This window comes from Nocardia sp. NPDC050713 (genome assembly GCF_040654315.1).
GTDB lineage: Bacteria > Actinomycetota > Actinomycetes > Mycobacteriales > Mycobacteriaceae > Nocardia.
Window position 1 is genome coordinate 1 of the sequence record NZ_JBFAHS010000008.1, and the last position, 115,343, is coordinate 115,343.

At 68.5% G+C, this 115,343-nt stretch carries 99 protein-coding genes, 4 tRNA genes and 5 pseudogenes (1 of these 108 running past the window's edge); 45 read left to right on the forward strand and 63 right to left on the reverse strand.

The genetic code is table 11. The features are described from left to right. Positions 1–147: 147 nt before the first annotated feature. From AB0H49_RS16570 to AB0H49_RS16585, 4 genes are all read right to left on the reverse strand, one after another. Positions 148–612, reverse strand: a complete 465-nt coding sequence (locus AB0H49_RS16570; protein WP_355000888.1) for a DUF5130 domain-containing protein — start codon at positions 610–612, stop codon at positions 148–150. Beyond that, positions 599–877: a hypothetical protein gene (locus AB0H49_RS16575; RefSeq protein WP_067787523.1), complete on the reverse strand. Its 279-nt coding sequence runs from the start codon at positions 875–877 to the stop codon at positions 599–601. Before AB0H49_RS16575 ends, AB0H49_RS16570 begins: the two co-directional genes overlap by 14 nt. Positions 878–969: 92 nt before the next feature. After that, the gene (locus AB0H49_RS16580) at positions 970–2,574 is read right to left on the reverse strand and encodes an alpha-amylase family glycosyl hydrolase (protein WP_357252156.1); all 1,605 of its coding nucleotides are present in this window, start codon (positions 2,572–2,574) and stop codon (positions 970–972) included. Between the two features lie 112 nt (positions 2,575–2,686). Continuing rightward, entirely contained in the window at positions 2,687–3,091 is a 405-nt protein-coding gene (locus tag AB0H49_RS16585; protein WP_355000890.1) for a globin, read from the reverse strand. A gap of 240 nt (positions 3,092–3,331) precedes the next feature. Here AB0H49_RS16585 and AB0H49_RS16590 point away from each other — a divergent pair, with 240 nt between their 5' ends. Continuing rightward, complete coding sequence (locus AB0H49_RS16590) at positions 3,332–4,048, forward strand: HNH endonuclease (protein ID WP_355000891.1); 717 nt, start codon at positions 3,332–3,334, stop codon at positions 4,046–4,048. Between the two features lie 26 nt (positions 4,049–4,074). Here the strand turns inward: AB0H49_RS16590 and AB0H49_RS16595 are convergent, their stop codons facing one another. Continuing rightward, the gene (locus tag AB0H49_RS16595; RefSeq protein ID WP_357252160.1) at positions 4,075–4,644 is read right to left on the reverse strand and encodes an XRE family transcriptional regulator; all 570 of its coding nucleotides are present in this window, start codon (positions 4,642–4,644) and stop codon (positions 4,075–4,077) included. Between the two features lie 80 nt (positions 4,645–4,724). Here AB0H49_RS16595 and AB0H49_RS16600 point away from each other — a divergent pair, with 80 nt between their 5' ends. Together AB0H49_RS16600 and AB0H49_RS16605 are read left to right on the forward strand one after the other, a co-directional pair. After that, a complete protein-coding gene (locus AB0H49_RS16600; protein ID WP_355000893.1) occupies positions 4,725–5,459 on the forward strand; it encodes an AzlC family ABC transporter permease in 735 nt (244 codons plus the stop codon). Then, positions 5,456–5,767 (forward strand): AzlD domain-containing protein, encoded by a 312-nt coding sequence (locus AB0H49_RS16605; protein WP_355000894.1) that lies wholly within the window; start codon positions 5,456–5,458, stop codon positions 5,765–5,767. The genes AB0H49_RS16600 and AB0H49_RS16605 overlap by 4 nt, the downstream gene beginning before the upstream one ends. A gap of 108 nt (positions 5,768–5,875) precedes the next feature. Here the strand turns inward: AB0H49_RS16605 and AB0H49_RS16610 are convergent, their stop codons facing one another. The 8 genes from AB0H49_RS16610 to AB0H49_RS16645 form a co-directional block, all read right to left on the reverse strand. Beyond that, entirely contained in the window at positions 5,876–6,541 is a 666-nt protein-coding gene (locus AB0H49_RS16610) for a hypothetical protein (RefSeq protein WP_355000895.1), read from the reverse strand. Between the two features lie 37 nt (positions 6,542–6,578). Further along, the gene (locus AB0H49_RS16615) at positions 6,579–6,953 is read right to left on the reverse strand and encodes a thioesterase family protein (RefSeq protein ID WP_357252647.1); all 375 of its coding nucleotides are present in this window, start codon (positions 6,951–6,953) and stop codon (positions 6,579–6,581) included. 295 nt (positions 6,954–7,248) lie between these two features. Continuing rightward, positions 7,249–12,198 (reverse strand): NAD-glutamate dehydrogenase, encoded by a 4,950-nt coding sequence (locus AB0H49_RS16620; protein WP_357252165.1) that lies wholly within the window; start codon positions 12,196–12,198, stop codon positions 7,249–7,251. Between the two features lie 401 nt (positions 12,199–12,599). Beyond that, positions 12,600–14,276: an energy-dependent translational throttle protein EttA gene (gene ettA / locus AB0H49_RS16625; protein ID WP_355000897.1), complete on the reverse strand. Its 1,677-nt coding sequence runs from the start codon at positions 14,274–14,276 to the stop codon at positions 12,600–12,602. 113 nt (positions 14,277–14,389) lie between these two features. Continuing rightward, positions 14,390–14,905, reverse strand: coding sequence for a single-stranded DNA-binding protein (locus tag AB0H49_RS16630; RefSeq protein WP_355000898.1), 516 nt, complete (start codon positions 14,903–14,905; stop codon positions 14,390–14,392). 200 nt (positions 14,906–15,105) lie between these two features. Beyond that, positions 15,106–17,652 (reverse strand): glycoside hydrolase family 3 C-terminal domain-containing protein, encoded by a 2,547-nt coding sequence (locus AB0H49_RS16635; RefSeq protein ID WP_357252168.1) that lies wholly within the window; start codon positions 17,650–17,652, stop codon positions 15,106–15,108. A 92-nt stretch (positions 17,653–17,744) separates the two neighbouring features. Continuing rightward, positions 17,745–18,719 carry a serine/threonine dehydratase gene (locus AB0H49_RS16640; RefSeq protein ID WP_355000900.1) on the reverse strand — a complete coding sequence of 325 codons (975 nt, stop codon included), beginning with the start codon at positions 18,717–18,719 and terminating at the stop codon, positions 17,745–17,747. A 52-nt stretch (positions 18,720–18,771) separates the two neighbouring features. Then, complete coding sequence (locus AB0H49_RS16645) at positions 18,772–20,814, reverse strand: cytochrome c oxidase assembly protein (RefSeq protein ID WP_357252171.1); 2,043 nt, start codon at positions 20,812–20,814, stop codon at positions 18,772–18,774. Positions 20,815–21,023: 209 nt separating this feature from the next. Between AB0H49_RS16645 and AB0H49_RS16650 the strand changes: the two genes are divergently transcribed. From AB0H49_RS16650 to AB0H49_RS16660, 3 genes are all read left to right on the forward strand, one after another. After that, a complete protein-coding gene (locus tag AB0H49_RS16650) occupies positions 21,024–21,398 on the forward strand; it encodes a DUF4345 family protein (protein WP_355000902.1) in 375 nt (124 codons plus the stop codon). A 103-nt stretch (positions 21,399–21,501) separates the two neighbouring features. After that, positions 21,502–21,575 (forward strand) — tRNA-Arg (locus AB0H49_RS16655). A gap of 182 nt (positions 21,576–21,757) precedes the next feature. Then, on the forward strand, positions 21,758–22,144 hold the full coding sequence (locus AB0H49_RS16660) for a VOC family protein (protein ID WP_357252175.1): 387 nt from the start codon (positions 21,758–21,760) through the stop codon (positions 22,142–22,144). 65 nt (positions 22,145–22,209) lie between these two features. On the opposite strand, the gene AB0H49_RS16665 is transcribed toward AB0H49_RS16660, so the two are convergent. After that, positions 22,210–23,433, reverse strand: coding sequence for an NADH:flavin oxidoreductase (locus AB0H49_RS16665; RefSeq protein ID WP_357252178.1), 1,224 nt, complete (start codon positions 23,431–23,433; stop codon positions 22,210–22,212). Beyond that, complete coding sequence (locus tag AB0H49_RS16670) at positions 23,430–23,999, reverse strand: TetR/AcrR family transcriptional regulator (RefSeq protein WP_357252181.1); 570 nt, start codon at positions 23,997–23,999, stop codon at positions 23,430–23,432. Before AB0H49_RS16670 ends, AB0H49_RS16665 begins: the two co-directional genes overlap by 4 nt. A 185-nt stretch (positions 24,000–24,184) precedes the next feature. Here AB0H49_RS16670 and AB0H49_RS16675 point away from each other — a divergent pair, with 185 nt between their 5' ends. Then, the gene (locus AB0H49_RS16675; protein WP_355000906.1) at positions 24,185–24,640 is read left to right on the forward strand and encodes a lytic transglycosylase domain-containing protein; all 456 of its coding nucleotides are present in this window, start codon (positions 24,185–24,187) and stop codon (positions 24,638–24,640) included. A gap of 9 nt (positions 24,641–24,649) precedes the next feature. Here the strand turns inward: AB0H49_RS16675 and AB0H49_RS16680 are convergent, their stop codons facing one another. The 7 genes from AB0H49_RS16680 to ectB all read right to left on the reverse strand — a co-directional run bounded on the left by AB0H49_RS16680 (position 24,650) and on the right by ectB (position 31,369). Next, positions 24,650–25,864, reverse strand: coding sequence for an ABC transporter permease (locus AB0H49_RS16680; protein WP_357252184.1), 1,215 nt, complete (start codon positions 25,862–25,864; stop codon positions 24,650–24,652). Then, positions 25,861–26,739 (reverse strand): ATP-binding cassette domain-containing protein, encoded by an 879-nt coding sequence (locus tag AB0H49_RS16685; protein WP_357252187.1) that lies wholly within the window; start codon positions 26,737–26,739, stop codon positions 25,861–25,863. Before AB0H49_RS16685 ends, AB0H49_RS16680 begins: the two co-directional genes overlap by 4 nt. Before the next feature lie 33 nt (positions 26,740–26,772). Continuing rightward, positions 26,773–27,081 (reverse strand): hypothetical protein, encoded by a 309-nt coding sequence (locus AB0H49_RS16690; protein ID WP_357252189.1) that lies wholly within the window; start codon positions 27,079–27,081, stop codon positions 26,773–26,775. A gap of 19 nt (positions 27,082–27,100) precedes the next feature. Then, positions 27,101–28,354 carry a lytic murein transglycosylase gene (locus tag AB0H49_RS16695; RefSeq protein ID WP_357252192.1) on the reverse strand — a complete coding sequence of 418 codons (1,254 nt, stop codon included), beginning with the start codon at positions 28,352–28,354 and terminating at the stop codon, positions 27,101–27,103. A 533-nt stretch (positions 28,355–28,887) separates the two neighbouring features. Next, positions 28,888–29,286 carry an NUDIX domain-containing protein gene (locus tag AB0H49_RS16700; RefSeq protein ID WP_355000911.1) on the reverse strand — a complete coding sequence of 133 codons (399 nt, stop codon included), beginning with the start codon at positions 29,284–29,286 and terminating at the stop codon, positions 28,888–28,890. A gap of 163 nt (positions 29,287–29,449) precedes the next feature. Next, the gene (locus AB0H49_RS16705) at positions 29,450–30,016 is read right to left on the reverse strand and encodes an RDD family protein (RefSeq protein ID WP_357252196.1); all 567 of its coding nucleotides are present in this window, start codon (positions 30,014–30,016) and stop codon (positions 29,450–29,452) included. 96 nt (positions 30,017–30,112) lie between these two features. Next, complete coding sequence (gene ectB / locus AB0H49_RS16710) at positions 30,113–31,369, reverse strand: diaminobutyrate--2-oxoglutarate transaminase (protein WP_357252199.1); 1,257 nt, start codon at positions 31,367–31,369, stop codon at positions 30,113–30,115. A gap of 270 nt (positions 31,370–31,639) precedes the next feature. Here ectB and AB0H49_RS16715 point away from each other — a divergent pair, with 270 nt between their 5' ends. Genes AB0H49_RS16715 through AB0H49_RS16725 form a run of 3 tightly spaced genes read left to right on the forward strand, consistent with a single transcriptional unit; the run spans position 31,640 to position 34,189 of the window. Then, entirely contained in the window at positions 31,640–32,371 is a 732-nt protein-coding gene (locus tag AB0H49_RS16715; protein ID WP_355000914.1) for an ABC-2 family transporter protein, read from the forward strand. Beyond that, on the forward strand, positions 32,364–33,194 hold the full coding sequence (locus AB0H49_RS16720; protein WP_357252203.1) for an ABC-2 family transporter protein: 831 nt from the start codon (positions 32,364–32,366) through the stop codon (positions 33,192–33,194). The genes AB0H49_RS16715 and AB0H49_RS16720 overlap by 8 nt, the downstream gene beginning before the upstream one ends. A gap of 2 nt (positions 33,195–33,196) precedes the next feature. Next, positions 33,197–34,189 (forward strand): ATP-binding cassette domain-containing protein, encoded by a 993-nt coding sequence (locus tag AB0H49_RS16725; protein WP_355000916.1) that lies wholly within the window; start codon positions 33,197–33,199, stop codon positions 34,187–34,189. 42 nt (positions 34,190–34,231) lie between these two features. On the opposite strand, the gene AB0H49_RS16730 is transcribed toward AB0H49_RS16725, so the two are convergent. Further along, positions 34,232–34,921, reverse strand: coding sequence for a DUF4389 domain-containing protein (locus tag AB0H49_RS16730; protein WP_357252207.1), 690 nt, complete (start codon positions 34,919–34,921; stop codon positions 34,232–34,234). 232 nt (positions 34,922–35,153) lie between these two features. Between AB0H49_RS16730 and AB0H49_RS16735 the strand changes: the two genes are divergently transcribed. Further along, complete coding sequence (locus AB0H49_RS16735; protein WP_355000918.1) at positions 35,154–35,444, forward strand: excalibur calcium-binding domain-containing protein; 291 nt, start codon at positions 35,154–35,156, stop codon at positions 35,442–35,444. Positions 35,445–35,818: 374 nt separating this feature from the next. Here AB0H49_RS16735 and AB0H49_RS16740 read toward each other — a convergent pair whose 3' ends face one another. After that, entirely contained in the window at positions 35,819–36,145 is a 327-nt protein-coding gene (locus AB0H49_RS16740) for a hypothetical protein (RefSeq protein WP_355000919.1), read from the reverse strand. Positions 36,146–36,530: 385 nt separating this feature from the next. Here AB0H49_RS16740 and AB0H49_RS16745 point away from each other — a divergent pair, with 385 nt between their 5' ends. Then, positions 36,531–37,061 carry a DUF4254 domain-containing protein gene (locus AB0H49_RS16745; protein ID WP_357252211.1) on the forward strand — a complete coding sequence of 177 codons (531 nt, stop codon included), beginning with the start codon at positions 36,531–36,533 and terminating at the stop codon, positions 37,059–37,061. Here the strand turns inward: AB0H49_RS16745 and AB0H49_RS16750 are convergent, their stop codons facing one another. From AB0H49_RS16750 to AB0H49_RS16760, 3 genes are read right to left on the reverse strand one after another with little or no spacing between them, the layout of a single operon-like run. Continuing rightward, a complete protein-coding gene (locus AB0H49_RS16750; protein ID WP_355000921.1) occupies positions 37,062–37,367 on the reverse strand; it encodes a hypothetical protein in 306 nt (101 codons plus the stop codon). After that, complete coding sequence (locus AB0H49_RS16755; RefSeq protein ID WP_355000922.1) at positions 37,368–38,516, reverse strand: acyl-CoA desaturase; 1,149 nt, start codon at positions 38,514–38,516, stop codon at positions 37,368–37,370. It lies immediately after the preceding gene. Positions 38,517–38,537: 21 nt separating this feature from the next. Further along, entirely contained in the window at positions 38,538–39,596 is a 1,059-nt protein-coding gene (locus AB0H49_RS16760; RefSeq protein ID WP_357252216.1) for an FAD-binding oxidoreductase, read from the reverse strand. Between the two features lie 195 nt (positions 39,597–39,791). Between AB0H49_RS16760 and AB0H49_RS16765 the strand changes: the two genes are divergently transcribed. Then, positions 39,792–40,412, forward strand: a complete 621-nt coding sequence (locus AB0H49_RS16765) for a TetR family transcriptional regulator (RefSeq protein ID WP_357252219.1) — start codon at positions 39,792–39,794, stop codon at positions 40,410–40,412. Between the two features lie 66 nt (positions 40,413–40,478). Then, entirely contained in the window at positions 40,479–41,417 is a 939-nt protein-coding gene (locus AB0H49_RS16770; protein ID WP_357252222.1) for a hypothetical protein, read from the forward strand. Here AB0H49_RS16770 and AB0H49_RS16775 read toward each other — a convergent pair. Continuing rightward, complete coding sequence (locus AB0H49_RS16775) at positions 41,414–42,736, reverse strand: MFS transporter (protein WP_355000926.1); 1,323 nt, start codon at positions 42,734–42,736, stop codon at positions 41,414–41,416. The genes AB0H49_RS16770 and AB0H49_RS16775 overlap by 4 nt on opposite strands. A 181-nt stretch (positions 42,737–42,917) precedes the next feature. Here AB0H49_RS16775 and AB0H49_RS16780 point away from each other — a divergent pair, with 181 nt between their 5' ends. Genes AB0H49_RS16780 through cmrA form a run of 3 tightly spaced genes read left to right on the forward strand, consistent with a single transcriptional unit; the run spans position 42,918 to position 46,349 of the window. Beyond that, positions 42,918–43,496 (forward strand): PadR family transcriptional regulator, encoded by a 579-nt coding sequence (locus tag AB0H49_RS16780; protein ID WP_357252225.1) that lies wholly within the window; start codon positions 42,918–42,920, stop codon positions 43,494–43,496. After that, positions 43,493–45,523 (forward strand): NADPH-dependent 2,4-dienoyl-CoA reductase, encoded by a 2,031-nt coding sequence (locus AB0H49_RS16785; RefSeq protein ID WP_357252228.1) that lies wholly within the window; start codon positions 43,493–43,495, stop codon positions 45,521–45,523. Before AB0H49_RS16780 ends, AB0H49_RS16785 begins: the two co-directional genes overlap by 4 nt. 22 nt (positions 45,524–45,545) lie before the next feature. Beyond that, the gene (cmrA, locus tag AB0H49_RS16790; protein ID WP_355000929.1) at positions 45,546–46,349 is read left to right on the forward strand and encodes a mycolate reductase; all 804 of its coding nucleotides are present in this window, start codon (positions 45,546–45,548) and stop codon (positions 46,347–46,349) included. A 73-nt stretch (positions 46,350–46,422) separates the two neighbouring features. Here the strand turns inward: cmrA and AB0H49_RS16795 are convergent, their stop codons facing one another. Continuing rightward, positions 46,423–46,653: a hypothetical protein gene (locus AB0H49_RS16795; protein ID WP_355000930.1), complete on the reverse strand. Its 231-nt coding sequence runs from the start codon at positions 46,651–46,653 to the stop codon at positions 46,423–46,425. A gap of 264 nt (positions 46,654–46,917) precedes the next feature. On the opposite strand from AB0H49_RS16795, the gene lysA reads away from it, so the two are divergent. After that, entirely contained in the window at positions 46,918–48,261 is a 1,344-nt protein-coding gene (gene lysA, locus AB0H49_RS16800; RefSeq protein ID WP_357252233.1) for a diaminopimelate decarboxylase, read from the forward strand. A gap of 42 nt (positions 48,262–48,303) precedes the next feature. Here lysA and AB0H49_RS16805 read toward each other — a convergent pair whose 3' ends face one another. Continuing rightward, positions 48,304–50,100, reverse strand: a complete 1,797-nt coding sequence (locus AB0H49_RS16805; protein ID WP_357252236.1) for a helicase HerA-like domain-containing protein — start codon at positions 50,098–50,100, stop codon at positions 48,304–48,306. Positions 50,101–50,470: 370 nt separating this feature from the next. On the opposite strand from AB0H49_RS16805, the gene orn reads away from it, so the two are divergent. The 3 genes from orn (at position 50,471) to AB0H49_RS16820 (ending at position 51,816) form a co-directional block, all read left to right on the forward strand. Continuing rightward, positions 50,471–51,121 (forward strand): oligoribonuclease, encoded by a 651-nt coding sequence (gene orn / locus AB0H49_RS16810; protein WP_357252239.1) that lies wholly within the window; start codon positions 50,471–50,473, stop codon positions 51,119–51,121. A 54-nt stretch (positions 51,122–51,175) separates the two neighbouring features. Then, a tRNA-His gene (locus tag AB0H49_RS16815) sits at positions 51,176–51,251 on the forward strand. A gap of 214 nt (positions 51,252–51,465) precedes the next feature. Beyond that, positions 51,466–51,816, forward strand: a complete 351-nt coding sequence (locus tag AB0H49_RS16820) for a hypothetical protein (protein WP_355000934.1) — start codon at positions 51,466–51,468, stop codon at positions 51,814–51,816. A 70-nt stretch (positions 51,817–51,886) separates the two neighbouring features. Here the strand turns inward: AB0H49_RS16820 and AB0H49_RS16825 are convergent, their stop codons facing one another. Next, complete coding sequence (locus tag AB0H49_RS16825; protein WP_355000935.1) at positions 51,887–53,101, reverse strand: Ig-like domain-containing protein; 1,215 nt, start codon at positions 53,099–53,101, stop codon at positions 51,887–51,889. A 311-nt stretch (positions 53,102–53,412) separates the two neighbouring features. Here AB0H49_RS16825 and AB0H49_RS16830 point away from each other — a divergent pair. The 3 genes from AB0H49_RS16830 (at position 53,413) to AB0H49_RS16840 (ending at position 55,222) form a co-directional block, all read left to right on the forward strand. Then, a tRNA-Lys gene (locus AB0H49_RS16830) sits at positions 53,413–53,485 on the forward strand. Between the two features lie 692 nt (positions 53,486–54,177). Beyond that, a complete protein-coding gene (locus tag AB0H49_RS16835) occupies positions 54,178–54,831 on the forward strand; it encodes a transglycosylase SLT domain-containing protein (protein ID WP_355000936.1) in 654 nt (217 codons plus the stop codon). A gap of 76 nt (positions 54,832–54,907) precedes the next feature. Beyond that, positions 54,908–55,222, forward strand: a complete 315-nt coding sequence (locus AB0H49_RS16840; protein ID WP_355000937.1) for a hypothetical protein — start codon at positions 54,908–54,910, stop codon at positions 55,220–55,222. Positions 55,223–55,225: 3 nt separating this feature from the next. On the opposite strand, the gene AB0H49_RS16845 is transcribed toward AB0H49_RS16840, so the two are convergent. Continuing rightward, a complete protein-coding gene (locus AB0H49_RS16845; RefSeq protein WP_357252244.1) occupies positions 55,226–55,690 on the reverse strand; it encodes a MarR family winged helix-turn-helix transcriptional regulator in 465 nt (154 codons plus the stop codon). Positions 55,691–55,769: 79 nt separating this feature from the next. On the opposite strand from AB0H49_RS16845, the gene AB0H49_RS16850 reads away from it, so the two are divergent. After that, on the forward strand, positions 55,770–56,747 hold the full coding sequence (locus tag AB0H49_RS16850) for a pirin family protein (protein WP_357252246.1): 978 nt from the start codon (positions 55,770–55,772) through the stop codon (positions 56,745–56,747). Between the two features lie 134 nt (positions 56,748–56,881). After that, the gene (locus AB0H49_RS16855; protein ID WP_067788688.1) at positions 56,882–57,178 is read left to right on the forward strand and encodes an excalibur calcium-binding domain-containing protein; all 297 of its coding nucleotides are present in this window, start codon (positions 56,882–56,884) and stop codon (positions 57,176–57,178) included. Between the two features lie 65 nt (positions 57,179–57,243). On the opposite strand, the gene AB0H49_RS16860 is transcribed toward AB0H49_RS16855, so the two are convergent. Then, positions 57,244–57,465 (reverse strand): DUF3618 domain-containing protein, encoded by a 222-nt coding sequence (locus AB0H49_RS16860; protein WP_097246090.1) that lies wholly within the window; start codon positions 57,463–57,465, stop codon positions 57,244–57,246. A 140-nt stretch (positions 57,466–57,605) separates the two neighbouring features. Here AB0H49_RS16860 and bcp point away from each other — a divergent pair, with 140 nt between their 5' ends. Then, complete coding sequence (gene bcp, locus AB0H49_RS16865; RefSeq protein WP_357252250.1) at positions 57,606–58,076, forward strand: thioredoxin-dependent thiol peroxidase; 471 nt, start codon at positions 57,606–57,608, stop codon at positions 58,074–58,076. 3 nt (positions 58,077–58,079) lie between these two features. On the opposite strand, the gene AB0H49_RS16870 is transcribed toward bcp, so the two are convergent. Continuing rightward, on the reverse strand, positions 58,080–58,811 hold the full coding sequence (locus AB0H49_RS16870; RefSeq protein ID WP_355000941.1) for a TetR/AcrR family transcriptional regulator: 732 nt from the start codon (positions 58,809–58,811) through the stop codon (positions 58,080–58,082). 266 nt (positions 58,812–59,077) lie between these two features. Here AB0H49_RS16870 and AB0H49_RS16875 point away from each other — a divergent pair, with 266 nt between their 5' ends. After that, a complete protein-coding gene (locus AB0H49_RS16875) occupies positions 59,078–60,052 on the forward strand; it encodes an ATP-binding cassette domain-containing protein (protein WP_357252253.1) in 975 nt (324 codons plus the stop codon). A 14-nt stretch (positions 60,053–60,066) separates the two neighbouring features. Next, positions 60,067–60,855 carry an ABC transporter permease gene (locus AB0H49_RS16880; RefSeq protein ID WP_355001159.1) on the forward strand — a complete coding sequence of 263 codons (789 nt, stop codon included), beginning with the start codon at positions 60,067–60,069 and terminating at the stop codon, positions 60,853–60,855. Between the two features lie 102 nt (positions 60,856–60,957). Here AB0H49_RS16880 and AB0H49_RS16885 read toward each other — a convergent pair whose 3' ends face one another. Beyond that, on the reverse strand, positions 60,958–62,175 hold the full coding sequence (locus AB0H49_RS16885) for a hypothetical protein (protein ID WP_357252256.1): 1,218 nt from the start codon (positions 62,173–62,175) through the stop codon (positions 60,958–60,960). Between the two features lie 365 nt (positions 62,176–62,540). Here AB0H49_RS16885 and AB0H49_RS16890 point away from each other — a divergent pair, with 365 nt between their 5' ends. Continuing rightward, positions 62,541–63,203: a TetR/AcrR family transcriptional regulator gene (locus AB0H49_RS16890; RefSeq protein WP_067788869.1), complete on the forward strand. Its 663-nt coding sequence runs from the start codon at positions 62,541–62,543 to the stop codon at positions 63,201–63,203. Positions 63,204–63,209: 6 nt separating this feature from the next. Here the strand turns inward: AB0H49_RS16890 and AB0H49_RS16895 are convergent, their stop codons facing one another. After that, positions 63,210–63,647 carry a holo-ACP synthase gene (locus tag AB0H49_RS16895; protein ID WP_067788698.1) on the reverse strand — a complete coding sequence of 146 codons (438 nt, stop codon included), beginning with the start codon at positions 63,645–63,647 and terminating at the stop codon, positions 63,210–63,212. Between the two features lie 132 nt (positions 63,648–63,779). Beyond that, positions 63,780–73,136, reverse strand: a complete 9,357-nt coding sequence (locus tag AB0H49_RS16900) for a fatty acid synthase subunit beta domain-containing protein (protein ID WP_357252259.1) — start codon at positions 73,134–73,136, stop codon at positions 63,780–63,782. 389 nt (positions 73,137–73,525) lie between these two features. Between AB0H49_RS16900 and AB0H49_RS16905 the strand changes: the two genes are divergently transcribed. Beyond that, positions 73,526–73,607, forward strand: a tRNA-Leu gene (locus AB0H49_RS16905). Positions 73,608–73,976: 369 nt separating this feature from the next. On the opposite strand, the gene AB0H49_RS16910 is transcribed toward AB0H49_RS16905, so the two are convergent. From AB0H49_RS16910 to AB0H49_RS16960, 11 genes are all read right to left on the reverse strand, one after another. Continuing rightward, the gene (locus AB0H49_RS16910; RefSeq protein ID WP_357252262.1) at positions 73,977–74,540 is read right to left on the reverse strand and encodes a GNAT family N-acetyltransferase; all 564 of its coding nucleotides are present in this window, start codon (positions 74,538–74,540) and stop codon (positions 73,977–73,979) included. Next, complete coding sequence (locus AB0H49_RS16915) at positions 74,537–75,514, reverse strand: ABC transporter substrate-binding protein (protein WP_357252265.1); 978 nt, start codon at positions 75,512–75,514, stop codon at positions 74,537–74,539. Before AB0H49_RS16915 ends, AB0H49_RS16910 begins: the two co-directional genes overlap by 4 nt. Positions 75,515–75,537: 23 nt before the next feature. Beyond that, positions 75,538–76,593: an iron ABC transporter permease gene (locus AB0H49_RS16920; RefSeq protein WP_357252268.1), complete on the reverse strand. Its 1,056-nt coding sequence runs from the start codon at positions 76,591–76,593 to the stop codon at positions 75,538–75,540. A gap of 61 nt (positions 76,594–76,654) precedes the next feature. After that, on the reverse strand, positions 76,655–77,443 hold the full coding sequence (locus AB0H49_RS16925) for an ABC transporter ATP-binding protein (protein WP_357252271.1): 789 nt from the start codon (positions 77,441–77,443) through the stop codon (positions 76,655–76,657). Then, complete coding sequence (locus tag AB0H49_RS16930; RefSeq protein ID WP_357252274.1) at positions 77,440–78,363, reverse strand: hypothetical protein; 924 nt, start codon at positions 78,361–78,363, stop codon at positions 77,440–77,442. Before AB0H49_RS16930 ends, AB0H49_RS16925 begins: the two co-directional genes overlap by 4 nt. Further along, positions 78,363–79,193, reverse strand: coding sequence for a class I SAM-dependent methyltransferase (locus tag AB0H49_RS16935; RefSeq protein ID WP_357252277.1), 831 nt, complete (start codon positions 79,191–79,193; stop codon positions 78,363–78,365). The genes AB0H49_RS16930 and AB0H49_RS16935 overlap by 1 nt, the downstream gene beginning before the upstream one ends. Beyond that, positions 79,190–80,485 carry an MFS transporter gene (locus tag AB0H49_RS16940; RefSeq protein WP_357252280.1) on the reverse strand — a complete coding sequence of 432 codons (1,296 nt, stop codon included), beginning with the start codon at positions 80,483–80,485 and terminating at the stop codon, positions 79,190–79,192. Before AB0H49_RS16940 ends, AB0H49_RS16935 begins: the two co-directional genes overlap by 4 nt. After that, positions 80,482–81,522 (reverse strand): enolase C-terminal domain-like protein, encoded by a 1,041-nt coding sequence (locus tag AB0H49_RS16945; protein WP_357252283.1) that lies wholly within the window; start codon positions 81,520–81,522, stop codon positions 80,482–80,484. Before AB0H49_RS16945 ends, AB0H49_RS16940 begins: the two co-directional genes overlap by 4 nt. Continuing rightward, entirely contained in the window at positions 81,519–82,559 is a 1,041-nt protein-coding gene (locus AB0H49_RS16950; RefSeq protein ID WP_357252286.1) for a PLP-dependent cysteine synthase family protein, read from the reverse strand. The genes AB0H49_RS16945 and AB0H49_RS16950 overlap by 4 nt, the downstream gene beginning before the upstream one ends. Beyond that, positions 82,556–83,392 carry a hypothetical protein gene (locus AB0H49_RS16955; RefSeq protein ID WP_357252288.1) on the reverse strand — a complete coding sequence of 279 codons (837 nt, stop codon included), beginning with the start codon at positions 83,390–83,392 and terminating at the stop codon, positions 82,556–82,558. Before AB0H49_RS16955 ends, AB0H49_RS16950 begins: the two co-directional genes overlap by 4 nt. Continuing rightward, the gene (locus AB0H49_RS16960) at positions 83,389–84,597 is read right to left on the reverse strand and encodes an ATP-grasp domain-containing protein (protein WP_357252291.1); all 1,209 of its coding nucleotides are present in this window, start codon (positions 84,595–84,597) and stop codon (positions 83,389–83,391) included. The genes AB0H49_RS16955 and AB0H49_RS16960 overlap by 4 nt, the downstream gene beginning before the upstream one ends. 226 nt (positions 84,598–84,823) lie before the next feature. On the opposite strand from AB0H49_RS16960, the gene AB0H49_RS16965 reads away from it, so the two are divergent. Further along, the gene (locus AB0H49_RS16965; protein WP_357252293.1) at positions 84,824–85,519 is read left to right on the forward strand and encodes a hypothetical protein; all 696 of its coding nucleotides are present in this window, start codon (positions 84,824–84,826) and stop codon (positions 85,517–85,519) included. A gap of 207 nt (positions 85,520–85,726) precedes the next feature. On the opposite strand, the gene AB0H49_RS16970 is transcribed toward AB0H49_RS16965, so the two are convergent. Next, positions 85,727–87,151, reverse strand: a complete 1,425-nt coding sequence (locus AB0H49_RS16970) for a short-chain fatty acyl-CoA regulator family protein (protein ID WP_357252295.1) — start codon at positions 87,149–87,151, stop codon at positions 85,727–85,729. 154 nt (positions 87,152–87,305) lie between these two features. On the opposite strand from AB0H49_RS16970, the gene prpD reads away from it, so the two are divergent. The 4 genes and pseudogenes from prpD to AB0H49_RS16990 form a co-directional block, all read left to right on the forward strand. After that, positions 87,306–88,808 carry a 2-methylcitrate dehydratase PrpD gene (gene prpD / locus AB0H49_RS16975; protein ID WP_357252298.1) on the forward strand — a complete coding sequence of 501 codons (1,503 nt, stop codon included), beginning with the start codon at positions 87,306–87,308 and terminating at the stop codon, positions 88,806–88,808. Then, the gene (gene prpB, locus AB0H49_RS16980; protein WP_357252301.1) at positions 88,808–89,722 is read left to right on the forward strand and encodes a methylisocitrate lyase; all 915 of its coding nucleotides are present in this window, start codon (positions 88,808–88,810) and stop codon (positions 89,720–89,722) included. The genes prpD and prpB overlap by 1 nt, the downstream gene beginning before the upstream one ends. Before the next feature lie 2 nt (positions 89,723–89,724). After that, positions 89,725–90,846 carry a bifunctional 2-methylcitrate synthase/citrate synthase gene (locus AB0H49_RS16985; protein ID WP_357252650.1) on the forward strand — a complete coding sequence of 374 codons (1,122 nt, stop codon included), beginning with the start codon at positions 89,725–89,727 and terminating at the stop codon, positions 90,844–90,846. A gap of 15 nt (positions 90,847–90,861) precedes the next feature. Then, a pseudogene (locus AB0H49_RS16990) lies at positions 90,862–90,951 on the forward strand (dihydrofolate reductase); the annotation flags it as partial. Between the two features lie 69 nt (positions 90,952–91,020). Here AB0H49_RS16990 and AB0H49_RS16995 read toward each other — a convergent pair. Next, positions 91,021–91,695 (reverse strand): GntR family transcriptional regulator, encoded by a 675-nt coding sequence (locus AB0H49_RS16995; protein WP_357252304.1) that lies wholly within the window; start codon positions 91,693–91,695, stop codon positions 91,021–91,023. An 80-nt stretch (positions 91,696–91,775) separates the two neighbouring features. On the opposite strand from AB0H49_RS16995, the pseudogene AB0H49_RS17000 reads away from it, so the two are divergent. Both AB0H49_RS17000 and AB0H49_RS17005 read left to right on the forward strand, forming a co-directional pair. Continuing rightward, positions 91,776–92,312: pseudogene (locus AB0H49_RS17000) on the forward strand (YbhB/YbcL family Raf kinase inhibitor-like protein); the annotation flags it as partial. 18 nt (positions 92,313–92,330) lie between these two features. Continuing rightward, positions 92,331–92,783: pseudogene (locus tag AB0H49_RS17005) on the forward strand (SRPBCC family protein); the annotation flags it as partial. A gap of 225 nt (positions 92,784–93,008) precedes the next feature. Here the strand turns inward: AB0H49_RS17005 and AB0H49_RS17010 are convergent. The 7 genes and pseudogenes from AB0H49_RS17010 to AB0H49_RS17040 all read right to left on the reverse strand — a co-directional run bounded on the left by AB0H49_RS17010 (position 93,009) and on the right by AB0H49_RS17040 (position 98,982). Next, positions 93,009–93,857, reverse strand: a complete 849-nt coding sequence (locus tag AB0H49_RS17010) for a 3-hydroxybutyryl-CoA dehydrogenase (protein WP_355001162.1) — start codon at positions 93,855–93,857, stop codon at positions 93,009–93,011. A 79-nt stretch (positions 93,858–93,936) separates the two neighbouring features. Beyond that, positions 93,937–94,272, reverse strand: a complete 336-nt coding sequence (gene fdxA, locus AB0H49_RS17015) for a ferredoxin (RefSeq protein WP_357252307.1) — start codon at positions 94,270–94,272, stop codon at positions 93,937–93,939. Between the two features lie 141 nt (positions 94,273–94,413). Continuing rightward, positions 94,414–95,382: an NADPH:quinone reductase gene (locus AB0H49_RS17020; RefSeq protein ID WP_357252309.1), complete on the reverse strand. Its 969-nt coding sequence runs from the start codon at positions 95,380–95,382 to the stop codon at positions 94,414–94,416. Positions 95,383–95,520: 138 nt separating this feature from the next. Beyond that, a complete protein-coding gene (locus AB0H49_RS17025; protein ID WP_357252311.1) occupies positions 95,521–96,558 on the reverse strand; it encodes a phosphotransferase family protein in 1,038 nt (345 codons plus the stop codon). A 22-nt stretch (positions 96,559–96,580) separates the two neighbouring features. Further along, positions 96,581–96,742 (reverse strand): annotated as a pseudogene (locus tag AB0H49_RS17030) (3-oxoacyl-ACP reductase); the annotation flags it as partial. Then, positions 96,742–97,983, reverse strand: coding sequence for an acyl-CoA dehydrogenase family protein (locus AB0H49_RS17035; RefSeq protein ID WP_357252313.1), 1,242 nt, complete (start codon positions 97,981–97,983; stop codon positions 96,742–96,744). The gene AB0H49_RS17035 and the pseudogene AB0H49_RS17030, both read right to left, overlap by 1 nt. Positions 97,984–98,295: 312 nt before the next feature. After that, positions 98,296–98,982, reverse strand: a complete 687-nt coding sequence (locus AB0H49_RS17040; RefSeq protein WP_355000972.1) for a TetR/AcrR family transcriptional regulator — start codon at positions 98,980–98,982, stop codon at positions 98,296–98,298. A 228-nt stretch (positions 98,983–99,210) separates the two neighbouring features. Here AB0H49_RS17040 and AB0H49_RS17045 point away from each other — a divergent pair, with 228 nt between their 5' ends. The 4 genes from AB0H49_RS17045 (at position 99,211) to AB0H49_RS17060 (ending at position 103,084) form a co-directional block, all read left to right on the forward strand. Next, the gene (locus AB0H49_RS17045) at positions 99,211–100,212 is read left to right on the forward strand and encodes an NADP-dependent oxidoreductase (protein WP_357252317.1); all 1,002 of its coding nucleotides are present in this window, start codon (positions 99,211–99,213) and stop codon (positions 100,210–100,212) included. A gap of 101 nt (positions 100,213–100,313) precedes the next feature. After that, a complete protein-coding gene (locus AB0H49_RS17050) occupies positions 100,314–101,300 on the forward strand; it encodes a helix-turn-helix domain-containing protein (RefSeq protein ID WP_357252320.1) in 987 nt (328 codons plus the stop codon). A 114-nt stretch (positions 101,301–101,414) separates the two neighbouring features. Beyond that, a complete protein-coding gene (locus tag AB0H49_RS17055) occupies positions 101,415–102,467 on the forward strand; it encodes a DUF4440 domain-containing protein (protein WP_355000975.1) in 1,053 nt (350 codons plus the stop codon). A gap of 8 nt (positions 102,468–102,475) precedes the next feature. Next, positions 102,476–103,084: a DJ-1/PfpI family protein gene (locus AB0H49_RS17060; protein WP_357252323.1), complete on the forward strand. Its 609-nt coding sequence runs from the start codon at positions 102,476–102,478 to the stop codon at positions 103,082–103,084. A 96-nt stretch (positions 103,085–103,180) separates the two neighbouring features. Here AB0H49_RS17060 and AB0H49_RS17065 read toward each other — a convergent pair whose 3' ends face one another. The 4 genes and pseudogenes from AB0H49_RS17065 to AB0H49_RS17080 all read right to left on the reverse strand — a co-directional run. Continuing rightward, positions 103,181–103,900, reverse strand: a complete 720-nt coding sequence (locus tag AB0H49_RS17065) for an ABC transporter ATP-binding protein (RefSeq protein WP_357252326.1) — start codon at positions 103,898–103,900, stop codon at positions 103,181–103,183. Further along, positions 103,897–104,652 carry a cobalt ECF transporter T component CbiQ gene (cbiQ, locus tag AB0H49_RS17070; protein WP_357252329.1) on the reverse strand — a complete coding sequence of 252 codons (756 nt, stop codon included), beginning with the start codon at positions 104,650–104,652 and terminating at the stop codon, positions 103,897–103,899. Before cbiQ ends, AB0H49_RS17065 begins: the two co-directional genes overlap by 4 nt. Position 104,653: 1 nt before the next feature. Then, on the reverse strand, positions 104,654–105,031 hold the full coding sequence (locus AB0H49_RS17075; protein WP_357252654.1) for a PDGLE domain-containing protein: 378 nt from the start codon (positions 105,029–105,031) through the stop codon (positions 104,654–104,656). A 51-nt stretch (positions 105,032–105,082) separates the two neighbouring features. Then, positions 105,083–105,724, reverse strand: a pseudogene (locus AB0H49_RS17080) (energy-coupling factor ABC transporter permease); the annotation flags it as partial. 120 nt (positions 105,725–105,844) lie between these two features. Here AB0H49_RS17080 and AB0H49_RS17085 point away from each other — a divergent pair. Then, a complete protein-coding gene (locus AB0H49_RS17085) occupies positions 105,845–106,207 on the forward strand; it encodes a metalloregulator ArsR/SmtB family transcription factor (protein WP_357252331.1) in 363 nt (120 codons plus the stop codon). A 29-nt stretch (positions 106,208–106,236) separates the two neighbouring features. On the opposite strand, the gene AB0H49_RS17090 is transcribed toward AB0H49_RS17085, so the two are convergent. Continuing rightward, positions 106,237–107,061 carry a class II glutamine amidotransferase gene (locus AB0H49_RS17090; RefSeq protein ID WP_357252334.1) on the reverse strand — a complete coding sequence of 275 codons (825 nt, stop codon included), beginning with the start codon at positions 107,059–107,061 and terminating at the stop codon, positions 106,237–106,239. A 237-nt stretch (positions 107,062–107,298) separates the two neighbouring features. Here AB0H49_RS17090 and AB0H49_RS17095 point away from each other — a divergent pair, with 237 nt between their 5' ends. Together AB0H49_RS17095 and AB0H49_RS17100 are read left to right on the forward strand one after the other, a co-directional pair. Further along, entirely contained in the window at positions 107,299–108,336 is a 1,038-nt protein-coding gene (locus AB0H49_RS17095; RefSeq protein WP_357252337.1) for an amidohydrolase family protein, read from the forward strand. Positions 108,337–108,441: 105 nt separating this feature from the next. Further along, positions 108,442–108,690, forward strand: a complete 249-nt coding sequence (locus AB0H49_RS17100) for a hypothetical protein (RefSeq protein WP_357252339.1) — start codon at positions 108,442–108,444, stop codon at positions 108,688–108,690. Between the two features lie 52 nt (positions 108,691–108,742). Here the strand turns inward: AB0H49_RS17100 and AB0H49_RS17105 are convergent, their stop codons facing one another. After that, positions 108,743–115,343, reverse strand: partial view of an amino acid adenylation domain-containing protein gene (locus tag AB0H49_RS17105; protein WP_357252342.1) — the 3' portion only. It continues 9,965 nt past the right edge of the window; 6,601 of the gene's 16,566 nt are visible here — the last part of the coding sequence; its start codon lies off the right edge, out of view; the stop codon is at positions 108,743–108,745.

The following is a 115,343-nucleotide window of genomic DNA, read 5'->3' on the forward strand; positions in this document are numbered from 1 at the left end:
AAACCCCGGCCCCCCACCCGCGGCTCCCCGCGCTGGGTGGGGGTTTGTTTTGGGGCGCGGGGGGCCGGCGGGGTGGTTTTTAACCCGTGCTCCCGGCTTCCGCCGCCCGGGGGGGGCCCCCCCCCCCCCACGCTGGTGACGTGGGGGTCAGCGACCGATGGCGGCAGCCATCACGCGGACCGCGGAGATCAAACCGTCGATCAGCTCGCCCTGGCGGATCGAGCTCAGCGCGGCGGTGACGCCGAGCTGGCAGACGCGGTCGTTGGCGCGGTCGGCGACATCGTGGCCGGAGCGGACCTCGATCGCCTTCTCGTTGGGCGAGACGGCGATGAGCACCGAGCGCGCCGCCTCGGGGGTCGTGGCGAAGAGCGCGTCCGCGCCCGCCGCCGTGTCGGCGCCGAGATCGCCGACGTAGATGTTGAAGCGCACCTTGGTCGCCCTGGTCGCCTCGGTCAGCGCGTTGTCCATGGCGAGCCGCTCTTCATCGCTGAAGGGGGCTTCCCTGAAGAGGTCGCCCGCCTCGTGCACGCCGGACACGCGTCCGCTGCTGGTGAGGGCGTACCCGTGCGGGAGGTCGGCCTCGACCACCGCGGGCCACTTAGAACTTGCCACTTGCCCGGCCTCCGATCAGCTCAACCTGGGCGGATTCGATAGCCGCATGGCTGCCATGCGACTGAGCGGTGTCGTGGTGGCCGTGTCCGGTCACCTCGTCGGTAGCACTCCACAGCACCGGCTCCGCGGTCCACTTCTGTCCGAGTTCGAAGTGAACCGGCTTCTCGCCGGGCAGCGGCTTACCGAGAAACGACAATCCGGCGATCGCCGCGTAGATCACCAGCGGGATGCCGACGAAGATCAGCACTGTCTCGAGAATGCTCACGGCCTTACGGTAGACGATGCTGTGTAGTAGACGCTCGTCCGGTCGGCCACTCACCCCTGTGTCGTTCCAGCTTCCCCTGGTCGCGGTATAGGTCAGACCAGCCAGGCGGCCGTGTCGGGCGGCAGGTGGCCACTGGTCAGCGGCGCGCTGGCGAGGAGCAGTTCGCCGGGCGGTAGGGGGATCGGTGCGGCGCTCGCGTTGAGCACGCAGACCAGCCCGCCGGGGCGGCGGAAGGCAAGGCATCCGGCGGGACTGCCGTACCACTCGATCCGCGGGCCGGCGAATTCCGGTCGCAAGCCGCGCAACTCGATCGCCAGCCGGTACAGCGAGACAGTGGATCCGAGCTCCTCGAGCTGCGCCTCCACGGTCAGCCCGGCCCACTCCGGCGGAATCGGCAGCCACGACCGCTCGCCCTTGGTGAACCCGAACGGCGGCCGGTCGCCCTCCCACGGAATCGGCACCCGGCAGCCGTCGCGCCCGCGTTCGGTGCGGCCCGACCGTTCCCAGACCGGGTCTTGCAGCACTTCCTCGGGCAGGTCGTCCACGTTCGGCAGGCCGAGCTCGGCGCCGTTGTAGATGAACACCGAGCCGGGCAGCGCCAGCTCGACCAGGATCATCGCCTTGGCCCGCGCCAACCCGGTCGGGCCGCCGCCGTAGCGGGTGACCTCGCGTTCGACGTCGTGGTTGGACAGGGTCCAGGTGGGCGAGGCGCCGACCGGCGCGACCGCGGCCAGCGAGTTGTCGATGGCGTGGCGGACCGCCTCGGCGGTGAACGCCGTCTCGGCCAGGCGGAAGTTGAAGGCCAGATGCAGTTCGTCGGGTCGCACGTATTCGCCGAAGCGGGTGTTGTCGTCGACCCAGACCTCGCCGATGGACACCGCGTTGGGGTACTCGTCGATCACCTTGCGGATGCGGCGGTGGATGTCGTGCACGGCCGGGTTGTTGAAGCGCGGGTCGCTGTCGTCGTGGATGAGCATCTTGGTGGACACGGTCTCCATGTCCGGCAGGCCCGGCGGTTTGGCCATGCCGTGCGCCACGTCGATGCGGAAGCCGTCCACGCCGCGGTCGAGCCAGAACCGCAGCGTCCGCTCGAAATCCGCGACGACCTCGGGATTCTCCCAGTTCAGGTCGGGCTGTTCGGGCGCGAACAGGTGCAGGTACCACTGGCCGGGCGTGCCGTCGGGCTCGGTGACCCTGGTCCACGCGGGTCCGCGGAAGATGCTCGGCCAATTGTTTGGCGGCTCGTCGCCGTTGGGTCCGCGGCCGTCGCGGAAGATGTATCGCGCCCGTTCGGGGCTATCCGGCGCAGCGGCCAGCGCCGCTTGGAACCAGGGGTGCTCGCTGCTGGTGTGGTTCGGCACCAAGTCCATGGTGACCTTGAGTCGCCGGGCGTGTGCCTCGGCGATGAGCGCGTCGAGCGCGGCCATGCCACCGAACAGGGCGTCGATGTCGCGGGGGTCGGCGACGTCGTAGCCACCGTCGGCCATCGGCGACCGCATCACCGGGCAGATCCACAGCGCGTCGACGCCGAGCAATTCCAGATAGCCGAGCTTCTCGCGGACGCCGCCTAGATCACCGATGCCGTCGCCGTCGGAGTCGGCGAAGGAACGGGGGTAGACCTGGTAGAACACGGCGGAACGCCACCACGGCTGGTCACTGCGGTCCGCCGGCGCCCGCACGGCAGGTGTAGCTGTCACGTTCCCAATAGTGCCAAAGGCATTAGGCGAATTCCCCTCGGGTGACCGCATGTCACACTATCCGGCAAATTCACAGCGAATACCTTTCGTGGCCGGTACGGCACCCCGTGGCTCACATCGGCGAGTTCACCAGCGAGTACGCGGCCATCTCCAGATAGTCGAGCAGGGCCTTGCGGTGTTCGTCGTCGAGGACCTCCGGCTCGATCTCCGCGACCGCGATGTGCATGCAGCGGAGCCAGGCGTCGCGTTCGAGCGGGCCGATGGTGAACGGCATGTGCCGCATCCGCAGCCTCGGATGTCCGCGTTCGTCGGAGTAGGTGCGCGGACCGCCCCAGTACTGTTCCAGGAACATGCGCAGCCTGCGCTCCGCGGGGCCGAGGTCCTCTTCCGGATAGAGGGGGCGCAGGATCTCGTCGGCGGCCACCTCCCGGTAGAACACCGCCACCAGCCGATGGAACGTCTCCGCGCCGCCGACCGCCTCGTAGAACGACGTCGTGGTCTGCTCGCCCGAACTCATCAGGTCCTCTCGATTGGTCGAATCCCCGCACTCCATTGTGCCCGGCGCGGGCCGAGGCGCCACGGCTGGACGGACCGCGCGACCGCGGTCCAGATAGCGGAGCGGCGGCTCTTCAGCGGCAGTTAACCCAACATTGTGCGAAATCACCGTGCAATCAGGCGAGTTCCATGGTCATATTGGTGGCAGTCTCCGCTGGAGATACCACATGATCTTGAACCTGACGAAATCGGGGTCTCCCTAATGAAGCAGCGGCACGGCCGGTCACACGAGGCCAGGACCCACCGACAACTCCAGCCCGCCGACGTCCACAATCGTGGGTCGGGGGCTACTCCGCTGCACATCTTGTCCGATCACCATCCGGGATCCCACCGCCCGGGTGAGGCTCCTCATCGCGCCGATCACGGCCACCATCTCACGCCGGTCCAGGCCGAGACCGCCAACTGGTTGAAGCGCCGGGTGTTGCTTCTGAACGCCACCTACGAGCCGCTCACCGCGTTGTCCGCCCGCCGTGCCGTCGTCCTGCTCATCTGCGACAAGGCCGACGCCGTGCACCACAATCCCGAAGGACCGGTCGTCCATTCCGCCGGATCCGAGGTGGCCATTCCCTCGGTCATCCGTTTGCGCACCTACGTGCGCGTCCCCTATCGCGCCCGCGTCCCGATGACCAGGGCCGCGCTCATGCACCGCGACCGCTACCGCTGCGGATACTGCGGCGGCAAGGCCGAGACCATCGACCACGTCATCCCGCGCAGCCGCGGCGGCGAGCATTCCTGGGAGAACTGCGTGGCCAGCTGCGCGCCGTGCAACCATCGCAAAGCCGACAAGTTGCTCAGTGAGCTGGGCTGGTCGTTGCGATCGCCGCTGGTGTCGCCGAAAGGGCCGCACTGGCGGCTGCTGTCCACGACCTCCGACCTCGATCCGATCTGGTTGCAGTATCTGGGCGAAGGCGCTGCCTGAAAACGACCCCGATCGGCAGCTGAACCTCAGCCGTACTCGATGACGAGTGTCGCCCAGGTGCCGGGTTCCAGCGCCTCGAAGATGTGCGGCGCGTCACCTGGGTACGCGATGTAATCGCCCGGTCCCAGCTCCACCGGCGACTCGGTCGGGCCGACCATCGCCCGCCCCGTCGCGAGTAGGACATGCTCGATCACGCCGGGGATGTGTGGGTCCGAGGCGCGCGGGTGGCCGGGTTCGGCGGTGATGCGGAACAGGTCGCGGCGAGTGTTCGGCAAACCGGACGCGAGCAGCGTCGCGGTGTATTCCGACTGCTCGGCCGCCACCTGCGGCCCCTCGCCCGCCCGGATCACCTGGACGGTCGGACGCGGCGGATCGAGCAGCCGGGAGAACGGCATGTCCAGCGCGACGCACAGCGCCCACAGCGTTTCCAGGCTCGGGTTCCCACTACCCGACTCCAGTTGGGAGAGCGTGGATTTCGCGATTCCCGCCCGGTTGGCCACCTCGCTCAGCGAGAGCCCGGCGCGGGTGCGCTCGCGACGCAGCGAAGCCGCGATCACCGCCTGCGGCGTCGCCGTCGTGGTGTCGTTCCGCGCCATGCCCCAGCTCCCGTCGAGTCCGAACCGCCCAACAGAAAACCATATTGACGAACCGGCCTGCCATGTTCACTATAAGCTACATGCGTTCGATATGGCGAACACTGGACCGGGAGACGCTGTCCGGCATCGCGGCGGTCTGCCTCGCGGTCGCCGTCATCGGCGTCTCCTACGGTACGACCGCGGTGGCCGAGGGCTTTCCGGTGTGGCTGCCGGTGCTGCTCGGCACCGTCGTGCTCGCGGGCGGCGCGGAGTTCCTGTTCATCGGCATCGTCGCGGCGGGCGGCAACCCGATCGCGGCGACGCTGGCCGGGCTGCTGGTCAACGCGCGACACCTGCCCTACGGACTTTCGGTGCCCGACGTCGTCGGCACCGGCTGGCGGCGGCTGATCGGCGTGCACGTGATGAACGACGAGGCGGTCGCGATGGCGCTGGCCGAATCCGAGCCCGACCGCCGCCGCGCCGTCTACTGGGCTTGCGGACTCGGTGTTCTGCTCGCCTGGCCGGGCGGGGCGGCGCTCGGCGCGCTCATCGGGACGGTGGTGCCGGACACCTCGGTACTCGGGCTCGACGCGGTGTTCCCCGCGGTGTTGCTCGCGTTGGTCGTTCCTGCGCTGCGCGACCGGACGACGTTCGGGGCGGTATGCGTCGGCGCGGGCGTCGCGGTGCTGAGCGCGCCGTTCCTACCAGCGGGTTTGCCTGTGCTGCTCGCGCTTTCGGGCGTGGTGGTCGCGGCGATCGCGCTGGGGCGCACGCCCTCCGCAACGGAGAGCGCCGACTACATCTCCTGCGACTGCGGACCGAAGGAAGCTCGATGACGTTGGCCGCCGGAGTGATCGCCCTCGCCGCGGGCACCTACGCCTTCCGCTGGGCCGGACCCGCGTTGCGCAGCCGCATCCGATTTCCGGAACGTGCGCGCCAATTGCTGGAGATCGGCGCGGTCGTGCTGTTGGCCGCATTGGTCGCCGTGACGACCCTGCCCTTCGGTACCGGGCATGTCGGCGTCGCGCTGCCCGCCGGGGTGGTGGTCGGCGGAGTCCTCGCGTGGCGACGCAGTCCACTGCTCGTGGTGATCCTGGCCGCCGCGGCGACCACCGCCGTGCTGCGGCTCATCGGAGTTTCCTGATCCGCCGCGGAAACTCGGCGGCTGGTGCGGCGCCCAGAATGGTCGACACGCACGGCGCTCTGCGCGGCGGCGGACGACTGCCCAGCTGTGTTCGTCGGCTGCGGGCGATCAGTTCGGCAGCAGCGGGATGCTGCCCGCGCGGCGGCGGGCGACCGAACCGTAGCGGGCGTCGAGGCGCAGCCAGGTGGCGGTGGCGCGGACGCGCACGATCTCGGCGGCCGGGATGCGGCGAGCCTCGGCCTTCTCACCGGAGTGCGGGATGAAATCCATTGCGGTGAGGGCGAAGACGACGCGCATCGGCACCTCCACCCGGGTGTCGGCGGCCGAGACCGTGAGTACGGTCTGGTCGAGCAGCGAGGCGGGCGGGCCGTGCTGGCTGCCGTGTTCCTTGGCCAATTCCGCTCCGCGCTCGGCCAATTCGACGAGGGTACGGGCGGGCACATCGTCGACGTGCGCGAATCCGTCGATGGGCGGCAGCGCGCTACGCCAAGCCGAGTCCATCGAGTAACCCAGGTCGATCGGGCTACCCGAGGCGAGTCCGGCCAGCACCAGGTCGGCGCCGACGGTGACGTCGTCGACGCCGAGTTCGGCGATCACCGTCCGCACCGCGAGCGCTTCGAAACCCGTCGCGACCCAAGCCGATACGTAGCGCTCACCGCGGCGGCGCAGGCGCACCACCGCGGCTTGGTCCAGCCGGACGGCCCTGCTCAGGAACGTGGCGAGGTTCTCACGTTCGGCCGGGTCGGAAACGTGCAGCACGCGCTGCTCTGTCATCACAACCGTTCTGTCGTCACCGGCGATCGCGTCGCGGTCACTTGTCCATCCACCCGGCCAGGTACTCGCGCTCCGGCTCGGTTAGGCGGCGCAACCGCTGGGTATCGATGTCGAACGCCGCGAGCTGGGTGGTGGCGAGCACGGCGGGCGGCGAGTCGGGCGCCGCGTCGTTGGCCCGCACCTCGTAGCCGACCGTGAAATCGACCGCGCGCAACTGCTCGATCCACATCGCGATATCGAGCGGGGTGTCCTCGTGGCGCAGCTGCCCGCGGTAGCGCACGCGCAGGTCCGCCAGCACACAGCCGGACCGCAGCGAGGAGGTCGGGCGGCCTTCCTCGAACAGCCACGGGATACGCGCCTCTTCCAGCAAGGTCACCATCCTGGCGTGGTTGACGTGCTGGAACACGTCCATGTCGGACCACCGGATCTCGACCTTGGCGTGAAAACGCTTGGGCAGCAGCACGGAACTTCCGCGACCCTTCCCGTCACCGTTCAACGAATTCGTCACTGTGGTACCTCCGGGGGACGCCCAGTCACCCACCAGGACGCACACGCTGCGGCGTCGCAACAGGCAGACGAGGCGAGATCGTGGGTCTGAAAAATCCGACAACGCCGACACTGCGATCCGGGACGCACCCGGATCGAGACCGATCTTCGCCGTCCAGTATCGCAATGTCGGCCCGAGGGGTCCTGTCGGGGGCCGCCCGTCAGCGAGGCACCTCCGATTGCGCGCCGACACCGCTGACCATGCTGCGCACCTGCCGTGCCGCGACGGACAGCGTCGCCAAGTCGTGGGCGCCGGATTCGAACAGTTCCGAAAGCGCCGCCCGCGCGCGGCCCAGCCTGGACTGGTTCTTCGACTCCCAGTAGGCGATCTTCTCGTCGGCGGTCTCCTCCGGCTCACCGGCGGAGAGCACGTCCAGGGTGAGCGAGCGCAGCGAACCGTACATGTCGTCGCGCAGCGCCAGCCTGGCCAGCGCGTGCCACCGGTCGCCGCGCTCCAGGTGACTCACCGCCTGGAGCAACCAATCGATCTTGAGGTGGTCGTTCAGCGCGTAGTACAGCGCGCCGACCTCCTCGCCGTCGCGGTCGGTGATGTCGGCGATGTCGAGCACGTCGAGCAGCGGGAACAGTGTCAGCAGGCCGAACACCTCGGTGGCCAGATCGGTCGGCGCGCCGCGCGCGATCAACTCCGCGGACTGATCGGTCAGCGTCGCCACGTGGTGGCCGCGCAGCCAACCGGGGACCTTCGAGGCCAGCTCGCGCACGCCCCGGCTGTACCGGTTGATCTCGGCGCCGACGGCGATCGGCTGCGGGCGGTTGCTGAGCAGCCACCGCGAGGCGCGGTCCAGGGTGCGTTTGGTCTCCAGCTCCAGTTCGTCGCGCACGGAGATGGGAATGTCGGCCGAACGGATCCGCGCCCACATGGAATGCAGGTCGAAGATCTCGGTGGTCGCCGCGAAGGCGCGCACCGCGTCGGCGGCCGTCGCGCCCACCTCTTCGATCAGCCGGAACGCGTAGCTGATCCCGCCGTAGTCGACCATCTCGTTGGCGATCATCGTGGTGACGATCTCCCGGCGCAGCCGGTGCTTCTTGATGGCGCTGCCGAAGCGGGTCCGCAGCGGCGTCGGGAAGTACTCCGGCAGGCGGGCCGCGAAGTAGGCCATGTCCGGCAGATCGGAGTCGAGCAGGTCGGCCTTGAGCGAAAGCTTCACGTGCGCCATGAGATTGGCCAGTTCCGGTGAGCACAGGCCCGCGCCGTCCTCCTGGCGGCGCTTCATCTCGACGTCGGAGGGCAACGCCTCGAGTTCGCGGTCCAAGCCACGCCGCTGTTCGAGCTCGTCGATGAGCCGCATGTTGACGTTCATCATGCGCGGCGCCTCGAAACGCGACATGCCCATGAGGAAGTTCTGGGACACGTTGTCGCGCAACACCATTCTGGCGACCTCGTCGGTCATCGAGGCGAGCAACGGGTTGCGCTCCTCCTCGGACAGCAGACCGCTGCTGACCACGCCGTCGAGCAGGACCTTGATGTTGACCTCGTGGTCGGAGCAGTCCACGCCCGCGGAGTTGTCCAGCGCGTCGGTGTTCATCTTGCCGCCGTTGCGGGTGAACTCGATGCGGCCGAGCGCGGTGGCGCCGAGGTTGCCGCCCTCGCCGATCACCCTGACCCGCAACTGGTTTCCGTTGACGCGCACCGGATCGTTGGACTTGTCGCCGACATCGGCGTTGGACTCGGTGCTCGCCTTGATGTAGGTGCCGATGCCGCCGTTCCACAGCAGCTGCGCCGGCGCGAGCAGGATCGCACGCACGAGTTCCGGTGGCGAGAGGGATTCCACGTTCTCGCCGAGGCCGAGCGCGGCTCGCGCCTGCGGGCTGATCGGCACGGACTTCACCGTGCGATCCCACACGCCGCCGCCCGCGCTGATCAGCGAGGTGTCGTAATCGGCCCAGGAGGACCGCGGCAGTGCGAACATGCGCTGCCGCTCGCGGAAGGAGCGGGCGGCGTCCGGATTCGGATCGAGGAAGATGTGCCGGTGGTCGAAGGCCGCGACCAAGCGGATGTGCTCGGAGAGCAGCATGCCGTTGCCGAAGACGTCGCCGCTCATGTCGCCGATGCCGACCACGGTGAAGTCCTCGGTCTGGGTATCGATGTCCATCTCGCGGAAGTGCCGCTTCACGCTTTCCCACGCGCCCTTGGCCGTGATGCCCATGGCCTTGTGGTCGTAGCCCGCGGAGCCGCCTGAGGCGAACGCGTCACCGAGCCAGAATCCGTAGCTCTGGGCCACGTCGTTGGCGATGTCGGAGAACGTCGCGGTGCCTTTGTCGGCGGCGACCACCAGGTAGGTGTCGTCGCCGTCGCGGCGGACCACCCGCGCGGGCGGCAGCACCCGGCCGGTGGCCAGGTCGACGTTGTCGGTGAGGTCGAGCAGACCGGAGATGAAGGTGCGGTAGCAGGCGACGCCCTCCGCGCCCAGCGCCTGCCGGTCGGCGACCGGATCGCCGGTCGAGGCGGGCGGACGCTTCACCACGAATCCGCCCTTGGCGCCGACCGGGACGATCACCGCGTTCTTCACCGCCTGCGCCTTCACCAGACCGAGGATCTCGGTGCGGAAGTCCTCCAAACGGTCCGACCAGCGCAAGCCGCCGCGCGCGACCGGACCGAAGCGCAGGTGCACGCCCTCGACCCGCGGCGAGTACACGAAGATCTCGAATTGCGGCCTCGGCTTGGGCAATTCGATGATTTCGCGCGGCTCGACCTTCATCGAGAGGAAGTCGCGCGACCTGCCTTCGCCGTCGGTCACGTAGTAGTTGGTGCGCAACGTCGCCTTGACGAGGCCGAGGATGGCCCGCAGGATGCGGTCCGCGTCCAGGCTCACCACCTCGTCGATACGGGCGCGCAGCGCGGCGTCCAGTTCGCCGGCCCGCTCGGCCGAGACGGTGTCCGGATCGAACCGCGCGGTGAACAGGTCGACGAACAACCGCGCCACATCCGGATAGGTCAGCAGCACCCTGGAGATATTGGCCTGGCTGTACGGGAAGCCGGCCTGCTGAAGGTATTTCGCGTAGGTGCGCAGGATCGACACGGCACGCCACGGCAGCCGCGCGCGCAGCACCAGCTCGTTGAGACCGTCGGCCTCGGCACGGTCGTACCAGACCGCCTCGAAGGCGTCGGTGAAGCGTTCCCGCAGGCCACGCACCTCGGCCTCGAGCGCGTCGGCCCGCGCCGGGGACTCCAGCAGTTCGGCGTCCAGATCGCGGTCCAGTGAACTGCGCAGCAGCTCGGGGCGGGCCAGCAGACCGAAGTCGTAGATCCAGCGCTCCACGCTCGGGCCGCCGGGCGTGGCCGGGTCCAGCTGGATCTGGTAGGGCCGCTCGTCGACCACCTCGACGCCGAGGCTTTGCAGCACCGGAAGCACTTGACTCAGCGAGACGCCGGTGCCGCCGATGTAGAGCGTGAAGCGCCACGAGCCGGGCGCCGACTCCGGCTTGCGGTAGAGATGCTGGGCGATCGCGCCCTCGGCCAGACGCTCCAGCCTGCCGATGTCGCGCAGGGCGCGGCCCGGGCTGAAGTCCTGCTTGTATCCCTCGGGGAAAGCGGCGGCGTAGCGCTGCACCAGGGCGGGATCGAGCACTGTCGAAGTGCTCACTTCGTCGTTGAGGTGGTCGTCCCAGGTGTTGCTCGCCTCGGCGAGCAGTCGCTGGATGCGCAACCGGTTGGCTTCGGAGGTGTCGACGACGGCGGGCGCCTCGCCGGACACGGGCGGCGCGGTGAACTGGACGTCGGGCATCCGCACCGTGAAATACACACTGGCGAGCTCGCTTTCGCTCACCCGTGCGGAGTAGTCGATGGAGACGCCGCCCAGCTCGCGGACCAGGATGTCCTGCATCTCCAGCCGCACCCGAGTGGTGTAGCGATCGCGCGGCAGGTAGACCAGGCAGGCCACGAACCGGCCGTAGGTGTCCAGCCGCATGAACAGGCGAACCTGGCGGCGCAGGCCGACATTGAGCACGGCGAGGGCGGTGCGCCGCATGGTCTCGGTGTCGGAGGAGAACAGTTCGGTGCGCGGGAACGACTGGATGACCTCGAGCATCGCCTGGCCGGAGAAGGAGTCCAGGTCGAACCCGCTCTCCTCGATCACCGAGCGCACCTGGCGGCCGATCACCGGGATGTCGAGGACGTTCTCGTGCACCGCCGTCACGGTGAAGACGCCGATGAACAGGTGCTCGCCGATGATCGCGCCGAACTCGTCGAAATCGGCGACGCCGACGAAGTAGGGGTACACCGAACGGTGCACGGTGGCGGGTACCAGACCCTGGGTCAGCATCAGCAACGGGCGATCGGCGCCGTTGACCGGTACGTGGAAATCGGTGCCGACATCCGGACGCAGCACGCCGAGGCAGGTGCCGGGCAGCGGATTCGACACGGATTTATCGCCCTCGGTACTCAGGCGATAGCGGGCGAATCCGAGCACCGTGAAATTGCCCTGGCCCAGCCAGCGAAGCAGATTGGCGCAGTCGGTCAGTTCGGTCGCGGAGAACGGCGCGGCGCCGGTTTTCGCCGCCAGCTCCAAATGGGCGGCCAGCTCGCTCTGGACTTGTTTGATGGCCTCGGTGTCGCCGATGACCTGCCGCACGTCGGCGATCACGTCCGGCATGGCGTGTTCGATGCGCTCGAGCTGGGCGCGGCTGGTGGAAGGGTGCAATTGCAGGTGCATCCAAGACTCGCGCAGCGCCATCGACCCATTGGCGTCGACCTCGTGCGGCACCGCTCTGGTCAGCCGTCCCTCGTCGTCGCGCTCGATCTCGAAGATCGGATGGATGACCTCGCTGACGCTCACTCCGATCCGGCTCAGCGACGAGGTGATCGATTCGACCAGCAGCGGCATGTCGTCGGTCACGACCTGGACCGCGGCGCCCAACCCCGAACCGTCGTCCGGGTGATAGATCCGGACCAGGGCGCGACCGGTCTGGCGCGTCATCGCCAATTCCAGGTGCCGCCGAAAGATCTGGGTGATACCCGTGATCGCACAGTCCACATCGCCCGCGTCGACGTGGCGGAAATACGCCTCTTCGAGGGTCGCGAGGTCACCGCGCAGCGACTGCGGCAAACTCGCGGCCCACGCCGCACTGGACAATTCGGACGAGACCGTCATTTTTTCGCCAACTCCCTCGGATTCGGTTCCGCAACAAAGTGACGCCGGTCCGAGGGTAGCTGTGCCGTGCTGACGCGGAGGTGAATTCCCTTCCAAATACAGGGTGTTCACCTATACCGTGCGTTCGCCGATGAATTGCCGAGGTCGTCGATCTCTCGGCACAGCACCCGATCGGACCGGCAAACGTCACGTAGACGCGATCGCGGTGGGAAGGACCCATTGTCCGGACAGCGCCTGCGCATGCACGGTTCCCACCTTAGCCAGTTTTGAGGCTGAGATAGGGCCGACCGTATTTCCTTCGATGGAGCGACCGCCCGCGGGTGTGTCTCCGCAATTCCTTCGGCGAAGCGGCCTTGCGACGGGGCGATGCGCGCGGCGATCGCCCCGTCGGCGGGTATTGCTCAGTCGCGGGTGAGCTTGCGGTGCGTCACCCGGTGCGGACGGGCCGCCTCCGGACCGAGGCGCTCGATCTTGTTGGCCTCGTACGCTTCGAAGTTGCCCTCGAACCAGAACCACTTGGCCTCGTTGTCCGAATCGCCCTCCCACGCCAGAATGTGCGTGCAGGTGCGGTCCAGGAACCAGCGGTCGTGGGAGATGACCACGGCGCAACCGGGGAACTGTTCCAGCGCGTTCTCCAGCGAACCGAGGGTTTCCACGTCGAGGTCGTTGGTCGGCTCGTCGAGCAGGATCAGGTTGCCGCCCTGCTTCAGGGTCATCGCCAGGTTCAGGCGGTTGCGCTCACCACCGGAGAGCACACCGGCAGGCTTCTGCTGGTCCGGGCCCTTGAAGCCGAACGCGCTCACGTACGCGCGCGAGGGCATCTCCTGGTTGCCGACCTGGATGAAGTCCAGGCCCTCGGAGACCACCTGCCACACGTTCTTCGTCGGGTCGATGCCCGCGCGGTTCTGGTCGACGTAGCTGAGCTTGACCGTCTCGCCGACCTTCACCTCACCGCTGTCGGGCTGCTCGAGTCCGACGATGGTCTTGAACAGGGTGGTCTTACCGACACCGTTCGGACCGATGACACCGACAATGCCGTTGCGCGGCAAGGTGAACGACAGATCCTTGATGAGCTGGCGCTCGCCGAAGCCCTTGTCCAGGTGCGAGACCTCGACGACCACATTGCCCAGGCGAGGACCATGCGGGATCTGGATCTCCTCGAAGTCCAACTTCCGCATCTTCTCGGCCTCGGCCGCCATCTCCTCGTACCTGCCGAGGCGAGCCTTGTTCTTGGCCTGGCGGGCCTTGGCGCCGGAACGCACCCACGCGAGTTCTTCCTTCAGCCGCTTCTGCAGCTTCTGGTCCTTCTTGCCCTGCACCTCGAGGCGCTCGGCCTTCTTCTCCAGGTAGGTGGAGTAGTTGCCCTCGTAGGGGTAGGCGCGACCGCGGTCGAGCTCGAGGATCCAGCCCGCGACGTTGTCCAGGAAGTACCGGTCGTGGGTGACGGCCAGCACCGCGCCCTGGTACTGGGCCAGGTGCTGTTCGAGCCATAGCACCGACTCGGCGTCGAGGTGGTTGGTCGGCTCGTCGAGCAGCAGCAGATCGGGCTTGCTCAGCAGCAGCTTGCACAGCGCGACACGGCGACGCTCACCACCGGAGAGGTTGGTGACCGGCTCGTCCGGCGGCGGGCAGCGCAGCGCGTCCATGGCCTGCTCGAGCTGGGAGTCCACGTCCCACGCGTCGGCGTGGTCCAGGTACTCCTGCAGCTTGCCCATTTCCTCCATGAGCTCGTCGGAGTAGTCGGTGGCCATGAGCTCGGCGATCTCGTTGAAGCGATCGAGCTTCACCTTGACGTCGCCGAGGCCCTCCTCGACGTTGCCGCGAACGGTCTTCTCCTCGTTCAACGGCGGCTCCTGCTGAAGGATGCCGACCGTCGCGCCCGGCGCGAGGAACGCGTCGCCGTTGTTGGGCTGGTCCAGTCCGGCCATGATCTTCAGCACGCTGGATTTACCGGCGCCGTTGGGGCCGACGACGCCGATCTTGGCGCCGGGAAGGAAGTTCAAGGTGACATCGTCGAGCACGACTTTGTCGCCGTGCGCCTTGCGAACCTTCTTCATTTGGTAGATGAACTCAGCCATATGCGGAAGCCTATCGGTCTCGGGAACAGTGGAACGAAGCAGAGCCATTCACGGCACGCGCGCATCCTCGCGCCGGATTCACCGTGCTCGCGCCCGACGTTCTGCGGGCGGGATCAGGCGTCGACGGGCTCGGGTGCGGCACTTCCGGAAGGTACGGAAGCCACGGTCGCGGCACTGTCCCCCAATTCCTCGCCGACGCGTGCACGATTTTCAGCGCTGGATCCGAGACAAGTATTCCGCATCAAGGCGCTGGGCCCGCCGCCGGTCTCCGATCGCCGGCTCACTTGGGCCGTGCAGCGGGACAGATCGGGGCCGACCGCGGTGGCCCGCATCTCCAGGTCGCGCCGCTCGACGCCCTCCTTGGTCCGGTACTCGTGTGAGCGCAGCTGCCCGTAGACGAGCACCGGGTCGCCCCGCCGCACCGACGCGTCCACACCGCCGACCAGCCGCCGCCAGCAGGACACGGTGAGGAACAAAGTCCCGTTGTCCACCCATTCCCCGGTCGCGACGTCCAGCCTGCGCGAGTTGCTCGCCATCCGGAAGGTGAGCACCTGTTCGCCGTTGCTCAGGTCCCGCTTGACCGGGTGGGTCACCACCGTGCCGACCACCGTCGCCATCGCTTCGTACATGATTTTCGCCCCTTCACCTATCGGACCCGGGCCGGACGCTCCGGGTGTCTCCTCCCCGCCGAGCGAGGGCCTCTCCAGCCTCGCCCCCGCACCGTGTGCGAAGGAACCCCCTGTTTCGCGCCTGTGGACAACCCGCTCCGCCACATGTGGACACCCGCCGCTTCGCACCAGTCGCCACGCCGAACCCCATCGCACACGCCTTACCCGCCCGCGCCCACCACCGCGGACCCACTCAACGGCAACTCGACCACACTCGTCCCGACGGACACCGCGAACTCACCCGGCTCGATCCGCCAACCCCCATCCCAATGCTCGAAAGCCCTCCGCGGCAAAATGATTTGTACCGGAACCGCCGCTCCCGCCTCCGCGAACACGGTCGCGAACCCCGCAAGCCACCGCACCGGCCGCTCGACCACGGATTCGGGACGGGAGAGATACACCTGAACCACCTGCTTCCCCGCCCGCGCACCGGTGTTGCGCGCGGTGAGCGACACCGCCACCGCCCCGTCCGCCGCCGGAGCCGACACCGTGAGATCAGCGAGTTCCCAAGTGCTGTAGCCGAGTCCGTGCCCGAACGGATAGGCCGGTGTCACGCCGGCGCGCAGCCAAGCGCGGTAGCCGATGTGGATGCCTTCGGTGTAGCGCAGCACGCCGTCCACCGGCGTGGTCGAGAGCACGGGCACGTCGGCCTCGGCGGCGGGCCAAGTCGTGGGCAGCCTGCCGCCGGGTTCGGCCCGCCCGAGCAGCACGTCGGCCAGCGCGTGGCCGACCTCCTGGCCGCCGAACCAGGTCAGCAGCAGCGCGGAGACCTCGTCGCGCCAGGGCAGCAGCACCGGTCCGCCGGAGTTCAGCACCACCACGGTGCGCGGGTTGGCGCGCGCCACCGCGCGCACGAGGTCGTCCTGCGCGCCGGGCAGCGCGAGGGTGGTGCGGTCGAAGCCCTCGCTCTCGGTCTGCGAGCTGGTCCCGACCACGACGACGGCGGCATCGGCGGCCGCCGCCAGCGCCGCGGCGTCGGCGATCGCGTCCGCGGGATCGGTGTGCGCGGCCTCCGTGCCCACCGTGATCGCGACTAAACCCAAAGCGGCGCCATCACTTCCGAGCTGCTGGCGCACCGTGATCGAGATCGGACCCGAGCCGTCGGCGGCCACCGGCACCGACGCGACATCCGGGGTGAGCAGCGCGGCGCCCAGCGCGTCACCACTGCCGCCGAGCTCCCTGTCGATGACCGCGGCGCCGTCGATCTCCATCCGTATCCGGCCCACCCCGGCGACACCCAGCCGCACCGCCGCGGCCCCGTCGGCGCCGGGCCGGTACTCGGTGCTCAGCTCCAGCGTTGCGGAGCCCGCGGGCACCGTACCCAGGTAGACAAGCTGCGCAGCGCGGCGCAACTCGCTCAGCAGCTCGTTACCGTCGGCGTCGAGGAAGCGAGCGCGCAACCCGGGTTCGCCGGTCTGCGGATCGGTCATCGACGCCAGCGGGAGCGGATGGATACCGGTCTGGACCGGTACGCCGGGATGCACCGAGATGGACGCGCCGGGCAGCGCGGCGCGCAGACCGTCCACCGGGCTGACCATCTCGGCGGGAACCACGGTTGCGCTGCCGCCGCCCTGCGTGCGTGGCCAGATGGCCGCCTCGCCGATCACCGCGAGGGAACCGGGACCCGAATCCGGCCACGGCAATTCACCGCTGTTGCGCAACAGCACCATCCCGGCCGCCGCGACTTCGCGAGCGAGTTCCCTGCACTCGCGATCGGAGACGTCGGCCGCGGCTTCACCGTTCGTTTCCGGTTCCGGCGCAATGGGTTCGCGCACCGCGACGTGCCCGTGCGACGCCATCGCGGCGGTGTCGAAACCGTTGTCGCGCAGAGCGGTATCCGACAGATCCAGCGCGCCGACGCGCTGGGCCAGCCGCAGCAGACGCAGCACCTTGGCATCGATCGCGGCCTCCGGCACCGCTCCGGACCGCACCGCCCCAACCAGTCGCGAGCCCCAGGGGCCCATAGGGCCCGGCATCACCAAGTCCTGGTCCGCCTTCGCCGAGGCCTCGGTGCTGCGCACCGCCACCCAGTCCGACACCACGACGCCGTCGAAGCCCCACTCGGTGCGCAACGGCGTCGTCAGCAGGGGGTTCTCCGTCATCGTGACGCCGCGGACGGAGTTGTACGCCGACATCACCAGCCACGCGCCCGCGCGCACCGCCGCTTCGAACGGCGCGAGATACAACTCGCGCAGCGCGCGGTCGTCCAGCTCGACGTCGGCGGTGTAGCGCTCGGTCTCGAAGTCGTTGGCCACGTAGTGTTTCGGCGTGGCGGCGATGCCGTGCTCCTGCACCGAGCGGACATAAGCCGCCGCCAATTCGCCCGTCAGCAAAGGATCTTCGGAGTACGCCTCGAAGTGCCTGCCGCCCAGGGGACTTCGATGCAGGTTGATCGTCGGTCCGAGCACCACATCGACGCCCTTGCGCTTGGCCTCGGCGGCCGACGCGGCGCCGTAGCGGCGGGCCATGCCGAGATCCCAGGTCGCCGCGAGCGCGGTCGCCGAGGGCAGGTTGAGCGACGGGTCGCGCTCGTCCCAGATCGAGCCGCGCACGCCCGAAGGTCCGTCGGAGAGCATCATCGACCGCAGCCCGATCGCGGGCTCCGCCGCGGTCGACCAGATGTCGGCGCCGGTCAGCAGCCGCACCTTCTGCTCCAGATTCAGCGCGCCGACCAGCGCGCGCAGGGCTTCGTCCACCGTGTCGAGCATCAGCGCTCCTCCTCGGATCGTCGGCCGGGTCCCGCGTCTGCCGACAATCTACGCGTCGGCGCCGCCCGGACGGCCGACCTCGAGGAGGCGGATCAGAGCGCGCCGAGGTCGGTGTTGGCGCCGCAGAGCACGACGACCGGCCGCTCCCCCGGCGCGGGCGTGTACGCGCCGCTCTGGATCGCGGCCAGCGCGCTGGCGCCCGCCAGCTCGACGACGATCCGGAATTCGCGCCACAGGTAGTCGCGGGCCGCGGTGATCGCCTCCTCGGTGACCAGCAGCGAGGGCACGTTGTAGCGCCGCGCGATGTCGAGGGCGATCTCGCCGACCCGGGTCGCGCCGAGCATGTCCAAGCCGACACCGGGGCCGCCGACGTCGACCGTTCGATTGGCGAGCAACGCCGAGTGCAGTGCGGGCAGGCCGACCGGCTCGACGCCCACCACCTGCTGACGACGACCGAGCGCCGCGGCGATGCCCGCGACGAGCCCGCCGCCGCCGACCGCGACCAGCACCGGCGGCTTGCCGCGCACCTGGTCTTCGAGTTCCAGGCCGACCACTCCGGCGCCGGCGACCACGGCGGGCAGGTCGTAGGCGTGCAACTGCAACGCGCCGCGTTCGGCCGCCAGCTCGGTGGCGTGCTTTGCCGCTTCCGCGTAAGTCGTTCCGTACCAGAGCACTTCGGCGCCGTGTGACCACATCGCCGCCACCTTGGTGTGCGGCGCGGATTCCGGCACCACCACCGTGCACGCCTTGCCGAGCCAGGCGGCGGCCAGCGCGGCGGCGATGCCCGCGTTGCCCGCGGAGGCGATGACCACCTGATCGGTCCGCGCGGTCGAGGTGAGCAGCGCGTTGAGCGTGCCTCGGACCTTGAAAGTGCCGCCGTGCTGGAGGTATTCGAGCTTCAACGTGACCGGCACCGGACCGGTCGGACCGGCCACCGAAGTGTGGAAGACGGGCGTCTTCCTGATCCGCCCCACCGTCCGACGGCGCGCGGCGCGCACATCGGAGCGATACACCCGTCGGCAGTGTTCGGCCACCGCGGCCGCACCCCTGTCGTTACTACCTGTCAAGACCGCACTCCGCGGTCGCACAGCCGGGTCGGACCCGGCGGCGCGGCCTCATTCACTTGCGTACCTCTCCGTCACGTTTCGCCAGTTCGGCGAACATGGCGTTGTGGGCGGCCAGCTCCGCGTCGTGGTCGCGGTCGGCGGCCCGGTCGATGCGCTTGGCAGTCCGTTCGTCGCTGCGCGACCACTGGATGAGCAGCGCCAGCATCACCACGACCAACGGCACCTCACCGCTCGCCCAGGCCAGGCTACCGCCGGTGCGCTGATCGCCGAGCAGGTCGCTGTTCCAGCCCAGGTCGAGGCTGCGGAAGAACCAGCCGCCCATGACCGTCGTCATGCTCATCAGCGCGACGCCGAAGAACGCGTGGAACGGCAGCGAGCCGAACACCATGCCCAGTTTGGTGAGCGGTTCCACCTGGCGCGGTTTCGGATCGATGCCGATCACCACCCAGTAGAACAGGTAGCCGCTGAGCAGGAAGTGGATGTTCATCAGCAGGTGCGCGGCGTGCGAGTCGACGAAAGTGTCGTAGATGCCGCCCATGTACAGCGCGTAGAAGCCGGCGACGAAGATCACCGACGCCACGATCGGGTGGGTCAGGAACCGGGACACCGGATTGTGCACGGCGGCCAGAATCCATTCGCGCGGCCCCGGCACACCGGTGCGTCCGGCGGGCGGCAGCGCGCGCAGCGCCAGCGTCACCGCGCCGCCGAGCGCGAACAGAATCGGCGCGAGCATGGACAACGCCATGTGCTGCCCCATGTGCACGCTGAACACCGCGGGCGAATACCGCCCGACCCCCGACGACGTCGCGAGCAGCAGTAGCGCGCAGGCCGACAGCCACGCGATGGTCCGGCCGACCGGCCACGCATCGCCGCGGTGGCGCAACCGCCGCACACCGAGCAAATACACCACGGCGAGCACGATCGCCGCCGTGCCGAAGATCAGGTCGAAGCGCCAGTCGAACAGCAGCCGCGCGACCGTCGGCGGGCCCGCCAGGTCGTAGCCGAGTTCGACCTCGGCGGGCGTCGGCACTGTCTCGGGGGGCGGCGGCGGGGTGCGGCCCAGACCGACAGCCAGACCCACGGTGGCCGCGAAGACCAGCGCCTCGACCGCGCCGAAACGCAGCAACGCGCCGCGATCGCGCGGGTTCGCCGCCAGTGCTGGCACGGTCGCGCGGCGCTGGAACCAGCCGATGACGCCGAGCACGAGCAACGCCGCCGCTTTCGCGAGAACCAGCCGCCCGTAGGTGCTGGTGAACAGCTCGTCGAACGGCACACGCACCCACGAATTGATCACTCCGCTGACGCCGATCACCACGAACGCGATGGTCGCCAGGAACGAGAACCGGCGGACCGCGACATCGGTGTGCGCACCCGAGCGCAGCGCGTGCGCCAGGACGGCGAACAGGCCGCCCACCCAGACCGCCGCCGACACCAGGTGCAGGATGAGGCTGTTGGTCGCGACGTCGTGCGAGCCGCCCGAGGACGAGTGGCCGGTCAGCGCGAGCGGCATCATGGTGATGATCGCGCCGCCGAACAGCAGCGGCGTCCAACCCCAGCGCAGCGCGAGCCGGCAGCCGATCGCGAGGATCAGCGCGAACACCACCGTGGTACGCCAGGCCTCGGCCAGCTCCACCTGCGCGATGGCGCGCCACAGCTCTTCCGGACGCCAGATGTCGCTGGCGGGCTGACCCGTCGTATCCGACACCGTCAGCGGGACGAGCAGCGCGGCGCAACACGCCCAGATCACCGCGAAATTCGAGGCCCGGCGCAGCGCGCGATACCCGCCCACGTCCAGCAGTCCGTCGGACTGCGGCGGTACCAGGAACGCGGTGAACAGCAGCGAGCCGACAGTCAGCGCCGCGAACAGATCAGCCAGCGCGCGGAGCGCGGGCAGACCGTAGGTGGTCAGCGGACCCGGATCCGGAATGCCGAGCAGACTCAACGCCTGCGCCGCCGAGAGACCGACCACCAGCGCCGCGACGACGGCCGCGATGGCTCCCGCGAACACGGTCACGGCGGCGAAACCGCGCGCCGCGTCCGCCCGCGGGACGTCCGGCGCAGCGGGTGCGAGGGTCGGGTCCTGCGGTGACGACATACGACTCAGCGTAGTTGGGTGCTTACCCCCGGGTTCGCTCCGGCCATGCTCGCGGGCGTCGACGGGCACCGCCCGGCGACGCTCGCTTCTCGTATCCCTGCCCGGCGAAGATCACGACGCGTTCTCCGAGTCGACGAACCACCGACGCGAAATTCGTCCGGCCCGCGTCGCGAAGCGCGTATAAGGTAGGCGCGGATCACGGAGGTGAGATGTCGGTCGTGCTGATTGCCGTGGTGGCGCTGTTCTTCGCCGCCATGGGCGTTTACGGACTGTTTCGCCCGAGCCAGTTGGCCGACACCGTCGGCTTGCTCGCCGATCGGGCCGACGCGCACGCCGAGGTGCGCGCGGTCTACGGCGGCTTCGGCGTCGCCGTGGCGGTGGTCCTCGGTTTGGCCGCCGCCGATGTCGGCGACCTCAGATTCGGCGTGTGCGTCGCGGTGGCCGCGGCGCTGGGCGGGATGGCGTTCGGCCGGATCTGGTCCTCTTTCACCGGGCGCGCGTCCGCCTTCTATCCGGTGTGGTTCTACTTCGTCGTCGAAGTGACCTTGGCCACCCTGCTCGGCGTCGCTGTCCTGCTCGACTGAGGTAGACGGAATGTTGCTGACGCTAAGAATCTAGTTTCCTGGACGGTCGCTATAATTTCCGTGCTGGACAGCACGGCCACTGTCGGCCATGGTGGAAACCGCTGCCTCCGTAGCTCAGTTGGATAGAGCAAGGGCCTTCTAATCCCTAGGTCGCAGGTTCGATTCCTGCCGGGGGCGCTCATACAGGCACCCTGTGGCCCGCATGTCGATGTGGGTCACAGGGTTGTTACCCGAACCGCGCGGCGGTCAAACAAGGACACTCGGGCCCATCACTACGCGCAAGGGCGGTACCAGTTCCACCACCACTCCCCCTGCTGCCGTCCTCGAACGGTTGCCGGTCGTCAGGAAGGAGCCACACCGTGCGGATCTACATCACCAGCGTGTTCGTCGACGACCAACAGAAGGCTTTCGACTTCTACACCGAAGTGCTCGGCTTCACCAAGAAGAACGACGTCCCCCTGGGTGCGGCTCGATGGTTGACGGTCGTCTCACCCGAGGACCCCAATGGTGCGGAACTGTTGCTCGAGCCGGACGGACATCCCGCGGTCAAGCCGTACAAGGACGGGTTGGTCGCCGACGGAATTCCGGCCGCCTCGTTCCAGGTCGAGAACGTGCGGGCGGAATACGAGCGGCTGCTCGCCCTCGGGGTGACGTTCACTCAGGAACCAATGGAAGCGGGGCCGGTGACCACGGCGGTCTTCGACGACACCTGCGGGAATCTGATCCAGATCGTCACCCCCGCCTAGCAGCATCGAGCCGCGATCGATTCGGCGCCGCGACAACTGGCCCGTAAATCGGCTCGGAATCCTGATCAGTGCGGCTTCGCCGCGGCCGGTACGGGATCAGGGAGAGCAATGGCGACATCGGGACGCTGGTCGAGCCGGAACACGCACTTCGTCCCGGTGTAGATGCTCGGCATGCACAGGTTGCAGTGGGTGCAGGCCGATTGGGCCGATTCGTCGGATTGGATGCGGCGCAACAGGTTCGGTTCGCGCAGTAGCGCCCGGCCCATGGCGACGAACTCGAAACCCTCGCGCATCGCCAGACGCATGGTGTCGAGGTTGGTGATGCCGCCCAGCAGGATCAGCGGCATGGAGAGTTCGCGGCGGAACTGGCGGGCCCGTTCGAGGAGGTACGCCTCGCAGTAGGGGTATTCGCGCAGGAAGCCGCGGCCGACCATGCGGAAGCCCCAGCGGGCCGGTCCGGGAAGGACTTTCGCGAACTCGTGGCGGGGTGCGTCGCCGTGAAAGAGCAGCATCGGGTTGAGCAGGGAGCTTCCGGCCGTCAGTTCCAAGGCGTCGAGCGCCCCGTCCGCCTCCAGCCACGCGGCGACTTGAAGTGATTCCGGCACGGTGAGGCCGCCGCGGACACCGTCCTCCATGTTCAGCTTCGCCGTCACCGCGAGGCGGCCGCCCACCGCTTCGGCCACCGCGCAGGCGATTTCGCGGACGAACCGGGCGCGATTGGCCGCCGAGCCACCGTAGCGGTCCTTCCGCCGGTTCAGCAGCGGGCTGAGGAACGAGCTCGCCAGGTAGTTGTGTCCGAAATGGATCTCCACCGCGTCGAATCCGGCTCGCTCGGCCAACTTCGCGGCATCCGCGTGGGCGGCGACGAGTTCGCGGATCTGGGACTCGTCGGGCACCTTCATCGGCCGCATGCCGAGCGGGCTGAACATGCGACTCGGCGCGAGGGCGGGCAGTCGGTTGGAGGCGGCGTTGGCCACGGGTCCGGCGTGCCCGATCTGCGCGCTCGCCGCCGCTCCCTCGGCGTGCACCGCGTCGGTCAGCTTCCGCAGCCCAGGCAGCGCCTCCTCACGCATCCAGATCTGGTGCCGATCGGTGCGGCCGCCCGGCGCGACCGCGCAGTACGCCACGGTGGTCATGCCGACGCCGCCCGCCGCGGTTTCGCGGTGGAACGCGATGAGTTCGTCGGTCACCAAGGCGTCGGGCGTGCGCCCCTCGAAGGTCGCGGCCTTGATCACCCTGTTGCGCAAGGTGATCGGGCCCAGCGTGGCCGGTGCGAAGACGTCGGTCATCGCGCACCTCCTTCCGGCGCGGCGAGCCCGGCGACCACGAAGTCCCGCAAGGTGGCGACGGCGGATGCCGACAGGTCTCGGTCTCCGGCACCGAACGACATGATGATGAGATCGAAGGCAAACGACCAGCGTCGCCTGCTCTCCGGTTCCGCGAGTTCGGGAAGCAGGCCGACCCACGAGTCCATCCGGAACCACGGCTGCTGCCACAGCAGCGGATGGCGGCCGAGCACCAACTGGGCGAGCAGCCGCAGGTGCAGGCGGCCCGCTGGATCGGCGGCGAGTTCGACGAACGGCTCGATCACCGCGTCGACGATGTCGGACACCGAACCGCACTCGGCGCTCACCGCGGCGAGGCGGTCGGCCCACAGCGGTCCGAGACGCTCCTCGAGCAGTGCCGCCACCAGGGATTCCTTCGATCCGAAGTGGTAGTGCACGGCAGCCGGATTGGCACCGGCCTCCGCGCAGATCGCCCGCACCGACACGTCCTCGTAGCGGTCGGTCAGCAACAAACGCTCGGCCGCCGCGAGCAGCCGCTCACGGGTGACCGCCGAAACTCTCTGAGCCATGGGTGTAGTAAAACACGTTTCAATCGTCGATTCAATCACTGATTGAAACGGCCGTGACGGCAGCGCGAGTCATGGGATGAAACTCGCGCCGCGCCGGTGTGTCGACCCGATCCATACGGTTACCGATGGTTTGCTGACTTCGCACGAGCTGGTTCCAGTCCATTTGATGCGAAGGGAGCGAGTCGATGCTTCGGTATTTCCACGCCGCGGCCGCGGTCTGCTGTGCGGCGCTGATCGCCCTGGCCCCCGCCGCGAACGCGGCGCCGCCGGACAACCACCCCCGCGACGCGCACGGCACCCGATCAACGACCCCGACGGTTTCCGCGACCGTCGATCTGATCATGGCTTCGGCGCGCCTCGGGACGAAGACACTGGCGCTGACCATCGTTCCGATCCACCAGTTCCCGTCGTTCGACGCCATCATCACGCGGGAGAGCGGCTGGAATGTCTTCGCGGTCAACCCGACCAGCGGCGCCTACGGGCTCGGCCAGGCGTTGCCGCCGGAGAAGATGTCCACCCACGGCTTCGATTGGCGATTCAATCCCGTCACCCAACTCCGCTGGACTTACGACTACATGGTCGCGCGCTACGGCAGTCCCGACGCCGCCTGGGCGTTCTGGCAACGGAACCACTGGTACTGACGCACGGCGTCAATCCTCGACCGCGAGCGCCTGCCGCATCGTCAACCGTCCCTGCGTCTGCATCAGCGAACGCCGGTAGATCTTCTCCGCGATCAGGACGATGCCGTAGATCCCCACGGCCATCAGGAGCAACGACACGAACGGCTCCCACCACGCGGCCGTTCCCTCGGCCAATCGGCTCGGCATCGCGACGATCGACACCACGGGCACGTAGGACGCGATGACCCGCCACGTCCCCGTCAGGAAGATTCCCGCGAACAGCACGATCATGATCAGCATCGACATCGGCATGGCGGTCGATTGCAGGTCCTCGCTGCGCGTCGCGAGCGCACCCGCGACCGCCCAGAAACTCGCCAGCGCGAGGAATCCCACCACGAAGAAGACGATGAACCAGCCCGCCGCGCCCGCGATCCTGGCCACCTGATCGCCCCTGCCGATCACCTGCAACCCGATCAGTCCCGCCCCGACGAACAGCGCCAGCTGCGCGAACGCCATCACGGTATTGCCCATCACCTTGCCGATCAGCAACTGCCGCAACGGAATCGCGCTCGCCAAGATCTCCACGACGCGGTTCTGCTTCTCCTCGACCACGCTCTGCGCGATGGCCATGCCGAACAGGAACGACGCCATGTAGAAGAGGAACGCGAAGACGAAACTCACGATGTTCGCGAGGCCAGGATCGACCGCGGATTCCTCGAGCAGGTCGTAGGTCACGATGCCACCGCGACTCAGCTGCTCCATGCTCAGCCCCGCGGCGGCGGCATTGCGTTGCACCGCCAACTGCTGTGCGGCGGCGGTGAGATAGGTTGCGGCATCGTCGTTCTGCGCCGTGTCGCCGACGAGGCGCCATCCGCCCTGATCGGCGGCGACCAAGCCGACCTCGACGTCCTCGTCGCGCACCTGCTGCTCGACGGCCGCGAGATCGGTCTGCGGGCGGGCGGTGAAGGTGATCTTCTTGTCCGCGCTCGCCGCCAAACCATTGGCGGTTTCGATGATTCGATCGGCGCCCGTTCCGACGACGGCGACGTCGATCTCGTCGGTGCGGTTGCTCATGAACCCGCTGATGGCCAAGGAGATGACGATCACGACGATGGTGATCGCCGTGGAGACCAGGAAGTTTCGATCGCGCAGCTTCACCGCGATCTCGCGGGCCGCCACGATCCGCCATAGTCCCCGCGGGGCGAAATCCGTGCTCATGCCCGCACCTCGCTGACGCTCACTCATGCCGTCACCTCCCGGTAGATCTCCGACACCGAAGGTCGCACTTCGGCCAGTTCACGCACCGGACCGCGGGCCAGTGCTTCGCCGAGCAGCGCTTCGGTTGTCGCGCCGTCGAGTTCGAGAAGGACGCTGGAACCGTTCGTTTGCAGCACCCGCACGCCCGCGAACGCCTGCACCCAGCCCGGGTCGCCGCCGAGCGAGAGCCGATAGCGCGTCGAACCGGTGGAGCGAAGCTCGTCCACCGAGCCCTGCCCGACGACCCGCCCCGACGCGAGAATCACCAGCCGGTCGCACAATCGCTCCACGAGATCCAGCTGGTGCGAGGAGAAGAGGACGGGCACGTCGAGGGCGGCGTACTCGCGCAACAGGTCGGCCATCGAATCGACGGCGGCCGGGTCGAGACCGGAGAACGGCTCGTCCAGGATCAGCAGCGACGGCTCCGCGATCACCGCCGCCGCGATCTGCACCCGCTGCTGGTTGCCCAGCGAGAGGGATTCCAGCTTGTCCTTGGCGCGGCCGCCGAGATCGAAGCGTTCCAGCAGTTCCTTCGCGCGCCGCCGGGCGTCGGCTGCCGACTGCCCGCGCAATCTGGCCAGGTAGACGAGTTGATCGAAGACCGGCTGCTTCGGGTACAGTCCGCGCTCCTCGGGCATGTAGCCGAACGACCGGCGATCCGCGGCGCTCACCGGCCTGCCCTGCCAGCGCAGTTCGCCGCCGTGCAGCGCAAGCACGCCCATGATCATCCGCATGGTGGTGGTCTTGCCCGCGCCGTTGCCGCCGACGAATCCGGTCAGGGTGCCGGGCGCCACGGTGAACGACACGTCGTCCACCGCGACGGTGCCCCCGAATCGGCGCACCAGGTGCGCGACTTCCAACATCGAACTCCCCTTGCCTCAGCCGTTCCATCCACCCTAGCGGCGGGTCCGACGAGGGGTGTTCTCTCCGAGGCCATCACCGGTTTCGCTGGCTCGAGGTGTGGTCATCGTCGTGTGCGGAACCGCGGCCGACCAGCCGCAAGGCGAGCCGCAGCACGCGACGATCTCCGTGGACAGGGTGCCGTCGGTGCGGCGGCGCTCGATGGCGGACGCCTCGGCGGGGTAGCCGCAGTTCGGGCATTTGCCGAAATAGTCGAGGATCGCCCGGATTCGCACGCGCTCGGGCAGGTCGATACGGAGGTGGACCGCCTCGTGGTTGTTCGGGAGATCGTTGGCTGCGGACATCGGCTTTCCTTGGTGCGTGTCAGCGCTGTGGTGCTGGCAGCGGAATGACGATGCCGAAGGGGAGGGTGATTGCGGGCGGTGGGCTGGGTGGAGCCGGGGGTTGCGGTGGCACAAGCTCTGGGAAGGCCGACTCGGGTGCGACATCGACAGCAGGCCCGGGACCGGAAGGCTGCGGCGGCTCTGGTGGTTTCGGCCCGTAGTACGGTTCGCCGCCGGTTTGCGAATGCGGGTCCTCTGATGTGCAGGACGGACTCGGCCGCGCCGGTGAGGATTCGGGCTCGATCGGCTCGACCGCGGTGCCGCCGTAGGGTCGGCCGGGCGCGAGCAGGCGGCCGCCTGGTTCGCCGAGTCGCGGCATCGGAGCTGGAACCGTCACCTGCTCACAGGGCTGCGGCTGCGGCTGCGGCGGCGGACAGAAGATCCCGCACGGAATCGGCGGCAGGCCGGGGATGGTGATCATCACCTGAGTCGGCGCCGGAGGCGCGGGGACATCGTTGGCAGGCGGCGCTTCCAGCGGGATCGTCAGCGGCGGCGCGGTGGTGTCGAGGGCGGCCATCTCCGGACCGGACCGGATCACGGGCGCCGATCCCGGCGGAATCAATCCCGGGTCGATGGCGACACGCGCCGGAGCGCCGCCGGTGCGGTAGGCCGCCGACCAGCTCAGCACATCGCTCGCGTACGACAGCGAGTTGTTGTACCGCAACACCGCACGCAATTCCTGTGCCGGATCACGCAAGTCGGACCCACCCGAACACAGGTATTTGCCCGCGGCCAACGACGCGTCGAACACGTTGTGCGGGTCCGCGACTCCGTCTCCGTTGCCGTCCGCGGCGTACGAACCCCAGGTGCTCGGCAGGAATTGCATCGGCCCCATCGCGCGCACGTATCCGCCGCCGGCGGCCTTGATGATCTCGTTGCCCGGCAGACTCCCGTCCAAGGCCGGTCCGAAGATCGGCGACACCGTCGTCCCCGCCGCGTCGGTGCGACCGTTTCCGGCGTGGGCGGACTCGATCCGCCCGATCCCGGCCAGCAGATTCCACGTCAACCCGCAGTGCGGCAGCGAGGACTCCAGCGCCAATTCGGCATTGCGGTAGGCCGCCAACACGATTTCCGGTATGCCCAGCGCACCGCCGGTATTCGGCAGCGAAATATCTTGCAGTGGAACCGTGCCCGCGAACGCGGGCGTCGCGGCGCGTAGCTTGCGTGGCGTGTCCGGCGCGACCGGAAGCAGGCCGACGGCCTGTGACAGTTCGCCCTCGCCCTCTCTTCGCACCGAACCTTGTTGCCTACCAGTCAGTATCGCTTCGGAAGCTTCGGGCGGAGCACTCGAACCGCCCGCGTCCGTCGACGACCCCGTGACAACCAGTCCAGCGACGACCAGCGCCGATGCGGTGAGTGGAGCGGATACACGCATTCGGCCTACCAATCTTCGACGTCGCCGGAGAGCGACTGTGCCCCTTCGGCGCTCGGTCCGTGGGGCCACTTCCAACCTCTCCCCACCGACCACATCACCGACGTTCCTCATTCCCCCAACAAATGAGGAACTGCCATTAACATACAGCATTATCTGCCGACGCCAGAGCGAAATTGGCGATCGACTATCCAGTTACTTACCCGTACCTGTCCCCGCCCGGCCAGACGGACCCTCCAGTGAGGGTCGACCCGACCCGCAGCACTCCAATCGCGCCCTACATCTCCCCCGAATTCATGGCCGCGCCACGCGAGTGGTCCAGTAAGGAGAACGGCGCGGTCCGGCCCGCGAGGGCGGCTAGGAATCCACCGTCGTCGCCCCAGACAGACTGTCGGTCACCAGTCGATGAGATCCAGTTCGTGCAGTTTGTGGAAGACGAGCATGGAGCCGGGGGCGACGTGGTCCATGGCCGCGTATTCGCGGACCGTGAAGTAGCGGAGCTCGGCGATTTCGCCGCTGGGGTGTGGGTCGCCGTCGAGTTCGGCGGTGAAGCAGGTCATGTGGAGGCGCGTGCCGGGTGCGTGGCCGTAGGCCTCTGCCTGGAAGATGCCGAGTTCGGTGTAGGTGGCGACGCCGACGCCCAGTTCCTCACGGACCTCGCGGTGCAGCGCCGCGACGGGCGTCTCCCCCGCGTCGATCTTGCCGCCCGCCATGTAGAAGACGTCCTTGCCGATGGACCGTGCCTGCAGCAGGCGCCGATTCCGGACGTGAGCCAACGCAGCTGTGCGAATCACCGGCCCACCCTACTGATCGGCACGGGTCGCCGGTCAACCGAATTCCGCACGATGTGGGTCGGCGCACGGCCGCGGCTGATCCACCGAATCGTCACCGGTCATCGCGGGCTCACGCCACTGGGCAGCTCGACGCATCGCTGACGACCACGAGTGCGGATTGTGATCAGCGCGGCGGTCGCAGGTGGCTGTGGGGTTGGGGTGGGTAGCCCTGCTGCGGGTAGTTCCAGGTTGTCGGCTGGCGTGTGCGGAGGGCTCGGACGTCGCGGCTGCGGACGATGGACAGGAAATCGCCGTAGGTGTCGTAATCGATCGAACCGTCTGCCAGTAGGCCGAACACGGCTAGGAAGGCGCGAAAGAAAAAGGCGCGCAGAAGGTTCCAGAGCGTGGGACGGCGGCCGTCGACGCCTCGGATCACAACGACACCGAAGAGGAGCTTGCCCAGCGTCGCTCCGAAGAAGCGTTGAAACAGCACGGTGTGCACGAATGACGCCGCGATATAGGCGATGACACCGACCAGTACCGCGAACAGCACGTTCTCGATGTCAGCCGCGACGGCGAAGGCGACGCCGAAATGCAGCAGCACGTCGACGGTTACCGCCGCGAAGGTGCGCAACTCGCGTGGAGACGGATACCGGGGGTCGTTGTCCGCACCGTGATACCGCGGGCCACGCTGCGCCGCCTGCGTCGTGCGTTCATTGAACTGTTCCACTCTGCGATTGATGAACCCCACGTGACGAGCATGGCACGGCCGCGCCCGAGTACCCACTCGAGCACCGCGATCACGCTCGGCCGAAGTAGGTGCGGCCGGATGAGCTGCCCCCTCCGGTCAACCACACACAGCACCCACCGCACCGACAACCACTTCCAACCCGCGCTCCAACTCTTCCTCACCGATCGTCAACGGCGGCAACAACTTCACCACCTCGTCCACCGACCCCGAGGTTTCCACCAGCAACCCCCGATCGAACGCCACCTGGCAAACCTTCCCCGCCAGCGACGGATCCTCGAACACGATCCCGTGCACCAAACCCCGCCCCCGCGTCGAGACACCGGGAAGATCGGCCGCCAGCCGCGCAAGCACCGCCTCGATCCGCGCGCCCTTGGCCAGGGTGGCGCGCTCGAGCGCGTCGTCGGACCAGTAGTGGCGCAACGCGAGCTCGGCCGTGACGAAGGCGGGGTTGTTCCCGCGGAAGGTGCCGTTGTGCTCACCGGGCGCCCACTGGTCCAGCTCCGACTTGAAAAGCACCAGCGCCATGGGCAATCCGTAGCCGCCGATCGACTTCGACAGCGTCACGATGTCGGGCGTGATACCGGCGAACTCGAAGGAGAAGAACGGGCCGGTGCGCCCGCAGCCCATCTGCACGTCGTCGACGATCAGCAGGATGCCGCGCGCCCGGCACAGGTCGGCCAGTTCGCGCAGCCATTGCGCCCGCGCGACGTTCACCCCGCCTTCGCCCTGCACCGTCTCCACGATCACGGCGGCGGGCTTGTCCAGACCCGACGAGGGATCGTCCAGCGCGCGGCGCATCCAGTTCAGGTCGTCGTCCGCGCCGAGGTAGCCGTCGTAGGGCATCGGCGTGACGTGCACCAGCGGCACGCCCGCGCCCGCGCGCTTGGCGGCGTTGCCGGTCACCGACAGCGCACCGAGCGACATGCCGTGGAAGGCGTTGGTGAAGTTCAGCACCGCCTGCCTGCCGGTCACCTTACGCGCGAGTTTGAGCGCTGCCTCGACGGCGTTCGCGCCGGTCGGGCCGGGAAACTGCACCTTGTAGTCCAGCCCGCGCGGGGTGAAGACGGTGTCGCGCAGGGTTTCCAGCAGCCGTCGCTTGGCCACCGTCGACATGTCCAGTCCGTGGGTGATCCCGTCGCCCGCGAGATAGTCGATCAGCGCGCGCTTGAGGACCGGATTGTTGTGGCCGTAGTTCAGCGCGCCCGCACCGGCGAAGAAATCCAGGTAGTCGCGGCCTTGCTCGTCGCGCAACCAGGCGCCGCTGGCGGTGTCGAACACCGTCGGCCAGGATCGGCAGTACCCGCGAACGTTCGATTCGAGTGCCTCGAAAACGGTCGACTCGGCGACAGTCATCGACGATCCTTCCTGTCGTGCGCGAGCACTCCATCAATCTGAAGTGTCTGTGTTTCTAACACTCGCGCCTCAGGTTCGTAGCGCTTTTCCAAAAATCGCGCGGGAAGCTACCGCGAGTCCGCGACCGGGCAGTAAAGTCGACTCCTTGTGCGCTGGAGTGCGGGAGGGGAGGAACGGCTGGCCGCAGCAACCCGGGCGCGACGCGAGGCGACACTGTATTGGCGGCTCGCGGTGGCGGGGTTCCGGCGTCAGTCGCAGTACAAACTGGCGATGTTCGCGGGTCTGTTCACCAACTGCGTGTTCGGTTTGGTGCGCGCCGCGGTGATGCTCGCCGCCGTGCGCAGTGCGGGTGACTTCGGCGGATACGACGAAGGCACCATGGGCGCCTACGTCTGGCTCTCACAAGGACTGCTCGGCGCGATGCAATTCATGGGCCCGCCACTGGAATTGGTGGACCGGGTCAAGAACGGCGACGTCGCCATCGATTTCTTGCGTCCCGTCGATATCCAACTGGGTTATCTCGCCGCCGATCTCGGGCGTGCGACGTGCACATTGGTACCGCGGTTTCTGCCCAGCGTGCTGTTCGGATTCCTCACCGTCGGACTCGCTATGCCCGCGACGCCCGGTCCGTATGTGCTCGGCGTGATTTCGGTGGTGCTCGCCGTCGCGCTGTCGTTTCTGATGCTGTTCGCTATCGGCCTGATCGGTTTCTGGGTGGTGGAAACCCGCGGCATCCGCGTGCTTTATCAGATCTGCGGCACTTTCCTGGCCGGACTGTTCGTGCCGGTGCACATGTTCCCGGACTGGCTGCGCCTGCTCGCGTACGCCACTCCGTTCCCTTCGATTCTGCAAGCCCCGATCGACGTGCTCTCGGGTCGGATACTCGGTCTGGAAGCGATGACGGTCGTTGGGACACAGCTGTTCTGGGTGCTCACGATCGCAGCGATCGGCAGACTCATGCTGTCGGCCGGACGCCGCAGGCTGGAGGTGCAGGGTGGCTGAGCCGCTGGTCGCCGTGCCGTCGGGCAGCTGGTTCACACCGTATGCCGCGGTGTTGCGCTCGCGCATCCGAGCTCAGCGCGCCTATCGATTGTCCTTCGCCAGCGAGGTGTTCAGCGCGTTCCTCATCGGCGTCGTCGAATTCGCCGAGGTGTGGGTCATCTTCCACAACGTGGGAGTGCTCGGCGGGCTGGACATGCGCGGGGCGCTACTGCTGTTCGGCCTGAGCAACACCACGTTCGCGCTGGCCCAAGTACTCGTCGGACATCTGGATACACTGCCGACGCTGATCCGGATGGGCACCCTCGACGCCTACCATCTGCGCCCGCAACCCTTGTTGCTGCAACTCGTGACCGGCGATGTCTCGCTGCGCCGATTCGCCCGCGCCGCGGTCGCCATAGTGGTGCTCGTCATCGGGTTGCTACAGAACGACATCGATTGGGGACCGGCCGCATTCGGACTCCTGGCGATGACACTCGCGTGCGGTATTCTCCTGTTCGGCGGGATCTTCGTCTGCGCGGCCGGGTTGCAGTTCTTCCTGATCGACGGCTCCGAGCTCACCAACAGTTTCACCTACGGCGGGTCGTTCGCCGCTATGCAGCCCGCCTCGGTATTTCCGCTGCCGCTGAAACTGCTGTTCGGATTCGCCATCCCGGTCGCGTTCACGGCGTACCTGCCCACCATCGCCCTGCTCGGGTTGCCCGGCCCGCCGTTGCTGCCGTCCTGGCTGGTCTGGTTCACCCCGCTGGCGACGCTGTGGATTTGGCTGCTGGCATTCGGTCTATGGCGGCTCGGGACTAGGCACTACCAGGGAGGTGGCGGATAAGCGTGGCGGACAGCGACTTATCTGACGCGATCATCGACATCGAAAATCTGACAAGGCAATTCACGCTGTATCGCAAGAACGGCCGCCGCTGGCGCAGGCAGCGCGACACCCTCACCGCGGTCGACAGGATGACCTTTCGCATCGAACGCGGCGCGGCGGTCGGCTACATCGGGGCGAACGGGGCGGGGAAGTCCACCACCATCAAGATGCTCACCGGCATCCTGGTCCCCTCGTCCGGTCGGGTGCGCACCTGCGGACTCGAGCCGGTCCGGCAGCGCCGGGAACTGGCCGGCCGCATCGGGGTGGTGTTCGGCCAGCGGTCCCAGCTGTGGTGGGATCTGCCACTGCGCGAATCGTTCACGATCCTGGCCGCCATCCACCGCCTGGAACCCGACATCACCCGCAAGCGCACCTACGAGCTGGTCGAGCAGCTGGAAATGGCCGAGACACTGGACACTCCGGTGCGGCAACTCTCGCTGGGTCAGCGCATGCGCGCCGAGGTCGCGGCGGCGCTGCTGCACTCCCCGGAGCTGGTGATACTCGACGAACCAACCATCGGTCTCGACGTGCTGTCCAAGCAGCGGTTGCGCGAATTCCTGCGCACGGAACGGGTGGACCGCGGCACCACGCTGCTGCTCACCACCCACGACATGGGCGATATCGAAAGGCTTTGCGACCGTGTGCTCGTCGTCGATCACGGCAGCCTGGTCTACGACGGATCGCTGTCCGGACTCGGCGCGACGGTGGGCGCGCGCCGGGTGCTCGTGGTGGACCTCGCCGAGCCGACCGCGGATCTGCGCGACCTGCCGCCCGGCGCCGAACTGCTCACCAGCGAGGCGGATGGCATGCGCCAGCGCCTGGCCTTCGACGCCGAATCCATCACCGCCGCACAGTTGCTCGCCGCAGTGTCGGACCGCGCGGAGGTGCGGGATCTGTCCATCGAGGAGCCCGGTATCGAAGACGTGGTCCGCCGGATATACGAATCCGCCCGCTGACGAGTCGGCGGGCGGATTCGGAGTGGTCGATTCGATCGGCGGTTACGGCTCGCGCGCCCCCTGGTCGAGCCGGAACGGCGGGTATTCGTCACGCATCAGCGAGGCGTAGGCCTGCACCCGGATGGCCCATCGGTTGATGCCGACGACGAAGTCGTACAGGCCCTTCGGGTAGACCGCGGTGAACAGCAGGGCGATCAGCGCCACGGCCAGAAGCAGATAGATCACCGGCCAAGCCAGCATGACATTCCAGGCGTCGGAGCCGTTGTCCTCCATCGCGGTGCCGATCGCGCCGCTCATCAGCGCGCCGATGATCAGATAGTGCGGAATGGCGAGCAGCCACCATTTGATCAAAACCAGTCCGCGGTGCAGAGTTTCGGGATAATCGACCTCCAGATCGGCTGGATAGTCCGCGTCCGGCCGCAAATGGAACGGCGGGTATTTGTCGGTGCCGAGTACGGTCAGCGAGTAGAAACTGACGCGCCAATTCCAGCGCATCACACCGACATTGAAATCGAAGAGGCCGCGCGGATACCTCCCGGTGAACAGGATCGCGAAGAACGCGATCACGGACACCACGAAGTACGCGATGTGCAGGAAGAACAGCACGATGTAGTGCGGGATGGCCAGAATCCACTTCACCAGCCACATCCACCGCGACAGACCGGGATCGAGATCCCCTCGGACGCGGACCGGATTCACGGCGGCCGCCGGCTTCTCGAGTTCCATTTCCATGATCGACGCTCCTTCCGGGCTGCGCCCAGCCCACCGGGCTCGGATTTCACAGCGCCCCTGTGAGGTATCTCATAATTGTCCGGCACCCCTCCGGCAGTAAGGCCACGATGCGGTACCGACACGCCAACAAAAACGACCGTCCAGCCCGCGCCGCGATGTTGCGGAACGCGATGGCGGCCCTGATACTGACTGGCGTTTGGATCGAAAACCGTTGTGTTTGGGGGGAATCCACATGCGTAACTCTCGGCCCGTCGTTCTGGTCGTCGGCCTGCTGCTGATCGCTGTGCTCGCCGTCTCGGTGACCGGCTGCGGTTCGAGCAAGAAGCGGCGCCACTCCTCGTCCGGACCGGTCGCCGCGGCGACCACGACGAGTGCCGCGGCATTCCGCAACTGTGAGGACGCCTGGGCGGCGGGCAAAGCACCCCTGCGCCGCCAGGACCCCGGCTACTCGGTCCAGCTCGACCGCCTCGACGGCAAAGAGGACGGCGTCGCCTGCCTCGTCCGCCCCGCACCCCGCCGCTGACCGAACCCGGGCGTCGGCCGGTCCGGCCTCAGCGCAGCCCCGTCCTCGACAGCACGGGCCGCACGTCGCTCGGCCTCGACTACCGCGCCGCGCACCCACGGATCGATCCCAGGTAGCGCTGCCGCCCGCGGTGAACTCGCGCCGGGCGCGCCGATCGTCGAATCCACCAGCGGCACCATCCTCGCGCGCTTCGCGGGGGGCACCGCCCCTGCGATGCGGACACAACGCCTGCGTGGGCCGCGACGCGTCGCATGCCCTTCGGGCTGTGCCGCGTCCACAAAGGTTGGCACCGCAATCCGACCGAAGGTCACCGGCAGTCGGCCCACCGCGACGAAGGTCACCCTCGGTCGGTCGTACTCCGGGGCCGAGGCGGACTAACTCGGCGCCTGCCCCTGCGCGGAGTACAGACTGACCTCACCTTCCTCGCTGAGGAACGCGTTGACCAGCATGATCCGGTTGACCCGCAGCTCCTCGGGATCGGGCGCGGTGGTGGTGATGGAGATCTGCGGGATGGCGCCCCAGTTGACCACGTAGCGCTCCGGCGGGCCGTCGTCGTCGGACAAACGTGCGAGCCGGAACACCGAGACCGTCTTGCGGACGATGAGGTTGCGCACGACTTCAGCAATTCGCTCGGGGTCTTCCAGCGAGAACATGAAGCCGAATGTCAGCTCCGGCGATGACACATAAGCGGGCACGAACATCGAGGCTAGTCCATCGCACCGGGGTGCGCAGCCGCCGCGCCGCGACGATAACTGGAGATGCGCCGATCGCCCAGTTCACCTTGGGCAAAGATAGATTTCGTGTGACTGCACCGTAACGAACGATAACGATTTCCGGCTGGCGCGTGGATTTTCCCCCATTCGGTTGCGCCGATTCGACTATCGCGCTTTCCTGAAAGTGTCCCGATTTTTCGGGCCGTCTTCCTCATCGCATCGTCGCGGATTTCCCGGTTTCTTTGCCGTGCTGGTGGACTGTGTGGGGGGCGTCCGGGCTCGGGGCTGCGCCGGAGCCGAGGGGTGCCCCTCCCCGAAATCCCCCTCGGCCCTGGCGTATCCATGTCGGATCGTTACCGCAGGGGCGTGCACTATGCCTACCGAATACGCCGGGAGCCGTATCGGAGCCGGCGAGCTGCCACCGCGATCGGCGCTGTTGCGCGCGTTTCGCGAAGCCGACGACCCGAACCGCCGAAAGCACCGAGTCCTGGCCGCGGCCCGCGAGCTGGTCGAATGCCACGAACGCAGGCACCGGGCGCTGGCCGCCGCGCACGCGCCGGACGCCACCAACGGTCGGGTCGCGGCGTGCAGTCAGCTGGTGGACGACATCGACGGTCGCCGCGCCGAGCTCGTCGGCCGGATCAACGACTGGGTGGCGACCAACGTCCCGCACCGCACGGGCGCCTCGCTGCACACCGAGACACTGGGCGCTGTCATCGATCGAATGGCGGCGAAATGGACTGCGGCACAACAGGCTTTGAGCAGAACCGGCTCGGCGACGCATTCACCGCGGGTGGACGGGGAAGCCCACCTGCTGTGGACGCGGCTCGCCGAGCTGGCCGACGGCTATCAGGATCTGATCACCGACGTCACCGAGCACCGGCGCAGGCTGCCGGTGTGGTGATCAGCGGCGGTCGTCGAGATCGGACTCGACGACCTCGGCCTCGACGAACGCGGAACCCGTCGCGGACGTGGGCTCGGGCTCGTCGGGGACCTCGTCCAGCGGCGCTTCCCGCTGAACAGCCGCATCCTTGCGGGCCGCGGCGGCCGCCTCGTTCATCTCGATCGCGTCGGTGATCCACTCACCGATCTCCCGAGTGACCTCCTGAACGGTCCCGGTGATGATCGTCGCGATATTTCCGACGTGCCTGGCACCGGAGGCCGTCAATTCTTGAATCAAATCCTTGTTGCTTTCGAATTTCCCGATCATTCACACGCCCACTTCGGTCGCCTTCCGCTGACGCATCACGATAACACCGGGAGATGACGTGTTCTTCGTGAAGCGCGGCGGCAGCGCCAGCTTGAAAATCTTCAGCCACACATCGCCGATCTGCTTGCTCAACGGGCCGGTGTGGTAGGGCAATCCGTACTTCTCACACAACGCCCGCACCTCCGGCGCGATCTCCGGATAGCGGTTGGCGGGGATGTCGGGGAACAGGTGGTGTTCGATCTGGTGCGACAGATTGCCGCTCATGATGTGGAACAGCTTGCCGCCGGTGATGTTCGCCGAGCCGAGCATCTGCCGGACGTACCACTCGCCGCGGGTCTCCTCGGCGGTCTCCTCTTCGGTGAACGTCTGTACGCCGGAGGGGAAGTGGCCGCAGAAGATGATCGAGTAGGCCCAGACGTTGCGCACCAGGTTGGCCGCGGCGTTGCCTGCCACCGTGCTGACGAACAGCGGGCCGGTCAGCGCGGGGAACACCACGTAGTCCTTGAGCGCCTGGCGGCCCGCCTTGCGCCACCAGCCCTTGATCAGCGGCTTGAGGTCGGACCACTTGCGCTTGCCTTGAACGATGTTCTCGGCTTCGGCGTCGTGCAGCATGACGCCCCATTCGAAGAACACCATCAGCAGGAACGCCCACACCGGGTTGCCCAGGTAGTAGGGGTTCCACTTCTGGCCCTCATCCATCCGCAGGATGCCGTAACCGATGTCGCGGTCCATGCCGTGGATGTTGGTGAAGGTGTGGTGCAGGTAGTTGTGCGAGTGCTTCCACTGGTCGGCCGGGCAGACCGTATCCCACTCGAACTCACGGGAATTCAAGCCGGGCTCACGCATCCAGTCGTACTGGCCGTGCATGACGTTGTGGCCGATCTCCATGTTGTCCAGGATCTTCGACACGCTCAGCGCGGCCACCGCGGCCAGCCACACCGGCGGCAGGAAGCCCAGGTACATCAGGCCGCGCCCGGCGATCTCGAAACCGCGCTGCGCCTTGATGATCGAGTAGATGTATTCCCGGTCGCGCTCGCCGAGGTCGGCGACGACGCGGTCGCGCAGTTCGTCGAGCGCCTTGCCGAGCTCCTCGACCTGGTCGGGAGTCAGGACCAGCGGTCCGTCCTTGGTCTCGGTCAGGATGGTCATAGTCAGTCCCCTTGTGTCTGTCTAGATGTCGATGTCGACGTCGCCCACCGCGGCGCTGACGCAGAGCTGGATGGGCTGGTCGGGATCGCTGTCGGTCTCGCCGGTGCGCAGGTTGCGCGTGCAGCCGGAGCGGCGAACGGCGGTGCAGGAGAAGCAGATCCCCATGCGGCAGCCGTACTCCGGGGTCAGGCCCGCGGCCTCGGCCTGCTCGAGCAGGCTGGTACCGGTGTTCTCGGCACGCACCCCGCTGGCCGAGAAGCTCGTCGAGCCGTGCACCTCGTCCGCGTCGACGGGGGCGGCCGAGAGCGTGAACTCCTCAGAGTGCAGCCGGTCGGCCAGTTCCTCGGCCTCGTACACCTTGCGCACCGCGTCCATGAGCGGCGGCGGCCCGCACACATAGGTCTGCGCGTCGGCGAACCAGGGCGCGACGCGCTCGAGCTCGTCGTAGTCGAACGGGCCGCCGCCCTGCTCCGGATAGCGCATCTCGACGCGGAAACGCGGGTTCCGCTCGGCGATGGCCTCCAGCTCGGCGCGGTGCGGCACCACCTCCGGCGAACGGGCGTAGTGCAGGAAGGTCAGTTCGCCGGGATAACCCTCGTCGGCGAGGGTCCGCATCATCGACAGCACCGGCGTGATGCCGCTGCCGCCGCTGATCAGCAGCACCCGGTCGGGGCGGACCTCGGGCAACCGGAACACTCCGGCCGCCGGGCTCAGGTCGACCACCATGCCGGACACGGCGTTCTCGTGCAGATACTGCGACACCAGGCCCCCGGGATGCGCTTTGACGGTGAGCTGGATGTGCCGGTCGCGCCGACCTTCCGGATTCACCGGCGAGTAGCACCTGGTGTGCCGGACGCCGTCGATCACCACGCCGATCTGGACGTACTGTCCCGCGGCGTGGCCGCGCCACTGCCTGGTCGGGCGCAGGGTGAGCGTCACCGAGCCGGGCACCGAGCGGCGCACGTGGGTGATCTCGGCGCGCATCTGCCGGACGGTCAGCGTGGGACGCACGAGTTCCAGGTACCGGTCGAGCGGATGGGGCGTGGTCAGGGTCTGCACCAGGTCGATGAGATCCACCATTCGGTTCTCCGTACCTCTGATTGTCGGTGGGTCAAGGCTGTGGCGTGCCGACTGTCACTTGATCAATTTTCAGTGCACGCCTGTACACTCATCCAGTGTGACCGATAGACAGGGTCCAGTGTCAACCGGCAATTCGTGTGACCCGAACTACACCTCTTGGATGAGCGAATGGTGAACGGATGTATGCTCACCGTGATGAGCGAGCAGGCAGCAACCCGGATCGAGCGCAAGGAGCGCACGCGGCAGGCTCTGGTCGACGGCACCCTGGAACTGGCCGCCGAGCGCGGTTTCGCCGCGCTGAGCTTGCGTGAGATCGCGCGCTCCGCCGGCATCGTGCCGACGGCCTTCTACCGCCACTTCGCCTCGCTCGACGACCTCGGCGCGGCGCTCGTCGACCAAGGCGTGACCGCGCTGCGGCTGGCGCTACGCGAGGTCCGGCGCAATCCCGAGGCCAGCATCGCCGACACCGTGCGGTTCGTCTTCGATCAGGTAGCGGCCAAACGCGCGGTGTTCGGCTTCCTCACCCGGGAACGCCACGGCGGTTCGGCGGCGCTGCGCAAAGCCATCGCACTGGAACTCCAGCTGATCGTGCGCGAGCTGGTCGCCGACCTGTCCCGGGTGCGCGCGCTGGACGACTGGAGCCCGCGCGATCTGGAGATCGCCGCGGACCTGCTCGTCGGCACCGTCGCCGACGGGATCGCCGCGTATGTCGCGGCCGAAGACCGCGACCAACGAACCATTGTCGACCGCACGGTGCAGAAGATCCGGCTGATCGCGCTCGGCATGGACAACTGGTGGCCGCCCAAGGATCGGTAGGCGCTCGTTCGACGTACGCGCACTGACCGCGCAGCTCGGCCCACCGCGTCCCGTACTGTGCCGAACATGGGTTACGACACCAGCTTTCACGCGTTGGACATGCGGCTCGTCGAGGAGCGGATCCTGCCGTATCTGGCCGGGCTCGGCGGCGACGGCGATCTGGACGATCTGATCACCCTCGCGGTCGAGCAGGCGCGGGTGCGCTTCCGCGCCAAGGCGTGGGCGCTGGGCGCGATGAAGGTCGCCGACGACGAGTTCGACGCCTCGCTGTACGTGTGGGGACGGCCGTACCTGATCACCGCCGAGTCGCCCGCCGAAGTAGCGGAAACCGCTGTGCGATACCGAGATTGCACTGTCGCCACGGTGGACGAGATCGCCCGCGCGCAACTCGAACGGTTCGACCCCGCGCTGGCCGCCCGGACCGAACCCGATATGAGCGGCACGCTGCCCGGCGCCGACGACCTGGCCATCGACATCGCGTGGAAGATTCGCCTGCTGCGCCAGGCCGCCCTCGCGCTGCGCTCCGGTCAGCCGACCGTCGACGACCCGCACAGCCCCGAAACCCACGACGCCGCCGACCTTCTGCGCAACAACCTGCAATTCTGCCTCGTCGAATTCGCCGGGCGTCTGCTGCCGGGGTGGATGGACCGCGGCGTCGTCTGGCCGACGGCACTGGCCGAGGAGGCCGGAACCAGCTGGCCCGCCGGGTTCGGCGGCAACGGCCCGCTGCTCGGCGACCTGCCGTCCCAGTTCCCCGAAATCGCTTGGCGCACGGAGGACACCATCACCGCCAACTATGTGATCGGCGGATTCGTCGGCGCCGGTGACGCGCCAGCGGCGCGCGGCTGGCTCGCGGAGCACGCCGAGTCCTTGAGCGGTGGCGACGACCGCACGCGCCTGTCGCTGCGCAAGTGCGACGAGGCGCTGGCGCTGGCGGAGCTGATCGGCGGCGGTTTCGCGGAGGCCACCGAGATCTACAGCGGCATGGAGGGCCGGATCAACTAGGCCCTGTCGGGCGCGCGCACCGGGAGCAGCACCGCCAAACCCGCGGCGAGAACGACAGCCAGGCCGATCATCCCGGCGCGGTCGGCGTCGAACAGCCAGACGAACAGACCGAAAAGCGAGGGGGCGAGGAAGGATACGGCCCGTCCGGTCGTGGTGTAGAGGCCGAACAGCTGCCCTTCCCGCCCCGGCGGCGCCAACCGGACGAGGAACGACCGTGCCGAAGCCTGGGCGGGCCCGACGAAGATGGTCAGCAGCAGGCCGAATATCCAGAACATGAGCGGTCCCGAGACCACGAGCAGCGCGAGTCCGCAGACCAGCATGGCGGCCAGCGAAGTCACGATCACCGCTTTCGGTCCCACCCGGTCGTCGAATCGGCCCGCGACGATCGCCCCTAGCGCGGCGACGACGTTCGCGGCGACGCCGAACAGCAGCACATCGGAATCGTCGATCCCGTAGACGCGCACCGCGAGCACCGCGCCGAAGGTGAACACGCCCGCCAGCCCGTCGCGAAAGACCGCGCTGGCCAACAGGAACCAGACGGTGCGCCGGTCGGCCGCCCACAGCTCGCGCAGATCCCGCCACAGCACCCGGTAGGAACCGAAGAACCCCACGCTCGCCGCGCCGGGATCGGCACTGGTGCGCGGCAGTTCCGGCACCGCGAACAGCACGGGTAGCGCGAACGTGGCGAACCAGATCGCGGCGAGGACGACCACCAGCCGGATGTTGAGCCCGTCGTCGGTAGGTATGCCGAACAGTCCTCGGTTGTCCCCTTCGCCGGCGATGAAGCCGACGTAGCAGATCAGCAGCAGGAAGATCCCGCCGAAATAGCCCATCGCCCAACCGAAACCGGAGACGCGGCCGACCGTCTCCGGTGTGGAGACCTGGCGCAGCATGGCGTTGTAGGGCACGTTGGCCAGTTCGAAAGCGGCGGAGCCGAAGGCGAGCAGCGTCAGACCGAGCCACAGATCGCGGTAGTCGTCGTGCACGAAGAACATCCCGGTCATGGCCAGGACGGTCAGCGCGGTCAGAACGCCAAGGGAGCGTTTGCGTTTCGCGGCCGCGTCGAACCACTGGCCGCTGATGGGCGCGGTCAGCGCGACCACGAGACCGGCGATGCCGAGCGCCCAGCCGAGCCAGGCGCTCGCCGAGATCCCGCCCGGCAGGTCGTCGCCGACCTTGTCGGTGAGATACACCGAGAACACGAACGTGAGGATCACGGCGTGGAACGCCGAGGAACCCCAGTCCCACAACCCCCAGGCCACGATCTGCCCGCGCCCGGCGGCGTCCCCGATCGTGCCGCGCGCGTCCACCTCGGTCATGGGCGCAGCGTAACCCGCCCGGCGCGAGGAAGTCCGCCGAAAGCCGACGCCGGGCCGACAAGCCGCCGAATATGCGAGCGGGTCGATGCGAAGACGAACCGCCGACCCTTGGTGATCATGCCACTGAACGGCTCTATGCACCCAGTTGCATAGTACCGACTGTACCGAGTACCGTGGCCGCATGGCCCTCGAGCACGCCTTGCTGGTATCGCTGACCGAGCGGGCCGGTTCGGGCTACGAGCTGGCCCGCCGGTTCGACAAGTCCATCGGCTACTTCTGGAGCGCGACCCACCAGCAGATCTATCGCGTGCTCAAGCGCATGGAGGAATCCGGCTGGCTGGACAGCGAATCGGTGGCCCAGGATGGCAAGCCGGACAAGAAGGTCTACTCGGTGAACGAGGCGGGCCGCGCCGAGCTGGCGCGCTGGATCGCCGAGCCCTCCCCTACCGACCTCCCCCGCGGCGAACTCGGGGTGAAGATCCGCGGCGCGGCCTACGGCGACCTGGACGCGCTGTGCGCGGAGGTCGCCAGACACCGCGACCAGCACGCCCAGCGGCTCGAGGTCTATCGGCTCATCGAGAAGAAGGACTTCGCCGCGCCGGATCAGCTCTCCGGCACGGCACTGCACCAGTACCTGGTCCTGCGCGGCGGCATCCGCGTCGAGATCGGGTTCATCGAATGGTGCGACGAAGTACTGCAAGCACTGCGACCGAGTGCGTCAGCCCCGCACCCGGATCCGATGGAGAAAGGCCAGGCATGAGTTCCTTCCCCCACCTTTTCGAGCCGCTGGACCTCGGCTTCACCACCCTGCGCAACCGCGTGGTCATGGGGTCGATGCACACCGGCCTGGAGGACCGCGCCTGGGACACCAACAAGCTGGCCGCCTACTTCGCCGAGCGCGCCCGCGGCGGTGTCGGGCTGATCATCACCGGCGGCTACGCGCCCAACCGCACCGGCTGGCTGCTGCCCTTCGGCGCCAAGCTGACCAACAAGACCGAGGCCTACCGCCACCGCGCGATCACCAAGGCGGTGCACGCCGAGGGCGGCAAGATCGCCATCCAGATCCTGCACGCGGGCCGCTATTCCTACTGGCCCGCCAGCGTCTCCGCGTCCGCGATCAAGGCCCCCATCAACCCTTTCCGGCCCCGCGCCCTCTCGGCGCGCGGCATCGAGCAGACCATCGCGGACTACGCGCGCTGTGCGAAGCTCGCCCAGTTCGCGGGATACGACGGCTGCGAGATCATGGGCGGTGAAGGCTATTTCATCAACCAGTTCCTCGCGCCGCGCACCAACAAGCGCACCGACAAGTGGGGCGGCTCGGCCGAGAACCGGCGCAGGCTGCCGCTGGAGATCGTGCGCCGAGTCCGCGCCGCGGTGGGGCCGAGCTTCATCATCGTGTTCCGGCTGTCGATGGCCGAGCTGGTGGAGAAGGGTCAGACCTTCGACGAGATCGTCACCCTCGCCAAGGAATTGGAGAAGGCGGGCGTCAACGTCATCAACACCGATATCGGCTGGCACGAGGCACGGGTGCCCACCATCGTCACCTCGGTGCCGCGGGCGGCCTTCGTCGAGTTCACCGCGAAGATCACCAAGCAGGTGAACATTCCGGTCTGCGCGTCGAACCGCATCAACATGCCCGAGATCGCCGAGGAGATCCTGACTCGCGGTGACGCGCAACTGGTTTCGCTGGCCCGTCCGTTCCTCACCGATCCGGAGTGGGTGAACAAGGCAGCGCAGGACCGCGTCGACGAGATCAACACCTGCATCGCCTGCAACCAGGCCTGCCTCGACCACGCGTTCCAGCACAAGACGGTGTCCTGCCTGCTCAACCCGCGCGCAGGCCACGAGACCGAGCTGAAGCTGCTGCCGACCCGGCGCAGCAAGCGCATCGCCGTGGTCGGCGCGGGACCGGCCGGGCTCTCCGCCGCGGTCAATCTCGCCGAACGGGGCCACCGCGTGGACCTTTTCGAGGCCGACGACAAGATCGGCGGCCAGTTCGACATCGCGCGGCGGATTCCCGGCAAGGAGGAGTTCGACGAATCCATCCGGTACTACCGCAGGATGATCGAGGTGCGCGGCGTCGTCCTGCACCTGAACAAGCGGGTCACCGCCGACGAGCTCATCGCGGGCCGCTACGACGAAGTCGTGCTCGCCACCGGCGTGCGACCACGTATCCCCAACATTCCCGGCATCGACCACCCGATGGTGCTCTCCTACGCCGAACTGGTGCGCGAGGAGAAGCCGGTGGGCAAGCGCGTCGCCGTGATCGGCGCGGGCGGCATCGGTTACGACGTGAGCGAGTTCCTCACCGTGGAGGGGCACCCCGCGCTCAAGCTGGACGAGTGGAAAGAGGAGTGGGGCGTCGACGCGAACGACGAACAGGCGCCCGGCCAGCTCACCGAACCCAAGCCCGCGCCCGCCGCCCGCGATGTCGTTCTGCTGCAACGCAAGTCGTCCTCGTTCGGTAAGGACCTCGGCAAGACCTCCGGCTGGGTGCACCGCGCCGCGCTCAAGGCCAAGGGCGTCGAGCAGATCGGCGGCGTGAACTACGAGCGCATCGACGACAGCGGGCTGCACATCAGCTTCGGCGAGAAACGCGAACGTCCGCAATTGATTCCGGTGGACAACGTGGTGGTCTGCGCGGGTCAGGAGTCGGTGCGCGAGCTGGTCGAGCCGCTGCGGGCCGCGGGGATCACCCCGCACCTGATCGGCGGCGCCGAGCTGGCCGCCGAACTCGACGCGAAACGCGCGATCGATCAGGGCACCCGGCTGGCGGCCAAGCTCTGAGCCGATCGCTAGCATCGCTCAGGTGAGCCTGCCCTCCCCCACCTCCGAGAACCGCGCCGTCGTCACCGGAGCCTCCTCCGGCATCGGCACCGCGCTGGCCGCCGAACTGGCCGGACGCGGCCATTCGCTGATCCTGGTCGCCCGCCGCGGCGACCTGCTGAACGAGCTCGCGCAGCGGCTCACCCTGGCGCACGGCATCACCGCCGAAGTGCGCGCGGTCGACCTGTCCGACCGCGCGCAACGCGGCCCGCTGGTCGAGGAATTGTCGGCGCGCGACATCTCGATCCTGTGCAACAACGCGGGCATCGCGACGTTCGGCCCGGTCGCGCAGCTGGACCTGGAGTACGAGCGCGCCCAGATGGAGCTCAACGCCGTCGCCGTGCACGATCTCACCCTGGCGGTGCTGCCCGGCATGATCGCGCGCGGCGCCGGTGGCATCTTGATCAGCGGCTCGGCCGCGGGCAACATGCCGATCCCGAACAACGCCACCTACGCCGCGAGCAAAGCGTTCGCCAACACCTTCTGCGAATCGCTGCGCGGCGAGCTGAAGGACTCGGGAGTGCACGTCACGCTGCTGGCGCCGGGCCCGGTGCGCACCGAAATGCCCGACCCAGCCGAGGCCTCGATCGTCGACCGCTTGGTCCCCGACTTCATGTGGGTGTCCTCGGAGTACACCGCGAAGGTCTCCATCGACGCGCTTGCCCGCAACAAGATGCGTGTCGTCCCCGGCCTGATCAGCAAGGGCATGAGCGTCGCGGGCCAGTACGGTCCCCGCGCCCTCACCGCCCCCGTCGCGGGCGCGTTCTACCGCAAGCTCGGCGGCTGACCAGACACTGCGAAGGTCCCCGTCGCTGCGACGGGGACCTTCGTCGTGTTCGGAGGGGTTCTGTCGGGGCCGATCAGCTCTTGGCTTCCGTGACGAACTTGATCAGTTGGCCCACGGTGGAGAACGCCTCGATACCCGCGCTGGGCAGCTCGATGTCGTACTCCTTCTCGATGGCCTGGATGACCAGCTCCTGCCGGTAGGCGCTGCTGTCCAGGTCGAGAATGGCGGTGGCGGGCGTGACCTTCTCCGCGTCGGCCAGGTATTCCTTCAGCAGTGCGATGACTCGCTCTTCGATGGTCGCCATGTCGATCATGGTGCCATAGCGATCACGCATAGAACGGCACCGCGAGGCGTTTCGGCGCCGCGCGGCTCCGGGCGCCGCGCGAGGCGCCCGAACCGGGTGTGAGCTGCGATAATGCCAGGCCAGGGCGGGCGTCAGCGGGGCGTCAGGAACGGAGGGGCGGCCGTCAAAGAGGCGTTAGGGACGCGTCCACAGTGGTCTGGGAGGCGTAGTCCTGGCATCGGCCCCGCAGTTCAGAGAAAGCGGGGGCGCACCCAGGAGAACACTGTGACGCTGCTCGAAATCTTCCCGTCGCTGCGGTCGGGGATGCCCTCGCGGCTCGATCCGGCGGTGTGGCCACGGGACACGCACTACGACAGCGAAGGCCGTATCACGGTCGGAGGTGTGGCCCTGGCCGACATCGCCGACGAGTACGGGACGGCCACCTATGTGTTGGACGAACAGGAGGTCCGGTCGCGGTGCCGCGCCTACCACAAGGCGTTTCCCGAAGCGGAGATCATCTACGCGGGGAAGGCGCTGATGATCCGCGCGGTCGCCGAGTGGGTTTCCCAGGAGGGCCTCTCGGTGGACGTGTGCTCGGCGGGCGAACTCGCCATCGCCCTGTCGGCCGGTGTGAACCCGGAGCGAATCATCCTGCACGGCAACGGAAAATCCTGCGACGAACTGCGCACCGCGGTGCGCTGCGGCGTCGGGCGGATCGTGGTCGACTCGCTCACCGAGATCACGCTGCTCTCCGCACTGGCCACCTCACGTCAGCGGGTGCTGGTGCGCCTCTCCCCCGGCATCGACGTGCACGGCCATCCCGCGGTCAAGACGGGCGTCGTCGACCAGAAGTTCGGCTTCCCGCTCGGCAGCGACCTGGCCGCCGAGGCGGTCGAGCGCATCATGCGCAGCAAGAACCTGGAGCTGGTCGGCTTCCACTGCCATCTCGGCTCGCAGATCTACAACCCCGACCACTACGGCGAGGCGGTCCGCAGGATGATCGGCGAAATGGCGCGCGTGCGGCAGGATCACGGGCACATCCTCACCGAACTCGACCTGGGTGGCGGGCACGCCGTCGCCTACCGCGGCGGTGACGCCGAGATGAACCTGACCGAGCTGTCCGAGATCCTCGAGGACGCGCTCGACGCGGGCTGCGCCCGGCACCACTTCCCGCGCCCGCGTATCGCGGTGGAACCGGGCCGCGCGATCGTGGCGCGCGCGGGCGTGACGCTCTACCGGGTGCTCTCGGTGAAGCACATCGAGGGCGGGCACACCTACGTCACCGTCGACGGCGGCATGAGCGACAACCCGCGGGTCGCGCTGTACGGCGCGCGCTACGACGTGGTGCTCGCCAACCGCCACCCCTGTGGGCCGCACATGACCGCCACCATCGCGGGCCGCCACTGCGAGGCAGGCGACGTCCTCGCCGTCGACGTCCGGCTGCCCGCCGACCTGCGCCCCGGCGAGATCCTCGCGGTCCCGTGTACCGGCGCCTACCACCACAGCCTGGCCAGCACCTACAACAGCGTCGGCCGCCCGCCCATTGTCGCCGTCCGCGACGGCCGCACCAGAACCCTCGTCCGCCGCGAGACGATCGACGATCTCATGGCGCGCGAAGTGGGGGTCTGACTCGCGGACCCCGCCACTCCGTCCGAATAGACCTCCGACCGCTCAGCGGCGGCGGCGGGTGCCGAACAGAGTGCGGCTGATCTCGCGGCCCGCCGCGGATGCCGCCGAACGGAGGAAGCTCTTCACCGCCGGGTTCTTCATGATGCGTTCCGCGGCGGAATCTTCCTCTTGGCGCGGGGAGCGGCCGGGTACCGGGGCGGCTTCCGGTTGCTCCGGTTCGGCCGCGGCCAGTTTCGCGGTGAGCATCTCGTAGGCGGACTCGCGGTCGATGGTCTGGCCGTACTTCGTGGCGAGCGCGCTGGAGAGCGCCTGGGACTTGATGGCGTCCTCGCCGATGGTGTCCATCAGCGAACGCGGCGGCTGAATCCTGGTCCACGCCACGGGCGTCGGGGAGCCGGTCTCGGAGAGAACCGTCACCACGGCCTCGCCGGTGCCGAGCGAGGTCAGCGCCTTCTCCAGGTCGTAGGTCGAGGTCTTCGGGTAGGTGCGGACCGTCTTGGACAGCGCCTTCTGATCGTCGGGGGTGAAAGCGCGCAGCGCGTGCTGAACGCGCGCGCCGAGCTGCGAGAGCACCTGGTTCGGGATGTCGGTGGGTAGCTGCGTGCAGAAGAACACGCCGACACCCTTCGAGCGGATCAGTTTGACCGTCTGCTCGACCTGATCCAGGAACGCCTTCGAGGCGTTGTCGAACAGCAGATGCGCCTCGTCGAAGATGAACACCAGCTTGGGCTCGTCGACATCGCCGACCTCGGGCAACGTCTGGAACAGATCGGCGAGCACCCACATCAGGAATGTGGAGAACATCACCGGCCGCGCCGCCTGCGCGCCGAGCTCGAACAGCGTGATCACACCCTGACCGCCCGACACCCGGACCAGATCGGCCGGGTCCAGTTCCGGTTCGCCGAAGAACGTGTCGCCGCCGTCGGCCTCCAGGTTGACCAGCGCGCGCAGGATCACGCCCGCGGTCTGCGCCGACACACCGCCGATGCCCTTCAGGTCCGCCTTGCCGTCGGGGCTGGTCAAGTGGGTGATGACCGCGCGAAGGTCTTTGAGATCCAGCAGCGCGAGGCCCTGCTGGTCGGCCCAGTGGAAGATCAGCCCGAGGGTCGATTCCTGCGTCTCGTTGAGATCCAGGACCTTGCTCAGCAGCACCGGGCCGAACGAGGTGATGGTGGCCCGGATCGGCACGCCGATACCACCGGTGCCCAGCGAGACGAACTCCGTCGGGAAACCGCTGGGCGCCCAGTCCGGCGCGCCCGTGTCCCGCGCCCTCGCGCTGATCTTGTCGTCGGCCTCGCCGGGCCGACTCAAACCGGAGAGATCGCCCTTGATGTCGGCGAGCACCACCGGAACGCCCGCCCGCGACAGCTGCTCGGCGATGCCCTGGAGCGTTTTGGTCTTCCCGGTTCCGGTGGCGCCCGCGACCAAGCCGTGCCGGTTCACCGTGCGCATCGGAATCCGCACTCGCGCGGTGGGATCCACGGTTCCGTCCACGACCACGGTGCCCAGTTCCAGCGCCGCGCCGTCGAAGGCGTAGCCCGCGGCGATCTCCTGTGCGGCGGAGCTCGCGTCGGCGACCTTGGCCGAGTCGGTATCGGTAGCGGCGGAATCCGCGTCGGCACTCTTCGAGGCGCGGCTCTCGCCGCCCTTCGCGGCCGTCTGCCTGGCGCGCGTCGCGCGGTCCGGCGCATTCTCGCCCGGAGCGGCGGACCCCTCAGTTCGGTGCTCGGCGAGCTCACGCTCGGCGGCTTCCGCGGCGGCTGCCGCCTCGGCCGCGATTCGCGCCGCTTCGTCGGCCGCCTTACGCGCCGCGGCCGCCTTCTCCTCGGGAGTGGTCATCGCACGTCCTCCGTCTGTCGAACCGAAAACGCCTAGGGCCCAACCGGGCGTAGGTCCGCCGTCAGCTCGCGCGTGGCCGCAGCGGAGGTACCCCTGGTGGGCGCTGCCGGACAGAGTCCGTCGACAGCCCGCACGGCCCGAGCGGAGGCGAAAGTACGCCTTGCCGATCTCTGCGGAAACTGTATCCCCGGTGGGAGCGTTCCGCGGCCGGGTACCCGCGCGGGCATCGCCGACACGAGCCTGTGTGCGGACGAACACCGGCCGCGGGAACGACACCTCGGCGCGCGAGAAATCAGCACCGTAGGCGCGCGGAAGGCGAACGTGCTTGTCAGCCGAGGGTGGCCGCGAGGATGCCAGTAAGGTTGCCTGAGTGTCCGACAAACTTGTGGTGTGGATGGATTGCGAGATGACCGGCCTGCGCCTGGACAGCGACAAGCTGATCGAGGTGGCCGCGCTCGTGACCGACAGCGACCTCAACATTCTCGGTGACGGTGTCGACATCGTCATCCACGCCGATGACGAGGCGCTGGCCGCGATGCCTCCGGTCGTCGCCGATATGCACGAGCGCTCCGGTCTGACCGAAGAGGTGCGGCGCTCCACCGTCACCCTCGCCGAGGCCGAGCAGCGAGTGCTCGACTACATCCGCGCCTACGCCCCCACCGCGGGAACGGTTCCGCTGGCGGGTAACTCGATCGCCACCGACCGCGGCTTCCTCGCCCGCGACATGCCCGCGCTGGACAGTCACCTGCACTACCGGATGATCGATGTGAGCTCCATCAAAGAGCTGTGCCGCCGCTGGTACCCGCGCATCTACTTCGGCCAGCCGGAGAAGGGCCTCACCCACCGCGCCCTCGCCGACATCAAAGAGTCCATCCGCGAGCTGGAGTACTACCGGCGCACCGCGTTCGTCGCGCCGCCCGGGCCGTCCAGCACGGAGATCGCCACGGTCGCCGCCGAGCTCAGCGGCACCGCCAAGCCCGCCGCCTCGGCGCCGCGCAACGGCGCACTGGAAGCCGATTAGGGAATCGCGGGGGTGGCACGCTAGTATCTAGCGCGCCGGTAGTTACCGGCGATGGTGAGTGTAGTTCAGTTGGTAGAGCACCAGGTTGTGATCCTGGCTGTCGCGGGTTCGAGTCCCGTCACTCACCCCACGCGAAATGCGCGAGTCCAGTGGGCTCGCGCATTTCGCGTTTCCGGGCCGATTCACCCCGCGCACCCAACGCCGTTCCGACCGCGCCGATTCGGGACGACATCGCCACTCGGCGCACCGCCCAGCACTGGAATTTGTTCTGAAACACAGATACTTCCAAATGTGACCCGCATCTCCCCCGCTGGCCGTAAACTGCGGCACCAGGGTGTGCCGCCGTGGCATCACCCGGCCCGGGAGAAAGACAGCACTACGTGAAGCGTTCCGCCGTTCTCGCAGCACTAGTCGGCGCCACCTTGCTCGGCGGGTCCGGAGGCACCGCCTCGGCGGCGCGCGAGGCGACTCCGGTCGACCTGCCCGCCGACACCGGATCCGCGGGCATCACCAGTGGCTCCGCGCACAGCACCGGCTCCTCGGGCGGCGCGACGACCACCGGCTCCACCGGCACCGGCTCCGGTCCCGCCTTGGAGAAGATCCTCTTCGGCGGCCCGCTGCTCTGCGCCGCCGTGGGCAGCGCGTTCAACGCCAACCTCACCTGCGCGGGCACCCCGGGGCCGATCATCCCCTGAGCCCACCGACGACAAAGGCCCCCGGCACTCGCCGGGGGCCTTTGCGTTGCCGCTCAGGGACTTTCGCGCGTCATCCGACGTCCGCGTTGCCCGCCTTCCACTCCGACCACGGAATGTTCCAGTCACCGAGGCCGTCGGTGCCGGACAGCGTGCCGCCCACGGTGTTCTTGATGATCGTGATGTCACCGCGCTTGGCGAAGTTGAACACCCACTGCGCATTCGCCGGACTCAGGTTCAGGCAGCCGTGGCTGGCGTTCGAGTAACCCTGCTGAGCCACCGACCACGGAGCCGAGTGGAAGAAGATGCCGCTGTAGGAGATTCGGGTCGCGAAGTCGACCGGCGTACGGTAGCCGTCCGCGGAGTTCACCGCCACGCCGTAGGTCGAGGAGTCCATGATGATCTTCTCGTGCTTGTCCGCGACGATGTAGATGCCGTTGTCGGTGGGCGTGCTGTCCTTGCCCATCGAGGTCGGCATGGTGCGGATCACCTGACCGTTCTGCTCGACCGTCACCTGGTGCGTGTCGTCGTCCGCGGTGAAGATCACAGCGTCGCCGACGACGAAGTGCGAGGTGATGTTGTCCTGGCCGTACAGCCCGTTGCCGAGGTTCTTGCCGTAGACGTTCACCTGGATGTCGACCCGCGTGCCCGGCGCCCAGAAATGCTCTGGCCGCCAACGGACTTCGCGGTTGTTCACCCAGTAGAAGGCACCCTCCACCGGCGGGTTCGTCGTGATCTTGATCGCATCCTGGGCCGCCTTGCGGTCCGGGATGTTCTCGTCGAACTGAATCGCCACCGGCTGACCGATACCGACGACTTCGCCCTCCCCCGGGATCAGATACGGCTTGGTCTGGTTGTTCGGCGAGCTCGTGGTGAAGCTCAGCGTGGTGGTGTTGGCGCCGCCGAGACCGATGGCGTCCGCGGTCAGCTGGTAGGTCTTGCCGTAACCGAGCACCTCGGCGGTCTCCCAGGTCCGCCCGTCGGCGGCGAGGTTGCCGCTGACCGGCTTGCCCTGCTGGTTGACCAACGTCACATTGGTGAACTTGCCGTCGTCGACCTTGAAAGTCATAGGCATGCCGGGTGATACGCCTTTGTCGCCGTCTTTGACGGGAGCGAGCAGCTTCGGCTTGATCAGTTCGGTGATCGGGTTCCGGTCGATGGCAACCGCCGCGTCCGCGCTACCGGACGAGGGCGAGCAGGCCGAAGATCCCAATGCGATCACGGCGAGCACTACCAAAGGTCCGCTGAGTATTCGTATCGACCGCCGCCGACCTCGACCAATGCGCATATCAACCCCGTTTCAAGTCTCGGCGCCGTCCAGACACGCGCCGATGGCTTCGGATCCAACCGACGAAAGAAGCTCAACCCACCGCGCCGGCGGGATCGGTCGAGACCGCGTTCCTAACATTCTGCCAGTCCGGTCTGACCGATCCAACGCGAACTACACGCGCAACGGGCCAAGTTCCACCGGATAGATCCCCGCGGGAGCCCCCAGTGTTAACACCCGTCGCCGACCACACAAAACGGCCCTTCACCAGGCGATTTCACTTCTGCGGCCCCGGCCTGTTAATCTTTGTCCCGCACCGGAACACGGAGCAGGCGCCATTAGCTCAATTGGCAGAGCAGCTGACTCTTAATCAGCGGGTTCGGGGTTCGAGTCCCTGATGGCGCACAGTACAGACCGTGCCTAGCTTCCAGTCACGATTGGACAAGGGCACGGTCTTTTCGTGTCCGAATCGTCGCTCGGCGATCAACTCCGCGATGGTAACGACGCCGTGACCTAAACACTCGGAACAGCCTGGAACAGGGCCTATCGGGGGTGGTAAACCCTGATTAGACGCAGGTCACTCCACAATTTTTGTGACCTAGCGCACAACGCGTTTAGAAGCAAACGCCCTGGTAAATCGCGTTTCGGTAACGAAGCCCTGGTCGTTCCAAGATCGACAGCATCTATCATTCAGGTCTCGTTCACCTTCCGTTAACCTTCCGTGACCATTCTGCAATCAGGTCGCAAAGAGACCTGAGGTTTGGTTAGACCGAGGTGTTGTTTACACGCATTCGGAAAACGACCGGACGGACCCGAGTTGGTCCAGGCGGTCGCGGGTGCGGATCGGCAACGGATCCCCGATCACCCGCCTACGCCTATCGCTCCACTGTTGTGGAGTTCCGCGCGACGCCGCGGCCCGGGCCAGAGATGCCCGGTACCCGCCCTGCCGCGTTCCGGGGACCGGAGTGTCCCCCACAACAAAATCCACAACAGCACATCGACTTTTCCCGGCGAGCGCCACGAGCGTCCGCCGCCGGATCCGCGCTGCCCGAGTGCGGCCGGACCGTCCTGTCCCCGAACAAGGAACCGATTCAGAAATGCCTGACAGTCGCCTTTCCACCCTGCGCCGCACCACCCTGCGCGAGGGCCTGACCTTCGCCGTAGCCGCGGCTGGCATCGTGGCCGTCGCCGCCTCGTCGGCGGTGTCGGTGGCCGACGACAGCGTTCCGGCCCGCGTCGCCGTGGTCGCCGAGCAGCAGCCCGCGGCCGCCCCCGCCCCCGTGGTGGAAGCCGCGCCCGTCGCCGAAGTCCTGCCCGCTCCCGCCCCGGCCCCCGAGGCTGCGGCTCCGGTCCCGGCTCCGATGCCCGCGCCGGAACCCGTTCCCGCGCCGATGCCCGCCCCGGCCCCGGCCCCGGCTCCGCCGGTGTACGAGAACAACCTGGACGGCTGGATCCGCCAGGCCCTCGACATCATGGCCGCCAACAACATCCCGGGCTCCTACGAGGGCATCCACCGCAACATCATGCGCGAGTCCAGCGGCAACCCGCAGGCCATCAACTTGTGGGACTCCAACGCCGCCGCGGGCATCCCGTCCAAGGGCCTGCTCCAGGTCATCGACCCGACCTTCGCCGCCTACCACGTGGCCGGCACCCCGTTCGACGTCTGGGATCCGGTGGCCAACATCGTCGCGGCCTGCAACTACGCCGCGCACCGCTACGGCAGCATGGACAACGTGAACAGCGCGTACTGATCCGTCTCCAGCACGACGAACGCCCCGCCTCCGGTCAGCGCGACCGGGTGCGGGGCGTTCGTCGTAGGATGCCCGGGTGGCCGATTACGCGCACTCCGACGCGTCGGTCAGCCGAAGGGCCGAGAAGGCCCGCCGCTTGGCCGTCTATCTCTGGGACCGCGATATCAGCGGCGCCGAACTGCGCGATATGCCCGCCGCGACCCGCCGCAAGCTGGCCCGCGCCGCCGAAACGAACCCGCCGAGCACCGACGAGACCTGGCTTGTCGTCGCCCGCCTGCTCGACGAGAAGAACGCGTGGGCCGTTCGCAACCCCGATCACGCGGCGGCGGCGCGCGCGCACGTGGACGAGAAGCTGCTGTGGGTGAAGCCGCCGATCACGCCGTGGTCGTAGTCGTCACACGGCGAGATCGGTCACGCTCTCGGCGGTGGTGCTGACCTTGCCCGACAGCGAGCGCAGCGCCCGTGCCTCCGCGTCGGTCATCGCATCGATGAAGACGCGGCGAACCAGATCCACGTGGTTGGGCGCGGCCTGCTCGAGCGCGGTACGGCCCGCCGCCGTCAGCTCGACGACGATCCCGCGCGCGTCCTCCTCGGAGGGCCGCCGCTCGACCAACCCGCGCGCCGCCATCCTTGCCAGGTGCTTGGACAACCTGCTCTTCTCCCAGCACACCTCGGCGGCGAGTTCTTTGGCCCTCAGTCGGCCCTGCGGCGCGGCGGAGAGCGGAACGAGCAGTTCATAGTCGGCCAGGGAGAGTCCGTCGCGGGCCAACCCGGCCATGATCGCCGCGTCCATCCGCTGGCGCAGCCGGATGTAGGCCTGCCAGGTCTCCTGCTCGTCGTCGCTCAGCCATCGCGCCACGGGAATGATCCTAAACCCCACTTGGTTGACATGGACACCAACCGGCCGAGGCCGGTCCCCCGCACAGGAGGTGCTCCCCATGCCCGCCATCGCCGTCGACAACATCCTGGTGCTGCCGCGCCTGCCCCGCCCCGACGAGACCATGCGCGAACGCCCGGTCCGGCAGGTCGTCACCGCGCACAAGCAACGCGAAGGCGCGGGCTTCGAGGTGACGCGTCCGTTCCCCAGCGTGGACCTGCGTGCCGCCGACCCGTTCATCCTGCTCGACCAGATGGGTCCGGTGACCTACGAACCGCACGAGGCCAAGGGCGCGCCATGGCATCCGCACCGCGGCTTCGAGACCGTTACCTACATGCTCGACGGCACCATGGTGCATCACGACTCGAACGGTGGCGGCGGCGTCATCAGCGAGGGCGACACGCAGTGGATGACCGCGGGCTCCGGCATCCTGCACGACGAGGTGCCGCCCGAGGAACTGGTGGTCGCCGGCGGACTGTTCCACGGGGTGCAGCTGTGGGTGAATCTGCCGCGGGCCATGAAGTTCGCCGCGCCGCGCTATCAAGATCTGCGCGGCAGCGAACTAACGCTGGTCAGCTCGCACGACGGCGGCGCGCTGATGCGACTGATCGCGGGTGAGATCGGCGGATTCGCCGGTCCCGGATCGACTTACACGCCGATCGCCTACGCGCACGCCTCGATCACCCCGGGCGGCCGACTGGAAACGCCTTGGCCGCAGCACTTCTCGGCGATGGCCTATGTGCTCGCGGGCAGTGGGACGGTCGGCGCCGAGCGCAGGCCGATCGGGGCGGGTCAGCTCGCGGTGTTCGGACCGGGCGATTCGATTTCGGTCGACGCGGATGCGAAGCAGCGCGAGCACACCGGCGATCTCGAGGTGCTACTGCTCGGCGGGCAACCGATCCGCGAACCCGTCGTCCAGTACGGCCCGTTCGTCATGAACAGCCGCGCGGAGATCATCCAGGCGATAGAGGACTTCCAGTCGGGACGAATGGGCAACATCCCTGCGGAACACCTCTCCGGCACCCGCCCGGCCCGCTGAAACGGGCTGCCCTATAGCCCCTAATGGCCCTAATTCGGGTGACGCGCGGTTGACAACTGGGCGGCCCCTCGCAACAGTGGGTGCGGCGTCGCTCGTCAAGGCGCCCTCCCACCGCAGCACACACAGAGGAATACATGAACGTTCGCCGGCTTACCGTCAGCGCCGCCGTCGCTGGACTGACCATCCTCGCGGCGCCCGCCGCCCTGGCCGCCGCCCCGACCGGTTCTTCCGGAACCGGCTCCTCCGCCATCGACACCGGTTCCGCCGCGACCGGTTCGGCGGGCGTGTCCCAGACCGGCTCGGCCGGTGGCGCCTTCGCCAACTGCGACGACGCCCGCGCGGCTGGTCGCGCCCCGATCTTCCGCGGCGAGCCGGGCTTCGGCCCGCACCTGGATCCCGACGGCGACGGATTCGCCTGCCCGACGGTCTGATACCGCCCAAAACGAAAACACCCGGTGTGGCAGTGCCGCACCGGGTGTTTTCGTCTGCCGGGAAATCAGCGGAAGAGCTTCACCAGCACCAAGCCGACGACCAGCGCGCCGGCGCCGATCAGGCTGTACTTGACCTTGGGTTCGTTCAGCTTGGCGACGACGATGCTCTTGGTGTCGTCCGCGATCCGCTGCGGATCGGCGCGCACGGCGATCTCGTCCAGAGTGCTCGCCAGCCGGGTGCGGGCGGCCTCGATCTCCCGCTCGATCCGCTCGGTGTCCTTCGCCACGTATGTCCTCCTGTCGATGGGCGTGCCGCCGGGCGCGAACCGGGCCGGGGACCACGTTCCCACCGGCCGTTCACGAGTCACCAGGGCTCGCGGACGAGTGTATCCGCCTGCCCGATGGGCGTTCGGTTACCGTGCAGGACGTGACCAACCAACGACTCTCCCCCGGCGACACCGCCCCCGCGTTCACACTGCCCGACGCCGACGGCAAGGAGATCTCGCTCGCCGACTTCCGCGGCCGCAAGGTGATCGTCTACTTCTACCCCGCCGCGAGCACGCCCGGCTGCACCAAGCAGGCCTGCGACTTCCGCGACAACCTCGGCGAATTGAACGAGGCGGGCATCGACGTCCTCGGCATCTCGCCGGACAAGCCCGCCAAGCTGGCCAAGTTCCGCGATGCCGAGGGACTGACCTTCCCGCTGCTGTCCGATCCGGACCGCGCGGTGCTCACCGCGTGGGGCGCGTTCGGCGAGAAGACGATGTACGGCAAGACCGTCACCGGCGTCATCCGTTCCACCTTCCTGGTGGACGAGCAGGGCAAGATCGAGGTCGCGCAGTACAACGTGCGCGCCACCGGCCACGTCGCCAAGTTGCGCCGCGACCTGTCGGTCTGAACGTCAGCTCTCGAAGGAGCGGATGAGGCTCTCGTAGCCGTCCAGCATCCGCGCCAGGCCGAACTCGAAATCGGCTTTCTCCCAGTCGATGTCGTCCTGGTCGAAGGCCTGGTGGGCGAGGGCGGAGAGAATCGCGGGAAACCGCTGCGGATCGAGCACGCGCCGCAGCGCCGCGGTGAAGTCCTGCTCGCCCTCGGTCCCGCCGACCACATTGCTCGCCGCCCAGCGCCTGCCGATGACGTAGAGCGACAGATTCATCACCAGCTGCAGCCGCACCGGCTCGGGCACCGGAGTTTCGGCGAGCGTCGCGAGTCCCGCCTCGAGCCACGCCATGTTGTTCGGGCCCATCGGCGGCGCCTTGAGCGGAATGTCCAGCCACCACGGATGCCGCCCGACCACCTCGAACTCGCTGCGGGCCCAGTACTCCAGCCCCGTCCGCCACGGTGTGCCTGGCGGGATGCGCGGCGGCTCGCCGATCACCCGATCCAGCAACAGCTCGACCAGGGTGTTCTTGCTGTCGACGTACCGGTAGAGCGACATCGCGGTGAAGCCGAGCTGCTGGGCCACCCGGTTCATCGACAGCGCCGCGTAACCCTCCGCGTCGGCCACCTCGATCGCGGCCTCCAGGATCTGGTCCAGCGTCAGCCCGCGTTTGGGGCCGCGCCCGCCCGGCTGATCGAGCCGCCACAACAGTTCCACCGACTTCGGTAGCGCCGCGTCGTCCGACGTCGTCATCTCCCCTTCAGCCTCCTTCGCTCGCCTCGACTCTAGGCGTACCTCCCGCCTCCGCTGCGGCCGTGCGCGGTCTGTCGGCGCACTACGTCCGGCGGCGCCTCTTTGTGCGTACCTCCCGCCTCCGCCGCGGCCGGGCGGGATCTGTCGACGAACTACGTCCGGTGGTGGCGATCGTGGGTTTCCCCGCCCATGACCTCTTGCGCTCCAAAACTGCTTACTCTATAAACAGAGTTTATTCGATAAACAGTTTCCGGATCGGAGATCCCATGTCCCCCGAACCACCCCCCGCCCTCGCGGTGCACGGGCTCGGCAAGTCCTTCGGCACGCACACCGTGCTCGCCGACATCGATCTGAATGTCGCAGCGGGAACGGTCTTCTCACTGCTCGGACCGAACGGCGCGGGCAAGACCACCCTGGTGCGCATCCTCGCCACGTTGAGCACGCTGGATCGCGGCGAGGCCCGCGTCTTCGGGCACGATCTGGCGGGCGAGCCGGACGTCGTCCGCGGTCTGATCGGCGTCACCGGCCAGTACGCGGCCGTCGACGGCGTGCTGACCGGCACCGAGAACCTGCGCCTCACCGGCAAGCTGCTGCACCTCGGCGCGGCCGAGACGCGCCGCCGCACCGCCGACCTGCTCGAACGTTTCGACCTCGCCGACGCCGCCGACCGGCCGGTCGCCACCTACTCCGGCGGCATGCGCCGTCGCCTCGACCTCGCGATGAGCCTGATGGGCAGGCCGCGCATCGTCTTCCTGGACGAACCGACCACCGGTCTCGACCCGCGCAGCCGCCGCGACTTGTGGTCGGCCATCGAGGAACTCGCCGACGACGGCGCGACGATCTTCCTCACCACGCAGTATCTGGAGGAGGCCGACCAACTCGCCGACCGCATCGCCGTGCTCGACGGCGGACGCATCGTCGCCGAGGGCACCCCCGAGGAGCTCAAGCGCCTCGCCCCCGGCGGCCACATTCATCTTCGCTTCGCCGACCGGCACCTGCTCGCGGCCGCCGCCCGCGCCGTCGACGATCGCGCCGTCCCCACGGCGGGTAGCCAGGTGGACCCGGAGCAGCTGACCCTTCAGGTGCCGTCCGACGGCAGTGCGGCCGAGGTGAAGCGCCTGCTCGACCGGTTCGCCGACTTGGACATCGCCGTCGAGCGGCTGACCGTGCACACCCCGGACCTCGACGACGTCTTCTTCGCCTTGACCGGCCACCCAGGCCGCACCGAATCGGCCGCATGAGAAACGAGACGACCATGATCACCCCGTCCCCCGCCCTGCGTGCGCTGCGCACCGTCCAGGACTCCGGCACCATGCTGGACCGCAATCTGCGGCACACGCTGCGCAGTCCCGACACCATGATCATGACGATCGCGCTGCCGGTCGTGATCCTGCTGATGTTCGTCTACGTCTTCGGTGGCGCGATGGACGTCGGTCCCGGCGCGTACATCGACTACGTGGTGCCGGGAATCATCCTGCTGTGCGCCGGTTTCGGCGCCTCGACCACCGCCGTCAGCATCTCGACCGACTTGGCCGAGGGCATCATCGACCGGTTCCGCACCATGGCGATCGCGCGATCGGCGGTGCTGACCGGGCATGTGGCCGAGAGCCTGATCCGCAACCTGATCACCACCGGACTCGTCATCGTGGTCGCGGTCGCGCTGGGTTTCCGCCCGACCACCGACCCGCTGCGCTGGCTCGGCGCGCTCGGGGTGATCGCCATGTACGTGCTCGCGCTGTCCTGGCTGTCGGCCGCCCTCGGCCTGCTCGCGCGAAACCCGGAGGCGGCCAACGGTTTCACCTTCTTCTTCATGTTTCTGCCCTACGTGAGCAGCGCGTTCGTGCCGACCGAATCGATGCCGAGCTGGTTGCACCGGTTCGCCGAGAACCAGCCGGTGACGCCGGTGATCGAGACGATGCGCGGTCTGTTGATGGGGACGCCCATCGGCGACAGCGCCCTGCTCGCGGTGCTGTGGTGCGCGGGCATCGCCGTGGTCGGTTACCTCGCGGCGGGCGCGCTCTTCCGACACCGCACCCGCACCTGATCCGAGGCCGACTCGACCGCGGCCGAACCGAGCGCGAGGGTGCGCCGGACAGGCGAAAGGCCCGGCGCCAGTGCGGCGCCGGGCCTTTCGTGCTGTTCGGAGTCAGGCCTCCGACCACTGCTGCGAGGCCCACTGCGCGAGCAAGCGCAGGTGGTTGTCCCACCACTGGTAGAACTCCGGGGTGAAGGCCGCCGGCGGGGGCGCCTCGCCCGGGAACAACATGGCGTCGTTGGGCGCGCCGACCTTGGTGGTGGACGGGATGCCGGTGCCGGGGAGGATCGACGCGGCGGCGGTGTCGGACTCCTGCAGTGCCTCGAACTCCTCCAGCGTCAGCGGACCCGCCTGGCCGCTGCCCCAGCGTTGAAACACCGTCTGCGGCGCGACGGCAGGGTTGTCCGGAGTGATCACGGGCAACTGCCGCGGGGCCGACGACGCACCCTTGTCTTCGCGCTCGAAGATCTCTGGCTGCACCGACGAACCCACGGCCATCCCACTGGACGATCCGGTGCCGGGGACCACATGGGCGTCGGCGGTGTTCCGCGCGTCGGCGACGACCGAGCGGATGGAGTAGTCGCCGACCGCGTAGACACCGCCGACGACCAGACCGGCCGCGGCCACGCTGGCCGCCGCGAACATCGCCGTCGAACTCCGGCCGCCGCGCGGCTCTTCGACGGTGTCGACCAGTTCCGGCACGTCGGCCATGGCGAACAGCGCGGCGCCGACGGCCGCGGCCGACGACGCGATCTTGCAGGGCAGCACGGGCGCGCCGAAGCGATCCACGGCCGCGCGCACCGCCGGTTCGTCCGCGGCGGAGCCGATCAACACGACCCCGTCGGGGCGGACGGCGGCCGCCTCGAACTGGTCCCACGCGGCCGTCACCGCGGCGCCGAGCGACGACTCGTTCGTGCCACCGGTCTGCGCGACCGCCGCGAGCACCCGATCGCGACCCTTGTCGACCAGCGTGAACGCCTGATATCCGGGAACGACCTCGCAGACGAGCAGATCGTCGAACTCGGCGAGCCAGGTCATCACGCCCGCCGCGCTCAGGTGCGCGGATTTCGTCGAGAGCAGCGACGCGGTGCGCCACGGCCCGGACGCGAGCCGGGTCACGATGGCCTTCCGCTCGGCGGCGTCGCGGTAGGCGACCGCGGCACCCGCGATCTCCCGTCCCTGTCCGACCTCCGCCGCGACGTAGTCCATCGCGGCCTGGACCGCCGCCGCCACATCCGCCTTGTTGTCGCCGTGCGTCTTCGCCACCCGGTGCACCAGCACGCGCTCCACGAGCTTCTCGCCGGTGTCGGCGAGCGCTACCGCGTGCACGGCGCCACGTTCGGTGGAAACGCCGAGAGTTACCACAGATCGAGCTACCACAGATACGCCTTCCCAGTGACTGTCCGGACCGGATCGCCCCGCCCTACGGACGCGGACGAAGTCCTTCCTCAGCCCGCGCACGCGCCGGAGCGAAGGCGAAGGTGCGCCGAGGTGGGCGAACACCCTTGGCAACGTGCCTGCGGATGCACGCACGCTCGGTTAGTGTTCGCGGCCACAACCGTCGCGGATGGGTCGTGAAATGTGACAGACCTGAACACGCAGACCAACTGCGCGTGTCGCGTGTGTGTCGGTACCGCTAGCCTGGATACGTGGAAGTACACACGGAGGCCAGGGCGACGCCGTCCAAGCGACACCTGGACCCCGCGTTGGAACTGCAGGACGATCCGCAAGAGCTGATGCCGCGCAAGCGGCCGACTCAGGAACGCAGCAAACGCAAGTTCGACGCGCTGCTCCAGGCGTCCCGCGAGTTGCTCGTCGAGGTCGGTTTCGAATCGTTCACCTGTGAAGAGGTCGCGGCGCGCGCCGAGGTCCCGATCGGCACGCTGTACCAGTTCTTCGCGAACAAGTACGTCATCGTCTGCGAACTGAATCGCCAAGATCTCGTTGCCGTTTCCCAGGAACTGGCCGACTTCCACGGCGAAGTGCCCTCGCTGGACTGGCTGCGGCACATGAACCAGTTCGTCGACCACCTGGCCAACCTCTGGATGACCGACCCCTCCCGGCGCGAGGTCTGGCTGGCCATGCAGTCCACGCCGTCCACCCGCGCCACCGGCGCCATCCACGAGAAGCAGTTCGCCGAGGTCGTCTCGCAGATGCTGCGGCCGCTCACCCCGCGCACGCCGCGGGTCCGGCGCACCATGATGGCCGAGGTCCTCGTGCACGTCGTGTACTCGATGCTCAACTTCTCGGTCCAGGACGAGCAGTCGCACGCCGAGGCCGTCGCCGAGCTCAAGCGGCTGATGGTCGCGTATCTGCTTGTCGCGGAGAAGGAATCCCGCACCGCCAGCGAGCGCTGACGTCGCTCACGCGGTCGTTTCGCGTCCCTCGATCAAGTCGGCCAGCTCGCCCGGATCCTCCAGCACCACCATCGCCGCCGCGGTGTCGCCGTCGTGGGTCAGGGACAGATGCACCCTGGCGCGCGGCAGGAATTCGGCCGCGAGACCGTGCAATTTGATGCTCGGCCTGCCCCACGCGTCGTTGACCACCTCGATCAGCGGATAGGGGTTGTCGCCGATCTGCGGGCGGCGGGCGAAACGCGACGAGGCCCAGGCCTTGAGCACCGCTTCCTTGGCGGCCCAGCGCGCGGCGAAACTGCGCGCCGGATCGGTGCCCTTGCTCTGGCAGTAGCGCCGCTCACCCGCGGTGAAACTCTCCCTGAGCATGGTGGTTCCAGACCGCTCGAGCTGTTCGGCGAACTCGGAGATGGTCACCAAGTCGAGGCCGATCCCCAGGATGGTCAATGCGTCGCAGCTCCTCGAGCCTCGTGGAGTGCGGCCGTTCGCGCGACCGCACCCCGCTTCACCGGACCCGGCGTTCCCGCCGGGTCCCGGCCGCCCGCGCCGGACGGCCTGAGTGAAGGGTAGTGGCCGAAGTCACCGATCCAAAGAGGCATCGCCCTCGAGTTGCCCGACGATGACCGTGCCCGTGCCGCAACCGAATCCGTCGGCGCGGTAGGCGCCGTCCGCGCCGAGGCGAGCCTGCGGCGAGAGCAGCATGTCCGCCTCGAGCTGGCGAATCCGCTTGGCGGGCGTGCCTTCTCCGCCGAGCCGCCGGTCCGCGGGCCGCTCGTACAGCGGCGCGCCGCCGCACATGGCCTCGACGAACCGTTGCCGACCGGCCAGCTGACGCTGCTCGGCCTGGCGCTGGTACTCCTCGCGCCGCGCGGGCTCGATGGCCTGGAGGAACGCCTGCGGGTGCACCACCGCGAGCAGGCCCGAGACGTGCCCGAAGCCGAGCGAGGTCACCAGACCGGCCTTGAGCGGGAACCGCTCGCCGAAGCGCAGCGGCTCGCGCGGCCACACCAGGTGCGGGTAGGCCTGCATCTTCTCGTCGACACAGTCCAGACTCCGGTTCGGCGGCACCACACCGGTTTCCAGCACCTGGCACAGGCCGATCAGCTGGAACGCGGCCGCACCGCCCTTGGCGTGTCCGGTCAGGCTCTTCTGCGAAACCACGAACAGCGGTGCGCCTTCCGAACGACCGATCGCCCCGGCCAGCCGCTCGTGCAGCTCGGACTCGTTGGGATCGTTTGCCGCGGTGGAGGTGTCGTGCTTGGACACCACCGCGATCTCGTCCGGTGTGACGCCGAGCTTGCGCAGCTCCGCGGCGAACCGAGACTCGCGACCGCCGCGACCCGCGCCGAGCGCACCGAGGCCCGGCGCCGGGATCGAGGTGTGCACGCCGTCGGCGAAGGACTGCGCGTAGGCCACCACGCCGAGCACCGGAAGACCCATTTCCAGCGCCACGTCACCGCGGGCGAGCAGCACGGTGCCGCCACCCTGCGATTCCACGAAGCCGCCGCGGCGGCGGTCGTTGGCGCGGGAGAAGTACCGGTCGCTGATGCCCTTGGCGCTCATGGTCGCCGAATCCGCGGTAGCCGACATGTCACCGAAGCCGACGATCCCCTCGATCCCGAGGTCGTCGTAGCCGCCCGCGACCACGAGTTCGGCCTTGCCGAGCCGGATCTTGTCGACGCCCTCCTCGACGGACACCGCCGCCGTGGCGCAGGCCGCCACCGGGTGCACCATCGCGCCGTAGCTGCCCACGTAGGACTGCACCACGTGCGCGAGGGCCACGTTCGGCAGCGCCTCCTGCAGGATGTCGTTGGGCCGCGGCTCGCCGAGCAGGTTGTCGACGTAGAGCGAGCGCATCGAGGACATGCCGCCCATGCCGGTGCCCTGGGTGTTGGCGACCAGCGAGGGGTGCACCCAGCTCATCAGCTCGGCGGGGCTGAAGCCGGAGCCGAGGAACGCGTCCACCGTGCAGACGATGTTCCACAGCGCGACCCGGTCCACCGAGGCGGCCATGTCGGCGGAAATGCCCCAGATGGTGGGATCCCAGCCGGTCGGGATCTGGCCGCCGACCGTGCGCGAGAGCTTGGCCTTGCGCGGCACCCGGATCTCGGTGCCCGCCTTGCGGGTCACCGTCCAGTCGCCGGAGTCCGGCACCGCCGTGACGACGGTGTGCTCCGGATCGGCCGCGTGGAAGGCGCGGGCCTCGGCCTCGCTGCCGACCGTGAACGACAGATCCTGATCGAGGAAGACCGAGGTCATCAGCGGCGCGGTGTTGTCGAGCATGGCGCCGTCGTCCTCGTAGCGGCGGATGCCGCAGCGGGCGACCACGGCGTCGTGGTAACGCTCGGCCACTTCGTATTCCGGAACGTAGTCACCGGATTCGGCGTCGTACCAGCCCGGCTTGGGATCGTTCTCCCAGGTCACCATGCCGGTGGTCCAGGCGAGTTCGAGCACGCCCGCGGCGGAGAGCTCGTCGGAGACCTCCATCTCGAAGCGGGTGCGCGAGGAGCCGTACGGTCCGAGTTCGGCCGCGCCGACGATGACCACCATGTCGGCCAGGTCGGCGGTGACCTCGCCCCATTCGGGCACCGGCAGCGCCGAGGTCATGGTCGGCGGGGCGGGCAGGGCCGGAATGGTCGCGGCCGCGGCGGTTTCCGCGGATTCCGCCGCCTCCTGCTCGGCCGCTTCCTTGGCCAGCGCGGGCAGATCCAGCTTGGCCCTGGCCAGTCCGCCGGTCAGGTCGATCTGCTGCGGACCGGTGACCGTCACCTGACGGGCCCGCGAGGTGCACCACTTGAGCAGCTCGTCGGCCATCTCGGTGGTGGACCAGGTCTGCACGCCCGCCTTCTCTACGGCCTCGACCATCGGGTCGTTGTGGCCCATCAGGCCGGTGCCGCGCACCCAGCCGATCAGCGCGTGCACCAGGGTGACCCGCGACGACCAGGACTTCTCGGCCCGCCACTTGGCGACCACCGCGTCGAGCGCGGCCTTGGACTCACCGTAGGCGCCGTCGCCGCCGAACATGCCGCGGTTCGGCGAACCGGGCAGCACCACATGCAGTTTCGCGTCCACGTCGTGATCGGCGCCGAGCTTGGACAGCCCGCCGATCAGCCGCTCCACCGACCAGAGCAGCACGCGCATCTCCATTTCGGCGCGCGCGCCCGCGTCGGCCAGATCGCCCGCCACCCGCGGCGCCGCGAACGGCAGCAGCACGGTCGGCGTCATGGCGTCCTTGATCTTGACCTTCGCGCCGCCCGCGTTGTCGACCTGTTCGCTGCCGACCCAGTCGATCAGCGCGTCGACGTCCTGGTAGGAGGCCATGTTCGCGGGCACGACCCACAGGGCGGCGCCGTGCCTGGCGTTCTCGCGGTAGAGCTTCTTGTAGAAGCCGAGACGGTCGTCGTTCAGGCCCGAGGTGGTGACGATGACGGTCGCGCCGCCGCCGAGCAGGCGTCCGGTCACCGCCGCGGCGATGGAACCCTTGCTCGCGCCGGTGATCACCGCGATGTCGTCGGACCACAGGCCCGGCTCCTCGGTGGTGCGCGCGGCCTCGGCAATCCGCTCGTAGAGGCCCGCCAGCACCGAGCGCGCCTCGTGCTTGGCCTGCTCGCGCCACCATTCGGCCTGCGCGGCAACGGCTTCGCCCGCACCGAGGAAGCCGATGACCGAGCCGTCGGCCGTGTGCGAATCGTCGAGCAGCCACAGCCGCGCCAGATCCTCGCGCGCGGTCGCCCAGCGGTCGTCGATCAGCACCGCCTTGCGTGCGTCGAACGCGGGCGCGACCAAACGCGGCCAGTCCGAACCCAATTCGGCCGAGACCAGGTCGACCAGCGTGTCGTCGGTGGCCTCCGGCGCCGACACCCGATCACTGAGGCCGAGCTGCTCCAGGATGACCCGCGCCGCCGAGGCGAGCACGCCGTCGCGGCCGGTGATCTGCTCGGTGAACTCGCCGAGCGCCGCCGCGTCGACCGTGGCGCCGCCGCCACCGCCCGCCGTGGGCAGCGACACCGCGACACCGCGCCGGGCGGCGACGGCCTGCACGGCCGCGTCGATCGCGGCGTCGACCGAGGCCGCGTCGTTCAGCGCACCCGAGACGAGTCCGCCGAGATCGCCGCCGCGCACGCTAACGCCTTCCCGAGTGCCGAGCGAGACCTCGGCGGTGACGTGGCTGGCCCAGCCGTCGCCGAGTTCCCACACCTTCTTGACGCGCTCGGGGATCGCGGCGGGCCGCTTGCCGGACGGGCCGAACACCTTGCGCAGGTGGTCGTTGATCGAGTCGGAGAGCACCGAACCGAACGGCTTGTAGGTGCGCGCCAGCCGCTCGACGGTGGCCGAGAGCGCGCCCATGTCGGCGTCGGCCGCGCCGTCGATGGCGCCGAGCGAGAGTTCCGAGCCGAGGTCGACGAGGAGCTGGTTGCGCCGCGAGGAGACGCCGTCGCAGAGGCCCTCGATGGTGTCCACCGGGCCGATCTGGTCCAGCCGCAGCTTGGTCCACAGGGCGATGAGCACCCGGGTGGCGTCGGCGGCGGTGAACAGGATGTCGTCGGGACGGGGACCGCCCGAGCTCGCGACCGGGGCCGGTGCGGCCACCGCGGCGGGCGCGGCGGCGGCCGGGGCTGCGGTCTCGGCCGGGGTCTCGTCGGGCTCGTCGACCGGGGCGGGGTCGGTGTCGGTCGCGTAGACGACCGCGGCCTCGCGCTCGATGTTGAGCACCTCGACGGTGGCGGTGCCGAAGCTGGGCAGCTTCAGTGTCTGGCTGGCCAGGTTCGCCACGGTCGGCGTCGCGCCGAGACCGATCTCGACGAACCGCTCGACACCGAGCCCGCCGTTCTCGGCGTCGGTGAACAGCAGGTCCTGGGTCTCGATCCAGCGCACCGGACTGGCGAACTGCCAGGCGAGCAGCTCGATCAGCACCACACGGCACAGATCGGTGGGCCGGGCCGCCCAGCTGTCGAAATCGGCGAGCACCGCGGCGAGCGGTTCCGAAGGCACCAGGTCGGCGATCTCCTGGACGAAATCGCGCTCCAGCGAGAACGGCCTCGGCACCAGGTTCGGGATGTAACGGCCGACCAGCACGTCCGGCCGCAGGTCTGCGGGCAGCAGCTGCTCGAGCTTCTGCCGGAACTCCGGCACGCCCTTGCGCAGCACGGTGGAGTGGAACGGCACGTCGATGCCGGGCACCAGGATGAACGCCCGCTTGCCGCCGAATTCGGCCCGGCGGCGGTCGATCTCGGTCTCCAGCGCGTCCAGGCCCGCCACCGTGCCCGCGATCGCGTACTGCGAGCCGCGCAGGTTCAGGTTGACGACCTCGAGGAATTCGCCGGTCTGCTCGGACACGCCTTGGACGAAGCCGATCACGTCCTCGTCGGGCAGGCCGATCTGCGAGGGCCGGATGGCGGCCATCCGATAGTCGCTGCGGCCCTGGGCATCCCGCGGCACCAGCTCGTGCATCGCCGAACCGCGCTGGAACACCACCTCGAGCACCGCCTCGAGCGGCAGCACCCCGGCGACCGCGGCGAGCGCGTTGTATTCACCGACCGAGTGGCCCGCGAGCATGGCGCCCTCGACGAACGCACCCGCCTCGCGCAGCTCGGCGACCTGCGCGACGCCCAGGGTCGCCATGGCGACCTGGGTGAACTGCGTCAGGTGCAGCACGCCGTCCGGGTGCCGGTGTTCGACGCCGCGCGCCTTGAGGTAGGTCGGATTGTCGCGCACCACGGCCAGGATCGAGAAGCCGAGCGCCTCGCGGGTGTGCTTGTCGGCGCGCTCCCAGATGTCCTTGGCCGCTTTGGACCGCGACCGGGCGTCCAGACCCATCCCCTTGCGCTGGATGCCCTGCCCCGGGAAGGCGTACACGGTCTTCGGCGCCTTCGTGCGGCCGGTCGCGGTCATCACGAGATCGCCGCCCGTGCGGCAGGAGACCTCGACGATCTCGCTGCCCGCGTCGACGGCGATCCGCTCGACCCGCACGTCGATCTCCGCACCCGGACGCACCATGCCGAGGAAGCGCGTGGTCCATGCGGTGAGAGTTCGTGCGGGAACCGAGCTTTCGGGATCCACGGCGGACACCGCGTGCTGCGCGGCGGCCGACAGCCACATGCCGTGCACGATCGGGCTGCCCAGCCCGGCGAGCTTGGCGGCGTTGTCGCTGGTGTGGATCGGGTTGTGGTCGCCGGACACCGCGGCGAAAGCGTGCATGGCGCGCGGCGCGACGAGGGTGACGTCGCGGCGACGGCGGCGGGGGGTGTCGGTGGCCGACGCGGCGGTGCCCGCGGCCCGCGGCGGGTCGGCCAGTTCGCCCGCGCCGTTGCGGCCGCGGATGGCGAAGCGCTCACTGAGCCGGGCCAGCGGCACCACGTCCAGGCCCTTGTCACGCATCTCGCCGACGGTGACCTCCACCTCGACGACGCGGCCCATGTCGGTGTCGAGCACCGACTTCGACTCCGCGCGCACCACGAGAATGCTCGTGGTGCTGGGCAGTTCGCGCAGCAGCTCGATCTGGTGGTCGAGGTGCACCAAGTCGAGCATGCCCTCGATGACCGAGCGCGCGTCGCCGGTGCGGGTGGCGCCGAGCACCGCGAACACGGCGGGCCAGCAGGCGCCGACCAGCACGTCGGGCGCGGTGCGGCCCAGCGTGCTGAGCGAGGCGGGCAGACCCGAGCCGGTGACACCGGCGTGGTCGGCGATCAGATCCGGGGTCCAGGCCAGGTTGACGTGCGCCGCCGAGCCCTTGACCTCCGGCAGCGACTGCCCGGCCGCGACCGCGAGCAGCGCCGCCATGGCGGCCTCGGCGTCGGCCTCGGTGACGACCGGCGCACCGCCGTTGTAGATGGAAACGGGCACGGTGATCCGGATGCGCACCGCGTCGCTGCGCAGCAGCGGGACAGTCAGCTCGACGTAGGAGTGGTCGGCCTCCGGACCGGTGGTCTCGACCAGGGTGGCTCCGGTGCGCGGGTGCACGGCGCCCTTGCCGTCCACGGTCCATTCGGTGTGGTCGCCGAGCCGGTGCACCGGGTTCACGGTGGTGCGACCCGCCCACTCCACGTCCGGTGCGGCCAGCACCGCGTCGATCGGGCCGCTCGTCACGCCAGCAGCGCGGCGCGCGTCGATCGCGGTGGGCACCACGCCCTCGCGCACCAGCGAGTAGGCGGTGTCCTGCTCGAAGCGATCCAGCAGCTCGCCGACCGGCTCGTCCACCCGGGTGATGCCCGCGACGGACACGGTGCCGGGGATGACGCACACCTGATCGGCGGAGTAGCGCGGATCGTGCGCCTGCCACAGGGAATCCGAGCGCCACCAGCGCCGCACGTCGGCGTCGACGACCGGCACGAAGTTGACCGGCTTGCCGGGCGTCTTGCACAGCGCGATGAAGAACGGCACGTCGGCGGGGTGCAGCAGGGTCTGCTCGGCGGCCGGGTACTGCTTCTTCAGCGTGCACAAGGCGTCGACCGGGCGCTCGAACGCCTCGTCGTCGGCGAACAGCGTCGGAATCTCGCCGCGGTCGGCCGGGTGCAGCCGGGACTCGGTGCGGCGCATCATCTCCGCGAAGCGGTCGCGCCAGGTGATGTCGAGCCACACCGAACGGGTGGCGTCGAGGATGGCGTCGCCGAGGTCGCTGCCGCAGTCGAAGTCCTTGCGGCGGTCCAGGCCGACGGCCAGCTCGACGTAGCGCTCCAGCCATTCCAGATACGTCATGGCGCCGAGATCGCCGAAGTACGGCTTGGCAGTGCCATCGAGGGCCTCGATGATCTCCGCGCGCCGGGCGGCGACCGCGTCGGCGTCGCCCGCGACCTCGTCGAGCAGGCGGCCGGTGCGCGAGGCGGCGTTGTCGATCTCGTGGATGTCGGCGCCCAATTGGCTACGGCCCGAAGCCATTCCGCCGGACGCGGTACCCGCCCCGACCCAGTCCGGGGTGCCGGGGGTGTCGACGAGCAGCTGCTTGACCTCGGGTGCGGTGGTCGCTTCCAGCGTCGCCATCGCCGCGGTGCCGACCAGCACGCCGTCCAGCGGCATCACCGGGTAGCCGTGCGCCTGCGACCACGCGCCGGTGAGGTATTCCGTGGCGCGCTCGGGGGTTCCGATGCCGCCGCCGACGCAGACCACCACGTTGGCGCGGTTGCGCAGTTCGGCGTAGGTCTCCAGCAGCAGGTCGTCCAGGTCCTCCCAGGAGTGGTGGCCGCCTGCTTTGCCGCCCTCGATGTGCATGATCACCGGGTAGTCCGGCACCTCGTCGGCGATGCGCAGCACGGCGCGGATCTGCGCGACGGTGCCCGGCTTGAACGCGACGTGCGAGATGCCGACCTCGGTGAGCTCCTGAATGAGCGCGACGGCCTCGTCGAGCTCCGGGATGCCCGCGGTGACGATCACACCGTCGAACGGAGCGCCCGCGCTGCGGGCCCGCTGCACGAGGCGCTTGCCGCCCAGCTGCAACTTCCACAGGTAGGGATCGAGGAACAGCGAGTTGAACTGCACCGCGCGACCGGGCTGCAGCAGCTTCTTCAGCTCGGCGACCCGGTCGGCGAAGATCTGCTCGGTCACCTGGCCGCCGCCCGCCAGCTCGGCCCAGTGGCCCGCGTTCGCCGCGGCCGCGACGATCTTGGCGTCCACGGTGGTCGGTGTCATGCCCGCGAGCAGGATCGGCGAGCGACCGGTCAGCTTGGTGAACGCGGTCTCCACCACGATCCGGCCGTTCGGCAGCCGCACCGGGCGCGGCGCGTAGTCCGACCACGGCCGCGCCTGCTCCGGAGCCGCGCCGGGGGTCAGCAGGCTGCGCTGGCCCGGGCGGGTCGCGGCGGCGACGATGCCGACGCCACTGCCCTTCAACGTGCCGCCGGTGATACGGCTGAGCAGATCGCCGGGGCCCAGATCCAGAATCCACTGCGCGCCCGCGTCGACCATGTCGTCGACGGACTGCACCCAGTCCACCGGGTCGACCAGGATGGACTTGGCGAGCGAACCGGCCAGCTCCGCGTCCAGTCCGCACTGGGTGGCCCAGCCCGCCACCATTTCCACCGTCTCGGCCAGGGCCGGATGATGGAAGGCGACGTCGACCAGCACGTCCTCGAAGACCGGGGCGAACACCGCACCGCCGCGCACCTTCGCGTCGCGGGCACGGGTCTGCTCCTCGGAAATCTGCGTGCAGCGCTGCCGCACCCGCTCCAGCTGCGTCGGGGCACCCGAGAGCACCGCCCTGCGCCGCCCGTTGCGGATCGAGACCACCGCTGCCGCATCGGGATTCACGCCTTCGGCGACCTCCGCGACCACCGCGCGCAACTGCTCGGGATCGACGTTCGATACCGCCACCATCGGCGAACGCTCGCCCACCGGCATCAGTCCGCGCCTGCGCGCCACCAGATTGCCCGCGGCGCCGATCAACTGCGCGATCGCCAGCAGCTCCGCGTCCCGCGCGCCGCCCGATCGCACCGCCGCGGCCGCCAGCTTCCCCTGCGAGTGTCCGACGACGGCGACCGGCGCGTGCTCGGCGAAATCGAGACCCTGCAACCGCAGCGCCCGAAGCGCGGCCAGCTGCGTCAGCAGCACGCCCGGCATCGAGACGGACGCGGACCGCAGCACCTGCTCCGAAGGCGCCGCCGAGGTCTCACCCTGCTCGGTGTCGACCAGTTCGTCCTCGAGCATCCACCCGATCGGGTCGAACCCGACGGGACGGACCACAAGTAGCTGTGCCGCAACGGGTTCCAGCAGCGCGGCCGCCTCGTTGACCAACGCGGTCAGCTCCGGCTCCAGCGCGCTGTCGCGCCCGATCTCCTCCAGTTCGCCGAGCCACTGCGCGCCCTGCCCGCCGAAGGCCAGCGCGTACGGCGTCCCGTTCAGTAAACGATCGAGCAGCGGCGATCGCACGCCGGCTGCCTGCCCGGCAGTCCTGACCACCTTCGCGCTCGCTCCGGTTCCGGTCTCGGTGCTCTCGTTGATCGTCAAGACGCTTCGACTTCCTTCTCCTGGCGACATGCCCGTAGTCGACACGCCGCTTCCTATAGGTGCGCGGGTCGTCCTCGACCTCTAGGCCTGATACGGGCGAGGATGGCACAAAATCATGAGGAAATCCTCACGTTTGGCTCGTCGGCGCCCTCTTACCGCCCGGTATTTACGTACGTCCGTACCAGAATGATGAAAAACATGACCCGTCCTCATGTTTGAACCCGCTGGTCCACCCGGTTACCAACACGTATGAAACATGAGTGCCCCTCATGTTGACCGTTATCTAATCGTTATAGTCCCTGGTCGTGTTACCGGCCAGTACGACACTCCTCACAGAAGCTTCGCGATCTCGGTCAAGCCCGGTAGAGTTTGGACGGTCGTACCATCAAGCGCGAGTGGCGAAATTGGCAGACGCGCCAGATTTAGGTTCTGGTGTCCACGGACGTAGGGGTTCAAGTCCCCTCTCGCGCACAAAAACCTGGCAGATTTGCCGCATTCGCCGGATGCGTGTTCGAGCGCAGAAGGAGTCCTCGTCCAGGCGAATGGTGTCGCCGGCTGCGACAGCTTCGAGCTGGTTCAGGAGCGAGTCGACGGCCCTGCGCAACTCGGTCAGGGATACCTCGGGTTGCCATTCGGCCAGGAGAATCATCATGCCCTGGATCCGGCGAATGCTCTGGATCGGCATTGCGGCTCGTCGCGGAAGTCAGGTCTGGACCGGTACGCAGCCGGGCTCGAGTGTCGGGAGGCGCCGGGCATACGGGCTTCGTGACCGGTCGGCCGCGCAGACGGGCGCGCGTTGGCGCAACGTCCGCGCGGCCGTGGCCTCGTTGAGCCGGGCTACTACCGCACAGCGTGCTCTCGTCGCGCGGTGGCGGCGTGCCGGGGCAGCGGGATGTCGAAATGCACTGTTTGGAATCCCTCGCCGGGGGTGCGTGCGTCGTGCACCAGTCGGGCGCAGCTCTGCCAGAATTCGAGAGCGCCGGGTGTGCGTGCGTCGGTGTGCAGGTACAGGTCGTCGAATTCCGGTGTGGCGTCGACGTATTCGACCGCTGCCGCCACCAGTCGGCGGGCCAGGCCGCGCCGCTGGTGCTCGGGGCGGACATAGACGCGGAACAGCTGGGCGGTGCGTGGGTCGGGATAGCGCTCGGTCAGCCAGCGCGGGTGTGGTGGGCGCGGTCCCTGGGCGCGGATAGCCGTGGTGGCCACGATGTGTCCGGCGTGTTCGGCCACCCAGAGCCGGTTGAGCGGGTGACGCAGGTAGGCCGACTCGGGATCGATTACGTCGTCGTGGTATTCGGGCAGGTAGCCGATGCCGAAGACGTGGTAGAAGGTGTCGAGCATGACGCTGCGGGCGCCTGCCACGTCGGCGGGCCCGGCCAGGCGCACCACGTAGTCCGCGCTCACCGCTGACCGCCCAGGGCGCGGTCGAGAATCTCGAGACCTTCCACGGCGACCGGTCCTGGCCCCGTGTAACCGAAGGGCACCGCGATGATGCGGTTGTCCCGGACCGCGCGCAGTCCGGCGAATTCCGGGCGCTCCTTCAGAGCCGCGGTGGCCGACTCGGGGGTCTGCGTGCCCTGGGTGAGCAGGATGATCACTTCGGGATCGCGTTGGATCAGTGTCTCCGTGTTGGCGTCGAACTGGCGCTTGGCCACATCGCCGAAGATGTTGTCCAGGCCGAGCATCCGCATCTGGGTGGCCACCGTGCTGGTGCTGCCGTAGGCGCTGACCTTGGCACCGTCACGGGAGATGATCAGGGCGGCAGCGGGTTTCGCCGACGTGCTGGCCGGTGGGTGCTTGGCGGCGACGGCGGCCACTCGGCCGCGCAGTTCGGCGGTGGACGCGGTGGCGGCGTCGGCGGTGCCGAACAGCTTGCCGTAGAGCTCGATGTCGGCGAACACGTCGTCGAACGTGCCCGCGGCGTCGCGGCAGTAGCCGCGGGTGACCAGCAGTGGGATGTTCACCTTGGCCAAGTCGTCGGGGGTGACGGCCGCGCCCTCGTAGCTCACCACCAGGTCAGGCGCCCGGTTGATGATCTCCTCTCGCGCGAGTTCGCCGGTGGGGGCGATGATTTCGATGTTCTTCAGCGCGTCGGCGTACTGCCCGGGAAGAGGCGCGGTCTCGAAGGTGCGGGTGACGATGCGGTCCGCAGCGCCAGCGGCGGCGATGAGCGGGGCGGCGACCGAGCCGACGGTGACGACTCGGCGCGGTGGCGCGGTGAAGGTGACGTCGCGGCCGCAGCTCGAGATGGTCAGCGGGAAGCCGTCGGCAGCCGGGGTGGTGGCGGGCGCGGGGCCCCCGCAGCCGGTGAGGACGGCGGCGGCGAGCAGAGCGACCGGAAGCGCGGCACGGCGTTGATGCAGGAGACGGGTGGGCACGGGTGGTCCTTTCGAAGGGGAAATCAGTTGGGGGACTGCCGGAATCGCCGAATGAGCACCAGGAGCAGCGGGGCGCCGACCACGGCGGTGACGATGCCCAGCGGCAGCTCGCGCGGCGCGAACGCGGTGCGGGCCACCACGTCCGCGGTCACCAGGAACAGCGCGCCGAGCAGCGCCGAGACCGGGAGAAGCTGCCGGTGCGCGGAGCCGACGCACAGCCGCGCCACATGCGGCACGATCAGGCCGACGAACCCGATCGCCCCGGCGACCGCGACCACAGCCCCGACGGCGAGGGCGACGATGCCGAGCACGAGCATCCGGAACCGGACCGGCGACATGCCGAGTGCGCGTGCGGTGTCGTCACCGGCGGCGAGCACATCGAGGCGGGGCGCCAGCAGCACCAGCGTGGCGACGGTGGCGAGGGTCGCGATGGTCGTCGTCGCCACGCTCGGCCATGCCGCCGAGCCGAGCGAGCCGAGCAGCCAGAAAAGCACCGTGCGTGCGCCTTCCTGATTGTCGGAGGCGAAGATCAGGAAGCTGGTGGCGGCGGAGAACAGGTATCCGATGGTGACGCCGCCGAGCAGCAGCCGCAGCGAGGTCATCGCGCCGTTGATGCGAGCGACGGCGAACAGCAGTGCCGTCGCTCCCAGCGCACCGGCGAACGCGCTCGCGGCCAGGGCGCCGGCCGCGACGGAGACCCCGAACAGCAGCGACACCGCGGCGCCCGTGGAGGCGCCGGAGGTGACGCCGAGGATGTGCGGGTCGGCCAGCACATTGCGCACCAGCGTCTGCAAGACCGCGCCGCTGACGGCCAGCGCGGCGCCGACCAGCGCGCCGAGCAGGACTCGTGGCACACGGACCAACCACACGATGGCGTCCTGCGCCGTCGTCCACTCCGCGGTCGCGGGGAACCCGACGGTGTGGTGCCCGACGATGCGCGCGACCGTCACGGGCGGAACCGACACCGGTCCCAAGCCGGTGGCCAGAACCAGCACGAGCAGCAGCAGACCGGTGAGCCCGCCGACCCAGAGCAGGGTGTGCGCGCGGTGCCGGTCATGTCCGAGATCGTCGACGCTCATGCCCGCGCCTCGCTGGCGCTCGGCTCCGGCATGCGCGAAGCGCGCTGGCAACATGGTTCGCTCATCGCAGCGCCACCTTCTCCTCGGTGCCCGCGCGCGGACCGAAGAGCAGCTGCGGCGCACCGAACGCGTCGGCCCGCTGCACGGCGACGCCGTAGACGGGTTCGAGGATGTCCGGTGTGAGCACTTCGTCCACCGTGCCCGCCGCGCGGACTCGTCCGTGGTGCAACAGGACAAGGCGGTCGCAGTAGCGGGCGGCCAGATTCAGATCGTGCAGGACGACGATCGTTGTCGTGCCAGGTAGGTCACGGACCAGGCCGAGGAGCTCGTGCTGGTAGCCGATGTCGAGATGGTTGGTTGGCTCGTCGAGCAGCAGGTGGTCGGCTTGCTGGGCGAGGGCGCGGGCGATCAGCACCCGCTGGCGTTCTCCGCCGGACAGGTGCGCGAACGGCCGCTCGGCCAGATGCCGGGCGCCGACTCGTGCCAGCGCGGCGGCCGCGGTGATCCGGTCCGCCCGCGAAATGCCCTGCACCGCATTGGCCCACGGTGCGCGGCCGAGCAGGACCGATTCCGTGACGGTCATGGGGGTGTCCGCGGCGGATTCCTGAGTGACCACCGCGAGCCGCTCCGCCAGCTCCCGCCCCCGCAGGCCGGTGATGGGGATGTCGTCGACGGTGATCACGCCGGAGGTCGGACGCAGCGCCCGGTAGATCAGCCGCAGCAGGGTGGACTTGCCCGACCCGTTGGGACCGATGAGCCCGACGATGTCACCGGGTTCGGCGACGAGGCCGACGCCGTCGAGTACGACCGCGCCGCCGTAGGCGAATTCGATGTCGCGCACTGTGATCATCGGCTCGCCGCCTCGGCGAACAGCCGGGAGATGCCCTCGGGTGGACCGGGGCGCCACGAGCGATGTACGTCCACCGACACCGCGAACTGCGCACAAACCCGCTGTGCCGCGACCGTTTTCGCCGCCACCTCGGGGTCGCGCTCGTCGAGCAGGATGCCGGTGGTTGTTCCGCTGTGCGCGACGACAACGCCGAGAGCGCCGATGCGTTCGGCGGCGGCGATGGTGGCTTCCAGGTGCGGACGCTCACGCAGCGGTGCGCTGAGGCGGGCGCTGCGGGTGGACACCGCGCCGATGGTGGCGGCATCGCCCCGGGCGACGGCCTCGGTCAGTGTGGCGAGCAGCGAACTGTATTCGCGTGCGATGACGGGCGGCACGGCAGGCCGATTCCGGTCGAAGGCGACCGTGTCGACACAGCCGCCCTCGTCACCGGTGACGACGGTCAGCGGCGGCAGCGCGCCGAGCGCGGCCAGCAGGCGGACCTCGCGATGGTAGTAGGCCACGGCTCCCGGATACATGATGCCGTCGGAGGGTTCGATGCCGCGCAAGACGGCCTCGATCTCGGTGGCGGCCAGTGTCCTGCCCTCCGCGTCGGCGACGGCGCGTGCGGTCGCGACCAAGTCGGCGGTGGAGCTTGCCAGGCCCTTACCCTCGGGCAGGTCACCGAGCACGGTGAGCACGCCGCCGCGCAGCGCCGCGGATCCGGCGAGCACGGCGGCCGCGACAGCACGCGACTTGGTCTTGTGGGCGGGCACGACGGTCACGTCGTCGCGGCCGGCGTCGGGTTCGAACACGGCCACCGAGCCGCGAGTGATCGGCAGGGTGACCAGGAAATCGCGCCCGTTCTCGGCGGTGACGCCCTGGAGAAGTTCGCCACAACTGCCGAAGGCTGCGCCGACGCCGACGCGGATCGGGATGCTCATCATGCCTCCCCGCCACGGGCCTGGCGGGCGACCACGTGCAGTCGGTCGCCGTCGAGACGGTCGCCGAGTGTTCCGTCACCGGGCCACGCCGGTGTGGTCAGCGGGCCCGGTTGGTCGAACAGGGCCAGCACCTCGAATCCGGCACTGTCGAGCAAGTGACGCAGTTCCTGCGGGAAGAGCAGCCGCCAGGCGGTGTGCTTCGCGACCGGCTCCGCGCAGCCCGGCCAGGTCCAGACCCGTTCCCGGCGCAGCAGCTGGGCGGGCAAGTCGACGGTGAGGCGGGTGCGCGAGGTGTAGGTCAGTCCCTCCCATTCGATGTGTCGCTGCGGCTGGTCGTCGAGAAGTTCGCGACGGCCGCGGTCGGTCAGCAGGAAGGCGCCGTTGCGCATCTCGAGGACGAGCAGGCCGCCCGGCCGCAGGCAGGAGGCGAAACGGTGCAGTGCGGTAAGCACGTCGGCGGTGTCGTGCAGGTGCAGCAGGGTGCTGCCAAGACAGGTGAGCACGTCCACCGGGGCCGGGGTATCGAGGGTGCGCAGGTCGCCGACCACGAATTCGACGGCGGGGCAACGGGTCCGGGCGTAGCGGACCATCTGTTCGGACAGGTCGACGCCGCGCACCCGAAAGCCGAGTTCGGCCAAGCGGGCGGCGTCGCGGCCGGTGCCCGAGCCCGCGTCGAGCAGGCTGAGCCGCGGGCCGGTGCCGAAGCGGTCCACCAGGTCGGCGACGAATCGCGCGTTGTCCGCACCCGTGCCGGGGAAGGTGCGCTCGTAGAGAGCGGGATTGTCGGTGAGCAGGTTCTCGCTGAAGCGGACCGGGCCTGCGGGGGTCATCGGTTGCCTTTCGCGGGGCGCAGCGACTGCGCCGGGGAGGTCGATACTTCGGGGCCGGGCAGGAGACGCGCGCGGTGCAAGGCCAAGACCGCTGCGGCCGAGCCGAATCCGACGGCGGCGCACACCAGGGCGGGCGGCCACCCCAGCGGCCCGCCGCCGTGGTCGACGACCGCGCCGACCAGCGCACCGGCGGCCAACGTGAGCAGGCCCGAAGCCAAATAGAAAGCGCCGTAATAGGTTCCGGTGAGGGTGGGGCCGGAGAAGCGTGGGATGGCCTCGTTCACGAACGGCTGCGCCACCGTCACCCCCAGTGCCAGCACCACCGCGCCGAGCAGGACGGGAGCGATGCGCACGGCGACCTCGGCGACGGCGGTCCCTGCGGGAGGATCGGCTGCTGCCGCCAGAGGTACCGGCAGGAATGCCGCGCCGAGCAAAGCCATTCCGGCGGCCATCATCGGGCCGCGCTCGCCGCGGCGGCCCAGCACTCTGGTCACCGGAACCTGCAACACCACCACCGCGACGGTCTCCACGACGAAGAGGGCGGCGACGGCGGCCGGACCCGCGGCGGCCCCGGCCAGGTCGCGTGCTTGCAGGGTGAACAGCAAGTACAGCTGGCTCTGCAGCACGAACAATCCGGCCAGCGCCAGCGAGAACGCCCAGAACCGGCGGTCGGTGAACACGGTGGCGAAATCCGCGCGCAAGGTGGTGCCGCTCGGCGGTACGGGCCGGTTCGGCAGGAGCAGCAGCTGCGCCACGGTCAATCCGGCGAACACCGCTGCCGCCGTCAGCGCGGTGATCCGGAAACCCACTCCCACCAGCACGGTCCCAATCACCGGACCGAGCGCGCACCCGGCATTGCCGAACACGTTGAACCAAGCGAAAGCTTGCGCCGCGCGGTCCTCGCTGTCACGAGCGATGTAGGCGCGCACGGCCGGGTTGAACAGGGCGCCCGCGAATCCGGTGAGCACCGACCCGGCCAGCACCACCGGCAGCGACCCACCGATCGCGAACAGCACGAAACCGATCGCGCGGATGCCAGCGCCCACGATGATCACCCCGCGCGCGCCGAGCCGGTCCGCGGCCGACCCACCCACCAGGAACAAGCCTTGCTGGCTGAGATTGCGTACGCCGAGGACAACGCCGACGACCGTCACCGACAGCGCCAAATCCGTGCGCAGGTAGTCGGCCAGAAACGGCACAAGCATGAAGAACCCGATATTGCCCAGGCACTGATTGGCCAGCAGCAACCGCACCGAACGCGGGAGACTCCGCAGCTCCATCAAGGCGCTCACCGCGCGGCCACCGCGGTGGTGACGCCGAGACCAGGTCCGGCCGGTGTGCTCAGGACGCCGTCGGCTGCTCCGAGGCCGGTCCACGGGTCCTCGGCCAGTAGCAGGTGCCCGTCGAGGTCGACCCAGCGTGCGGCGCCGAGCAGATGCACCGCCGGGGCGATGCCGAGCGAGCTGGCGGCCTGGCAGCCGAGCATCACGTCCAGGCCGCGGTCGCGGGCGTGGCCGATCATGGCGAGCGCGGCATCGAGCCCGCCGCATTCGGCGAGTTTGATGTTGATGCCGCCGATCCCGTCCGGTAGCCGGTCCAGGTCGGCGACGGTGCCCGCGTCCTCGTCGGCGATCACCGGCATCGGCGCACGGGCGGCGACCTCGGCCAGCCACGCGGGCCGACCGGCGGGCACCGGCTGCTCGACGGCGGCGATATCGAGCTCGGCCAATGTCCGCAGCACCGTCACCGCGGTAGCGGCGTCCCAGGCGCCGTTGGGGTCGAGCAGCAGGGTCGCCGACGGGGCGACGGCACGCACCGCGCGGACGCGGGCGATGTCGTCGGCGGGGTCGGGCGCGCCGAGTTTCATCTTCACGACGGAGAACCCGGCAGCGATCAGTTCGGCGGTGCGGTCGCCGGCCTCGGCGACGCTCGTCAGGCCGATCGTGCAGGCGGTCGGTACCCGAACGCGCTGAGGCAAGCCGAGATACGTCGCGACGGACACGCCTGCGCGGCGGGCCAGCAGGTCGTGCACCGCGCTGTCGACGGCGCAGACCACCGGCGGCGGGAAGGTGGTGCGCAAGCCGGACAGGTTCGCGCGAAGTTGTTCGGGCGCATCGCATGCCTCGACCCGGGCGGCCAGTTCGGTGAGCGCGGTGGTGATGCGGACGGTGTCGAGTCCCAGCCGGGGGCTGGTGACCACTTCACCCCAGCCGTGGTCTTCCCCGTCGCTCAGGCGCACCCACACCGCGTCGCGTCCGGACATGCTCGCGCGGGAGATGCGAAGGGGGCGAGCAAGTTCCAGCCGGTCGGTCTGCCAGGTGATCCTCATGCTCCCACCTGCTCGCGACGGGGATCACGCACCACCGCGCACCGAGCCCAGCCGTGGACCTCGGCGGCATCCGGGGCGGCGAGCTCGTCCGGTTCGGTGGCCGGTATCGCGGTGAGACCGTTCCGGCGGCACCAGTCGTCGTCGTAGATCGAGCGCAGGTAGCGATGCGGTCCGTCCGGAAACACCGTGAGGACGCGGGAATCGGGTTCGCGCCGAGCCAGCCAGTCCGCGACCAGGGCGGTCGCCCCGGTGCTCCAGCCACCGGCGACGCCGGTCCGTGCGGCGAGCTCCCGGCAGGAGGCCACCGCTTCGGCCGCACCGACCCAGTGCACCTCGTCGAAGTCGTCGTAGGCCACATTGCGCGGCAGGATGCTGCTGCCGAGGCCGCGCATCAGGCGCGGCCGGTCGGGCTGGCCGAAGATCCGCGACCCGGTCGCGTCCACGCCGACGACCCGCAGATCCGGCCAGCGGGTGCGCAGGACCCGGGTCAGGCCCGCGCAGTGCCCGCCCGACCCGATCGCGGCGACCAGGACGTCGGCTCGGTCGACTTGGTCCAGTATCTCCTGGCCCATGGCGGTGTATCCGGCCGCGTTGTCGGGGTTGTCGTACTGGTCGGGCCAGTAGACGCCCGGTGTCGCGGCAACGAGGGCGGCGAGCCGGTCGAGGCGGGCCTGCTGCCATCCACCGTCGGGGTGTGGTTCGGTGACGATGTCGAGTCCGACGCCGAAGGCGGTGAACAGGGAGCGCATCTCCGGTTCGAGACCGGCGTCGACCACGAGGGTCACCGGATGGCCGAGCGCTTTGCCCGCCAGGGCGAGGCCAAGTCCCAGTGTGCCGCTGGTGGATTCGATCACCGGCGCACCGGCCGCGAGCTCGCCGCGGGCGCGGGCGGCGGTCAGCATGGAGACCGCGGCGCGTGCTTTCATTCCCGCGATGCTCGCCGCCTCCAGTTTGGCCAGATAGTGGGTGGCGCCGGCCGGGACCGGGATCACGGGAGTACCGCCGACCAATGCCAGCAGATCCGGTTGGGGTTTCACTCGTCCACCCCGCCGCGGTAGTGGAACAGAGTGCTCGGTCCGCCGTCGAGAGAGAAGAACGGATACGGCTCGGCCGACACGGCGTACACACCGGCGCCGAGGAACCACGGCAGCACCGCACTGCCACTCTGGGCGTAGGCGACGAGCGGGAGCGAGCGGTCCCGAGCCTCGGCCGCCAAAGCGTCGAAGGAACCGTTGCCCAAGGTCATCCCGGTCACCAGCATGGCGTCGTAGTCGCGGTCGACTCCGTCGAGGTCGCGATGCACCGGTTCGCCCCACTCGGTGGTGCCGCCAGCGAAATCGCAAGGGATATAAGTTATTCCGCGCTCACGCAGCGCGGCGAGCAGCGACCCGACCACGCCGACGACCAGCACGCGGCGGGTGCGGTCGGGCAGCAGCGCCACCACCGCCCGCGCCCGCTGCCGCGATTTCGTCAGGCTGTCGCCGGGCTCGATCGTCACCGCACGGGCCATCGTGCCGACTGCCGCCGGATGCGGGCGCAGGTGCATCAGATAGGCGTCCAAGGCGGCGATGCGCACCGGGAGCAGCGGGTGCCGCAGGAGATCGGCCACGCGGACGCCGACACAGTCGTCGAGCAGTTCGTCGTTGTCGGCGGTGGGCTCGACACTGCACGAGCCGACCGAGGCTCCGGTGCGCAGGCCGAGCACGGCATTGCGGTAGCCGCTGCGGCTGCCTCGGTGGCGGGTGTCGTATCGGGTGAGGAAGGCGTTGGAGATCGTGAGGGTCGCCGGGTCGGGGCCGAGGCGTCCGTCCGCGGCCCGGGTCAGGAGTTCGGCGACCGAATGCGCGGCGGTGGTCTGCACGGGACTCATGAGGCGACCTCGACCGACAGCTTTTCGATCAGCGACTGAGCGAGATCGCCTGCGGTGTCAGCGGATTCGACGGCAACCATGACGTGACCGAGATAGTTGTTGTTGTTCGTCGCGGCCCGCACGGTCGCGCCGGGTTCGGCGAGGGTGTGCTCGACGATCCGCGGGTCGAGCGGCCAGTCCTGCGCACCCGTCAGCGCGGTCAAGGTGCCCGCCTCCTGTGGCACCACGAAAGCGATGGCGGCACTGCCGATTCCGGTGGGCCGCACCGTCAGATCGGGCGTCTGCCCCGCGGCGACCTGCGCGTGGACGGCCGCCAGATCGATGCCGGTGACCCGGCGGACGAGTTCGGTGATGCGGTTGCCCGCCGGGCGCGGGTTCACCTCGATCAAACGCGGACCTTCCGCGGTGAGCATGATCTCGATGTGGGCGACGGTGTCGTCGAGACCGAGCGCGGAGATCGCGGCGCGGGCCGTGCCGGTGAGGGCGTCGTGTTCGGCCGGGGAGAGCGCGGCGGGGAACATGTGTCCCGCCTCGATGAACGCCGGGGCGCCGGTGAGCCGTTTGTCGGTGACCCCGACCACCGTGGTGATGCCGCGGGCGGTCACCGTCTCGACACTGAATTCCGGTCCATGCAGGAGCTTTTCGACGAGTACCTGAGGTGAGCGCTCCTGGCCGCGGGCATTGCGTGGGAATCCGCCGAGCGCGTCCAGCGCCTCGCGCAGTTGGGCGTCGTCCTCGGCGCGGGTCACGAACATGCCGCCGCACAAGTCGACCGGTTTGACCACCACCGGGTATCCGATGCCCCGCGCCGCCTCGACGGCCTCCTCGGCGCCCGTCACCACCGCGAACGCCGGACCCGGAACGCCCGCGGCTCCGCACAGTTCCCGGGTGCGGTGCTTCTGGCAGGCCGCGGCGACCGCGTCGCGGCCGGGGCCGGGCAGACCCAAGTCGGCGGCGATCGCCGCCACGGTGGCCAGGTAGTAGTCGCAGGACGACAGCACCCCGTCGAAGCCGAGCACCTCGTGCAGGCGCCGCACGTACGGCAGCAGCGTGTCCTCGTCATTGGTCTCGGCGGTGAGCACATTGGCCGCGCCGAGCAGCGGATGCGTACCCGGCTTCCCGCGCAGGTAGTGCCCCAGATCGCGAGTCAGGAAGCTGAACGTGTGCCCGCTGTCCCCGATTCCGGCCGGCAGCAGTGTGCTCATCGATCCGACCCAGCTCTCCACCATCAGCAGGTGTCCCAACAGAAGCCTCCAAACCTCACGCAGACGCTAATGATAACCATTATCTTTAAATAGACGACAAGTCAGCGGCGCGACGCCCTTGCGGCACAGCGCGTTTCGTCGACCGATTTGCGCTAACGATAATCATTATCAATAGTAGGGCAGCCGACGCACCGCTCGGCACTGTTCGACAACGAGGAACATCTCCATGCTGATGAGGACCCTGGCTCTGCCCGCGCTGGCTCTGGCCGCGCTGACCACCGCCACCGCCACCGCGCACGCCACACCGGAATCGCCGGTGTCCTTCACCGCGCACGCCACCGACACCGCCTCGATCATCGAGATCGATTCCGGTGCATTGGCGGTCGAGGACGGAGCGCTGAAGGTGAAGTCGCCGAGTGGGACCGTGATCGCCGCGACCCCGCTGACCTTCGGCATCGATGACTTCCAGTTCCCGATCCGCGCCGACATCGACGGCCGCACCGCGACCCTCACCCCGGAACTGTCCATGGACAAGGCCGTCTACAAGCCGGTCGCGCTGCCCTTCGAGGACAAGGCGCCGTGGAAGACCGAATACGAACGGGAGCAGGCAGCCTGGTCCCGGATGACCAGCACCATCAGCATGGGCGCCAGCATCGGCACCCTGGTCGGCGGCCTCGGCGGCGGCGCCGTCGGCTGCGTGCTCGGCGGCATCGTCGGGGCTACGGTCGCCTCGGCCACCATCGTCGGCCTCTTCGGGCCCTTCATCCCCGCCGCCGCCGTCGGCTGCATCGGCGGCATCCTCGCCGTCGGCGCCCTCGGAACTCTCGCAGGCCAGATCTTCGTGACCGCACCGGTCGCCATCGGCGCGGCCATCCAGTACTTCACCACCATCAACGCACCGTTCACCCCGACCGCGAAGTGACTATCCCCGGGTGGCTGGTCACACGACCGGCCACCCGGTCGGCCTCGTGCTGCAGCAAGATTCGTGAGCCCGAACCGGGCGATACCATCGTTCTCCTCGACAAAGACGGTTCGGCGAATACATCGCACCGGCCGATCGCGTGCTCCTGGTCACCCTGCCGTAACGGACATCCCCTAGAGAACAGCGCGGGAAGGCCGCGAACCGAGGTCAGCTCGCTGTCGTCGGTACGTAGGGGATGTTCTGGGAACTGTTGTCGTCCACGCGAATCGGGCGGCCCAGTTGCGGAAAGGCGCGCTGTGCGCAGTCGGTTCGCTCGCAGACCTTGCAGCCCGCGCCGATCGGCACCGCAGTGCGCGGGTCGTCGACGGGCAGTCCGTGCGAGTAGACGAGCTTGCCCGCGTAGGCCAGGTCGCAACCCAGGCCGATGGCGAAATCCCTTTTGGCAGAGAGATATCCGGGAGTCTTCTCGTCGGTGGTTCGGGCCAGCCACAGGTAGTTGCGTCCGTCGGGCATCCGCGCGATCTGGGTGCGGATGCTGCCCGGGGTGGCGAACGCCTCGTGCACCACCCACAGCGGGCAGCTGCCGCCCACCCGGGAAAAGTGAAAGGCGGTGGCGGACTGGCGTTTCGAGATGTTTCCGGCACGGTCGGTGCGGACGAAGAAGAACGGCACGCCCCGCTTGCCGGGACGCTGCAGGGTCGACAGGCGGTGGCAGACGGTCTCGAAGCCGACCTCGAATTTCGCCGCCAGCAATTCGATGTCGTAGCGCAGGGTTTCGGCCGCGTCCCAGAACTGGGTGTAGGGCAGGATCAGCGCTCCGGCGAAATAGTTGGCAAGCCCGATGCGCAGCAGTCCGCGCGAACCTTCGGGCACGGTGTCCGCGTCGTCGATCAGGTCGGCGATGACCCGGGCCTGAGTGAGAAAGGCCAGCTGCGTGGCCAGCTGGAACGCGCGTTGCCCTGGGCTGAGCCGCCGCGCCAGGGTCAGCACGTTCCCGTTCGGATCGTAGACCCGTTTGGGGCCAGGGTGATCGGGATCGTCGGTGCGTATCGCCACCGCGATGCCGTGCTGTTCGCGCAGCAGCCGGGTCAGCTGCAGGTCCAGGCCGCCCAGGCTAAATCCGTTGCGGGCGAACAGCTCCTCGGCGGCCAGGTCGAGTTCGGGAATATGGTTGCGTCGGTCGTAGAAGTAGTCGCGGACGTCCTCGTAGGGCATAACGGAAGCGGAACCCGTTATGGCGCCTTCGATTCCGGCCGACACCCGCTCCATCTGCTCGGTAGCGCCGCGCAAGCGCCGATGCAAGCCGACCAGCAGCCGCGCGGCCGCGGGCACTCGGGCCACCAAGTCGTCCATCTCGGCCGTGGTGATGCTCGCGCCGTCGGGGTCCTCGGCGAACACATCCTGCAGGTCGGCGATGAGCCGGGCGTCGGTGTCGGCGGCGAAGAAGCCCATGTCGAGGTCGTAGCGCGCATTGAGGCGCAGCAGCACCGGAACGGTCAGCGGACGTTGATCGTGCTCCAGCTGATTGATGTAGCTCACCGATAGCCCCACCTCCTTCGCCAGCGCCGACTGCGAGAGCCCGCGCTGTTCCCGGAGCGTGCGCAACCGAGCACCCGCGTACATCTTCTGCATGCGTTCAGTCTAGTGGCTTCGGCTTCCACAACTTTCACAATTTCACAGATCCATTTCCACAAAATTAGGCATTTGCGTGACATTTCCCTCGGACTTGGCGCTGTGTAGCGTGCGAAATGTACCGGTGAAAATCGACTTCTTGGAGGCTTCGACCGTGAAGAACCATCTCGTCCGCACCTACCGTTCTGCGGAGCACTTTCCGCGCGAGGAGCATCTCGCGTGGAAGATCGCCGAGGTGGCCGCGGATGCCGTGGAGGTTGCTGCGGACACGGAAGAGATGATCGTCAACCGGATCATCGACAACGCGGCTGTCGCCGCGGCCTCGGTCACCCGCCGTCCGGTCGCCAATGCCCGCGCGCAGGCGCTGACCCACCCTTACCAGCCGGGCGCGACGGTCTTCGGCGTCGAGGGCCGTTTCTCGCCGGAGTGGGCGGCCTGGGCCAACGGCGTCGCCGTGCGCGAACTCGACTTCCACGACACCTTCCTCGCCGCGGAGTACTCGCACCCGGGTGACAACATCCCCGCGATCCTGGCCGTGGCCCAGCACACCGGCCGCAGCGGCCGCGACCTGATCCGTGGTCTGGCGACCGGCTACGAGATCCAGGTGGATCTGGTGCGCGGAATCTGCCTGCACGAGCACAAGATCGACCATGTAGCGCACTTGGGCCCCTCGGCCGCTGCCGGTATCGGCACGCTGCTCGGCCTGGACACCGAGACCATCTACCAGGCCATCGGCCAGGCGCTGCACACCACCACCGCCACCCGCCAGTCCCGCAAGGGCGAGATCTCCAGCTGGAAGGCCTACGCGCCCGCGTTCGCCGGGAAGATGGCCGTCGAGGCCGTGGATCGCGCGCTGCGCGGCGAGGGCGCGCCCTCGCCGATCTGGGAAGGCGAGGACGGCGTGATCGCCTGGCTGCTCGGCGGTCCCGGCAAGGAGTACATCGTGCCGCTGCCCAGCCCGGGCGAGGCCAAGCGCGGCATCCTCGACACCTACACCAAGGAACATTCCGCCGAGTACCAGAGCCAGGCTCCGATCGACCTGGCGCGGCGTATGCGCGATCGCATCGGCGACCTGGATCAGATCGCCTCGATCGTGCTCCACACCAGCCACCACACCCACTACGTGATCGGCACCGGATCCAACGATCCGCAGAAGTTCGATCCCTTCGCCTCTCGCGAAACCCTCGACCACTCGGTCATGTACATCTTCGCGGTCGCGCTGCAGGACGGCACGTGGCACCACGAGCGCTCCTACGCTCCGGAGCGTGCGCAGCGCCCGGACACCATCGAGCTGTGGAAGAAGATCTCCACCGCGGAGGACGCCGAGTGGACGCGGCGCTACCACTCCACCGACCCGAACGAGAAGGCCTTCGGCGCGCGCGCCGAGGTCACCCTGAAGAGCGGTGAGGTCATCACCGACGAGCTCGCGGTCGCCGACGCCCATCCGCTCGGCGCGCGGCCGTTCGCCCGCGAGCAGTACATCGCGAAGTTCCGCACCCTCGCCGAGGGCGTCGTGGAGCCCGCCGAGCAGGATCGCTTCCTGGAAGTGGTCCAGCGCGCGGGCGAGCTGTCCGCCGCCGAGCTGTCGGAGCTCAATTTCACCGTCTCGGCGGACGTGCTCGCCCGCGCGCCCAAGTCCCCGAAGGGTCTGTTCTGATGACCGGGCTCCTGGCTGCCGCCACCTCCGCCGCCGACAAGCGGGCCGCGTTCAAGGCAGGACTGACCTCGGGGCAGGTCCAGCGCTTCCCGGGCGCGTTCAACCCGCTGGTGGCCAAGCTGATTCAGGAGATCGGCTTCGAAGGCGTCTATGTCTCGGGCGCGGTGCTCTCAGCCGACCTCGGCCTGCCGGATATCGGCCTCACCACGCTCACCGAGGTCGCCGGTCGCGGTCAGCAGATCGCGCGGGTCACCGACCTGCCGGTGCTCATCGACGCCGACACCGGATTCGGCGAACCCATGAGCGCCGCGCGCACCGTCACCATCATGGAGGACGCCGGAATCGCGGGTCTGCACCTCGAGGACCAGGTGAACCCGAAGCGGTGCGGGCATCTGGACGGTAAGGCCGTGGTGCCCGCCGACGAAATGGTGCGCCGCCTGCGCGCGGCGGTGGCCGCTCGCCGGGATCCGGACTTCGTGATCTGCGCGCGCACCGACGCCGCCGGGATCGAAGGCATCGACGCGGCGATCGACCGGGCGAAGGCTTACGCCGACGCGGGCGCGGACCTGATCTTCACCGAGGCCCTGCACACCCCCGCCGATTTCGAGAAGTTCCGGGCGGCGGTCTCGATTCCGTTGCTGGCCAACATGACCGAGTTCGGCAAGTCCGAGCTGCTCACGGCCGAGACGCTGGAGTCCATCGGCTACAACGCCGTCATCTACCCGGTGACGACGCTGCGGCTGGCCATGTACGCCGCCGAGACCGGGCTGCGGGAGATCTTCGAGAAGGGCACGCAGGCCGACCTGCTCGACCGGATGCAGCACCGCAGCCGCCTGTACGAGCTTCTGCAGTACCAGCGCTACAACGAATTCGATTCCGACATCTTCAATTTCACATTGGGAAGGAACCAGTGATGGTGGAGACCGCGATACCGACCATCTACAAAGGTCTCGCCGGCGTCGTCGTCGACACCACCTCGATCTCCAAGGTGGTGCCGGAAACCAACTCCCTGACCTACCGCGGCTACGCGGTCCAGGATTTGGCGGCGAACTGTAGCTTCGAGGAGGTCGCCTACCTGCTCTGGTATGGCGAACTGCCGAACGCTGCGCAGCTCGCGCTGTTCAACCAGCGGGAACGTGCCGCGCGGCGGGCCGATCGCTCGCTTCTCGCACTGATCGCGAAGATGCCCGAGAACTGCCATCCGATGGATGTGGTGCGCACGGCGATCAGCTACCTGGGCGCCGAGGACCCGGCCGAGGACGACAACACGCCGAAGGCCAACCTCGCCAAGGCACTGCGCATGATGGCGGTGCTGCCGACCATCGTGGCCGCCGACCACCGGCGTCGCCGGGGCTTGGATCCGATCGCGCCGCACTCGCACAGGGGTTTCGCGGAGAACTTCCTGAACATGTGCTTCGGCAAGGTCCCGGCTCCGGAGCTGGTGAAGGCGTTCGAGGTGTCGCTGATCCTCTACGCCGAGCACAGCTTCAACGCCTCCACCTTCGCCGCCCGCGTGGTCACCTCTACGCTGTCGGACATCTACAGCGCGGTCACCGCCGCCATCGGCGCGCTCAAGGGTCCGCTGCACGGCGGGGCGAACGAGGCGGTCATGCACGACATGATCGAGATCGGCGATCCGGCGCTGGCCGAGCAGTGGATGCGCGAGAAGCTGGCCAAGAAGGAAAAGGTCATGGGCTTCGGCCACCGGGTCTACAAGAACGGTGACTCCCGGGTGCCGACCATGAAGAAGGCGTTCTTGGACGTCGCCGCCGTCACCGACGGCGCCAAGTGGGTGCAGATGTACGAGATCCTCGAGCGCACCATGAACGAGGCCACCGGCATCCAGCCGAATCTCGACTTCCCCACCGGCCCGGCGTATTACCTGCTCGGTTTCGATATCGAGGTCTTCACCCCGATCTTCGTGATGAGCCGCATCACCGGCTGGACCGCCCACATCATCGAGCAGGGCGAATCCAACGCCCTGATCCGACCGCTGAGCGAATACGTCGGCGTGCCACAGCGTTCCGTCGTCGCCTGACAGCGTCGGGCACAGTTCCCCTTGCTGGACAAGCGAATCCGGCTCCGACTGGCCGAGACGAGGCACTTCGACACCGCGGTGATGCTGCGCTACCTCGCCGACTGAGGGTGCCTGGCGGACGGCGCGAGCGGTCGCAGCCAGCGCGGCGTATGGAGTCGAACGCGGCGCGGCGTATCACTCTCGCAACGCGGCTGCGGTCAGGGTGAGGTGGTGGGTCAACAACTCGGCCGCGGTGTCGGCGTCGCGGGCCAGTGCCGCCTCTTCCAGCCGACGGTGTTCCTCGGCGCCGTCTCGGCCGGGATTGCGATCCGTCGACCAGCGGCGGGCCAATTCGCTCGCGGTCCACATCCGGTCGAAGGTCTCGAGCAGGACGGGGTTCCCGCAACCCTCCAGCAGCGTCCGGTGGAAGATCCGATGGGCTTCGGACCATGCCTCGCTGTAGTGCTTGCCTTCGTCCGGGAGGAACGCCGGGGTACGGGCCAAACGGTGGTGGGCGGCCCGGACGTCGGCCTCCCAGTCGACGTCGCCGCGCTCGATCGAGAGGCGCAGCACCACCGGTTCGATAGTGCGGCGGGCCTCCGCGATCTCCTGCCAGCGGCGATCGGAGAACGCCGGGACCGCGAAGCCGCGGTTGGGCAGCCGGTCGGCGAGGCCCTCACCGACCACCCTGACCAGCGCTTCGCGCACGACGGCCAAGCTGACGCCTTGCTCTTCGGCGAGGTCTTGGGGTTTGAGTGCGTCACCAGGTGCGTAGTCCCCGCGCATGATCGATTGCCGCACATGGGCGTAGACCTGCTCGGAGAGCATCTGCTTCTCCGGTGTCATCGAGGTGGGGGCCGTCCGGGGCATGGGAATATCGTAGACGATCAGAGCGATAATCGATTATTAGTTCTATGGTCGATTCCCAACGGCTCGAGAGGTACCAGTAGATGAGCGTCAACGACCCCTTCGCCCGCCTGCCCGAGGTGAAATCCTTTACCGTCACCAGCGCGACCGTCGCCGACGGCGCCGCATTGCCGCCCGAGCAGTGGTCCTCCGGCGTCCCCGGCGGGAAAGACATCTCTCCGCAGTTGTCCTGGAGCGGCGCACCGGAAGGCACCAAGAGTTACGCCGTCACCGTCTACGATCCCGACGCCCCGACCGGGTCCGGGTTCTGGCACTGGGCGGTCGCCGACATCCCCGCTACCGTCACCGAACTGCCCGAGGGCGCCGGGGACGACATCGGCTCGGGCCTGCCAGAAGGTTCCTTCCAACTGCCCAACGACGCCCGCGCGGCCCGCTTCATCGGCGCCGCCCCGCCCGCCGGGCACGGCCCGCACCGCTACTTTCTCGTGGTGCATGCCCTCGACGTCGAGTCCATCGGCGTCCCCTCCGACGCCACCCCGGCCTTCCTCGGCTTCACCATGGCCTCGCACATTCTCGGTCGAGCGGTCCTGACCGCCACGGCGGAAACGCCAGGCGAGAACGCCGAGCGCATCGAGGTTTCCCGATTCATCCCCGCGTCCACGGACGCGGTCTTCGCGGTTCTGACGGACCCGCAGGGGCACGTCGAGATCGACGCGTCGGGGATGCTCATGGACGCGGAGGGCGAATCGGTCCGGCGGCCGGGCGACCGCTTCGTGGTTCACATGGACAGGGAAGCCCTCGGGGACCGCCCGCTGGGCAAGTACGACGTCGAGGTCGTCATCACCAAACTCGTTCCGGACCGGGAAATCGCCTGGACCGTCGAAGCCCATGTCCGCCCTCATGTCCGCCACATATACGGCTACCGGCTGGCGCCCGCGACGGGCGGCACGCTGGTCACGTCGTATTACGACTGGTCCGAGCTCGACGACGAGTGGAAGAAGCGGCTGACCTTCCCCGTCGTCCCGAAGTCCGCCCTCAAAGCGACCCTCGGGATCCTCGAACGCACCGTCCGCCGACGCGCGACGGCATGACCAGGTGACAGTCCGATGCTTCGGAGGTAGAGCCAGCTGCACCGGCAGCCCGAGCCTCCACAACCGAGCCGGACACGTCGCTTTGCGTCGCGCATGGATCGGCGACAGGCATCGACTACACCGGTTCCGCCGATCCGTGCAGCAGCGCGGGCACCACCGCTCACCTCTCGATGATTCGTCGGGTGACGCGGTGGTGCCTCGGCAACGGGCGATCAGCCCGCGCTGTCAGCTGTAGTTGTAGAAGCCGCGTCCGCTCTTGCGGCCCAGGCGGCCCGCGTCGACCATCCGGCGCAGCAGCGCGGGCGGCGCGTAGTGCGGCTCGGCGAATTCCGCGTACAGCGACTCGGCCGCTGCCAGCGCGATGTCGAGGCCGACGGTGTCCAGCAGGGTGAGCGGACCCATCGGGTAGCCGCAGCCGCCCTTCATCGCCGCGTCGATGTCCTCGGCCGAGGCGTAACCCGACTCGAGCATCCGCACCGCCTGGCACAGGTACGGGATCAGCAGCGCGTTGACGATGAACCCGGAGCGGTCACCGGCCTGCACGGTGGTCTTGTTCAGCGTGTTCTTCGCGTAGTCGGTGACCGCGGCGGCCGTCTCCGGGGAAGTGACCAGGGTGGAGATGATCTCCACCAGCGGCATCACCGGCACCGGGTTGAAGAAGTGCACGCCGACGACCTGCTCGGGACGCTTGGTCGCGCCCGCCACCTTGATCACCGGGATCGACGAGGTGTTGGTGGCGAGGATGCCGGTCGGCTTCACGATCGCGTCGAGCTTGCCGAAGATCTCGTACTTCAGCGACTCGATCTCCGGGGCCGCCTCGATGACCAGGTCACGATCGGCGAACTCCTCGATATCGAGGGTGACGCGCACCCGAGCCAGCACGGCGTCGGCGTCGGCCTGGGTGATCTTGCCCTTCGTCACCCCGCGCGAGATCGACGCCGCGATCCGCTGCTGCGCCGCGTCGGCGAACTCCTGCTTCGTCTCGAGCACCAGGACTTCACTCCCGGCCTTCGCACACACCTCGGCGATGCCCGCACCCATCGTGCCGCCACCGATCACACCGATCAACTTCACAGTCATGTCTCCTATCCAAAGTCGACACCATTACTAGCAGGGCTCGAAATCAGGCGACGAACAGGAGCCGGGAACACATTCACGGCTGGTATTCCTGCACGAAAACCGTGTCGACTCCCAACTCGCCGACCCCCGCCGCACCACCCGGCTGGCCGAGTGGCGTTTGCCGTCCGGGCAGCGGCTCGGCGAAGAAGCGGGCGTTCTCGATGACGAACTGCTCCTGCCCCGCGGGAATGTCGTCCTCGAAGTAGACCGCCTCGACCGGGCACACCGGTTCGCACGCCCCGCAGTCGATGCACTCGTCGGGCTGGATGTACGCCATCCGATTGCCGACGAAGATGCAGTCGATCGGGCACTCCTCGACGCAGGCCCGATCCAGGACATCGACGCAGGCAGCGCCGACCACGAACGTCACGATGTTCTCCTCTGCCCTTCACACCCCGCGACAAGCGGACGTTCCGATCCTGGTGCCGAATCCTGTGCGTGGGTAGAGGCCTGGTACCGACCACCTCATAAGTTGGCTTTATGGCCTCGCGTTCGATCACCCGACACGGAGCTAGATTTCCAGCACGAGGCGCGTCCCGTGTAGCCGCTCGGTCTCGATTCTGCGGTGCGCCTCCGCGGCGGCGGACAGCGGAAGTAGGTCGACCGCTCGCGGTCGCAGCGCTCCGTCGAGCAGGTGGCGATTGATCACCGTCGCGGCCTCGCGCAGTTGGGCGCTGGTCGCGCGGGAGATGACGAAACCGCGAATCGAACCGTCTTTCAGATACAGCGGTCCCGTCGGGAGTTCGCTCCGGGAAGCGGGGCCCGCGACGATGACGACCCGGCCCCCGACCGCGAGCATCTCCACGGCGTCCACCATGTCGTTGCGACCAGAGGTGTCGATAGAGAGGTCGATGCCGCTGCCGACGATCGCGCTGACCTTGTCGACGATGTCTCGGTCGCGATAGTCGATGGTGTGCGCGGCGCCCACGCGTCGGCAGTACTCATGGTCGTCGGGATGCGCTGTCGCGATGACCGTGCTTCCGGCGCGGCTGATCATGGCGACGAGTGCGCTACCGACATTGCCTGCCGCGCCCGCGATCAGTGCCGTCTCACCCGGCCGGAGATTTCCGTGGGTGAACGCGGCGAGGTAGGCGGTGGCCGCCGGATGGACGACAGCCACCGCCTGCGTCGGAGACGCTCCGTCGGGCAGCGGGTAGAGGCGATCGACGGGAACGACGGCGAGCTCGGAGGCCGCTCCCTGCCGCCCGTCGTGCCCGAGACTGTTACACCAGACCTGATCGCCGGGAGAGAACTCCGGCGAACGCGATTCGACGACGTTTCCGACCAAGTCGCGGCCGATCACGAACGGAAACTCCATCGCGGTCGGGTATCGCCCGGAGCGCACGAAGGTGTCGACATGATCCACCGCCGTGGCCGTGACCCTGACCAGAACATCGTCCGGTTCACACACCGGCGGCGGCAGCTCGCCGTAGACGATCGCTTCCGGCGGCCCGAGTCGTTCGATGTAAGCAGCTCGCACGCGACGGCCCCCTTCGAGTGGGGAGCGGAGTGGGCTCAGTCTGTCATGCGGCCGCCGGACCAGCAACGGTGCGGCATCCGCCGCGATCGGCGGATCGATGAACTCGGCAGAGCTCTTCGGCGCGCTGCGCCGGATCGGTCACATGCCCGCGGCGTCCGCGATCTCGATCGCTTTGTGCACCAACGCGTCGATGAGCTCGACGGTCGGCGTGCCCGCCGCGGCCTTGTTCTGTGGCTCGTCCATCGCCCGGCGCATCACGCCCTCCGCGATCACGGCCACCTTCCACAGGCCGAGCACGTGCCAGTACCGCAAGGCCGACGGATCGCGCCCGGTTTCGGCCAGGTACACCTCGGCGAGTTCGGCGCGGGTCGGGAAACCCGGCAGCGTCGAGGCGGGGAAATCACCGCCGGTGCCCTCTCCTGGCTCCGGCCAGTAGGCGAGCAGGCTGCCCATGTCGGCCAGCGGTTCACCCAGCGTGGACAACTCCCAGTCCAAAGCCGCGACGAGCTCACCGGATTCGCGATCCGCGATGACGTTGCGCAGATGGAAATCGCCGTGCACCAGCGTGGTCTCGCGCTGTTCCGGGATGGCCGCGACCAGCCTGCGGGTCAGGTCGTCGAGTTCGGGCAGTTCCCTGGTCTTGGACTGCTCCCACTGCCCCGCCCAACGTTTGAGCTGGCGCTGGGCATACGGCTTGTGGCTGGCCAGATCCGCGAGACCGACCTCGGAGATGTCGACGGCGTGGATCTTGGCGAGCGTGCGCGGCAGCGACAATGCGATCTCGCGACGCCGCTGCGGAGTCAGCGACCGCACGATGTCCATCGTGTCGACGACTTGACCGTCGACGAACTCCATCAAGACCAGCGGCGCGTCGGAGATGGCCGGATCGTTGGCGACCCCGAGGATGCGCGGCGCGGGCACCGGCGTGCCTTCCAGCGCCGCGATGATCCGCGCCTCGCGCACCACGTCGTGCGCCGACGCGAGCAGGTGGCCCAGCGGCGGCCTGCGCAGCACCCAGCGCCGCTCGGCGGCGTCGGTGACCAGATAGGTCAGATTGGATTGGCCGAGACCGATTCTGGTGAAACGCAGCGGCCCGTCGACCTCGATGCCCAGCGATTCGAGCCAACCGGCCACCGCCGCCGGGTCGACCGCCACGCTGTCGGAAACCTCAGGCACCGGCCGACCCCCCGCGGAACAACGCGTTGTCGACCAGGATGTCGACGCTTCCGTACTTCTCCAGCGTCAGGTCGACGCAGCGTCGCGCCGCGTCCTCGTCGGTGGCGTGCGCGGCGGCGAGACCGATACCGCGGGATGCGCCGGTGACGATGGCCGTGCGGCCGGTCAGATCAATGCTGGTCATCAGGCTTTCACTCCATTGCTCGCGGCGGTCTCGGCGGTGCGGTACTTGCCCAGCTCCTGCCGGGCGATCGCCCGCTTGTGTACTTCGTCGGGTCCGTCGGCCAGGCGCAGCGTGCGCAGATGCGCCCAGGCCATGGCGAGCGGGAAATCGTCGGTGACGCCGGCGCCGCCGTGCACCTGGATCGCGCGGTCGACCACCTTCAGCGCGATCTGCGGGGCCGCGACCTTGATCGCCGCGATCTCCGTGCGCGCTTCCTTGTTGCCGACCGTGTCCATCAGATGGGCGGCCTTCAGGGTGAGCAGCCGGATCATCTCGATCTCGATCCGCGATTCGGCGATCCAGTCCTGGATGTTGGCGTTCTCGCTGATCGGCTTGCCGAAAGTGGTGCGCGAGCCGGCGCGCTTGCACATCAGTTCCAGCGCGCGTTCGGCCATGCCGATCGAACGCATGCAGTGGTGGATTCGGCCCGGTCCGAGGCGCGCCTGGCTGATGGCGAACCCTTCGCCCTCACCCTTCAGCACATCCTTGGCGGGCACCCTGACGCCGGCGAAATCGATCTCGGCGTGGCCCTCGCGGTCCTGATAGCCGAAGACCGGCAGGTTGCGCATGACCGTGACGCCGGCCGCGTCGATCGGCACGACCATCATCGACTGCTGCCGATGCGGCGCCGCGTTCGGATCGGTCTTGCCCATCACGATCAGCACCTTGCAGTTCTTGTGCAGCGCGTTGGACGCGAACCACTTGCGGCCGTTCAGGATGTAGTCGCCGCCGTCGCGAACCATCGACAGCTCGACATTGGTCGCGTCCGAGCTGGCCACGCGCGGTTCGGTCATCGCGAACGCCGACGCCATCGTGCCTTCGAGCAGCGGCTTCAGGTACTTCTGCTTGTGCTCGTCGGTGCCGAAGAGGGTCAGCACCTCCATGTTCCCGGTGTCGGGCGCATTGCAGTTGCACGCCTCCGACGCGATATGGCTGCGACCCATGATCTCGGCGAGCGGCGCGTATTCGAGGTTGGTCAGCCCGGGGCCCCATTCCGGATGGGGGTGGAAAAGATTCCACAGTCCGCGACGGCGGGCCTCGGCCTTGAGCTCCTCCAAGATCGGCGGATGGAAATGCGGGTCACCGGATTCACGCATCTGCCGCTCGTAGACGGGTTCGGCGGGATAGACGTGTGAATCCATGAACGCGAGCAGATCCGCCTGGTACTTCAAAGCACGTTCGGACATGTCGAAAAAGGACATCCTGGCTCCTGACGGTAGGGCGGTGTCGGCGATGCGATGTCCGGACGGTACCTCGGCACGGCCGAGCCGACTGCGGGGTGACAGCTGCGATCCATACCCCACCAAAGGATATATCTGAAGTCGGCGTCAATTTCAAAGATCGCGACCGGAAGCGCTCTCGGCCAAGGGGAGACTCGCTTCGGCGCGCGACGGGGCACTCCGCCAATCGCGATCTCTCGCGGCAACACCAGCGATGCACTGACACGCCGATGTCGGCGCTGCTGAAGGCACCGACGAAGGAGTTCCAGGCGGCGCGTCATGCCAGGAGGACGGTCACTCTCCCGAGGGAATGCGCAGCGCGTTGACCCACAGCCGCGTCGCGGTGTCGATCACCTCGTCGAGCGGTGCCGGATCTACCGCGTCCGTGCCCGCGACGAAATGATTGAAGGCGAGTCGGCTGACCATGCCGGACAGCGCGCGCGATGCCAGCATCGGATCCAGCTCCGCGTCCGCGAGCCCCCGCTCCTGGAGGTTCTCGATGCTGCGCGCATTGCGGACGACGAACGCCTCCGCGCGGTTGCGCCGCAGCCGGGCGAACTCGGGGTCGATATTGGCGACCTGCTCGAGCAGCCCCATCAGTTTCGCGTTGCGCTCGTAGGCCAGGAAGTAGGCGCGGTTGCTCGCCGCGATGATCCGCGCCGGGTCGGCGTCCTCGTCCACCCGGGGCATGCCCGGATGCATCATGTCCTCCTGGGCCACTTCCAGCACGGCCGCGAAGATCTCTTCCTTGCTCGCGAAGTAGGTGTAGAAGGTCCCGGACGAGCATTTGGCGGCCTTGGTGATGTCCACCAACCGCGTTTCCAGGTACCCGCGCCGTTCGAACACCTTCCGCGCGGCCGCGATCAGCGCCGCGCGGGTCCGCAGACCGCGCTGGGTCGCCGGCAACTCCCGCAACAGCGACGAGCGCGCCATGGACGGTGGCGCGTCATGGTCGTCGACGTCGGCGTCAGGAATAGTCATGTCGCATTTATACGTCCGGTCGATGTCGTTCGCGGTCTCGGGCGGGGATTCCGGAGGCTGTCGACGGCCAGCGCCATCCGGCGATCCGGTCGGGTCGCCCCACTGATTGAACCTGACGCCGATTTCAATTACCCTCCGGAAGAGCCGCCGCCATCGAGCGAGCTCTGACTTCGGTCGACTGCCGAACCTCCGGTTTCGACGTCATCACGGAACAGAAAGAGAACACGCATGCCGAAGACACAGCAGGTCCGTCTCGCGCAGCGCCCGACCGGGCTGACCACTGCCGACACCTGGAACGTGACGACCGAGGAAACCCCGGCCCTCTCCGACGGGCAGCTGCTGGTGAAGGTCGACTACATCTCCCTCGACCCGGCCATGCGCGGCTGGCTCAACGATGTTCGCTCGTATGTCCCGCCCGTCGGCCTCGGCGAGGTCATGCGCTCGCTCGATATCGCGACCGTCGTCGAATCCACCCACCCGGACTTCGCGGTGGGCGACACGGTGAGCGGCATCTTCGGGGTGACCGAGTACGCGGTCAGCGACGGCCGGGGTGTCCAGCGCGTCGACCTGAACGTCGCACCCGGGCCCACCTGGCTCGGCGCACTCGGAATGCCCGGAATGACGGCGTATTTCGGCCTGTTGGAGGTCGGGAAGTTGCAGGCCGGGGAGACGGTGGTGGTTTCCGCGGCGGCCGGGGCCGTCGGCAGCGTCGTCGGACAGATCGCGAAAGCCAAAGGCGCGCACGTCATCGGCATCGCCGGTGGACCCGAGAAGTGCCGGATGCTCACCGAAGAACTCGGGTTCGACGCGGCCATCGACTATCGCGACGAATCGGTGTTGAGCCGGCTGCGGGAAGTGGCGCCCAAGGGCATCGACATCTACTTCGACAACGTCGGTGGCGAGATCCTCGACGCCGCGCTGGCCAACCTGCGCCGCGGCGCGCGGGTGGTGCTGTGCGGTGCGATCTCGGCCTACAACGACGAGACGCTCGCACCCGGGCCGTCGCGCTACATGTCCCTGCTGGTCTTCCGCGCGTCCATGACCGGCTTCGTCGTCTTCGACTATGCCGACCGCTATGGCGAGGCCGTCCAGCAGATCGCGCAATGGTTGGCCGAGGGCAAGCTGAAGAGCCACGAGCACGTCGTCGAGGGTGGGGTCGCGCGCTTCGGCGAGACGTTGAACATGCTGTTCACCGGTGCGAACAACGGAAAGCTCGTGCTCGCGGTCTGATTCGGCCGACGGCGCGTCGACAGGTGCCGCCGGCGACCACGGCAGCACCCGTGACGACCATCCGAGCCAGACCGTATTTGATCATCCATTAAATTCTGGCCATGAGGATCGTGGCGGTTCTGGCTCCGGACAGCGTGCTCGGTTTCGAAGTGATGCTTCCTGGCATGGTGTTCGGCGCCGCGAACACGGTGAGCGGGGAAGAGCACTACGACATCCGGATCGTGACGATCGGCGGAACGGCCGCCGCCGCTTCCGAGCACGGTGCGGTGCGGCTGGTGACGGACTGGGATCTCGACAGTCTGGCCGATGCCGATACCGTCGTCGTGCCTGGCCAGGCCGAATTCCGTTGTGAGCCATCCGCTGTCGTTCGCCACGTGCTGCTGGACGCGGCCGCGCGGGGCGCGCGGTTGGCTTCTGTCTGCGTCGGCGCGTTCACCCTCGCCGCGACCGGGTTGCTCGACGGGCAGCGCGCGACCACCCATTGGGAACACGCCGCCGAGCTGGCGCGCCGCCATCCGCTCGTCGACGTCGACGCCTCGGTGCTGTTCATCGACAACGGCGCGGTGCTCACCTCGGCCGGGGCGGCGGCGGGGCTCGATCTGTGCCTGCACATGGTTCGCCGGGATCTCGGCGCCAAGGTGGCCGCCGACACCGCCAGGCAGATCGTGATGCCGCCGCAAAGGGACGGTGGGCAAGCGCAATTCATCGCGCACACCGACCCGGACAGCCCCGACTCCTCCCTGCAGCCGGTCCTGGACTGGATGCAGGTCAACCTGCACCGCCCGCTCACCCTCGACGACATCGCCGCGCACGGAGCCATCAGCGTGCGCAGCCTCAACCGCCGGTTCCGCGCCGAGATCGGGACCACTCCCCTCCAGTGGTTGCTGCGCGCCCGGGTGCACCGCGCGCAACAGTTGCTCGAGACCACCCACCTGTCCATCGACCGCATCGCCGAAGAGGCGGGCTTCGGCGCCGCCACGACCTTGCGCTACCACTTCGCCCGCCTGACGCGAACGTCTCCGCAGGCCTACCGCAACAGCTTTCACCATTCCGGCCGTTCCTCGCGGCTTGGCGAACGAACGGCGTAGCCGCTACTCCGCGTAGCCCGTGGCCAGATTTGAGCAATACATGGCTATCTGGCCACTGGGCGGCGGTTACTTCCGAGCACACACTGAGTGGGCACAATCGGAAGGGAACACACGATGACCGTTCAGCAAGCCGACAAAGCTCAATTCAACTTGCCCACTTCGGAACTCGCCGTCGCCGCGGACGCGTTGGTCGCCGAGGTCTCACCGGAGCTCGTCTACAACCACTGTGTGCGCAGTTATCTGTACGCGCGGGAAGTGGCGGCCGCCGAGGGGTTGCGCGAAGGTGTGGACTACGACGGCGAACTGCTCTACCTGGGCTGCCTTCTGCACGATCTCGGCGCGACCGAGCACGCCAACGGCGACCAGCGTTTCGAGGTCGACGGCGCCGACGCCGCCGCGGATTTCCTCAGAAGCAAAGGCGTCGACGACGCGCGGGTCCGAACAGTGTGGAACGCTGTCGCACTGCACACCGTCGACGGCATCGCCCATCGTTTCGGGCCGGTGGAAGCCCTGGTTCAGCGCGGCACCGGAGTCGACATCGTCGGCCGGGACCGAGAACTACTGCCCGAAGGGTTCGCCGAGCGGGTGCATGCCGTGTGGCCGCGTTACGACCTCGGGTACTCGTTCGGCGAGATATTGGCCAGGCAGGTGCGCGACAACCCGGCCAAGGGCAGCCCGTTCACGTTCCCGGGTCAGGTCTGTCAGCTGTACTACCCGACGCACGGACCGATCACCTGGTTCGACATCGTGGACGGCGCGGGCTGGAACGACCGGCCGGTGCGGGTCGATTCCGGCAGCGTCGGAGCCGCGGCGCCCGCCGAACTGGCGTCGCTGTTCGAGCGCTACTTCAACGCCGGTGACCTCGACGGCTTGATGTCGCTGTACGAGCCCTCGGCACTGCTCTTTCCGAGCCCGGGCGACCGGCGATCGGGTACCGCGGCGATCCGGAACGCGCTCGGCGACATGATCGACTCCGGCGCCCGGATCGAGCTGCGGACGCGCCGGGTGCACGTGGTGGGCGAGCTAGCGCTGATCTCGAACGACGCCACCGTGTCGGGCGTGCGACCCGACGGCGATCCGGTGATCTCCAGTTCCACCGAGATCGCCCGGCGCGGCCGTGACGGGTCCTGGCGCTACGTGCTCGACGACCCGTACTTCTCGCTGTGAGGCGCTCGATGAGCACCTACGGAATTCTCGTCTTCGACGATGCCGAGGAACTCGACTTCGCCGGGCCCTGGGAAGTTTTCACCACCTCGGCGATCCTGCGGAACGACGCCGATCGCGCCGTCCTGATCGCCGAACGGCCCGAACCGGTCCGATTCAGCAAAGGGCTTCGCGTGCTGCCGGACCATACGCTGGACGACCATCCGCCGCTGGACGTACTGCTGATCCCGGGCGGACGCGGGGCACGGACGACGCAGCCTCACAACGCGGTGGTCACCGAGTGGATCGCCAGGACGGCGGCCGAAGCCTCCTGGGTGGTGAGCGTCTGCACCGGAGCGTTTCTCCTGCATGCCGCGGGCCCGGCGCGCGGCCGCCGCGTCGCCACGCACTGGAAATACGAGGACGCGCTCGAAGCGCGCGGCGACGTCACCGTCATCCGGGACGCACGGTACGTCGTGGACGGCAACCTCCTTACCAGCCAGGGCGTTTCGGCTGGCATCGATAGTGCGCTCTGGCTCGTCGGCCGACTGCACGGCCGGGCGCACGCGCGGGCCGTGCGTCGGGAGATCCACTACGACCCGGCCCCGCCCTACCTCGCCGACGAACCCGAGGTGAGTTGACCGCGACCGCACCGCACGGCGAGGCTCGGGACCGAGGCGGCGGTGCGCACCTTCTTGCGGCATTCGGGGTTGCGAAACGGCTGACAGGAACGGGCTTCAGCTCAAGCGGTGCTTGGCGAGAAGGGCCGTGTCTTCCAGGATTTCGTCGATCGGTCCGTTCGCGACGATTCGGCCCGCGTCGAGGATCACGGCGCGGTCGCAGACGCGTTGGGCGTAGGGCAGGTCGTGGGTCACCATCAGGATGGTGGTCGGCAGGGTCAGGAGAATGTCGGCGAGTTCGCGGCGGGCGACCGGGTCGAGGTTCGCGGCGGGCTCGTCCAGCACGAGCACCTCGGGTCGGCACGCGAGGACTGTGGCCAATGCGGCGCGGCGGCGTTCGCCGACCGAGAGGTGCGTCGGGGAGCGATCGGCGCGGTCGGTCATACCGACCGCCGCGAGCGCGTCGCGCACGTCGGCGGCGAGACGTTCGCCCCGGACACCGAAATTCGCCGGACCGAAGGCGACGTCCTGTTCGACGGTCGGCATGAACAGCTGGTCGTTGGGGTCCTGGAAGACTACGCCGACGCGTTGGCGGATAGCGCGAACAGTGCTGCGGTTCAAGCGAGTTCCGCCGATACGCACCTCCCCCGATGCGGCAGTGAGTACACCGTTCAGATGCAGCATCAGCGTGGATTTTCCGGCGCCATTGGGGCCGAGGACAGCGACCCGTTCCCCGGTCGCGATGTCGAGATTCACGCCGCGCAGGGCGCCGGTTCCGTCGGGATAGGCGAAAGTCAGGTCGACCAGGCGCACCGCGGGTGTCGTCGGCTCGGTCACCGGACCGCCCACGCGCTCAGGCAGACGCAGATCGCCCCGGCCCCGGGCAGCAAGCCGAACAGCCAACGCGTTCGAGTTGTCGGATGGAGACCGAAATCGGGTGCCGTCCCGTCGAATCCACGCGACAACATCGCGAGATGTACGCGTTCGCCCCGTTCGTAGGACCGCAAGAACAAGTGGCCCGCGCCGCGGGCGGTCGCACCGGCTTGACGCAGTGTGCGCGGGTCGTCGCCGCGCGAGATCCGGGCCATCCGCATTCGCGCCGCCTCGTCCACGAGCACCTCCACATACCGAAGCATGAGCACTACGATCATGACGATCACGCCCGGGACACGCAGCCTGGCCAGCCCGGCGGGCAACTGGCCGATGCTCGTCGTCGCGGCCAAGGTCAGCGAAATGCCGACGCCGATAGTTCCTTTGGCGATGATCCCCCACGCGGCATACAGACCGGTCGTCGACAGCGATAGCCCAGCGAACACTGTCCTCGGTTCGCCCGCGGCGAACGGCAACAGTATCGCCAACACGACGAAAGGCGCTTCGATCAGCAGGCGCGGCGCGATCCACCGGAGCGGGATACCGATCCACGACCACAGCGCGACCAAGCCCAGCGCGTAGCAACCGAACGGCCAGAACAATTCTCGCGGAGTCGCGACGACAGCGAAGATCGCGACCACCGCGCAGACGATCTTCACTTCGACAGGCGCCCGATGAGCGGGCGAATTCCCCGGCAGATACAGCCAGTGACCGCTCACCTCAAGCCGACTCCGACCCGGCGACCGCGGTTTCGCCTTCCGCCGAAGGGGTCCTGTTCTTCCGTCCCGTGCGGATCGTGCGAAGCAGAGCGAACAGCGCGGCGAATACGGCGGCGGCGCCGAGAATGCCCGCGATGCCGATCAATTCGTCGTTGCCGTCGATCGCGTAGTCGGCCAGCGGAGAGTTCGCGAGCCGATGTTCTTCGGCGCTCTGGGCGATGCATTCGCCGTGCAGTTCTTCGGCGCCGTCGACCTCGAGCACCGTGCATCCGCGTTGAGTCGTGGCGTCGAGTCCGTCCGGTTGCGAACTGGCCACGTAGGACAACGTGCCCGCGATGATCACCGCGACCGCCGCGAACGCCCACAGGAACCCGGTCATCGAGAGTCGGGCGCGAAGCGGGGCCGCGTCGGTTCGGTGTCGTTCGGTGACCCGCAACAGGTAGACCAGATCGGGTCGAGCCTTAGCCACTGCGACAACGGTGATCGCGGTGATGATTCCCTCTCCGACCCCGATCAGCGCGTGGGTGATCGCCATGTATCCCGCGACGGCCCCGACGGTCGATCCCGCCGCACCGCCGATCGCGTACTCGACGACGAAACCCATTGCGGCGGCCAGCGTTCCGGCAAGCGCCGAGACGAAGGCGGTGACAGCGATCCCTGCGTCGACCCGCTTGGCCAGCATCGGCAGGATCAGGCGTGCGACCGTGTAGCCCACCGCTACGCCGATCAGCGCCATGTTGGTGATGTTGGCACCCAACGCGGACAGGCCGCCGTCGGCGAAGAGAAGCGCCTGGACGACGAGCACGATCGCCACACACAGCGCCCCGACGTAGGGTCCGACCAGGATCGCGGCGAGCGCCCCGCCGAGCAGATGCCCGCTCACGCCGGGCAGGATCGGAAAGTTCACCATCTGCACCGCGAAGATGAACGCGGCCACCAGACCCGCCATGGGAGCGGCACGTTCATCGAGTTCGGCACGTGCCCGCCAGGCGGCGAAACCTGTTCCGGCAATCGCGATCAGGGCGAAGACCAACGAAGTCGGAGCGTCGACGATGCCGTCGCTCATATGCATGGCAACTGTGTAATCGCTCACCCCTCGAGACGATACGCTCTATACCTGCGCATGTGAACACATATGGAGGTATGGGCGCGGGAACTGGCCCTACGCGCTCGCGAGCGGCAGAGTGGAGACGTGGCAGTCAGTCTTCCGCTGGACCCCGATCACGCGAGCCGCGCCGCGTCGGGACTGGATATCGTCGGCATCGACCAGTGGGCCGATCGTTTCGACATGCTCTCCGACGCCCACCGGCTCCGGCTTCTGGTATGCCTGCACCACGCACCCGACATCAGCGTCAGCGATCTCGCCGCCGCCGTGGGCAAGTCCGGAACCGCTGTCTCCCAAGCGCTTCGGCTGCTTCGCCAGCAGGGATGGGTGACCAGCACCAAGGACGGTCGCATCGTCCGATACCGCCTCGCCGATGACACGATCCACGAGTTGCTGCACTGGATCGGAGCGACCCATGCCGCGGAGACGGTCCGGTCCGAGAGGCCGTGAGCGAACGTGGTGTCGGTTCGACAGCGAGATCAGCGCACCGGCGCCACGGGCTGTAACGGCCGGATCTCGTCCTCGCCGGGCCGGATGACACCGGCGTGCGACTCGGGGACCTCGTTCCATGCGCCTTCGACGTCGCGGAGCGGTTCGGAGACCACGAACCGGGTCTCGTCGCTCAACCGGTGCAGCACTTCCACCTCCGGGTGGAGAGCGCGGACCTTCTCCACGGCGGTCGAGAAGAACAGCGACCGCGTCCGGCCCTCGGTCGAGTAGCGAAAGACCCACAGGGAGGTGCCGTCCGTCGTCGCGACCGTCATCTGCACCGGGTTCTCGACGCCGTGGCGGGCGCCGACGTCCTCGACGAGTCCGACCGCCCGCGCGACGGCGGCGAACGGATCCTCGGTGAGGCCGAAGGTCAGCGCTAGGAAGAAGAGGGTCTCGGAGTCCGTGGAACCTTCGATGTCGGGGTAGAGGCTCGGGTCGACGGCCATCAAGAGGTCGCGCTTGACCTCGGAGAATCCCCGCAGTGCGCCGTTGTGCATCCACAGCCAGTCGCCGTACCGGAACGGATGACAGTTGCTGCGCTGCACCGGGGTGCCCGTCGACGCGCGCACGTGCGCGAACAGCAGCGGCGTCCGGATCTGCCGGGAGATCTCCTGGAGATTTCGCTCGTTCCACGCTGGCTCGATGCATTTGAACACCGCGGGCGTCGGGCCCTCGCCGTACCATCCGATGCCGAAGCCGTCACCGTTCGTGGTGGTCGCGCCCATGCGCGAGTGCAGGCTCTGGTCGATCAGGGAGTGGACAGGCCTGAACAGTAGGTCCTCGATGAGGATCGGATCGCCGGAGTATGCCATCCACCTGCACACCTCTTCATTGAAGTCCCGTACCACGCGCTTGTGGCGGGTTTCGGGAATTTGCCCTCCTGCGCTGGGGGTCTCCTCGACGTCGGGACCGTCACGCGTTTTCACACGGCATCCTGACACTTTCGTCATTATCCTAGAGTTTCCATACATGCTGATGATATTCTCAAAATTGTAGGCGGGCGACCTGCGCAAATGCGGCCTACCGTGAGGTCCTAGGAAGGAATTACCGTGGCGAACGACCGCATCGACGTGCATCAGCACCTGATTCCGCCCGTCTATCGCGAGGCGCTGCGGACGCACGGAATCGACGCTGCGGGGGGCCGTGAGCTGCCCGAATGGACGCCGAAGGCGGCGTTGCGGTCGATGTCGGCGGCGGGCATCGCGTCCGCAATCCTGTCGGTTTCGACACCCGGCACCGCGTTCGTGACGGATCCCGCCGAAGCCGCGGAACTCGCCCGCGCGGTCAACGACTACGCCGCGAAGCTCAGCGCCGATCACCCCGATCGCTTCGGCTTCTTCGCCACGGTGCCATTGCCCGATGTGGCGGCGGCCGCCGCCGAAGCGGAGCGAGCCCTGGACGACCTCCGAGCCGACGGTTGCGTTCTCCTCGGCAACTCCCGCGGCAGCTACCTCGGCGAGGAAGGCCAGAACGACCTGTTCCGCGTCCTCGACGAGCGCTCGGCGGTCGTTCTCGTGCACCCCGCGGAGCTGCCCGCCTCCCCGGTACCCGGCGTCCCGCCGTTCGCCACGGACTTCCTGCTCGACACGACGCGCGCTGCATATCTCTTGGTACGCAACGGAATCCGTCGCCGTTACCCCAACATCCGCTTCATCCTCAGCCACGGGGGCGGCTTCGTGCCCTACGCCGCGCACCGCATGTCCCTGAGCATTTTCAACCAGACCGGCGCCAGTCCCGTCGACGTCCTCGACGACTTCGCGGGCTTCTACTTCGACACCGCGCTCTCCGCCAGCGCGTCCGCACTCCCGAGCCTCCTCGCCTTCGCCGAACCCGGACATGTGCTCTACGGCAGCGACTGGCCGTTCGCCCCGGAACCCGCGGTGCACTACTTCAACGCCGGACTCGACGAATACCCGCACCTCGACGCGTCCACCCGCCGCGGTATCGAACGCACGAACGCGACCGCACTCTTCCCCCGCTTCGGACGCGCCACCCCGCTCCCGCAACCCCCATTCCTCGCCCGCGCACGGCGAGGCCTGCGGCAACGCGCGTTCCGCACCATAGCCCGCGCCGCGAGCAATCACTGAGCCGAGACGCTGTCAGCCGGTTGTCGGTGGGCTGTCAGCGGTGGGGGTCATTGTTCTTCTTGTCAGCCGGAGCACGGGCTCCGGCACCGAAACAAGGAGAAGGCAATGTCGCAGAACAACATCTCGGATCTGGTCGCCGCTCACATGGAGACCGCTCGGGCGAAGGCGGATCGGCGGATGGAGGCGGCCGAGGCGGCGCAGGTGCGGGCCGGGGTGCGGATCGAGGAGGCGAACGGGTTCGTTCGGCCGAGCAAGGAGGAGCTCCAGCAGGTGCGGGCGGAGGCGCGGGCGCTGAGCAAGCAGATGGCCGACGAGCTGAAGGCGCGCGGGGCCGCGCTGAAGGCCGGGCGATAGCCGGGGACGGCGGGATCGGGGTGCACACTAGGCCGATCCCGCCGAACAGGCCTCACAACCAGGTACGCAGGACCTCCGCGATTTGCCGGAGAGCCGAGTCGGTGGTCATTCGCCAGTGCGTGGTGTCCACCGGGTGGTTCCGCACGGGGCCGGTGACCGCGGCCGACCAGGTCGACGCACCGGCGGAGCCCGTCGGATCACCCTCAGCGGCAGTGAAATACACCAACGGTCCATCGAAAGCGCGTGGGTGATAGGCCGCGTCGAGGTCGACCGAAGCAACCGCGGAGTCCACGACTCGTTGGATCCGCTCGGCTCCGAAGGATGCGAACGGCTCCGGCAGCGCGCTCAATCTCTGGGCCAGTTCCGACAACTCCACCGTCCCGTCCAAGCCGAATTCCGCGACTCGATCGCCGAGCAGTCCCCCGAGCATTTCCGGCACCGAGACTGCGTGGGAATCAGCGGTGGAACGCAGGTGGCTGTCCATCATGCCCAGCAGCGCCACCTTTTCGCCCTCTTCTTGGAGCTGAACGGCCATGGCGTGCGCGAGCACACCGCCGAGCGACCAGCCGAGCAGGTGGTACGGCCCCTCCGGTTGCACGGAGCGCACGTGCTCGACGTAGAGCCGCGCCCAGTCCTCGATCGAATCCGGAAGCGGTTCATCCGAACTCAGGGCGGGCGACTGAAGACCGTAGAGGGGCCGGTCCGTGTCGAGGTGCGCGGCGAGACCGGCGAAGGACCAGGAGATGCCACCGATCGGGTGGACGCAGAACAGCGGCTCGGCGGACCCGGAGGTGCGCAGCGGGAGCAGCACGTCGAATGCCGCTGCCGCGCTTCCGGCGCCCTCCGCGCGGAGCTGGGCGACGATGCCCGCCGGTGTCGGCGCGGTGAACACCCACGCCACCGGAATCGTCTCGGCCACCGCCTCGCTCAACCGCGCCGACAACTTGGTCGCGATCAGCGAGTTGCCGCCGAGCTCGAAGAAGTTGTCGTCCAGGCCGATTCGATCGAGGCACAGGACTTCCGCGAACACCGCGCAAACGGTGGTCTCCAGCGGCGTCGACGGAGCGCGGTAAGCGCCGACGGCGAATTCCGGTTCTGGCAGCGCCGCGCGGTCGAGTTTGCCGGACGAGGTGAGCGGGATCTCGTCGAGGACCACGATCGCCGCGGGCACCATGTGCGACGGCAGCGTCCGCGCGGCCCATTCGATCAAAAGACCGGAGTCCAGACCGAGTACACCCATCACATACGACACCAAAATGGTTGCCCCGGCCGCGTTCTCCCTGCCGATCGTGACGGCGAAGTCCACCTCCGGGTGCTCGACGAGTACGGCGTCGATCTCGCCGAGCTCGATGCGGAACCCGCGAATCTTCACCTGGAAGTCGGTGCGGCCCAGGCACTCCAACTCCCCCGCCGCGTTCCACGCCACGAGGTCGCCCGTGCGGTACATCCGTGTGCCCGCGTCGAAGGGGTTCGCCACGAATCGCTCCGCGGTCAGGTCCAGCCTGCCGAAGTAGCCGCGGGCCAACTGCACACCCGCCAAATACAGCTCACCGGGGACACCGACCGGCACCGGCCGCAGCCGCGAATCCAGGACGTACACCTGACTGTTCCAGACCGGGACTCCGATCGGCACCGCCACGTCGTCGGCCGATCGCACCGGGTGACTGGTGATCGACACGGCAGCCTCGGTCGGACCGTACACATTGAACAGCGCCGTACCCCGCGCGGCCACCGCGAACCGGCGCGCCAGCGCGGCGGGCAGCGCCTCACCGATGGCGAACACCCGGCGCAGGGAATCCGGCAGGCGACCCGTCAGCAAGGCCTCCAGTTTGGACGGCACGGTGTGCAGCGTCGTCACACCCTCGCGCGCCATGAGGTCGTTCATATACGCCGGGTCCCGATGGCCGTCCGGTGCGGCGATCACCAACCGGCCGCCGCCCACCGCGGGCGACCAGAACTCCCACACCGACACGTCGAACGTCGACGCCGTGTTCAACAGCACGACGTCGTCGGCGCACAGCTCGAATTCCGCTGTCTTCCAGAGCAACTGATTCACGATCGCGCCGTGCGACACCGCGACGCCCTTCGGGCGACCGGTGGAACCCGAGGTGAAGATCACGTACGCGGTGTGCTCGGCGCGCAACGGCGCGAGGCGATCCAGGTCGGTGAGCACCGACGAGTCCACCGCCGAGAGGTCCAGCCGATCCAGGCGCACCACCGGCGCGGCGGACGTGGTGAAATCAGCGTCGGCGTCGGTCAGCACGCAGACCGGCGCCGCCGTCTCGAGGATGTACTCGGTCCGCTGCGCGGGCTGATCCGGATCCACCGGCACGTACGCACCGCCTGCCTTGCTCACCGCGTACATCGCGACAACCAGATCCACCGACCGCCGAAGGGCCAGCGCCACCCGCGACTCCGGCGCGACACCCAGCGAAATCAGATAGCGCGCAAGGCGGTTCACGCGCGCATCCAACTCCGCGTAGCTCGTGGGAGCGCCGTCCGCGGCGATCAGCGCTACCGACTCCGGCGCGGCGGCGACGGCCGCGTCCAGCAGGGACACCAGCGTGGCGCTCGTATCCACCCGGTGCGCGGTGTCGTTCCAGGTCGCGAGAATTCGAGTGCTCTCGTCGGGCGCGAGCAGATCGATCGCACCCACCGGCACCGTCGCTTCGGCGGCCACCGCGTCCAGCACCCGGACGAACCGGTCCGCGAAACCGCGCACCGTCGACTCGTCGAACAGGTCGGCGGCGTAGGTGAAGACGCCGCCGATACCGGCGGGCGCGCCCGCCGCGTCGTAGCTGTCGGCGACGATGACATGCAGATCGAACTGCGCCAGCTGCCGATCCGTTTCCCACGCGGCGATCGTCAAGCCCGGCAGTTCCATGCTGGCCTTGGCCAGGTTCTGGAACGACAGACCCACCTGGAACAGCGGATGCCGTGCCGTCGACCGCGCCGGATTCAGCACCTCGACCAGGCGCTCGAACGGGATGTCGGCGTGGGCGAAGGCCTGGAGGTCGGTGTCGCGCTGCCGCGCGAGCAATTCCGTGAAGGTCGCGTCCGGATCCACCCTCGTGCGGAACACCAGGGTGTTGACGAACATGCCGATCAGATCGTCCAGCACCTCCTCGCCGCGACCCGCCACGGGGGTGCCGATCGCGATGTCGTCGGTGCCCGACAGCCGGGCGAGCAGCACCGCGAGCGCGGTGTGCACGACCATGAACAGGGTCGCGCCGTTCGCACGGGCCAGCTCCGCCAGCGCCGCGTGGGTGGGGGCCTCGATGCGCAGCGGTACCCGCCCACCCACGAACGACTGCACCGCGGGCCGCGGCCGGTCCCTCGGCAGCTCCAGCTGATCCGGAAGATCGGCGAGCGCCTGTCGCCAGTAGGCGATCTGCTCGTTCGCCATCGATCCCGGCTGATCCTCGCTACCGAGCAGCGCGCGCTGCCACAGCGCGTAATCCGCGTACTGCACGGGCAGCGGTGTCCACGCCGGAGCCTGCCCCACCGAGCGGGCCGCGTACGCCGCCGCCAGGTCACGGGTCAGCGGACCGCCCGAGAAGCCGTCGCCCGCGATGTGGTGCACGACCATGGCGAGAACGAATTCGCGATCAGCCCGGAACAGGGCGGCGCGGACCGGCACCTCGGCGGTGACGTCGAATCCGGTCGAAAGAAGTTCCACCACAACGGATTCGACGTCGTCCACGTCGCTTACGCGCAGCTCCGGCACATCGGGATGTTCGGGAGGCAGGACAACCTGCACCGGACCGTCCTCGAACTGCGGGTACACCGTGCGCAGAATCTCGTGCCGCGCGACGAGATCGGTGAACGCCCGCCGCATCGCGTCGACGTCGAGCTCACCGGTCAGCCGGATCGCGACCGGGATGTTGTAGGCGGCCGATCCGGTGTCGAACCGGTTGAGGAACCACATGCGCTGCTGCGCGGGCGAGAGCGGAATGCGTTCCGGCCGTGGCCCCGCCACCAAGGCGGGACGACCGCCCCCGGTGAGCTTCGCGAGCTCGCGCGCGCAACCCGCGACGGTGGGCGCGGCGAACAGCAGACGCACCGGGACCCTGGCGTTCACCGCCGCGCCGAGGCGCGCGGTCACCCGGGTGGCCAGCAGCGAGTTGCCGCCGAGCTCGAAGAAGTGGTCGTCGGCGCCGATCCGCTCGATGCCGAGCACCTCGGCGAAGACCTCGGCGACGATCCGCTCCGACACCGTGGACGGCTCCCGGTAGGTGCGCGCCGCGAACTCCGGTTCCGGAAGGGCGTTTCGGTCGAGCTTGCCGCCCGCGGTCAGCGGGATCTCGTCGAGCACGACGATCGCCGCTGGCACCATGTGCGACGGCAGTGCCCGCGCTGCCCACGACGTCAGTCGGTCGGGATCGACGCGACCGGTCACGTACGACACCAAAGCGACTGCGCCGTTGGGGTTCGCGCGTCCGACGGTCACCGCGTAGTCGACCTCGGGGTGCCCGGAGAGCACCGCGTCGATCTCCCCCAGTTCGATACGGAAGCCGCGGATCTTCACCTGGAAGTCCGTGCGACCAAGGCACTCCAGTTCCCGGCCGTTCGATTCGGTCTCCGGCACCCACCGGACGAGATCGCCGGTCCGATACATCCGCTCGCCGGGCATCCAGGGGTTCGCGACGAAACGTTCCGCCGTGACACCGGCGCGGCCGTGATAGCCGCGTGCGAGCGCCGGGCCCGCCAGGTACAGCTCACCGGTGACGCCCACGGGCACCGGACGCAGCCGCTCGTCGAGCACCGCCGCCCACACTCCGGGCACCGGACGGCCGATCGTCACCCGCTGTCCCGCAAGCAGAGTCGCATAGGTGGCGCCGATCGTTGCCTCGGTCGGACCGTAGCCGTTGATGAATCGACGTCCCGGCTGCCACTTGGCCAGCAGATCGGGCGTGGTGGCCTCGCCACCGGCGGACACCACCGCCAGGTCGTCCAGGCCGGACGGATCGATCGTGCCGAGCAGCGCGGGCGTGATGATCGTGTGCGTCACCCGCTCCGCGCGCAGCAGTTCGTGCAATTCCGCGCCACCCACGGTGTCCGGCGGCGCGATCACCAGCGTCGCCCCGCTGTAGAAAGCGCTGGACAACTCCTCCACCGACTGGTCGAAGCTGGGCGAACACACGTGCAGCATCCGGTGTTCCGGCGCGAGCCGCAGCATGTCGACCGTGTGGCCGACCAGTCCGCCGAGACCGGCGTGGGTCACCGCGACACCCTTGGGCAGACCCGTCGATCCGGACGTGTAGATCACGTACGCGGGATGCGAAAGACGCAGGGGCGCAAGCCGATCTGCATCGGACAGGGGCGTGGCTGCCTGAGCCGCGCATCCGGCCTGTACGGCGGGATCGTCGAGGACGAGCCAATCGACCGCATCGGACAGTCCTGTCGCCTGGTCCGCGACGGTGATGCCCAGCGCCGCACCGGAATCGGCGATCATGTACCGAACCCGGTCCACCGGATAGGTCGGGTCGACCGGCAGGTAAGCGCCACCGGCCTTGGCGACCGCCCACACCGCGACCACCAGCTCGTAGGAGCGCCGCATCGCCAGTGCCACCACCGTTTCGGGTGCGACACCGCGCTGGATGAGGACGCGTGCCAGCCGCGAGGACTGGTCGTCGAGCTCACCGTAGGTGTAGCTGCGCCCCGCGTCGCGCACGGCGATCCGGTCCCTGCCGAAACGCACGCCGCGAACCAGCAGCTCGGGCAGCGTGGCGACGTCGACAGGGTCGCCGCCGCCCATTCGGGTCAGCCGCTCGTACTCGTCCGCGACGAGTAGCGGCAGGTCGCCGACGACCGTGTCGGGCCGGTCCGCGATGGCCGTCATGGCCAGGACGAACCTCTCGGCGATCAGGCCCGCGTCGCCGAAACGCGCACGGGCGAAGGACATCTCGCCGTGTCCATCCTCGGTGAACGAGATGGCGAGGTCTCCCACAGCTTCCGGCTGTCCCTCGAAGGACAACGCGACCTGGAACAGCGGATGCCGAGCCGACCGCCCCAGCAGATCGACCAGCTCGTCGAGCGGAATACCGGCGTGCGCGAATCCTTCCAGCTCGACACGGTGCGCGTCCGGCAGGAGGTCGGCGAACCGCGCGCACCGGTCGACTCGGGTACGCAACACCACCTCGGCGCGACGACCACCGGGCACGGGTGACCCGATCGCGATGTCGTCGACGCCGGAAAGACGCGCGAGCACAACAGCCAAAGCCGTGCGCACCACGGACGACCAGGTCACCCCGGCCGTGCCCGCGAGCTCGCGCAGCCCATGCCGCACCTGCTCCGGAACCGAGAACTGCACCAGCCCACGGTCGTTCGACGGCACAGCGGGCCGCTCGCCCGGCAGCTCCAGCTCGGGCAGCCCCGCCAAAGCCGTCCGCCAGTAGCGGGATCGGGTGATCGTGTCGTCCGATTCGACGTCGAGCAGCAGCACGGTCTCGGCGGCGGTCCGGTCCGGCGTCGCGACGAGCTCGCCGAGCGCGCGCTGAAGCCGATCGGCGACGGCTCCCGCCGTCTCGTCGGCGACCAGGTCGCGCCGGTACTTCACCTGCACCAGCGTTCGGCTGCCGAGGAAGACCAGCACGGTGATCGGATAGTGCGTGTAATCGCCGCCGCCCAGGCCTTCGACCCGCAATCCGTCG

Bases quoted from the DNA above. Each gene is read 5' to 3' on its own strand.
- AB0H49_RS16585 (WP_355000890.1), bottom strand. From the start codon at position 3,091: ATGAGTTCGGGCGAGCAGACCACGACGTCGTTCTACGAGGCGGTCGGC.
- AB0H49_RS16590 (WP_355000891.1), top strand. From the start codon at position 3,332: ATGAAGCAGCGGCACGGCCGGTCACACGAGGCCAGGACCCACCGACAA.
- AB0H49_RS16595 (WP_357252160.1), bottom strand. From the start codon at position 4,644: ATGGCGCGGAACGACACCACGACGGCGACGCCGCAGGCGGTGATCGCG.
- AB0H49_RS16600 (WP_355000893.1), top strand. From the start codon at position 4,725: ATGCGTTCGATATGGCGAACACTGGACCGGGAGACGCTGTCCGGCATC.
- AB0H49_RS16605 (WP_355000894.1), top strand. From the start codon at position 5,456: ATGACGTTGGCCGCCGGAGTGATCGCCCTCGCCGCGGGCACCTACGCC.
- AB0H49_RS16610 (WP_355000895.1), bottom strand. From the start codon at position 6,541: ATGACAGAGCAGCGCGTGCTGCACGTTTCCGACCCGGCCGAACGTGAG.
- AB0H49_RS16615 (WP_357252647.1), bottom strand. From the start codon at position 6,953: ATGGACGTGTTCCAGCACGTCAACCACGCCAGGATGGTGACCTTGCTG.
- AB0H49_RS16620 (WP_357252165.1), bottom strand. From the start codon at position 12,198: ATGACGGTCTCGTCCGAATTGTCCAGTGCGGCGTGGGCCGCGAGTTTG.
- ettA (WP_355000897.1), bottom strand. From the start codon at position 14,276: ATGGCTGAGTTCATCTACCAAATGAAGAAGGTTCGCAAGGCGCACGGC.
- AB0H49_RS16630 (WP_355000898.1), bottom strand. From the start codon at position 14,905: ATGTACGAAGCGATGGCGACGGTGGTCGGCACGGTGGTGACCCACCCG.
- AB0H49_RS16635 (WP_357252168.1), bottom strand. From the start codon at position 17,652: ATGCTCGACACGGTGGACGAAGCCCTGCGCGCGCTGGTCGGCGCGCTG.
- AB0H49_RS16645 (WP_357252171.1), bottom strand. From the start codon at position 20,814: ATGTCGTCACCGCAGGACCCGACCCTCGCACCCGCTGCGCCGGACGTC.
- AB0H49_RS16650 (WP_355000902.1), top strand. From the start codon at position 21,024: ATGTCGGTCGTGCTGATTGCCGTGGTGGCGCTGTTCTTCGCCGCCATG.
- AB0H49_RS16665 (WP_357252178.1), bottom strand. From the start codon at position 23,433: ATGACCGACGTCTTCGCACCGGCCACGCTGGGCCCGATCACCTTGCGC.
- AB0H49_RS16670 (WP_357252181.1), bottom strand. From the start codon at position 23,999: ATGGCTCAGAGAGTTTCGGCGGTCACCCGTGAGCGGCTGCTCGCGGCG.
- AB0H49_RS16675 (WP_355000906.1), top strand. From the start codon at position 24,185: ATGCTTCGGTATTTCCACGCCGCGGCCGCGGTCTGCTGTGCGGCGCTG.
- AB0H49_RS16680 (WP_357252184.1), bottom strand. From the start codon at position 25,864: ATGAGTGAGCGTCAGCGAGGTGCGGGCATGAGCACGGATTTCGCCCCG.
- AB0H49_RS16685 (WP_357252187.1), bottom strand. From the start codon at position 26,739: ATGTTGGAAGTCGCGCACCTGGTGCGCCGATTCGGGGGCACCGTCGCG.
- AB0H49_RS16690 (WP_357252189.1), bottom strand. From the start codon at position 27,081: ATGTCCGCAGCCAACGATCTCCCGAACAACCACGAGGCGGTCCACCTC.
- ectB (WP_357252199.1), bottom strand. From the start codon at position 31,369: ATGACTGTCGCCGAGTCGACCGTTTTCGAGGCACTCGAATCGAACGTT.
- AB0H49_RS16715 (WP_355000914.1), top strand. From the start codon at position 31,640: ATGTTCGCGGGTCTGTTCACCAACTGCGTGTTCGGTTTGGTGCGCGCC.
- AB0H49_RS16730 (WP_357252207.1), bottom strand. From the start codon at position 34,921: ATGGAAATGGAACTCGAGAAGCCGGCGGCCGCCGTGAATCCGGTCCGC.
- AB0H49_RS16735 (WP_355000918.1), top strand. From the start codon at position 35,154: ATGCGTAACTCTCGGCCCGTCGTTCTGGTCGTCGGCCTGCTGCTGATC.
- AB0H49_RS16740 (WP_355000919.1), bottom strand. From the start codon at position 36,145: ATGTTCGTGCCCGCTTATGTGTCATCGCCGGAGCTGACATTCGGCTTC.
- AB0H49_RS16745 (WP_357252211.1), top strand. From the start codon at position 36,531: ATGCCTACCGAATACGCCGGGAGCCGTATCGGAGCCGGCGAGCTGCCA.
- AB0H49_RS16750 (WP_355000921.1), bottom strand. From the start codon at position 37,367: ATGATCGGGAAATTCGAAAGCAACAAGGATTTGATTCAAGAATTGACG.
- AB0H49_RS16755 (WP_355000922.1), bottom strand. From the start codon at position 38,516: ATGACCATCCTGACCGAGACCAAGGACGGACCGCTGGTCCTGACTCCC.
- AB0H49_RS16760 (WP_357252216.1), bottom strand. From the start codon at position 39,596: ATGGTGGATCTCATCGACCTGGTGCAGACCCTGACCACGCCCCATCCG.
- AB0H49_RS16765 (WP_357252219.1), top strand. From the start codon at position 39,792: ATGAGCGAGCAGGCAGCAACCCGGATCGAGCGCAAGGAGCGCACGCGG.
- AB0H49_RS16770 (WP_357252222.1), top strand. From the start codon at position 40,479: ATGGGTTACGACACCAGCTTTCACGCGTTGGACATGCGGCTCGTCGAG.
- AB0H49_RS16775 (WP_355000926.1), bottom strand. From the start codon at position 42,736: ATGACCGAGGTGGACGCGCGCGGCACGATCGGGGACGCCGCCGGGCGC.
- AB0H49_RS16780 (WP_357252225.1), top strand. From the start codon at position 42,918: ATGGCCCTCGAGCACGCCTTGCTGGTATCGCTGACCGAGCGGGCCGGT.
- AB0H49_RS16785 (WP_357252228.1), top strand. From the start codon at position 43,493: ATGAGTTCCTTCCCCCACCTTTTCGAGCCGCTGGACCTCGGCTTCACC.
- AB0H49_RS16795 (WP_355000930.1), bottom strand. From the start codon at position 46,653: ATGGCGACCATCGAAGAGCGAGTCATCGCACTGCTGAAGGAATACCTG.
- AB0H49_RS16805 (WP_357252236.1), bottom strand. From the start codon at position 50,100: ATGACCACTCCCGAGGAGAAGGCGGCCGCGGCGCGTAAGGCGGCCGAC.
- AB0H49_RS16825 (WP_355000935.1), bottom strand. From the start codon at position 53,101: ATGCGCATTGGTCGAGGTCGGCGGCGGTCGATACGAATACTCAGCGGA.
- AB0H49_RS16835 (WP_355000936.1), top strand. From the start codon at position 54,178: ATGCCTGACAGTCGCCTTTCCACCCTGCGCCGCACCACCCTGCGCGAG.
- AB0H49_RS16850 (WP_357252246.1), top strand. From the start codon at position 55,770: ATGCCCGCCATCGCCGTCGACAACATCCTGGTGCTGCCGCGCCTGCCC.
- AB0H49_RS16855 (WP_067788688.1), top strand. From the start codon at position 56,882: ATGAACGTTCGCCGGCTTACCGTCAGCGCCGCCGTCGCTGGACTGACC.
- AB0H49_RS16870 (WP_355000941.1), bottom strand. From the start codon at position 58,811: ATGACGACGTCGGACGACGCGGCGCTACCGAAGTCGGTGGAACTGTTG.
- AB0H49_RS16875 (WP_357252253.1), top strand. From the start codon at position 59,078: ATGTCCCCCGAACCACCCCCCGCCCTCGCGGTGCACGGGCTCGGCAAG.
- AB0H49_RS16880 (WP_355001159.1), top strand. From the start codon at position 60,067: ATGATCACCCCGTCCCCCGCCCTGCGTGCGCTGCGCACCGTCCAGGAC.
- AB0H49_RS16920 (WP_357252268.1), bottom strand. From the start codon at position 76,593: ATGAGCGTCGACGATCTCGGACATGACCGGCACCGCGCGCACACCCTG.
- AB0H49_RS16925 (WP_357252271.1), bottom strand. From the start codon at position 77,443: ATGATCACAGTGCGCGACATCGAATTCGCCTACGGCGGCGCGGTCGTA.
- AB0H49_RS16930 (WP_357252274.1), bottom strand. From the start codon at position 78,363: ATGAGCATCCCGATCCGCGTCGGCGTCGGCGCAGCCTTCGGCAGTTGT.
- AB0H49_RS16935 (WP_357252277.1), bottom strand. From the start codon at position 79,193: ATGACCCCCGCAGGCCCGGTCCGCTTCAGCGAGAACCTGCTCACCGAC.
- AB0H49_RS16945 (WP_357252283.1), bottom strand. From the start codon at position 81,522: ATGAGGATCACCTGGCAGACCGACCGGCTGGAACTTGCTCGCCCCCTT.
- AB0H49_RS16955 (WP_357252288.1), bottom strand. From the start codon at position 83,392: ATGAGTCCCGTGCAGACCACCGCCGCGCATTCGGTCGCCGAACTCCTG.
- AB0H49_RS16960 (WP_357252291.1), bottom strand. From the start codon at position 84,597: ATGAGCACACTGCTGCCGGCCGGAATCGGGGACAGCGGGCACACGTTC.
- AB0H49_RS16965 (WP_357252293.1), top strand. From the start codon at position 84,824: ATGCTGATGAGGACCCTGGCTCTGCCCGCGCTGGCTCTGGCCGCGCTG.
- AB0H49_RS16970 (WP_357252295.1), bottom strand. From the start codon at position 87,151: ATGCAGAAGATGTACGCGGGTGCTCGGTTGCGCACGCTCCGGGAACAG.
- prpB (WP_357252301.1), top strand. From the start codon at position 88,808: ATGACCGGGCTCCTGGCTGCCGCCACCTCCGCCGCCGACAAGCGGGCC.
- AB0H49_RS16995 (WP_357252304.1), bottom strand. From the start codon at position 91,695: ATGCCCCGGACGGCCCCCACCTCGATGACACCGGAGAAGCAGATGCTC.
- AB0H49_RS17035 (WP_357252313.1), bottom strand. From the start codon at position 97,983: ATGTCCTTTTTCGACATGTCCGAACGTGCTTTGAAGTACCAGGCGGAT.
- AB0H49_RS17040 (WP_355000972.1), bottom strand. From the start codon at position 98,982: ATGACTATTCCTGACGCCGACGTCGACGACCATGACGCGCCACCGTCC.
- AB0H49_RS17045 (WP_357252317.1), top strand. From the start codon at position 99,211: ATGCCGAAGACACAGCAGGTCCGTCTCGCGCAGCGCCCGACCGGGCTG.
- AB0H49_RS17050 (WP_357252320.1), top strand. From the start codon at position 100,314: ATGAGGATCGTGGCGGTTCTGGCTCCGGACAGCGTGCTCGGTTTCGAA.
- AB0H49_RS17055 (WP_355000975.1), top strand. From the start codon at position 101,415: ATGACCGTTCAGCAAGCCGACAAAGCTCAATTCAACTTGCCCACTTCG.
- AB0H49_RS17060 (WP_357252323.1), top strand. From the start codon at position 102,476: ATGAGCACCTACGGAATTCTCGTCTTCGACGATGCCGAGGAACTCGAC.
- AB0H49_RS17075 (WP_357252654.1), bottom strand. From the start codon at position 105,031: ATGACCGGGTTCCTGTGGGCGTTCGCGGCGGTCGCGGTGATCATCGCG.
- AB0H49_RS17090 (WP_357252334.1), bottom strand. From the start codon at position 107,061: ATGGCATACTCCGGCGATCCGATCCTCATCGAGGACCTACTGTTCAGG.
- AB0H49_RS17100 (WP_357252339.1), top strand. From the start codon at position 108,442: ATGTCGCAGAACAACATCTCGGATCTGGTCGCCGCTCACATGGAGACC.